The sequence below is a fragment of the Pseudomonas sp. JDS08PS003 genome (genome assembly GCF_045013505.1).
In the GTDB taxonomy this organism is placed as follows: domain Bacteria; phylum Pseudomonadota; class Gammaproteobacteria; order Pseudomonadales; family Pseudomonadaceae; genus Aquipseudomonas; species Aquipseudomonas protegens_B.
On record NZ_CP120724.1, the window covers coordinates 2,502,597 to 2,617,939 of the forward strand.

At 64.0% G+C, this 115,343-nt stretch carries 77 protein-coding genes and 3 pseudogenes (1 of these 80 only partly in view); 39 read left to right on the forward strand and 41 right to left on the reverse strand.

The window, feature by feature from the left end; translation table 11 throughout:
* The first annotated feature begins 103 nt into the window (after positions 1 to 103).
* Positions 104 to 415 carry a hypothetical protein gene (locus tag P7C00_RS11630; protein WP_404939078.1) on the forward strand — a complete coding sequence of 104 codons (312 nt, stop codon included), beginning with the start codon at positions 104 to 106 and terminating at the stop codon, positions 413 to 415.
* Positions 416 to 842: 427 nt separating this feature from the next.
* Here P7C00_RS11630 and P7C00_RS11635 read toward each other — a convergent pair whose 3' ends face one another.
* Complete coding sequence (locus P7C00_RS11635; protein ID WP_346631663.1) at positions 843 to 1,319, reverse strand: hemerythrin domain-containing protein; 477 nt, start codon at positions 1,317 to 1,319, stop codon at positions 843 to 845.
* Positions 1,320 to 1,836: 517 nt separating this feature from the next.
* On the opposite strand from P7C00_RS11635, the gene P7C00_RS11640 reads away from it, so the two are divergent.
* Entirely contained in the window at positions 1,837 to 2,757 is a 921-nt protein-coding gene (locus P7C00_RS11640; RefSeq protein WP_404939080.1) for a hypothetical protein, read from the forward strand.
* Positions 2,758 to 2,831: 74 nt separating this feature from the next.
* Here the strand turns inward: P7C00_RS11640 and P7C00_RS11645 are convergent, their stop codons facing one another.
* Positions 2,832 to 3,749: a LysR family transcriptional regulator gene (locus P7C00_RS11645; protein WP_404939082.1), complete on the reverse strand. Its 918-nt coding sequence runs from the start codon at positions 3,747 to 3,749 to the stop codon at positions 2,832 to 2,834.
* Between the two features lie 95 nt (positions 3,750 to 3,844).
* On the opposite strand from P7C00_RS11645, the gene P7C00_RS11650 reads away from it, so the two are divergent.
* The 9 genes from P7C00_RS11650 to P7C00_RS11690 all read left to right on the forward strand — a co-directional run bounded on the left by P7C00_RS11650 (position 3,845) and on the right by P7C00_RS11690 (position 16,938).
* Positions 3,845 to 5,071 carry an MFS transporter gene (locus P7C00_RS11650; RefSeq protein WP_404939084.1) on the forward strand — a complete coding sequence of 409 codons (1,227 nt, stop codon included), beginning with the start codon at positions 3,845 to 3,847 and terminating at the stop codon, positions 5,069 to 5,071.
* 2 nt (positions 5,072 to 5,073) lie between these two features.
* On the forward strand, positions 5,074 to 5,898 hold the full coding sequence (locus P7C00_RS11655) for a hypothetical protein (RefSeq protein WP_346631659.1): 825 nt from the start codon (positions 5,074 to 5,076) through the stop codon (positions 5,896 to 5,898).
* Positions 5,899 to 5,999: 101 nt separating this feature from the next.
* Positions 6,000 to 7,235: an MFS transporter gene (locus tag P7C00_RS11660; RefSeq protein WP_346631658.1), complete on the forward strand. Its 1,236-nt coding sequence runs from the start codon at positions 6,000 to 6,002 to the stop codon at positions 7,233 to 7,235.
* A 271-nt stretch (positions 7,236 to 7,506) separates the two neighbouring features.
* On the forward strand, positions 7,507 to 8,736 hold the full coding sequence (locus P7C00_RS11665) for an aminotransferase class I/II-fold pyridoxal phosphate-dependent enzyme (protein ID WP_404939086.1): 1,230 nt from the start codon (positions 7,507 to 7,509) through the stop codon (positions 8,734 to 8,736).
* A 122-nt stretch (positions 8,737 to 8,858) separates the two neighbouring features.
* A complete protein-coding gene (locus P7C00_RS11670) occupies positions 8,859 to 9,689 on the forward strand; it encodes a hypothetical protein (RefSeq protein ID WP_346631656.1) in 831 nt (276 codons plus the stop codon).
* An 87-nt stretch (positions 9,690 to 9,776) separates the two neighbouring features.
* Complete coding sequence (fumC, locus tag P7C00_RS11675; protein WP_404939953.1) at positions 9,777 to 11,162, forward strand: class II fumarate hydratase; 1,386 nt, start codon at positions 9,777 to 9,779, stop codon at positions 11,160 to 11,162.
* Between the two features lie 55 nt (positions 11,163 to 11,217).
* The gene (gene aepX, locus P7C00_RS11680; protein WP_346631654.1) at positions 11,218 to 12,108 is read left to right on the forward strand and encodes a phosphoenolpyruvate mutase; all 891 of its coding nucleotides are present in this window, start codon (positions 11,218 to 11,220) and stop codon (positions 12,106 to 12,108) included.
* Between the two features lie 520 nt (positions 12,109 to 12,628).
* Positions 12,629 to 13,837 (forward strand): efflux RND transporter periplasmic adaptor subunit, encoded by a 1,209-nt coding sequence (locus P7C00_RS11685; protein WP_404939088.1) that lies wholly within the window; start codon positions 12,629 to 12,631, stop codon positions 13,835 to 13,837.
* Positions 13,834 to 16,938, forward strand: a complete 3,105-nt coding sequence (locus P7C00_RS11690; protein ID WP_404939090.1) for an efflux RND transporter permease subunit — start codon at positions 13,834 to 13,836, stop codon at positions 16,936 to 16,938. Before P7C00_RS11685 ends, P7C00_RS11690 begins: the two co-directional genes overlap by 4 nt.
* Positions 16,939 to 16,958: 20 nt before the next feature.
* On the opposite strand, the gene P7C00_RS11695 is transcribed toward P7C00_RS11690, so the two are convergent.
* Positions 16,959 to 18,380 carry an efflux transporter outer membrane subunit gene (locus P7C00_RS11695; protein WP_404939092.1) on the reverse strand — a complete coding sequence of 474 codons (1,422 nt, stop codon included), beginning with the start codon at positions 18,378 to 18,380 and terminating at the stop codon, positions 16,959 to 16,961.
* A 60-nt stretch (positions 18,381 to 18,440) separates the two neighbouring features.
* Positions 18,441 to 19,241: a LuxR C-terminal-related transcriptional regulator gene (locus P7C00_RS11700; protein ID WP_346631650.1), complete on the reverse strand. Its 801-nt coding sequence runs from the start codon at positions 19,239 to 19,241 to the stop codon at positions 18,441 to 18,443.
* 641 nt (positions 19,242 to 19,882) lie between these two features.
* On the opposite strand from P7C00_RS11700, the gene P7C00_RS11705 reads away from it, so the two are divergent.
* The 5 genes from P7C00_RS11705 (at position 19,883) to P7C00_RS11725 (ending at position 57,657) form a co-directional block, all read left to right on the forward strand.
* Complete coding sequence (locus tag P7C00_RS11705; protein WP_404939094.1) at positions 19,883 to 26,263, forward strand: amino acid adenylation domain-containing protein; 6,381 nt, start codon at positions 19,883 to 19,885, stop codon at positions 26,261 to 26,263.
* A gap of 285 nt (positions 26,264 to 26,548) precedes the next feature.
* Positions 26,549 to 39,664 carry an amino acid adenylation domain-containing protein gene (locus P7C00_RS11710; RefSeq protein ID WP_404939096.1) on the forward strand — a complete coding sequence of 4,372 codons (13,116 nt, stop codon included), beginning with the start codon at positions 26,549 to 26,551 and terminating at the stop codon, positions 39,662 to 39,664.
* A complete protein-coding gene (locus P7C00_RS11715; protein WP_404939098.1) occupies positions 39,661 to 54,396 on the forward strand; it encodes an amino acid adenylation domain-containing protein in 14,736 nt (4,911 codons plus the stop codon). Before P7C00_RS11710 ends, P7C00_RS11715 begins: the two co-directional genes overlap by 4 nt.
* A 148-nt stretch (positions 54,397 to 54,544) precedes the next feature.
* Positions 54,545 to 55,696, forward strand: a complete 1,152-nt coding sequence (gene macA, locus P7C00_RS11720; protein ID WP_346631646.1) for a macrolide transporter subunit MacA — start codon at positions 54,545 to 54,547, stop codon at positions 55,694 to 55,696.
* Between the two features lie 2 nt (positions 55,697 to 55,698).
* Complete coding sequence (locus tag P7C00_RS11725) at positions 55,699 to 57,657, forward strand: MacB family efflux pump subunit (RefSeq protein ID WP_404939100.1); 1,959 nt, start codon at positions 55,699 to 55,701, stop codon at positions 57,655 to 57,657.
* A gap of 72 nt (positions 57,658 to 57,729) precedes the next feature.
* Here P7C00_RS11725 and P7C00_RS11730 read toward each other — a convergent pair whose 3' ends face one another.
* From P7C00_RS11730 to P7C00_RS11755, 6 genes are all read right to left on the reverse strand, one after another.
* A complete protein-coding gene (locus tag P7C00_RS11730) occupies positions 57,730 to 58,518 on the reverse strand; it encodes a helix-turn-helix transcriptional regulator (RefSeq protein ID WP_346631644.1) in 789 nt (262 codons plus the stop codon).
* Positions 58,519 to 58,743: 225 nt separating this feature from the next.
* Complete coding sequence (locus tag P7C00_RS11735; RefSeq protein WP_404939102.1) at positions 58,744 to 60,219, reverse strand: GDL motif peptide-associated radical SAM/SPASM maturase; 1,476 nt, start codon at positions 60,217 to 60,219, stop codon at positions 58,744 to 58,746.
* A gap of 136 nt (positions 60,220 to 60,355) precedes the next feature.
* On the reverse strand, positions 60,356 to 60,964 hold the full coding sequence (locus P7C00_RS11740) for a DUF1842 domain-containing protein (protein WP_346631642.1): 609 nt from the start codon (positions 60,962 to 60,964) through the stop codon (positions 60,356 to 60,358).
* Positions 60,965 to 61,015: 51 nt separating this feature from the next.
* Entirely contained in the window at positions 61,016 to 61,645 is a 630-nt protein-coding gene (locus P7C00_RS11745) for a DUF1842 domain-containing protein (protein WP_346631641.1), read from the reverse strand.
* 36 nt (positions 61,646 to 61,681) lie between these two features.
* Entirely contained in the window at positions 61,682 to 61,870 is a 189-nt protein-coding gene (locus P7C00_RS11750; protein WP_123724079.1) for a DUF1843 domain-containing protein, read from the reverse strand.
* Between the two features lie 1,168 nt (positions 61,871 to 63,038).
* Positions 63,039 to 63,659, reverse strand: a complete 621-nt coding sequence (locus P7C00_RS11755; RefSeq protein ID WP_404939104.1) for an HAD family hydrolase — start codon at positions 63,657 to 63,659, stop codon at positions 63,039 to 63,041.
* A 164-nt stretch (positions 63,660 to 63,823) separates the two neighbouring features.
* Between P7C00_RS11755 and P7C00_RS11760 the strand changes: the two genes are divergently transcribed.
* Together P7C00_RS11760 and P7C00_RS11765 are read left to right on the forward strand one after the other, a co-directional pair.
* A complete protein-coding gene (locus tag P7C00_RS11760; protein WP_185073403.1) occupies positions 63,824 to 64,030 on the forward strand; it encodes a DUF6021 family protein in 207 nt (68 codons plus the stop codon).
* Between the two features lie 95 nt (positions 64,031 to 64,125).
* Positions 64,126 to 64,311 carry a DUF2188 domain-containing protein gene (locus P7C00_RS11765; protein WP_346631639.1) on the forward strand — a complete coding sequence of 62 codons (186 nt, stop codon included), beginning with the start codon at positions 64,126 to 64,128 and terminating at the stop codon, positions 64,309 to 64,311.
* A 67-nt stretch (positions 64,312 to 64,378) separates the two neighbouring features.
* Here P7C00_RS11765 and P7C00_RS11770 read toward each other — a convergent pair whose 3' ends face one another.
* The 5 genes from P7C00_RS11770 to P7C00_RS11790 all read right to left on the reverse strand — a co-directional run bounded on the left by P7C00_RS11770 (position 64,379) and on the right by P7C00_RS11790 (position 69,845).
* Complete coding sequence (locus P7C00_RS11770) at positions 64,379 to 64,993, reverse strand: hypothetical protein (protein WP_346631638.1); 615 nt, start codon at positions 64,991 to 64,993, stop codon at positions 64,379 to 64,381.
* 50 nt (positions 64,994 to 65,043) lie between these two features.
* A complete protein-coding gene (locus tag P7C00_RS11775) occupies positions 65,044 to 65,649 on the reverse strand; it encodes a hypothetical protein (RefSeq protein WP_346631637.1) in 606 nt (201 codons plus the stop codon).
* A 47-nt stretch (positions 65,650 to 65,696) separates the two neighbouring features.
* Complete coding sequence (locus tag P7C00_RS11780) at positions 65,697 to 66,110, reverse strand: LIC_13387 family protein (RefSeq protein ID WP_404939106.1); 414 nt, start codon at positions 66,108 to 66,110, stop codon at positions 65,697 to 65,699.
* Between the two features lie 121 nt (positions 66,111 to 66,231).
* Positions 66,232 to 68,004: an acyl-CoA dehydrogenase C-terminal domain-containing protein gene (locus P7C00_RS11785; protein WP_346631635.1), complete on the reverse strand. Its 1,773-nt coding sequence runs from the start codon at positions 68,002 to 68,004 to the stop codon at positions 66,232 to 66,234.
* 218 nt (positions 68,005 to 68,222) lie between these two features.
* Positions 68,223 to 69,845, reverse strand: a complete 1,623-nt coding sequence (locus P7C00_RS11790) for an acyl-CoA synthetase (RefSeq protein WP_346631634.1) — start codon at positions 69,843 to 69,845, stop codon at positions 68,223 to 68,225.
* Between the two features lie 317 nt (positions 69,846 to 70,162).
* Here P7C00_RS11790 and P7C00_RS11795 point away from each other — a divergent pair, with 317 nt between their 5' ends.
* Positions 70,163 to 72,052 (forward strand): PAS domain S-box protein, encoded by a 1,890-nt coding sequence (locus P7C00_RS11795; protein ID WP_404939108.1) that lies wholly within the window; start codon positions 70,163 to 70,165, stop codon positions 72,050 to 72,052.
* Positions 72,049 to 72,684 (forward strand): response regulator transcription factor, encoded by a 636-nt coding sequence (locus tag P7C00_RS11800; RefSeq protein ID WP_404939110.1) that lies wholly within the window; start codon positions 72,049 to 72,051, stop codon positions 72,682 to 72,684. Before P7C00_RS11795 ends, P7C00_RS11800 begins: the two co-directional genes overlap by 4 nt.
* 3 nt (positions 72,685 to 72,687) lie before the next feature.
* On the opposite strand, the gene P7C00_RS11805 is transcribed toward P7C00_RS11800, so the two are convergent.
* Positions 72,688 to 73,284, reverse strand: a complete 597-nt coding sequence (locus tag P7C00_RS11805; protein ID WP_346631631.1) for a TetR/AcrR family transcriptional regulator — start codon at positions 73,282 to 73,284, stop codon at positions 72,688 to 72,690.
* Positions 73,277 to 74,128: a 3-hydroxybutyryl-CoA dehydrogenase gene (locus tag P7C00_RS11810; RefSeq protein ID WP_404939112.1), complete on the reverse strand. Its 852-nt coding sequence runs from the start codon at positions 74,126 to 74,128 to the stop codon at positions 73,277 to 73,279. Before P7C00_RS11810 ends, P7C00_RS11805 begins: the two co-directional genes overlap by 8 nt.
* Positions 74,129 to 74,299: 171 nt before the next feature.
* Here P7C00_RS11810 and P7C00_RS11815 point away from each other — a divergent pair, with 171 nt between their 5' ends.
* Positions 74,300 to 75,313, forward strand: a complete 1,014-nt coding sequence (locus P7C00_RS11815) for an AraC family transcriptional regulator (protein WP_404939114.1) — start codon at positions 74,300 to 74,302, stop codon at positions 75,311 to 75,313.
* 107 nt (positions 75,314 to 75,420) lie between these two features.
* On the opposite strand, the gene P7C00_RS11820 is transcribed toward P7C00_RS11815, so the two are convergent.
* Positions 75,421 to 77,289, reverse strand: a complete 1,869-nt coding sequence (locus tag P7C00_RS11820) for a sigma-54-dependent Fis family transcriptional regulator (protein ID WP_404939116.1) — start codon at positions 77,287 to 77,289, stop codon at positions 75,421 to 75,423.
* A gap of 355 nt (positions 77,290 to 77,644) precedes the next feature.
* On the opposite strand from P7C00_RS11820, the pseudogene P7C00_RS11825 reads away from it, so the two are divergent.
* From P7C00_RS11825 to P7C00_RS11850, 6 genes and pseudogenes are all read left to right on the forward strand, one after another.
* Positions 77,645 to 78,720 (forward strand): annotated as a pseudogene (locus P7C00_RS11825) (ATP-NAD kinase family protein).
* A 2-nt stretch (positions 78,721 to 78,722) separates the two neighbouring features.
* Positions 78,723 to 79,700 (forward strand): thiamine pyrophosphate-dependent dehydrogenase E1 component subunit alpha, encoded by a 978-nt coding sequence (locus tag P7C00_RS11830; RefSeq protein WP_236204160.1) that lies wholly within the window; start codon positions 78,723 to 78,725, stop codon positions 79,698 to 79,700.
* Positions 79,701 to 79,730: 30 nt separating this feature from the next.
* Positions 79,731 to 80,744: an alpha-ketoacid dehydrogenase subunit beta gene (locus P7C00_RS11835; protein ID WP_065363510.1), complete on the forward strand. Its 1,014-nt coding sequence runs from the start codon at positions 79,731 to 79,733 to the stop codon at positions 80,742 to 80,744.
* On the forward strand, positions 80,744 to 81,856 hold the full coding sequence (locus P7C00_RS11840; RefSeq protein ID WP_236204159.1) for an acetoin dehydrogenase dihydrolipoyllysine-residue acetyltransferase subunit: 1,113 nt from the start codon (positions 80,744 to 80,746) through the stop codon (positions 81,854 to 81,856). The genes P7C00_RS11835 and P7C00_RS11840 overlap by 1 nt, the downstream gene beginning before the upstream one ends.
* 88 nt (positions 81,857 to 81,944) lie before the next feature.
* On the forward strand, positions 81,945 to 83,018 hold the full coding sequence (locus P7C00_RS11845) for a 2,3-butanediol dehydrogenase (protein WP_404939955.1): 1,074 nt from the start codon (positions 81,945 to 81,947) through the stop codon (positions 83,016 to 83,018).
* Between the two features lie 142 nt (positions 83,019 to 83,160).
* Complete coding sequence (locus tag P7C00_RS11850) at positions 83,161 to 83,886, forward strand: hypothetical protein (protein ID WP_404939118.1); 726 nt, start codon at positions 83,161 to 83,163, stop codon at positions 83,884 to 83,886.
* 764 nt (positions 83,887 to 84,650) lie between these two features.
* Here the strand turns inward: P7C00_RS11850 and P7C00_RS11855 are convergent.
* Both P7C00_RS11855 and P7C00_RS11860 read right to left on the reverse strand, forming a co-directional pair.
* Positions 84,651 to 85,937, reverse strand: coding sequence for an MFS transporter (locus P7C00_RS11855; RefSeq protein WP_404939120.1), 1,287 nt, complete (start codon positions 85,935 to 85,937; stop codon positions 84,651 to 84,653).
* Positions 85,938 to 86,012: 75 nt separating this feature from the next.
* Positions 86,013 to 87,392: a M20 family metallopeptidase gene (locus P7C00_RS11860; RefSeq protein WP_404939122.1), complete on the reverse strand. Its 1,380-nt coding sequence runs from the start codon at positions 87,390 to 87,392 to the stop codon at positions 86,013 to 86,015.
* 117 nt (positions 87,393 to 87,509) lie between these two features.
* On the opposite strand from P7C00_RS11860, the gene P7C00_RS11865 reads away from it, so the two are divergent.
* Together P7C00_RS11865 and P7C00_RS11870 are read left to right on the forward strand one after the other, a co-directional pair.
* Complete coding sequence (locus P7C00_RS11865; protein ID WP_077933763.1) at positions 87,510 to 88,394, forward strand: LysR family transcriptional regulator; 885 nt, start codon at positions 87,510 to 87,512, stop codon at positions 88,392 to 88,394.
* Between the two features lie 145 nt (positions 88,395 to 88,539).
* The gene (locus P7C00_RS11870; protein WP_077933764.1) at positions 88,540 to 88,794 is read left to right on the forward strand and encodes a hypothetical protein; all 255 of its coding nucleotides are present in this window, start codon (positions 88,540 to 88,542) and stop codon (positions 88,792 to 88,794) included.
* A 22-nt stretch (positions 88,795 to 88,816) separates the two neighbouring features.
* Here the strand turns inward: P7C00_RS11870 and P7C00_RS11875 are convergent, their stop codons facing one another.
* Positions 88,817 to 89,173, reverse strand: coding sequence for a DUF6572 domain-containing protein (locus P7C00_RS11875; RefSeq protein WP_015634966.1), 357 nt, complete (start codon positions 89,171 to 89,173; stop codon positions 88,817 to 88,819).
* A 266-nt stretch (positions 89,174 to 89,439) separates the two neighbouring features.
* On the opposite strand from P7C00_RS11875, the gene P7C00_RS11880 reads away from it, so the two are divergent.
* Positions 89,440 to 89,871 carry a hypothetical protein gene (locus P7C00_RS11880; RefSeq protein WP_077933766.1) on the forward strand — a complete coding sequence of 144 codons (432 nt, stop codon included), beginning with the start codon at positions 89,440 to 89,442 and terminating at the stop codon, positions 89,869 to 89,871.
* A gap of 220 nt (positions 89,872 to 90,091) precedes the next feature.
* Here the strand turns inward: P7C00_RS11880 and P7C00_RS11885 are convergent, their stop codons facing one another.
* Positions 90,092 to 90,448 (reverse strand): DUF6572 domain-containing protein, encoded by a 357-nt coding sequence (locus P7C00_RS11885; RefSeq protein ID WP_404939124.1) that lies wholly within the window; start codon positions 90,446 to 90,448, stop codon positions 90,092 to 90,094.
* 617 nt (positions 90,449 to 91,065) lie between these two features.
* On the opposite strand from P7C00_RS11885, the pseudogene P7C00_RS11890 reads away from it, so the two are divergent.
* Positions 91,066 to 91,689 (forward strand): annotated as a pseudogene (locus P7C00_RS11890) (MCP four helix bundle domain-containing protein); the annotation flags it as partial.
* Positions 91,690 to 91,887: 198 nt separating this feature from the next.
* Positions 91,888 to 92,592 carry a methyl-accepting chemotaxis protein gene (locus P7C00_RS11895; RefSeq protein WP_404939958.1) on the forward strand — a complete coding sequence of 235 codons (705 nt, stop codon included), beginning with the start codon at positions 91,888 to 91,890 and terminating at the stop codon, positions 92,590 to 92,592.
* 459 nt (positions 92,593 to 93,051) lie between these two features.
* Here the strand turns inward: P7C00_RS11895 and P7C00_RS11900 are convergent, their stop codons facing one another.
* Positions 93,052 to 93,510, reverse strand: a complete 459-nt coding sequence (locus P7C00_RS11900; protein WP_346631611.1) for a hypothetical protein — start codon at positions 93,508 to 93,510, stop codon at positions 93,052 to 93,054.
* 32 nt (positions 93,511 to 93,542) lie between these two features.
* The gene (locus P7C00_RS11905) at positions 93,543 to 93,911 is read right to left on the reverse strand and encodes an antibiotic biosynthesis monooxygenase family protein (protein WP_346631610.1); all 369 of its coding nucleotides are present in this window, start codon (positions 93,909 to 93,911) and stop codon (positions 93,543 to 93,545) included.
* Between the two features lie 132 nt (positions 93,912 to 94,043).
* On the opposite strand from P7C00_RS11905, the gene P7C00_RS11910 reads away from it, so the two are divergent.
* Positions 94,044 to 94,472 (forward strand): MarR family winged helix-turn-helix transcriptional regulator, encoded by a 429-nt coding sequence (locus P7C00_RS11910; protein ID WP_404939126.1) that lies wholly within the window; start codon positions 94,044 to 94,046, stop codon positions 94,470 to 94,472.
* 242 nt (positions 94,473 to 94,714) lie between these two features.
* Complete coding sequence (locus P7C00_RS11915; RefSeq protein ID WP_404939128.1) at positions 94,715 to 95,269, forward strand: hypothetical protein; 555 nt, start codon at positions 94,715 to 94,717, stop codon at positions 95,267 to 95,269.
* A 606-nt stretch (positions 95,270 to 95,875) separates the two neighbouring features.
* Here the strand turns inward: P7C00_RS11915 and P7C00_RS11920 are convergent.
* Genes P7C00_RS11920 through P7C00_RS11930 form a run of 3 tightly spaced genes read right to left on the reverse strand, consistent with a single transcriptional unit; the run spans position 95,876 to position 97,399 of the window.
* Entirely contained in the window at positions 95,876 to 96,307 is a 432-nt protein-coding gene (locus P7C00_RS11920; RefSeq protein ID WP_346631607.1) for a carboxymuconolactone decarboxylase family protein, read from the reverse strand.
* Positions 96,308 to 96,335: 28 nt separating this feature from the next.
* A complete protein-coding gene (locus tag P7C00_RS11925) occupies positions 96,336 to 96,956 on the reverse strand; it encodes an NAD(P)H-dependent oxidoreductase (RefSeq protein WP_346631606.1) in 621 nt (206 codons plus the stop codon).
* Complete coding sequence (locus P7C00_RS11930; RefSeq protein ID WP_346631605.1) at positions 96,953 to 97,399, reverse strand: GNAT family N-acetyltransferase; 447 nt, start codon at positions 97,397 to 97,399, stop codon at positions 96,953 to 96,955. Before P7C00_RS11930 ends, P7C00_RS11925 begins: the two co-directional genes overlap by 4 nt.
* An 87-nt stretch (positions 97,400 to 97,486) precedes the next feature.
* On the opposite strand from P7C00_RS11930, the gene P7C00_RS11935 reads away from it, so the two are divergent.
* Positions 97,487 to 98,890 (forward strand): PLP-dependent aminotransferase family protein, encoded by a 1,404-nt coding sequence (locus P7C00_RS11935; protein ID WP_404939130.1) that lies wholly within the window; start codon positions 97,487 to 97,489, stop codon positions 98,888 to 98,890.
* 156 nt (positions 98,891 to 99,046) lie between these two features.
* On the opposite strand, the gene P7C00_RS11940 is transcribed toward P7C00_RS11935, so the two are convergent.
* The 5 genes from P7C00_RS11940 to P7C00_RS11960 form a co-directional block, all read right to left on the reverse strand.
* Positions 99,047 to 99,448, reverse strand: a complete 402-nt coding sequence (locus P7C00_RS11940) for a type II toxin-antitoxin system HicB family antitoxin (RefSeq protein WP_346631603.1) — start codon at positions 99,446 to 99,448, stop codon at positions 99,047 to 99,049.
* A gap of 35 nt (positions 99,449 to 99,483) precedes the next feature.
* A complete protein-coding gene (locus tag P7C00_RS11945) occupies positions 99,484 to 99,666 on the reverse strand; it encodes a type II toxin-antitoxin system HicA family toxin (RefSeq protein ID WP_306407081.1) in 183 nt (60 codons plus the stop codon).
* A 580-nt stretch (positions 99,667 to 100,246) separates the two neighbouring features.
* A complete protein-coding gene (locus P7C00_RS11950; protein ID WP_375379733.1) occupies positions 100,247 to 100,441 on the reverse strand; it encodes a hypothetical protein in 195 nt (64 codons plus the stop codon).
* A 97-nt stretch (positions 100,442 to 100,538) separates the two neighbouring features.
* Complete coding sequence (locus P7C00_RS11955; RefSeq protein ID WP_179597146.1) at positions 100,539 to 101,057, reverse strand: hypothetical protein; 519 nt, start codon at positions 101,055 to 101,057, stop codon at positions 100,539 to 100,541.
* Positions 101,058 to 101,210: 153 nt separating this feature from the next.
* Positions 101,211 to 102,251, reverse strand: a complete 1,041-nt coding sequence (locus tag P7C00_RS11960; RefSeq protein ID WP_404939132.1) for a hypothetical protein — start codon at positions 102,249 to 102,251, stop codon at positions 101,211 to 101,213.
* Positions 102,252 to 102,269: 18 nt separating this feature from the next.
* Here P7C00_RS11960 and P7C00_RS11965 point away from each other — a divergent pair, with 18 nt between their 5' ends.
* Positions 102,270 to 102,971, forward strand: coding sequence for a hypothetical protein (locus P7C00_RS11965; RefSeq protein WP_404939134.1), 702 nt, complete (start codon positions 102,270 to 102,272; stop codon positions 102,969 to 102,971).
* A gap of 600 nt (positions 102,972 to 103,571) precedes the next feature.
* Here P7C00_RS11965 and P7C00_RS11970 read toward each other — a convergent pair.
* On the reverse strand, positions 103,572 to 103,880 hold the full coding sequence (locus P7C00_RS11970; protein ID WP_404939136.1) for a hypothetical protein: 309 nt from the start codon (positions 103,878 to 103,880) through the stop codon (positions 103,572 to 103,574).
* Between the two features lie 367 nt (positions 103,881 to 104,247).
* Between P7C00_RS11970 and P7C00_RS11975 the strand changes: the two genes are divergently transcribed.
* From P7C00_RS11975 to P7C00_RS11985, 3 genes are all read left to right on the forward strand, one after another.
* Positions 104,248 to 104,514 carry a hypothetical protein gene (locus P7C00_RS11975; RefSeq protein ID WP_258379796.1) on the forward strand — a complete coding sequence of 89 codons (267 nt, stop codon included), beginning with the start codon at positions 104,248 to 104,250 and terminating at the stop codon, positions 104,512 to 104,514.
* A 44-nt stretch (positions 104,515 to 104,558) separates the two neighbouring features.
* Entirely contained in the window at positions 104,559 to 105,026 is a 468-nt protein-coding gene (locus tag P7C00_RS11980) for a hypothetical protein (protein ID WP_404939138.1), read from the forward strand.
* A gap of 442 nt (positions 105,027 to 105,468) precedes the next feature.
* A complete protein-coding gene (locus P7C00_RS11985; RefSeq protein ID WP_404939140.1) occupies positions 105,469 to 106,437 on the forward strand; it encodes a DUF6896 domain-containing protein in 969 nt (322 codons plus the stop codon).
* 385 nt (positions 106,438 to 106,822) lie between these two features.
* Here P7C00_RS11985 and P7C00_RS11990 read toward each other — a convergent pair whose 3' ends face one another.
* The 8 genes and pseudogenes from P7C00_RS11990 to P7C00_RS12025 form a co-directional block, all read right to left on the reverse strand.
* Positions 106,823 to 107,224 (reverse strand): type II toxin-antitoxin system HicB family antitoxin, encoded by a 402-nt coding sequence (locus P7C00_RS11990; protein WP_404939142.1) that lies wholly within the window; start codon positions 107,222 to 107,224, stop codon positions 106,823 to 106,825.
* 443 nt (positions 107,225 to 107,667) lie between these two features.
* Positions 107,668 to 107,880: pseudogene (locus P7C00_RS11995) on the reverse strand (hypothetical protein); the annotation flags it as partial.
* Positions 107,880 to 108,509 carry a His-Xaa-Ser repeat protein HxsA gene (gene hxsA, locus P7C00_RS12000; RefSeq protein WP_346631600.1) on the reverse strand — a complete coding sequence of 210 codons (630 nt, stop codon included), beginning with the start codon at positions 108,507 to 108,509 and terminating at the stop codon, positions 107,880 to 107,882. The gene hxsA and the pseudogene P7C00_RS11995, both read right to left, overlap by 1 nt.
* Entirely contained in the window at positions 108,506 to 109,735 is a 1,230-nt protein-coding gene (gene hxsC, locus P7C00_RS12005) for a His-Xaa-Ser system radical SAM maturase HxsC (protein ID WP_346631599.1), read from the reverse strand. Before hxsC ends, hxsA begins: the two co-directional genes overlap by 4 nt.
* Positions 109,736 to 109,740: 5 nt before the next feature.
* Positions 109,741 to 111,228 (reverse strand): His-Xaa-Ser system radical SAM maturase HxsB, encoded by a 1,488-nt coding sequence (gene hxsB / locus P7C00_RS12010; protein ID WP_404939144.1) that lies wholly within the window; start codon positions 111,226 to 111,228, stop codon positions 109,741 to 109,743.
* Entirely contained in the window at positions 111,225 to 111,524 is a 300-nt protein-coding gene (hxsD, locus tag P7C00_RS12015) for a His-Xaa-Ser system protein HxsD (protein WP_404939960.1), read from the reverse strand. The genes hxsB and hxsD overlap by 4 nt, the downstream gene beginning before the upstream one ends.
* 598 nt (positions 111,525 to 112,122) lie before the next feature.
* The gene (locus tag P7C00_RS12020) at positions 112,123 to 112,431 is read right to left on the reverse strand and encodes a hypothetical protein (RefSeq protein WP_346631596.1); all 309 of its coding nucleotides are present in this window, start codon (positions 112,429 to 112,431) and stop codon (positions 112,123 to 112,125) included.
* Positions 112,432 to 112,940: 509 nt separating this feature from the next.
* Positions 112,941 to 115,343: the 3' portion of a DEAD/DEAH box helicase gene (locus P7C00_RS12025; RefSeq protein ID WP_404939146.1), read on the reverse strand. 105 nt of this gene lie beyond the right edge of the window; only the last 2,403 of its 2,508 coding nucleotides appear in the window; the start codon falls outside the window, past its right edge; the stop codon is at positions 112,941 to 112,943.

Here is a 115,343-nt window from a genome sequence, read left to right on the forward strand (position 1 = left end):
AGCGGCCAGCTCATTGAAAGCCTGGAGCTTCGAACTCATCGCCGTTGAGCGACATGAAAACCGTGTCCTTCGCGACATAACATTCGACTCAATAGGTGAAAAAATGGAATCAGTAAAACTCGGTGCGTTATTCAAAAACGCCTCGATCTTCGGTACGGCTCAGCTCATTAGCCCTGCTGCTAATGTCAATGGTGTAATAATCCGTACAGGTGCTTTTTCGGCTAACAGTAGCGGTATTGTGACAACGGGTAATGTCGCCCCAACTGGCGTGGGCGACATTTCAAAACCAATTCTGGCTGCTACCGGTCCAGCCGCGTTGACGCTGCCATACCCGATTACTCTTCCTGCCGGTTACGGGTTGTGGATTTCCACGAATAATAACGGTAATGCCTACATCACTTACGATCTGTTGTAAGAAAAGATAGAGGGGGAGGCCATGTTTCTTGGCCTACTCATCTACCAGAGGGAAAGACCATTAGACCTATTGCAAGGCCTCGCGAATGTGCGGGGCCTTTGCGTTTTTAGCTCCTCCACACCCATCGCCCTAAGCTGTGTTGTCCGGCGTTGGCCAGTAATCTGAATCACCTGCGCCAAGAAATGTTAGCGACGCGCTGCCAGGGTACGGGTCGTTGCCCTGGGGGAGGGCCAAGCTTGACCAGGGCGCTGCAAACGCATGGCTGCGGGAGCGGGTCGGATGTTGGCGACCTGATTTCTCCGGCAATGAAGTCTGGCGCTTGTAGTGGGCTTTAGTTGAGGTTGTGTTTGCCCAACGCTTGCCCGGGGAGGGTTGAGGCAACAAGCCCGGCGCTGAACCGGGCTTGTCGAGAGGCGGCCCAATCGAGCTACGCAGCGAGTTTAGAGGCGCTCAGGCTTTTCTTGAGGGCGGCCTTCATTACCAGCATTTGCTCACCCAGTTCTTCGAGCTTGGCGTTGCCCAACAGCTTCTTGGCCTGAGGGAACATTTCGCTTTCTTCTTCCCCGATGTGATGCTCCAGCAGCTCCTTCACCACTTTGACGCGCCCCGCGAATTCGGGTTGGGTGGGGTCGGTGTTCTTCAGGTCAGGAAGGACAAGCGAGTCGACGGTCCGATGCTCTTCCTTGGCCTCATAGTACATTTCGGCCTGTTCCTTATCTCCCGCTTGCTTGAAGGCGGGGTACAGGATCTGTTCTTCGAGTTGAGTGTGGATGGTGATTTCCAGCTCGAGTTTGTCCAGCAGGTCGGTGCGTTTCTTCACTGCTCGGTCAGTCGATTCACTCAACTGAGTCAGGATGGACTTCACCTTTTCATGGTCGGCTTTCAGCAGGTCGATGGCGTTCATTTTTTTGCCTCACGGTCATGGATAGAAGATCGCCGATCTCTGCCGGCACTTCATGAATGTCCCGTTAGTGGCTGCATTGGCCATGCCAGTGGAGCGGATTTTTAAAGCGTCGAGATTTCAATGAGCTACGTATCTGGCTGGCCAATGGACCTCATGCAGACTGCACGAACATGACCTTTACGCAGTGCAGATCACGGTATTGGCGTGGTGTGGACCCTGCACCCAACGTACTGCATCAGCATGCAAGGCATCGCCGACTGCGATGATGGATCAACAGCTCAGCGCCCATGGCGTAGCGCATCAACCACCACCCGAAAGGCTGATGAATGCTCTCGGCAGTGGGGGCGGGCGACCCCTTGCAAAATTGTCAGCTCAGCGCCCCGGAATCTGTTGATATAGCGCGCTTTGTGGCCCTCTAGCCATCAGCAAGGGCGGCGGGTGCTATGCCACACCGCTCGCAGAGACAGGTCGAAAGAGCGGCAACGCTCGCAGCAAATCAATGGACGGTAGAGCAGTAATGAAACGCAACATGATGTTGTTGGCCTGGACCTTGGTGCTGGCCGCGCCTGCCTGGGCAGAAGGCAAGCGGCTGATCCCGAGCAGCGAGCACGCCACGGGCGGCTACCTCTCGTCGCAGTTGTTGCTCAAGCCTTGTGCGGATGTGGCCGCGCTGGGGTTTGCCGATGACGAGAGTGCACAGCGCAGCGCTGCAGAGGCGCGCAAGGCCCTGCCGGCGGGCACCTGTGAGGATGGGGCCCTGGTGGAGAAGCTGTTCAAGGCGCGGTTTCTGCAGCACGCGGCTATCGCCATGGTCTACACCCCGTGGCAGCTCGACGAGAAGATCGCCCGGCAAGACCGGGCCATCAGTCGATGCCAGGACACCCAGTGCCTGGCGCGGGAGCTGGATGGCGTGATTGCCGCCCTGTCACCGGTGTACCTCGGTGCTCCGCGACAATGGCCCAGGGGCCAGGGGCTGTGTGCAGCCGATCCGATCGAGACGCCTGCAGGCCAGGTGCTGGCACGGTTGGGTGCGGACTCAAGTCAGGCCATCACGGGCACCTGCGCCGAGGACGAAGTGCTGGCGCTGACCTGCCGCGGCCCCCATGGCAAGTGGTTGTTTGTCAGCTGCGGCATGAGCGGCAATCAGGTCAATTCGAGCCAATGGCTATTCCGGGCGAGCACGGCGCCCCCCCAGCCGTTGCTTGCGGTCGAGGATGGCCCGGTGGCGGTGCTTGAAACGGCCTGCAATGGCCTGCCCGACCTGATGACCAGTGCCCGGGTCAGTGCCGGGGAGCATGACCTGAGTTACTACCGTTACGACGGCAAGGCGTATCGGCAGGTGTATGCCTACAGCATTGAATTCGTGGGCAGCGACGCCAACGGCAACGATCTGCTCATCGCCCGAGGTGGGGCAAAGACTCGGGTGGTTTGCCGCTAGCGCTGCAAGGGGCAGGCCGGTTGACCATGGATTGTCAGCGGCCTGCTCTGGTGGCCGTTACTCGGGGCGGCTGACTAACGCCCTGCAGCCTCCGGTTGCGCCTGCAGCAATTCGTCGAGCACCCCCATGAAGGCTTCCACCAATTGGCTGCGCCCCTGCTTGCGGGTCAGTACCAGCAGTTGCGCCGTGGCGCCGGGGTCCGTCAGCGGCCGGTAGGTCACGCCTTTCTTGGCCAGGGTCTGGGTGCAGCGGGGCACCAGGGCGATGCCCTGGCCGGCGGCGACCAGGGCGATGATCGAGGTGATCTGCCGGCCGCTGGGGCCCGGCCGCAGCGGCAGGCCGTTACGCCGGTAGAGTTGTTCGATCGCCTCGTTGAGCCCCGAACCGTAGTCCGCGGGAAACAGGATCAGCGGGTGTTCGCTGAGCTCGGCCAGGGTCACCTGATCCTGGGCGGCCAGGGGACTGTCGCTGGAGATGGCCGCCACCAAGGGTTCGTCCCCCAGGGACAGGGCCTGGATTTCGCTCTGTTCGCTGGGAGGCTGCATCCGGCTCATGCCGATATCGATTCGTCCATCGACGATCTGCGACCACTGGCTGACCGAGGCACCTTCCACCAGGGTCAACTGTACGTCCGGGAAGCGCTGAGCGAAGGCCTGGATCGCCTGGCTGAACAGGTCCGACAGGGCGATCGAGCTGGCGTAGCCCAGGGCCAGTTGCCCGGCGCAACCCTTGGCCAGCTTGCTGGCCATGACCTGGGTCAGGTCCACCTGCTCCAGCACAGCCCGGGCGTAAGGCAAAAAGTGCCGGCCCTGGGCGGTGAGCGAGACGGTGCGACTGGTGCGGTCGAACAGGCGAAACCCCAGCTCGGCTTCCAGTGCCGAAATCTGCCGGGTCAGCGGCGGTTGCGCGAGGTGCAGGCGCAGGGCGGCACGGCCAAAGTGCAGCTCCTCGGCGACAGTCAGAAAGTAACGCAATTTGCGTAGATCGAGCATCCGGTTCCCTGGGTATTGATCGGTCGTAAATCGGTATTGGTCTTGGAGTTGCGGCGTATTTTATAAAGGCCTTTCGTCATAAAACGAGAGGTTTCATGAATTCGCGCCAGCATTGTGCCCGCATCGCCCTGTTTTTGTGCGGTTGTGCGGCCTTTCTCAACCTGTATGCAACCCAGGGCATTCTCCAGGAGTTCGCCCAGAGCTTTCAGGTGAGCATCAGGGAAGCCGGCTGGAGCATCACCGTGACCACCCTGGCAGTGGCCATTACCGCGCCCTTTGTCAGCCGTTTCACGGGCCGTTTCCAGCAGCGCTCGGTGATCGTCCTGGCCTCCCTGTTGCTGGCGCTGCCGGCGCTGCTGGCGGCCTGTGCCGGCAGCTTCGCCCAGTTGCTGTTCTGGCGCTTCATCGAAGGCATGCTGATCCCGGTGGTGTTCGCCACCAGCGTGGCCTACATCGGCGATCGCTGGAGCGGCGGCACCGTCACCGAAGTCACCAGCCTCTACGTGGCCGGCACCGTGCTGGGCGGTTTCGCCGGACGCTTCGTCACCGGTTTCATGACCGAATACGTCGGCTGGCGCGAGGCCTTCGCCCTGTTGGCCGGCCTGAGCCTGCTGATCGGCGTGGCCATCCATTTCCTGTTGCCGGCCAATGCGCCAGTGGTCAGCACAAGCGCCCAGAACCGCGTGCGGGCCCTGCGCGAGCTGTGCCGCCGGCCCTTGCTGGCGGCCTATGGCGTGGGCTTCTGCGTGCTGTTCTCCCAGGTGGCCACCTTCACCTACGCCGGGCTCTACCTCAGCCTGCCGCCCTTCGACCTGGGCGCCGCGGCGCTGGGGGCCATCTACAGCGTATTCCTGCTGGCACTGGTGGTGATTCCCATCGCCGGTCGCCTGAGCAAGTCCCGGCCCCAGGCCGAGTTGCTCAAGGTTGCGGCCCTGCTCGGAGTCGGCGGCTCGGCCCTGACCCTGTTGCCTTCCCTGTGGCTGATCGTGCTGGGCCTGGCCTTGAGTTCCACCGGGGTATTCCTGGCCCAGGCCGCCGCCAACTCCTTTACCACCGCCACCGCCCGCCACAACAAGGCCGGGGCGGTGGGGCTGTACCTGACGTTCTATTACCTGGGAGGCAGTTTCGGCGCTGTGGTCCCGGCACTGCTCTGGAGCCATTGGGGCTGGCAGGGCTGTGTGGCGCTGATCGTGGTCTTCCAACTGCTGTCGCTGCTGATTGCCTGGGGCGGCTGGAAGCCCCTCGAACCCGAAGCACCGGTTGCCGATCCCAGGCCGGTGACCCCCCTAGATTCATCATCCAACAAGGAATACGTGAGGTGACCATGAATAACGTACTGACCCGGCAGAGCCAGTTGTTGAAGATCGTCGAACCTGTGTTGAACGACATGCCGGCCAGTGTCTTGAAGCATGCGCTGTTCGAGGCGTTCTGGAGCGAAGAGAACGCCCTGGTGGACATCGAGAATGCCTTCGAGAAGCTCACCTCGCGCCGCCACGCGCCTGCCGTGCTGCGCAAGTTCTTCGCCAGCTGGTCGAAGACCAACAATTCCGCCACCAGCGTTTCCGGCCTGGCCAACCGCATCACCTTGCTGGCCCGCTCGGGGCAGGGCTCGGAAGCCGCCGACGGTCTCTATCGCGCCTGTGGCAGCCTGCAGCGCATTACCGATGAAGACCTCGGCGCCCTGGGCAACACCCTGCATTCGGACCTGTTCTACAACATGGCGACGCCCATTTGCGGCGACGACCAGTGGCTGCTCAAGGAAAACTGCCTGCCCTCGGCGCAAGCCTTCAAGGACTGGACCGACTTTCGCCGTCTGCGCGATCGCGACCTGCTCCAGGGCCTGCTGACCACCCTGATCCACGAGGTCTATACCCACGGTGAAGTGGAGTTCATCCACCCGCTGTACAAGCAATGGTTCGTCCGCGACATGGGCGTACCGGCGGAAAAGGCCCGCACCACCGTGGCCTGGGTCACGGTGCACACCGGCGGCACCGAGAGCAATCACTTCGCCCATGCGGTGGCGGCGGTCGAGGGGTTCGTCGATGCCATGCAGGTGCGTGTCGACCCCCACGCAGCGCGGGAGATCTTCTGCGAATACTTGCAGCGCAAGGCCCGGGTGATGCGCGACTGCACTCAACTGTTGCGCTGATGGCGTGCGGCCCGGCCCTGGCAACGGGGCTGGTGGCCGGCCCAGGCTTGCCTATCCTGTGACTGATCCCTATCCCTTCCACCTCGCAGCCTGCCCCCAAGATGAATGACCTGAAACACAGCGCCTCCCTGGAGGCCTCGCCGGCCAGCGACACCTCGGTACGCCGCCGCTCCCTGGTGGCCGGTTGCAGTGCTCATGCGGTACACGACGGCCTCACCGATGTGATCTACGTGCTGCTGCCGATCTGGCAGGCGCAGTTCGCCATGAGCTATGCCCAGATCGGCCTGTTGCGCGGGGTCTATTCCGGGATGATGGCCGGGTTCCAACTGCTGGCCAGCCGTGCCGCCAAGCGCTGGGGACGCGAGCGCCTGCTGGTGGGCGGTACGGCCCTGGCCGGGCTGGCCTACCTGCTGGCGGGGCAGGCCGGGGGCTTGAGCGTGTTGCTCCTGGCCCTGCTGCTGGGCGGCCTGGGGGCCAGTACCCAGCATCCGCTGGCGTCTTCCTTGATCACCGACACCCATGAAGCCGGAGGCGGGGTCAAGGAGGCCCTGTCCCAGTACAACTTTGCCGGGGACATCGGCAAGACCCTGATCCCCGGTCTGGTGGGCCTGTTGCTGACGGTGATCAGCTGGCGCGCCAGTGTCACCCTGATCGGCCTCCTGGGGCTGGCCGCCGCGCTGTTGCTGTGGTGGCTGATTCCCTCTCGGGCCGTCACCGCGGCCATGAGCGAGAAGGCGCCCAAGGCGGTCAAGGGCCAAGGCTCCGCCAGCGGGATGCGCGCGTTGATCCTCACCGGCACCCTGGACAGCGCGGTGCGCATGGGTTTTCTGACCTTCCTGCCGTTTCTGCTCAAGGCCAAGGGCGCCGGCACCGCCGGCATCGGCCTGGCCCTGACCCTGCTGTTTGTCGGTGGCGCCTTCGGCAAGTTGCTGTGCGGTTACCTGGGGGCGCGCATCGGCATGATGAAGACGGTGTGGATCACCGAGTTCACCACCGCCAGCCTGATCGTGCTGGCGGTATTTCTGCCCTACAACGGCCTGATGCTGATGTTGCCCTTGCTGGGCCTGGCCCTGAACGGCACCTCCTCGGTGCTGTATGGCGCGGTGCCGGACCTGGCGGGGGCCGGCAAGCGCGAGCAGGCGTTCTCGTTGTTCTATACCGGCACCATCGGTGGTGGGGCGCTGGCTCCGGTGCTGTTCGGCAGCCTGGGGGACGTCACCGGGATACCCCTGGCGGTGATGGCCCTGTCCGCCACGCTGCTGCTGACGCTGCCCCTGTCCTGGTATGTGCAGCGCGGCCTGGACGCGGATGCCCGGTCATTGTCCAGCCCTGGCTGACGCTCGCTGTCGTCCCTTGAATCATCAGGCCCGGGGCTGTTCTGCCCGGGCCTGATGCGTTCTGCGCCTGGGGTCGCGGCAGGGGCCTCGCAGCCATCAGATATTTCTTACTTTTGCAGTATCAATCACGACGCAAACGGTATTGGCCGGACATTCTGACTGTCATCAGAATGTAAGAAGACCTGGCTGGAGCCCTCAGCCAGGTTGGCTGCGCAGGGTGTTTCCCGAATCCGGGGCGCCTTGTTTCCAGATCGTTTTCGCAGGTAAGAACATGAATAACAGCGAAGCCACTGCAAGCCGATTTTCCTTGTCCAAGCGTGCCCTGGGCCTCAGTGCCCCCGGTACGTCCAGCATGCGCAGCAAAGCCAACGCCTTGAAGGAAAGCGGGGTCAAGGTGATCAACTTCGCCGCCGGCGAATTGTCCTTCGACGCCTGCCAGGACATGCGCACCGGGGCCATCGAAGCCATCGAGAACGCGCGCAATCGCTACACCCCGCCCATTGGCCTGCCGGCCCTGCGGGAAAAGCTTGCCCAGCGGGTCAGCCAGCGCACCGGCGTGGCCTTCGCGGCCAATGAAGTGGCAGTGACCGCCGGGGCCAAGCAGGCCCTGTACAACGCCTGCATGGTGCTGCTCAACCCCGGTGACGAGGTGATTGTGCCGACCCCGTACTGGGAAACCTTTCCCACCCAGATCCGCCTGGCGGGCGCCACGCCCGTGTTGGTCGAGACCCGTGGCGACGACTACCGGCTGACGCTCGAGGCGGTGCAGGGGGCGCTGACCGAGCGCACCCGGATGATCGTCATCAACACCCCCAACAACCCCACGGGCACCGTCTATCAACGCGAGCAACTGCTGGCGCTCGCCCAACTGGCCTTCCATCAGGGGCTCTGGGTGATGTTCGACGAGTGCTATCGCGGCCTGGTGCGCGAACCCCATGCGCATCACAACATCCTGTCACTGTTCCCGGCGCTGAAACCGCAGACCGTGCTGATCGACTCCTTTTCCAAGAGCCAGGCGGTGACCGGCTGGCGGGTGGGTTACGCCTGCGCCCCGGCCGCGGTGATTGCCGCGATGCACAATCTGCAGGGCCACACCACCTCCAACCCCAGCAGCCTGTCCCAATACGCCGCGCTCAACACCCTGACCGCCGATTCATCCCAGTTCGCCGCCGAGGTCAATCCGTTCCTGCAACGGCAGTTGCATGCCGCCCGCACGTACCTGGATCGCCTGGAGGGCATCAGCTATGCACCGCCAGAAGGGGCCTTCTATCTCTACCTGGATATCTCCTCGCGGCTGGGTGGCTACTACCGGGGCGAGCAGGTCCGGGATGTGGAGCACCTGGCCGATCTGCTGCTGACCGAGGCGCATATCGCCGTGGTCCCGGGGTCGGGTTGTGGCGACCCCCACTGCATCCGGATTTCCTACGCCGTCGAGTACCAGGAGTTGATCGAGGGCCTGGGCCGCTTCACCCAGTTCATGTCGGCCATCGTCATGGATTGAAGGCGCTTCAAGTCGCCCATCGTTGCACCGTCATCACCGCTGTTCCCGAGCCCCTCAGGTGGCCTGGGTGGCGTCGCTCGTCTTGCTGTCCGTGAAGTGAACAATAAATACAGGAGAGAAACATGGAGAGTTCCCGCAAAGCGTTCATCGGCTACGTGCACCAGGCATTGGTGGATGTCGAAGACCGGAATCTGGTGGAGGCACTGCTGACCGGCTTTGAAAGCCATCCCGACAAGCTGGACGGTTACTGCCAGACCTACCAGCGCATGACGTCCAGCAGGTGGTCCGAGGATTCGCTGTGCACCTTCTTCTGCGGCTGGCGCAGCCCCGATGGCGCGGCCCACGCCGTGTCTAGCATCATCGTGCGGCTGTTGCAGGAGTCCGAGGACCTGCCCGGCGACGACAACAAGCTCAAGCTGCTGGAGGCCGCCCGGCATTGCGGCGAGATCATCGTCGAAGACGTCGGCCTCGGCGAAATGCACGGCCATCCCCACCATTCCAAGCTGTACCACCGCATGGCCTCGGCCATCTGCGGCTCCGACAACTGGCGTTTGCAGGACAAGTACCTGAACCCCATCACCAAGGAGTTCTCCACCTGGGTCGGGGAGAAGCGCCCACTGGCGCCGAACCTGGTGGAAGCCCTGGAGATGATGGCCCTGACCGAGCTGTTCAACACCGGCGAATACAACCTCATGACGCCGCTGTGGAAGAACTGGCTGCGCGAATCCTGCGGTTATCCGGCGGGGGAGGCCAACCGCATCGCCGGCTTCCTCAGCGTCCACTGCGGCGCCGTCGAGGCCCGGCATTTCCGTCACGCCACCGACGCCCTGAAGCTCTACACCCAGGCCACCGGCCAGCAGATCAACTACCGGCGCATCGCCGCGCTCTCCGACGAGTACGTGGTCCGGGCCTGTGCGCACCTGGAAAAGATGGCCTCCGTGCTCAAGGCATAGGGCACCTGCGAACCACGCCGGGCGCGGTGACGGCCCGGCGTCCCATGACTGATCGCGCTGCATAGCAAAGACTGGAGAACCATGAACATGCGTCTTGAATCCGACTCGATGGGTTCCATTTCCGTACCGTCCAACAAGTACTGGGGCGCCCAGACCGAGCGCTCCATCCTCAACTTCCCCATTGGCCGTTCGCGCTTCCAGTGGGGCGCGCCGATGATCCGTGCCATGGGCATCCTGAAAAAGGCCGCGGCCCTGGCCAACCTCAAGCTTGGCGAACTGCCTGAAGCCATCGCGCTGCCCATCGTCAAGGCGGCGGACGAAGTCATCAGCGGGCAGTTGGACGAACACTTCCCGCTGGTGGTGTTCCAGACCGGCTCCGGCACCCAGTCCAACATGAACGCCAACGAAGTGATCGCCAACCGGGCCATCGAGATGCTCGGCGGCGAAGTGGGCAGCAAGAAGCCGGTTCATCCCAACGACCACGTCAACCGTGGGCAGTCGTCCAACGACACCTTTCCCACGGCCATGTACATGGTGGTGGTGACGGAAATCTTCGAAACCCTGCTGCCCGGTGTGGCAACCCTGCGAGACACCCTGTTCGAGAAATCCGAGCAGTATCGCGATGTGGTCAAGGTCGGCCGGACCCACCTGCAGGACGCCACGCCCATCACCCTCGGCCAGGAAATCGGCGGCTGGGTCGAGCAGATCGACTACGCCCTGGGGGCCATCGAACTCAACCTCGGCGGCCTCTACGACCTGGCCATCGGCGGCACGGCGGTGGGCACCGGGCTCAACTCCCATCCGCAGTTCGGCGACGAGTGCGCGCGAATCATCGCCGAGCTCACCGGCTACCCGTTCAAGTCCTGCGCCAACAAGTTCTTCGCCCTGTCGGCCCATGACGCGCTGATCAACACCTCGGCGGCGATCCGCACCCTGGCCATGGCCCTGATGAAGATCGCCAACGACGTGCGCTGGCTGGCCAGCGGACCGCGCTGCGGCATCGGCGAGATCGACATCCCCGAGAACGAGCCGGGCTCCTCGATCATGCCGGGCAAGGTCAACCCGACCCAGTGCGAGGCGCTGACCATGGTCTGTGCCCAGGTCTTCGGCAACGACGCCAGCGTGGCCTTCGCCGGCAGCCAGGGCAATTTCCAGCTCAACGTCTACAAGCCGGTGATGGTGCACAACGTGCTGGAAAGCATCACCTTGCTGGCCGAATCCTGCCGCGCCTTCAACGACCATTGCGCGGTGGGCATCGAACCGAACCGGGCGCGGATCGAGGCCAACATCGAGAAGAATCTGATGCTGGTGACCGCCCTCAACCGGCACATCGGCTACGACAAGGCGGCCATCATCGCCAAGACCGCCCACCACGAGGGCAAGTCCCTGCGGGAGGTGGCGCAACAGCTGGGCTACGTTTCGGCCGCGGATTTCGACCGCTATGTGGTGGCCCTGGACATGACCCACCCCTGACCCCAGGACCCGCAGCCAACCCGCTGTTCCTACTCACAAGAGGCGCGTGAATCCCATGCAGGACGCTGATATTCGCCGAACCAACCTGAGCCAGTTGCTGCGCCGCAAGCGCTGTCTGCGGGTCCTTGAAGCCCACAGCCCGATCTCGGCGCTGCTGGCCGAACAATCCAGGCTGGAGCGCGGGCCCGGGCCCAGCCTGACTTACGACGCCATCTGGTCCAGCTCCCTGACCGACTCGACCCACAAGGGCCTGCCGGACATCGAGATCCTCTCACCGAGCAACCGCCTGCACGGCATTCGCGAGATCTTCGATGTCTGTTCGCTGCCGATGATTTTCGATGGCGACACCGGGGGCAAGGCCGAACACTTCGCCATCCACGTGAAGATGCTGGACCGGGCCGGAGTCTCGGCAGTGGTCATCGAGGACAAGTGCGGGCTGAAGAAGAACTCCCTGTTCGGTACCGCCGTGAGCCAGGTCCAGGACAGCATCGAGGAGTTCTGCGAGAAGATCCGCGTAGGCTGCGCCAGCCGCAGCCATGAAGAACTGCTGATCATCGCTCGCTGTGAAAGCCTGATCCTCGACAAGGGCATGGACGACGCCATCGAGCGTTGCCTGGCCTATGTCGCCGCCGGCGCCGACGGGATCATGATCCACAGTCGGAAAAAGGACGGCCTGGAGATCCTCGAATTCGCCCGCCAGTTCCGCCGCCACTGTCCCCGGGTGCCGCTGATCTGCGTGCCCACCAGCTATGCCCATTTGAGTTTCGACGAGCTGGAAGGAGCCGGTTTCAACGCGGTGATCTATGCCAACCACATGCTGCGCAGCGCCTACATGGCGATGCGTGATGTGGCGGTGGGCATTCTCGAACATGGCCGGACCCTGGAGGTGGAGCCCCGTTGCCTGGGCATCGAGGAGATCCTCGATCTGGTGCCGGGCACCCGTTAGCCGCGGGGGACAGAGGCGGTCCCGAGGGTTCTTGGAAAATTCTGGTTTTATCCCGGCTGACGGCGCGACTGAGGATGCACGGGAATAAGAATTTTCTTACATACGTCGCCAGGGCCGCCACTTAGAATTGCCCCGTTCGCCCGGCCAGCCACCACAGGCTACAAGCTCAGTGGAGGTCTCTGGTCAGGGCGGGCTGCAACATCGCAGCACCTGCCTGCCCGGTCCCTGTTTTGCCTACTGCCCTTGGCTGGCCGGGTCGGCGCTTCAAGCCCGACGCGTTCTGCGTCCCCCGCGGTATCCGTACTGTCCTCACCTCCCGTTCTGCCCCTGGTGCTTTACTGCACTATTTTTCACAGAGATTTACAGCACCGGCCAGGGCCCCGCGCTAGCCTGTGGTCGTTGCAGGACTATTCAGTACCTTGCGGCCCGCGCCGAGTGTCGAGTCGAGAGTGGATCGATCGCTTGCTGCCTCCATCGCGCCCGCTTCCATGGCGCCCGTGAACCTTCGAGTACCCGTCAGATGAACCTGAGCAATCTCACTCCCGAGCAGAGTCGTGCCCGGCGTTTGCAGCGTCTTGCCCAACATACCCCGAAGCTGCTGGCGACGGCGCTGTTGACCCTGCTGGTGGCGGCGGTGGCGCTGTGGGTGCCGGAGACCGAGCTGGTGCAACGTGTCGAACAAGCGCCGCAGGAGCTCAAGGTCAGCAGCGTCGTGGCCCGGCCCGGCAATGTCGGGCAGCGCATCTTCATCAGCGGCACCCTGGTTCCCCGGGAGGAGATTGCCATCGGCACTGCCTTGCAGGAACAACGGGTGGCCGCAGTGCGGGTGGAGGAGGGCGACCGGGTGGTGGCCGGGCAGATCCTCGCGGAGCTGGAGACGGCCACCCTGGACGCCCAGGTGCGTCAGGCCGAGGCGGCCCTTGGGCGCACGGCGGCCTTGATCCGTCAGCAACAGGCACTGTACGGGGAAGCCCGGACCAGCCAGGAGCGTTTTGATCAACTGGGTGGTTTCGGCGCGGCCAGTGCGCAACAGGTGGACCAGCAACGGGCTCAGGCACGTTCCACCCAGGCCAGCCTGGCGGCGGCCCGGGCCGAGTATGAACAGGCTCGGGCGCAACTGGCCGATGCCCGCACGCAACGCCAGAAGGCCACGGTACGGGCGCCGGTGGCGGCCGTGGTGTCCGAGCGCCTGGCGCGGGTTGGGGCCCTGAGCGGTGCCGAGCCGTTGTTCCGGCTGATCCGTGACAACCAGCTGGAGTTGGATGGTGAGGTGGCAGAAAGCGCGTTGCGCGCCCTGCAGGTCGGCACCGAGGTCCAGGTCCAGGTCGCGGGGCTGGCGACACCGGTGGCCGGCCAGGTCCGCCTGCTGGCGCCGAAAGTCGATCCCCTGACCCGACGCGGCCGGGTGCGTATCGCCCTGGCCGCCGAGCCGGGGTTGCGCGCCGGCAGTTTCGCCAGCAGCACCCTGGAGCTGCCGCAACAGACCCTGGGCCTGGTGCTGCCACAACGGGCCCTGACCTTCGCCAGCGATGACCAGGCTTCGGTGGTGGTGCTCAATACGCAGGAGGTGGCCAGCTTGCGGCAGATCCGTGTCGGCCGGCGGGACGGCATCCAGGTGGAGGTGCTCTCGGGTCTGGTGGCGGGGGAGCGGGTCGTGGCACGGGCCTCGGCCTTCGTCCGCGACGGCGATGTGGTGGTCCTGGCCGATGACGAGAGCCTTGAACCATGAGCCTGCAGCTTTCCTCCTGGGCGATTCGCCGCCCGATACCGACCCTGGTGATGTTTCTGGTGCTGGCGGTGGCCGGTTGCCTGGCCTTTGTGAAACTGCCGATCAACGCCAATCCGCGCGTGGACTTCCCGGTGATCACCGTGGTCGTGTCCCAGGTGGGCGCTGCGCCCACCGAGCTTGAACACTCGGTCACCCTGCGGGTCGAGCGCGCGGTGTCCGGCCTCGCCGGGATTCGCCACATCACCTCCACAGTGGCCGACGGCATCTCGGTGACCACTGTGGAGTTCCAGCTCGGTATCGATCCCGGGCGGGCGGCCAACGACATTCGCGACGCCATTGCCCTGATCCGTGCCGACCTGCCGCAGACCATCGAGGAGCCGATGATCACCCGCATCGATGTCGAGGGCGGGGCGATCCTCAACTATGCGCTCAAGGGCAGCGAACGGCGCCTGGTGGATCTGTCCTGGTTCGTCGACGACGTGCTCAGTCGCGATCTGCTAGCGGTGCCCGGGGTGCAGAAAGTCCAGCGCCTGGGGGGCGTCGAGCGCGAGGTCAAGGTCGAGCTGCAGGCCGAGCGCCTGCAGGCCCTGGGGATCACCGCCGAGCAGGTCAACAGGCAACTGGTGCAGACCAATATCAACGTTCCCGGCGGCCGTACCCGGCTGGGCAACAACGAGCAATCCATACGCACCCTGGGCAGTGCGCTGACGGTGGAGGCCCTGAGCAACACCCCCATCGCTCTTCCCGAGGGACGCTGGGCACGGCTGGGGGATCTGGCCAGGGTCCATGACGGCGCCAGTGAAGCCCGCTCCCGGGCCCGGCTCAACGGCGAGGAAGTGGTGGGCTTTGCGGTGTTCCGCGCCAAGGGCTCCAGCGACACCCTGGTGGCTGCAGGCGTCGCAGCGGCCCTCCAGCGCCTGCAAGCGCAGAACCCGGACGTGGAGATTCACCCGATCTCGTCCTCGGTGGACTACACCCTGGCCAGCTACGATGCGGCGATCATGACCCTGATCGAGGGCGCGCTGCTGACCATCCTGGTGGTCTTCATATTCCTCAGAAGCTGGCGCGCCACCCTGGTGGCGGCCATTGCCCTGCCGTTGTCGATTCTGCCGACCTTCGTCGTCATGGCCGTCTTCGGCTACTCGTTGAACAGCATCACCCTGCTGGCCCTGACCCTGGTGATCGGCATCCTGGTGGACGACGCCATCGTCGAGATCGAGAACATCGAGCGCCATCTGGAGCAGGGCAAGCGCCCCTACCAGGCGGCCATCGACGCCAGCGACGCCATCGGCTTTGCGGTAGTGGCGATCACCGCCACCATCGTCGCGGTGTTCCTGCCGGTGAGTTTCATCGGCGGCTTCGTCGGCCAGTATTTCACCCCGTTCGGCATCACGGTCTCGGCGGCGGTACTGGCATCGCTGCTGGTGGCGCGTCTGGTGACGCCGCTGATGGCCGCCTACTTGCTCAAGCCCAAGGCGCCTTCCCGGCATGGCCCGCACCCGCCAGCGCCCCGGGGTTTGCTGGCGCGCTACCTGAAGCTGTTGGAATGGGCCCTGCAGCACCGGGGCAAGAGTCTGGGCATTGCCGGGCTGTTTCTGATCGGTTCGTTGGCCCTGGTGCCGCTGCTGCCTTCGGGGTTTATGCCGGTCAATGACATCAGCCTGTCGCGCATCGACGTGTCCTTGCCCCCCGGCAGCTCCCTGGCCCGGACCGACACCGTGCTGACCAGCATGGCCGAGCAGTTGCGCCAGCGGCCCGAGGTGCTGTCGGTGTTTGCCACCGCCGGCGGCGAGGACTCCTCCGGGGCCACCGATGTGGCCACTGCCCAGCTCCTGGTGCGGCTGGTGCCGGCGGATCAGCGTGAGCTCAGCCAGAAGGCCTTCGAGCAATCCCTGCGGCCGCTGCTCAACGGCTTTGCCGACTTGCGCTATGCCTTTCGCGGCGAGAGCGCAGCCCGGGACATCTCGATCATCCTGGTGGGCTCCGACGGGCAGGCACTGAGCCAGGCCGCCCATGCCCTGCAGCGAGAAATGCGCGGCATCGAGGGCATCGCCAACGTCCAGGTCAACGAGCCGTTGCTGCGCCCGGAACTGCTGATCCAGCCCCGGGTGGATGAAGCGGCCCGGGCCGGAGTCAGCCCCCTGGCCATCGGCAGCGTGGCGCGGATCGCCACCGTGGGCGAGATCAACGCCAGTTCGGCACGCTTCAATTTCCATGACCGCCAGGTGCCGATCCGGGTGCTGCTGCCGGCCATCGAGCAGGGCGACCTGAATGCCCTGAACAACCTCGGCGTCAGCAGCGACAGCGGCAAGGTGCTGCCCCTCAGCGCGGTGGCCGATATCGGCTACGGCAGCGGGCCGGCGCGGATCGAACGCTTGTCGCGGCTGCGCCGGGTCTCGGTGGACGCCGATCTGGCGGGGCTCACCCTGGGAGCCGCCCTGGAAGCCATCGACCAACTGCCGGCCCTGGACCCGCTGCCCGAGGGGGTACGGCGGGTCGAGTATGGCGATGCGGAGTACATGAACGAGATGTTCGACAAGTTCGGCGTGGCCATGGGGTTGGGCATCATGATGGTGTTTGCGGTGCTGGTGCTGCTGTTTCGTGACTTCCTGCAGCCGCTGACCATTCTCGTCGCGCTGCCGCTGTCCATCGGTGGGGCCCTTGGCGGGCTGTTGCTGTATGGCGCGGCCATCGACTTGCCGGTGGTCATCGGCCTGCTGATGCTGATGGGCATCGTCACCAAGAACTCGATCCTGATGGTGGAGTTCACCATTGAGAACCGCCGCGCCGGCTTGCCCCGGCACCAGGCCCTGATCCAATCGGGAGCCGAGCGTGCCCGGCCGATCATCATGACCACCATCGCCATGGTCGCGGGCATGCTCCCGGCGGTGTTCAGCAGTGGAGCCGACGCGGGATTCCGCGCGCCCATGGCCGTGGCGGTGATCGGTGGGCTGATCACCTCGACCCTGTTGAGCCTGGTGCTGGTGCCGGTGGTTTTCAGCTACATGGACGACCTGAACCAGTGGCTGGCGCCGCGCCTGGCACGACTGACATCGGTCACCCCGGAGGACCGTGCCGCAGCGCGGCCACCGCAGCCTTGAAGCTCAAGCCGAGGCTGGCGTCAGGGTTGTACTTCGGAGCGGGCCAGGCTTGGTGCTTCGCTCCAGGCGCCGCCCAGGGCCCGGTACAGGTCGACCTCGGCCAGCAACTGCGCCAGGCGGTCGTTGATCAGGCCCTGCTGGGCACTGAACAGTGAGCGCTGGGCATCGAGGAACACCAGATTGCTGTCTACGCCGATGCGATAGCGATGCTCGGCCAGGTTGTAGTAGTCCTGGCTGGCCTGCACCAGATTGCCCTGGGCCATCAGTTGCTGCTGGTAGGTCTGGCGTGCGGCCAGGCCGTCGGCCACTTCCTGGAAGGCGGTCTGAATGGCCTTTTCATACTGGGCGACGCTGATGTCCTTCTGCAGCCGGGCGTAGTCCAGGCTGGCGCGCAGGTTGCCGGCATTGAAGATCGGCAGGTTGATCTGCGGCTGAAAGGTCCAGCCGCCGGCGCCGCCCTTGAACAGCCCCGAGAGCTCCTTGCTGGAGCTGCCGGCATTGGCGGTCAGGCTGACGCTGGGGAAGAACGCCGCCCGTGCCGCGCCGATGTTGGCGTTGGCGGCCTGCAGCTGGTACTCGGCCTGGAGAATGTCCGGGCGTCGCTGCAACAGGCTCGAAGGCAGGCCAGCGGGCACCTGGGCCAGCATGCCTTCGGCCAACCTGCGCTGGGGCAGGTCGGCGGGCAGCGGCGCACCCACCAACAGGGTCAGGTTGTTCAGGTCCTGGGCCACCTGGCGCTGGTAGCGGGCCAGGCTGGCCCGGGCGCTGTCGACGCTGGTGCGGGCCTGGGCCACGTCCAGGGCCGAGATCTTCCCGGCGTTGCCGTTGCGGGTGGTCAAACGCAGGCTCTGTTCATCCGCGGCCAGGGTCTTGCGGGTCAGCTCCAGCAGTTCCTGGTCGGCGCACCAGGTCAGGTAGGCGCTGGCGACATTGGCCACCAGGCTCAACTGCGCGCTGCGCCGGGCTTGCTCGCTGGACAGGTAAGTCATCAATGCCTGTTGGCTGAGGCTGCGGATGCGGCCGAAGAAATCCAGCTCATAGGCGCTGATGCCCAGGTTCGCCGAATAACTGGAATTGATCAGCGCCTTGCCGCCGGTCATCTGCTCGGGCAGACGCTGGCGCTTGCCGTCGACACTGGCCGACACCGCCGGCAGCAGGTCGGCGCGCTGGATGCGGTATTGGGCCTGGTAGGCCGCGACGTTCAGGGCCGCCACCCGCAGGTCGCGGTTGTTTTCCAGGGCACTGTGGATCAACTGTTGCAGCAAGGGGTCCTGGAACAGGCCCTGCCAGTCGGCCCCCGGCGTGCCTGTGGCCGAGGCGTAGGCCGGGCCTTGAGGGTACTGGGGCGCCACCGGCGGCTGTGGGCGCTGGTAGTCCGGGATCAGCGAGCAGCCGCCGAGGGTCAGGGCCAGGGCCGCCAGGATCGATGGGGAGTTACGCATGATCAGCCTCGTGACAAGGACATCCTGAGGGTGGACGACAGGGGGCGCCGGCACCGCGCCTCAGGCGCCGACCATCCACTTGGCCAGGCCGTGGCGGCCACTGACCCCAAGCTTGGCGGCGGCACGCTTGAGGTAGGTTTCGATGGAGCTGTTCTTGACGCTCAGGCGCTGGGCCATTTCCGGCACCGTACCTCCGGTCAACAGCCCCAGACAGACTTCTTTTTCCCGGGCCGACAGGCTGATGTCCCCCAGGGACAGGCGCTCGTCGAACTCCCGTTGCAGGGGTGTCTGCTGGCGCGCATCCAGGGGGCGGGTGCTCCAGCTGCGCAGGTTCTTCAGGGCCTGTTGCCGATGCAGTTGGGCATGGCGCTCCAACAGCGGCAGCAATGTTTCCGACAGGCTCTTGAGAAAGGACAGTTCGGCCAGGGAAAAACCGCCCTGAGAGGGGGCGCGGTAGAGGGTAATGACACAGCGGCGGTTGGCTTTGCGCGAGACCAGATGGCATTGGTGCGGGGTGTTGCGCGAAGGCCCGTACTGGACCTGGGCATTCATCTGAATCAGCAGCGAGTCGTCCATTTCCAGCATCTTGTGCAGCAGGGGATCATGGCGTCGCGGGGGCTCCGGCAGGGGCAGGTCCTCCTGCAGCCCGGCACGCCCCAGCAGGGTGATTGCCAGGGAGCTGGCCTGGCGTTCGTCGAGGGTCCACTCGCTGAGCAGCAACTGGCTGACCGGCACCAGCTTGTCCACCAGTTGCAGCATGTCCCTGGCGAATCCGCAATGGCCGGTACTGGAGATCAATTGCCCCAGTTCGAAGTAGAAGGGTGGAGTTTCCATGTTGGCGATACTGCTGGTCAGACCCATATCCTTATCATCCTTGATCGAGACAAATCGCTGATCGAAACGCGGTTGCCACGGTGCCCCGTAGCACAGTGTTCATGCACCTGATCGAGTCGGAAAAATCTGATTTAAGCCTAAGAATTTACTTTGCGTCTGTAGGGGTAAACCGGGACAGACAGGCCGCGCCAGAGCGCTACCGGGGTTTCCCCTATGAGCCGGCAACAGGCTCGCAACGCCCGCCGGCGTTCGTCCTCGCGGCTCTGCAAGTCACTGTAAGCACAGGCTCATCCGGCCTTGACGGGAGGGTTGGCCAGGCCATGAGCCTCGTGTACGGATGGTCAATGTCCTACAGCTATTTCAGCTGATCCGCAGCAGCGTTCCGGGGCTGCGGATGAGGCGGTCGAAAGTGCCTGCGTGGGGGATTGTCCGGCGGCCTGTCAGGGCCATTCTGAAGGCCCCGATCCGGCCCTGGAATGTCCGGGTTTCGGGTGACATACAGGGGTTGGGGCCGATGCTTAAATCCGCGAACGCCGGTGCCCGGGCCCATCACATGAGAAGGATCTTATGACGCGTTTTTCTGCCTTTGCCATGGCCGACTTCGTCGCGCAAATCACCCTTGCCATCCACGGTGCGCTGCCTGCTGGATGTTCCGCGCCGGTGCTGTCATGAGCGCCGGGCCGGTGCCTGCCCAAGGCTTGCCGCTGACCACCGGGCAACGGGATATCTGGCTGGATCAACTGAGCCGCGGCGACTCGCCGCTGTACAACATCGGCGGTTATGCCGACCTCAAGGGGCCGATCCAGCCCGCGCTGATGCAGCGCACGTTGCAGGAGGTGGTGCGCAAGCATGACGTGCTGCGCACCGTGCTGTCCCTGGAGGGCAGCAGCGACGGCCTGCCGTTGCAGTATTTCGACCGCCACTGGCCGGTGCAGATGGACTTTCATGATCTGTCCGCCGAGGCCGATCCGCGGGCCGCTGCGCTGGCGCGGATTCACTGGCAGATGCAGCAGCCGTTCAAGCTCAGCGGCGAACGCCTGTGCCGTTTCTCGCTGTTTCGCTTGAGCCCCGAGCATCACCTGATGGAGGCCGAGGCCCATCACCTGATCCTCGACGGTTGGGGCTTCGCCCAGTTGTCGCAATCCGTGGGTGATCTCTACAGCGCCCTGGCGCGGGGCGAAGAACCCGGCCCTGCCGCACCGTCCTTTGTCGATTTCATCGAAGACGATGTCCGTTACCAGCAGTCCAGCCGTTATGCCCGGGACCGGGACTACTGGCTGGCCAAGTACCAGAGCCTGCCGGAGCCGCTGCTGCGCCCGCGCTACCGCCCGGGCCAGGACGCCGGGACGCCCGGGGCGACCCTGGTGCAGGCCTTTCCCGCAGCCCTGCATGAGCGGATGAAAGCCCTGGGCAGAAGCACCGGGGCCTCGGCCTTCCATGTGCTGCTGGCGGCCTTGCATGTGTATTTCACCCGCATCGGCCAGCGCGACCAGTGGGTCCTGGGCATGCCGGTGCTGAACCGGCCCAACGCCGCTTTCAAGGTGACCGTGGGCTCCTTCACCCAGGTCAGTGCGGTGCACATGGACTTCGGCCGTGAGCTGAGTTTCGAAGCGCTGGTGGTGGCGGTGCGGGATGTGCTCAAGCAGGATTTCCGCCATCAGCGTTTTCCCCTGAGCGAGCTCAATCGTGCCCTTGGTTTGCTGCGTGAAGACCGCGGGCAATTGTTCGAACTGACCCTGTCCTATGAACTGGAGGACATGCAATACCGCTACGGCGATGCCGTGGCCTCGTCGGTGAAAGTTTCCAATCGTCACGAGCCGACGCCCCTGGCCATTCACCTGCGCAGCAACAGTTTCGACGACAACGCCTGGATGCATTACGTCTACGACTCGGGGTATTTCCAGCCCCACGAGATCGAGGCGCTGGCCGCTTGCCTGATCCATGTGCTGGAGCAGGGGCTGGCGAACGTGGCCTTGCCGGTGCAGCAGTTTTCGCTGCTGACCGCAGAGCAGAGCGCGCGCGTGCAGAGTTGGAACGCCACCTGTCAGCCACTGGCTGGCGAGCAGCGCATCCACAAGCGAATCGAGGCCTGGGCCCAGCGCACCCCGAGCGCGGTGGCCCTGGTCGCCCAGGGGCAAGCGCTGAGCTACGACCAGCTCAACCGCCGGGCCAATGCCCTGGCCGTGCACCTGCAAGGGCTTGGGGTCGGTCCCGATCAGCGGGTGGCGATCCTGGCCCGGCGCAGCCTGGAGACCCTGGTCGGCCTGCTGGCAATTCTCAAGGCCGGCGCCTGTTACGTACCGCTGGACCCGGCGCATCCCCCTGAGCGACTGGCCTACCTACTGGACGACTGCGGGCCGGTGGCGGTGCTGACCCAGGCCGGTTTGCGCGAGCGCCTGCCGGCCCTGGCGGTGCCGCTGATCGAGCTGGACGACCCTCAGTGGCAGTCAGGCTCGGCGCTCGTTCCCCAGGTGCCCGGGCTGACGGCGCAGCACCTGGCCTATGTGATCTACACCTCCGGCTCCACCGGTTTGCCCAAGGGCGTGATGGTGGAGCACCAGAGCCTGTCGGCCCTGGTGGACTGGCATTGCCGGGCTTTCGACCTGCAGGCCGGCAGCCACACCTCCTGCCTCGCCGGCTTCGGTTTCGATGCCATGGCCTGGGAAGTCTGGCCGGCCCTGTGCGCCGGGGCGACCCTGCACCTGGCCCCGGCCAGTGACGGCCCCGAAGACCTCAATGGGTTGCTCGCCTGGTGGCGGGCCCAGCCGTTGCAGGTGAGCTTCCTGCCCACGCCGGTGGCGGAGTACGCCTTCAGCCAGCGGCTCGGTCATCCGACCCTGCGCACCCTGTTGATCGGCGGCGATCGCCTGCGTCAGTTGCCCGAGGAACAGCGCTTTGCCCTGATCAACAACTACGGCCCCACCGAAACCACGGTGGTGGCCACCTCCGGGGTCATCGAGGCCGGGCAGCCGCTGCATATCGGCCGGCCCATCGCCAATACCCAGGTCTACCTGCTGGATGAGCGACAACGCCCGCTGCCCATCGGCATTGCCGGCGAACTCTACATCGGTGGCAACGGGGTGGCCCGGGGTTACCTCAATCGCGACGAGCTGACGGCCGAGCGTTTCCTCGACGATCCCTTTAGCGCCCGGCCCGGTGCGCGCATGTACCGCACCGGCGATCTGGCTCGATGGCTGGACGACGGCTGCCTGGAGTACCTGGGGCGCAATGACGACCAGGTGAAGATCCGTGGCCAGCGCGTCGAGCTGGGAGAAATCGAAACCCGCCTGGGCGCCCATCCCGTGCTCCAGGACGTGCTGGTCCAGGCCCGGGACGGACAGTTGGTGGCCTGGTTCACGGCCCGCGAGGCCGTGCCGATCAGCGACCTGCGGGACTTCCTGCGCCGGCAGTTGCCTGACGCCATGGTGCCCGTGGCCTATGTACGGCTCGATGCATTGCCCCTTACTGCCAACGGCAAGCTGGATCGCCAGGCCTTGCCCGCACCCGGCCCCGAGGCCCTGGTCAGCCGCGAGTACCAGGCCCCCGAGGGCCCGCTGGAAACCACCCTGGCCCAGCTCTGGGCCCAGGTGCTGCAGGTGGAACAGGTGGGCCGCCATGACCATTTCTTTGAATTGGGCGGCCATTCGTTGCTGGCCCTGCAACTGATCCAGCTGATGCAGGAGCAGGGGCTGCATGCCGATGTGCGGGTGCTGTTCGGCCAGCCGACCCTGGCCAGTCTGGCTGCGGCGGTGGAGGGCCGGCAGGACGTGGCGATCCCGGCCAATGGCGTACCTGCCGATTGCCGGCGCATCACCCCGCAGATGCTGACCCTGGTGGACCTGGACCAGGAAAGCATCGACCGGGTGCTGGCCACGGTTCCCGGCGGCGTGAGTAACGTGCAGGACATCTATCCCCTGGCGCCGTTGCAGGAGGGCTTGCTCTACCACCACATGACCTTTGCCGGGCATGACCCGTACCAGCAGCACGCGCTGCTGGCCTTTTCCCGTCGCGAGGACCTGGACGCCTTCGCCCAGGCCCTGCAGGCGGTGATCGACCGCCATGACATTCTGCGCACCAGCCTGGTCTGGGATGCGGCAGAGCAGCCGCTGCAGGTGGTCTGGCGCCAGGCCCGGTTGCCGCTGGAGGAGTGGTTGCCGCAGGCCGCGGGCGGCTCGCTGGCGGAGCAGTTGCGCGAGCATTACCACCCTCGGCACCACCCGCTGGATATCCGCCAGGCACCGCTGCTGGCCCTGGCCTGGGCCGAGGACCGGCCGAACCAGCGCTGGATCGCCCTGCTGCGCTTTCATCATCTGGTCAACGATGCCACGTCCACAGCGTTGCTGATGGCGCAGATTGCCGACCATATGAACGGCCGGCAACAGCAACTGGCGCCGGCCTTTGCCTACCGCGACTACGTGGCTCGCACGCGGTTGGGGCAGGCAGCCCATGCCGCGTTCTTCCGGGAATACCTGGCCGGGGTGGACCAGCCGACCCTGGCCTTCGAGTTGCAGGAGCGTCCCGGCGAGCAGGTGGATCAGCAACACGCCAGCGGTCTGCTGGACCGCGACCTGAGCCAGCGCCTGCGCCATCAGGTGCGGCAGTTCGGGGTCAGTGCCGCCAGCCTGTTCCACCTGGCCTGGGGGCTGGTGCTGGGACGCTCCTGCGGCCGCGAGGACCTGCTGTTCGGCACCGTGCTGCTGGGTCGCTTGCAGGCCGGCGCGGGAGCGGACCGGGCCCTGGGCATGTTCATCAACACCTTGCCGTTGCGCCTGGAGCTGGCGGGGCTGACGGTGGCTGCCGGACTGCGCCAGACCCAGGAACGTCTCAGCACGCTGCTGGCCCATGAGCAGGGGCCCCTGTCCCTGGCTCAGCGTTGCAGCGGCGTGGCGGCACCGACTCCGCTGTTCAATGCCTTGCTCAACTACCGGCACAACGTCGCCGCCGACGCCCAGGCCCTGTTGCAAGGGGTGCCGGGGGCGCAATTGCTGAGCAGCGAAGAAGTGCTCAGTTACCCCTTGATGCTGGCGGTGGACGACCTGGAACCGGGCTTTCGCCTGGGGGCTCGGGCGCCTCGGCGGATCGGCGCGCAGCGCCTGCTGGACTACCTGAGCTGCGCCCTCGAGGGGCTGGTCCAGGCGTTGGAGCAGGCACCGCAGACCCTGCTGCAGAGCCTGTCCATCCTGCCGGCGGCGGAGTATCGGCAGCAGATGCTGGCGTTCAACGCCACCGCGTCCGACTACCCCAGCGAGCTGACCCTGCACGGGCTGTTCGAAGCCCAGGTCCGCCGCACGCCCCAGGCCATTGCCCTGCAGGCCGGCGAGCAACGCTTGAGTTATGCCCAGCTCAACCAGCGGGCCAACCAGCTGGCCCATCACTTGCGCGAGCAAGGGGTAGGGCCGGACGTGCGAGTCGGGCTCTGCGTCGAGCGCGGCCTGGAAATGATCATCGGCCTGCTGGGCATCCTCAAGGCCGGTGGCGCCTATGTACCCCTGGACCCGGAGTACCCGCTGGAGCGTTTGAGCTTCCTGATCAATGACAGCCAGCCATTGGTCGTGCTGGTGCACCAGCCCACCCGCGCGCTGCTGCAGGCTCAGGCCGTGCCGCTGATCGATTTCGACCGCGACCGCTGGCAGCACCCGGCCGAGGATGATCCTGTGGTGCCGGGGCTCGGGGTCAGGCACCTGGCTTATGTGATCTACACCTCGGGCTCCACCGGCAACCCCAAGGGGGTGATGGTGGAGCACCGTGGCCTGGGCAACCTGATGCACTGGAGTTCGCGACTGTGTGGGCAATGCCCGGGCGGCATCTTGCTGCAAAAGGCCCCGTTCAGTTTCGACGGCTCGGTGTGGGAGCTGTTCTGGCCCCTGGTCAGCGGCATGCGCCTGCTGCTGGCGCGGCCCGATGGCCAGCGTGATCCAGGCTACCTGGCGCAGCTGGTGCAAGCGCAGCAGGTGACCATGATCAAGTTCGTGCCGGCGATGCTCCTGCAGTTCCTGCAATTGCAGGAGAGCGGACAGTGCCACAGCCTGACCGACGTCTTCTGCGGCGGTGGCGAGCTCACCGAGGCCATCGCCCGGCTGTTCCAGCAACGCCTGCCCAAGGCCCGTCTGCACAACGTCTACGGTCCCACCGAGGCCACGGTGGACAGCAGCGCCTGGACCCTGGAGCCCGGGGCCCCTGTACCGGCGGTGCAGTTGCCCATCGGCCGGGCCATTACCAATACCCGGCTGTATGTGCTCGATGCCCATGACCAGCCGGTACCCCTGGGGGTCAGCGGCCAGTTGCATATTGGCGGCGTCGGCGTGGCCCGGGGTTACCTGGGCTTGCCGCAGCTGCAGGCCGAGCGCTTTATCGACAGCCCCTTCGTGGCCGGTGACCGGCTGTACCGCAGTGGCGATCTGGTGCGCTACAACGCTGACGGCGACCTGGAGTTCCTCGGCCGCAACGACTTCCAGGTCAAGCTGCGCGGGCTGCGCCTGGAACTGGGGGAGATCGAGGCACGGCTGGCGCAACACCCGGCCCTGCGAGAGGTGGCGGTGCTGATGCGCGATGAGCGCCTGGTGGCCTATTTCAGCCTGCACCCGGACCAGCCGGCGCCGGGTATCGAGGCGTTGCGGGCCCATGTCCTGGAGCAGTTGCCGGAGTACATGGTGCCGGCCGCCTATGTGCGGTTGGCAACGCTGCCCCTGAGTGCCAACGGCAAGCTGGACCGCAAGGCGTTGCCGGAACCCGGGGAAGACGCGGTGCTGAGCCGCGAGTTCGAGGCGCCCCAGGGCGAGCTGGAAACGACCCTGGCGCGGCTCTGGGCCGAGGTGTTGCAGGTCGAGCGGGTGGGGCGTCATGACCACTTCTTCGAGCTGGGCGGGCATTCCCTGCTGGCGGTCAGCCTGGTGGCGCGCATGCGCCAGGAGGGCCTGCATGCCGATGCCCGACTGCTGTTCAGCCAGCCGACCCTGGCGGCACTGGCGGCCCATACCCTGGGTCAGTTGCAGCGCCTGGAGATTCCCGCCACCACCATTCCCCAGCTCAAGCGCCAGCGGCGTCTCTGAACCAACTCTGGGGCCCGGCAGGCCGGCCCCAGGGCCGGCGCTCGCCGTGGCATCGGCAGGACCGGGACAGCGCCGGGGCCGTGTCCCGGCTTCCCATGTCAGACACTCAAGAACGGATGTTTTAGCGTTTCCAGGCTGCCGGGAGCCCTGGCGGGATCAGTGTCTGCGGCGTTTGCCCAAGCCGCTGGCCGCTCAGCGTTCGGGCCCTGCGCCGCCTCTGAAAGGTTGCATCTGAAACAAGGACGTTCTCTTCAACCATTTCCGAATTCTCAGGCAGGTTACGACATGCAGTTCAGCGAATTGATGGCCGTTCTTTCGACCCTCGCGATCCGACTTCAACAGGACGGCGAGGATCTGCTGGTGCAGGGCGATGACGAGGCCCTGGACGACGCACTCTGGGACAGCCTGATCCAGCACAAGGCGCAACTTCTGCAGCGAGTGACCGAGCAGGGCGGCCACTGGCTGAGCCCGGCCTTCAGGATCACCCCGGACATGCTGCCCCTGGTGCAGCTGGAGCAGGCGGCCATCGATCGCATCGTCGCCGGCGTGCCAGGTGGCGCCGCCAATGTGCAGGACATCTACCCCCTGGCACCGCTGCAGGAAGGCATGCTCTATCACTACTTGTCTGCGCCCCAGGGCGATCCCTATGTGCTCCAGGCGCGTTTCGCCTTTGCCAGTCCGGAGCGGCTGCAAGCCTTTGCCGAGGCCTTGCAATGGGTGATCGAGCGCCACGACATCCTGCGCACCGCGATTGCCTGGGAAAGCCTCGATGAACCGCTGCAGGTGGTCCTGCGCCAGGCGCCGCTGCAGTGTCAAGCACTGCAGCTGGACGCTGCCGGGGGCGATGCCCTGGCTCAGTTGCAGCAGCGCTACGACTCCCGGCAATTCCGCCTGGACCTGCGCCAGGCGCCGCTGTTGCGCCTGGTGCACGCCGAGGACCCGGTCAACTCGCGTCAGGTGGCGTTGCTGCTGTTCCATCACATGGCCCTGGACCACGCCGCCCTGGATGTGGTGCGCCAGGAAATCCAGGCCTGTCTGCAGGGGCAGCGTGAGCAACTGCCGCTGCCGGTGCCGTTTCGCAACCACCTGGCCCAGGCCCGTCTGGGGCAGAGCGAAGAGCGGCACGCAGCCTTTTTCCGCGACATGCTCGGGGACATCGACGAGCCGACCCTGCCGTTCGGACTGGGGGATGTGCAGGGCGCAACCCGACGCATCGAAGAGCACCGGCTGCCTGTGGATCGCCAGCTCAGCCGGCGCCTGCGCAGCCAGGCCCGGCAACTGGGCGTGAGTGTGGCGAGCCTGATGCACCTGGCCCTGGGCCGGGTCCTGGGCCAGTTGTCCGGGCGCGAGGCGGTGGTGTTCGGCACTGTGCTGCTGGGGCGCATGGAGGTGGGCGAGGGCGGTGAGCGGGCCCTGGGCATGTTCATCAACACCCTGCCGTTGCGGGTGGATGTGGGGGCGCACAGCGTGCGCGCCGGCGTGCTGGCGACCCATGCTCGGCTGAGCGCCTTGCTGGCCCATGAACACGCCTCCCTGGCCCTGGCCCAGCGGTGCAGCGGAGTCAGTGCGCCGACCCCGCTGTTCAGCGCCATGCTCAACTACCGCCACAGCCACGGGGCCGATGGCGACGAAGTCCAGGAGCTGGTGCCGGGCATCCAGGTGCTGGGCGCCCAGGAGCGCACCAACTACCCGCTGACGGTCAACATCGACGATCTGGGCGAGGACCTGCTGATCACCGCCCTGGTGGACGCCACCCTGGGGGCCGAGCGCATCAGCGGCTACCTGCTGACCACTCTGGAAAGCCTGGCCCTGGCCCTGCAGAGCAACCCCGAGGCGCCGTTGCACAGCCTGGAAATGCTCCCGGCCAGCGAGCGGCGTTACCTGCTGCAGGGCCTGAACACGCCCCTGGGGCAGTACCCCGACAGCCCGCTGATCCATCAACAGGTGGAGGCCCAGGCCCGGGTCCAGCCCGAGGCGCCGGCGCTGCTTTTCCAGGCGCAGCGCTTGAGTTACGGCGAGCTCAACCGCCGCGCCAATCAGGTGGCCCATCGCTTGCTGGCGCTAGGTGTGCGTCCGGACCAGCGCGTGGCGATCTGCGTCGAGCGCAGCCTGGAAATGATCATCGGCCTGCTGGGCATCCTCAAGGCCGGCGGCGCCTATGTGCCCATCGACCCGGCCTATCCCCGGGAGCGCATCGCCTACACCCTGGAGGACAGCGCCCCGGTGGCCGTGCTGGTGCAGGCCGATACCCAGGCCCTGGTGGCCGACCTGCGGGTGCCGCTGATCGACCTCGACAGCCGCACCCTGGCCCATGAGGCCCAGGACAACCCCGAAGTGCCAGGGCTGACCCCGGCCAACCTGGCCTATGTGATCTACACCTCCGGCTCCACCGGTCTGCCCAAGGGGGTGATGGTGGAACACCGCAACGTCGCCCGGCTGTTTTCCGCCACCCGCGACTGGTTCGATTTCAACTGGCGCGACGTCTGGGCGCTGTTCCATTCCTTCGCCTTCGACTTCTCGGTGTGGGAGATCTGGGGCGCCCTGGTGCATGGCGGCCAGTTGCTGGTGGTACCTCAGGTCGTCAGCCGCTCCCCGCAAGCCTGTTACACACTGCTGTGCGAGGCCCGGGTGAGCATCCTCAACCAGACCCCCAGCGCCTTCCGCTCGCTGATTGCGGCCCAGGGCCAGAGCGGGCTCAAGCATTCCCTGCGCCAGGTGATCTTCGGCGGCGAAGCCCTGGAGCCGGGGATGCTCAAGCCCTGGTACGCCCGGCTGGAGAACGTCGGCACGCAACTGGTGAACATGTACGGCATCACCGAAACCACGGTGCACGTGACCTACCGGCCGTTGCAGGCGGCGGACGCGCAATGGGTGGGCAGCAGCCCCATCGGCCGACGGATTCCCGACCTGCAACTCTATGTGCTGGATGCACGCCGGGAGCCCTTGCCCACGGGCGTGGTGGGGGAGCTGTATGTGGGGGGCGCCGGGGTGGCCCGGGGTTACCTCAACCGTGATCAACTCAGCGCCGAGCGCTTCATTGCCGACCCCTTCAGCAACCGGCCGGAGGCGCGGCTGTACAAGACCGGCGACCTGGCCCGCTGGTGCGCCGATGGCAGCCTGGAGTACCTGGGGCGCAACGACGATCAGGTGAAGATTCGCGGTTTCCGCATCGAACTGGGGGAGGTCGAGGCGCGACTGGCCGCTTGCGACGGGGTGGGCGAGGCGGTGGTGATCGCCCGGGAAGAGACCCCGGGGGACAAGCGCCTGGTGGCCTATGTGATTCCCCGGCCGGGAGCGGCCCCGGGCGCCGCGCAGCTGCGTGAGCAACTGCGCCAGAGTCTGGCGGACTACATGCTGCCCAGCGCCTTCGTGCTGCTGCAGGCCTGGCCCCTGACCGCCAACGGCAAGCTCGACCGCAAGGCCCTGCCGGCGCCGGACAGCGCCGCGGTCGCCCGACGCGACTATGAAGCGCCCCAGGGCGAGGTGGAGCAGGCCATCGCGAGGATCTGGCAGGAGCTGCTGCAATTGCCCCAGGTCGGTCGCCAGGACAATTTCTTCGAGCTGGGCGGCCATTCGCTGCTGGCGGTCAAACTGATGGAACGCATGCGGCAGGTGGATTTGTGCGCCGATGTGCGGGTGCTGTTCGGCCAGCCGACCCTGGCCGCCCTGGCGGCCGCCGTGGGTGGGCAGCACGAGGTGCAGGTGCCGGCCAACCTGATCGGCGCCGATTGCCGGCGCATCACGCCCGCGCTGCTGCCCCTTGCGGACCTCGATCAAGCGGCCATCGACAAAGTGTTGGCCCAGGTGCCCGGTGGCGTGGCCAACGTTCAGGACATCTATGCCCTGGCCCCCTTGCAGGCGGGCATCCTGTATCACCACCTGAGCAGCGTCGAGGGCGATCCCTATGTGCTCCAGGTGCAGTTCGAGTTTGCCAGCGACGACGTCTTGCAGACCTTTACCCTGGCCTTGCAGCAGGTGATCCAGCGGCACGACATCCTGCGCACCAGCCTGGTCTGGGAAGGCCTTGACGAGGCGGTGCAAGTGGTCTGGCGCCAGGCCCCCCTGGAGTTGGAAGTGCTGGAACTGGACCCCGCCCGGGGGACGATACTCGGGCAACTGCAGGCCGGTTTCGACCCCCGTCACTATCGCCTTGACCTGGGCCGGGCACCTTTGCTGCGCCTGGTCTGTGCCCGGGACGCTGACCAGCAGCGCTGGCTGGGCATCCTGTTGTTGCATCACCTGGCCCTGGACCACAGCTCCCTTGAGGTGCTGGTGCAAGAGATCAGTGAGGTGCTGCAAGGCCGCAGCGCGCAGCTGCCGCCTGCCGCGCCTTACCGCAACTATGTGGCCCAGGCGCGCCTGGGGCTCGGCGAACAGGAACATCAGGCGTTCTTCCGCGAGATGCTGGGGGACATCGACGAGCCGACCCTGGCGTTCGGCCTGCAGGACGTCAATCGCGACGGCAGCGGCATCTGCGAGCAGCAGCTGCGGCTGGAGCCGGCACTGTGTCGGCGTTTGCGCCAGCAGGCGCGGAACCTCGGCGTCAGTGTCGCCAGCCTGATGCACCTGGCCTGGGGCCGGGTCCTGGGGCAAGTGTCCGGCCGCGACGACGTGGTGTTCGGCACCGTGCTGCTGGGGCGCATGCACGGCGGCTCGGGGGCCGACCGCGCCCTGGGCATGTTCATCAACACCTTGCCGCTGCGGGTCGGCTTGGGCACCCAGGGCGTGGCCGAGGCCCTGGGCCGTACCCATCAGCAACTGGCGCAACTGCTGGGGCATGAGCACGCCTCCCTGGCCCTGGCCCAGCGTTGCAGCGGCGTGCCGGCGGCGCAGCCGCTGTTCAACAGCCTGCTCAACTACCGTCACAGTCCCCTGGAGGACGCTGACGATCAGGGGCCGGCGGCCTGGGACGGCATTCGCGTGTTGGCGTCCGAGGAGCGCAGCAACTACCCGCTGGCGCTGAACATCGACGATGACGGCGAGGGTTTGCGCCTGACCCTGCAGGCGGTGGCCCAGGTCAATGGCGAGCGGGTCTGCCGCTACATGGAATGTGTCCTGGAACACTTGGCCCAGGCCCTGGAACAGATGCCGGGCATGGCCCTGGACCAGATCCCGGTGGTGCCCCCGGCCGAACGCCGGCAGTTGCTAGTGGAGTTCAATGCCACTGCCCGTGAATATCCACGCCGGCAGACCCTGCACCAACTGTTCGAAGCTCAGGCCCTGGCCCATCCGGAGCGGGTGGCGGCGGTGGAGGGTGATGCCCTACTCAGCTACGCCGAGCTCAATACCCGGGCCAACCAGCTGGCCCACCACCTGCTGGAGCTGGGGGTGCAGCCCGGGGACCACCTGGCGATTCTGTTGCCGCGCTCCCTGGACCTGTTGCTCAGCCAGTTGGCCATCAGCAAGTGCGCCGCGGCCTATGTGCCCCTGGACATCAACGCCCCGGCCCAGCGTCAGGGCTTCATGGTCAGCGACAGCCACAGCGTGGTCCTGCTGACCCGCAGTGACGAGGTGCTGGATGGCCCGGCCCGGCGCGTGGACCTGGATCGCCTGCGGCTGAGCGCATTGCCCGCCCACAACCCGGACCTGCCGCAGTCCTCCGAGAGCGTGGCGTACATCATGTACACCTCCGGCTCCACCGGCACGCCCAAGGGGGTACGGGTGCCGCACCGAGCCATCAGCCGCCTGGTGATCAACAACGGCTACGCCGATTTCAACCCCGAGGACCGGGTGGTCTTCGCCTCCAACCCGGCCTTCGACGCCAGCACCATGGACGTCTGGGGGGCCTTGCTCAACGGCGGGCGAGTGCTGGTCATCGATCACCACACCCTGCTGGACCCGGCGCGCTTCGGCCACGCCCTGAGCACCTTGGGGGCCACGGTGCTGTTCGTCACCACGGCGCTGTTCAACCAGTATGTACAGCTGATTCCCGAGGCCCTCAAGGGCTTGCGGATACTCCTCTGCGGCGGCGAGCGCGGCGACCCGGCAGCCTTTCGCCGGCTCTTGGCGCAAGCGCCGCACCTGCGCCTGGTGCACTGTTATGGCCCCACCGAAACCACCACCTACGCCACCACCCATGAGGTCCGGCAACTGGCGGCCGACGCCGAGCACGTGCCCATCGGCCGGCCGATCGCCAATACCCGGGTGTATGTCCTGGATCAGCGCCAGCAGCCGCTGCCCCTGGGGGCCCAGGGCGAGATCGTCATCGGTGGCGATGGCGTGGCCCTGGGTTACCTCAACCGTCCCGAGCTGAACGCCGAGAAGTTCATCCGCGACCCTTTCAGCGACCACCCGCAGGCGCTGCTGTACCGCACCGGGGACATGGGCCGCTGGCTGGAGCACGGCGTGCTGGAATGCCTGGGACGCAATGACGATCAGGTGAAGATCCGCGGCCTGCGTATCGAGCTGGGGGAGATCGAGGCCCGCTTGCTGACCTGTCCCGGGGTCAAGGAAGGCGTGGTCCTGGCCCGCGAGGACGAACCCGGAGACAAGCGCCTGGTGGCCTACTACACCGTGCAGGCCGACGCCCCGGAACCGTCCGCCGAATCCCTGCGCCAGGCGCTGCAACAGCAGTTGCCAGACTACATGGTGCCCCTGGCCTATGTGCGCCTCGACGCGTTGCCCCTGACCAACAACGGCAAGCTGGAGCGCAAGGGCCTGCCGGCGCCGGATCAGTCGGCCCTGCTCAGCCGCGGCTTCGTCGCCCCCGAGGGTGAGGTGGAGACGGCCCTGGCACGGATCTGGAGCGAACTGCTCAAGGTCGAGCGGGTAGGGCGTCACGATCATTTCTTCGAACTGGGCGGGCACTCGCTGCTGGCGGTGAGCCTGATCGAGCGCATGCGCCAGATCGGCCTCAGCGCCGATGTGCGGGTGCTGTTTGGCCAGCCGACCCTGGCGGCCCTGGCCGCCGCGGTGGGCAGCGGTCGCGAGGTGCAGGTGCCGGCCAACGCCATCGGCCTCGACTGCTTGCGTATCACGCCGCAGATGCTGCCCCTGATCGAACTGGACCAGCAGGCCATCGACCGAGTGGTGGCCAGCGTTCCCGGCGGCGTGGCCAACGTGCAGGACATCTACCCCCTGGCGCCGCTGCAGGAGGGCATTCTCTATCACCACCTGAGTGCCGAGCAGGGCGATCCCTACCTGCTGCAGTCGCGAATGGCCTTCGACAGCCTGGAGCGTTTGCAGCGCTTCGCCGGCGCCATGCAACAGGTCATCCAGCGCCACGACATCCTGCGCACCGCAGTGCTCTGGGAGGGCTTGCCGCAGCCGTTGCAGGTGGTCTGGCGGCAGGCCGAACTGCAGGTTCTGGAGCAGGTGCTGGACCCGGCGGACGGCGATCTGCTCGAACAGCTGCAGCAACGCTTCGACGCTCGCCACTGGCGCCTGGACCTGGCCCGCGCGCCGCTGATCCGCCTGGTCTATGCCCGGGTCCCGGGGCAGTCGCGGGTGCTGGCGATTCTGCTGTTCCACCACCTGGCCCTGGATCACACCGCCATGGAGGTGATCGGCGAGGAAATGCGCGCGCTGCTGTTCAACCGCGGCGAGCGCCTGTGCACCCCGGTGCCTTATCGCAACTACGTGGCCCAGGCGCGCCTGGGGGCCGGTCAGGCCGAGCACGAGGCGTTTTTCCGGCAGATGCTCGGTGATGTCGACGAGCCGACCCTGGCCTTTGCCGTGGAGGATGTGCAAGGCGATGGCCGGGATATCGAAGAGGCCCGGGTGCCTGTGCCCGATGCACTGAGCCTGCGCCTGCGGGAGCAGGCGCGGCAGCTGGGGGTCAGTGCCGCGGCGCTGATGCACCTGGCCTGGGGCCTGGTCCTGGGGCAGGTGTCCAATCGCCGGCACGTGGTGTTCGGCACTGTGCTGATGGGGCGGATGCAGGGCGGTGAGGGCGCCGACCGGGCCCTGGGGGTGTTTATCAATACCTTGCCGCTGCGGGTGGATGTGGACGCCGGCAGCGTGCGTGCCGGGGTCCGCGCGACCCATGCCCGACTCAGCGCCCTGTTGGGCCACGAGCATGCGTCCCTGGCCCTGGCCCAGCGCTGCAGTGGGGTGGCAGCCAGTTCGCCGCTGTTCAGTGCCTTGCTCAACTACCGGCACAGCGTGGCGGACGCCGGACGGGGCGATGGCCTGGATATCTGGCAGGGGGTCGAGCTGCTGGGGGGCGAGGAGCGCAGCAACTACCCGCTGAGCCTGAGCGTCGACGACCTGGGCCAGGGCTTCAGTCTGTCGTTGCTGGCGCTGTCGGCGATGGGCGCACAGCGCATGGGCGGTTACATGCTCCGGGTTCTGGAGCAACTGGCCGATGCCCTGCAATGGACCCCGGAGCTGGACCTGGGGCAGCTCTCGGTATTGCCGGTGGCGGAGCGCCAGCAGTTGCTGGAAGGCTTCAATGCCAGCGGCGCTGACTATCCCCGTGGACAGACCCTGCACGGCCTGTTCGAGGCCCGGGTGCAGGATGCTCCCGAGGCCGTGGCCCTGGTGCAAGGTTCGTTGCGCCTGAGCTACCGGCAACTGAACCAGCGGGCCAATCAACTGGCCCGGCAACTGCTGGAACTGGGGGCCGGCCCCGACGAGCGCGTGGCGCTGTGCCTGCCGCGGGGGCCGCAACTGCTGACGGCCATGCTGGCAATTCTCAAGGCCGGGGCGAGCTATGTGCCCATCGACCCGAGCCATCCGCCGGAGCGGATCGCCTACCTGCTGCAGGACAGCGCGCCCCTGGCGGTGTTGGTGCAGGGCGCGATCGGCGAGCTGCCGGGCATTCCAGGCCTGGCGCAGATCGATCTGGATCGCTGGGTCTGGCAGGAGGCGCCCCTGGACAATCCGCGGGTGCCGGGGCTGACTCCGGCGCACCTGGCCTATGTGATCTACACCTCCGGCTCCACCGGCCAGCCCAAGGGCGTGATGGTGGAGCACCAGAGCCTGGAGAATCTGCTGCACTGGCACTGCGCGACCTTCGACCTGGGCCCGGGGCGCCACAGTTCCAGCGTCGCCGGCCTGGGTTTTGACGCCATGGCCTGGGAGGTCTGGCCGACGCTGTGCAGCGGCGCCACCCTGCACCTGCCACCGGCCGAGGTGGGCAGCCAGGACCTTGAAGCGTTGCTCGGCTGGTGGCGGGCCCAGCCCCTGGACATCAGCTTCCTGCCGACCCCGGTGGCCGAGTACGTCTTCAGCCAGGGCCAGGGGCACCCGACCCTGAGCACCTTGCTGATCGGCGGCGACCGCCTGCGCCAGTTCCCGGCCGATCCGGGGTTTGCCGTGATCAACAACTACGGGCCCACCGAAGCCACGGTGGTGGCCACGTCCGGCCCAATCGCGGTGGGCGGCTCGCTGCACATCGGCCGACCCATGGCCAATGCGCGGATCTACCTGCTGGACGAACAGCAGCGCCCGGTGCCCTTGGGGGTGGTCGGCGAACTCTATGTGGGCGGCGCCGGGGTAGCCCGGGGTTACCTCAATCGCGATGCGCTGACCGCCGAGCGCTTCCTCGACGACCCGTTCTGCGCCGAGCCCACCGCGCGCATGTATCGCACGGGCGATTTGGCCCGCTGGCGTGCCGACGGCAACCTCGACTACCTGGGGCGCAACGACGATCAGGTGAAGGTGCGCGGCATGCGCATCGAGCCGGGAGAAATCGAGGCCGCGCTGCTCAGCCACCCGGCCCTCAAGGAGGCCCTGGTACTGGTGCGCGAAGGGCGTCTGTTGGCCTACTTCACCGAGCATGCCGAGGTTTCCAACCATGAGCTGGATCTCCAGGACCTGCGAGATCACCTGCAGGGCCGACTGCCGGACTCCATGTTGCCGGTGGCCTATGTGCGCTTGCTGGCGCTGCCCCTGACCGCCAACGGCAAGCTCGATCGCCAGGCCCTGCCGCAACCGGATCAGGGAGCCTGGCTGAGCCGCGAATTCGAGGCGCCCCAGGGCGAGGTGGAAAGCGCCTTGGCGCGGATCTGGAGCGAGCTGCTACAGGTGCAACAGGTCGGACGCCACGATCACTTCTTCGAACTGGGCGGGCACTCGCTGCTGGCGGTAAGCCTGATCGAGCGCATGCGCCAGATCGGCCTCAGCGCCGATGTGCGAGTGCTGTTCAACCAGCCGACCCTGGCGGCCCTGGCCGCTGCCGTGGGCAGCGGCCGCGAGGTGCAGGTGCCGGCCAACCTGATCGGCGCCGATTGCCAGAGCATCACCCCAGAGCTGCTGCCGCTGATCGAGCTGGACCAGGACGCCATCGAGCGCATCGTCGCCACGGTGCCGGGCGGGGTGGAAAACGTGCAGGACATCTACCCCCTGGCGCCGTTGCAGGAGGGCATCCTCTATCACCACCTGAGCGCCCGCCAGGGCGATCCTTATCTGCTGCAATCCCATCTGGCCTTCGCCGACCGCCAGCGCCTGGAGGATTTCACCCAGGCCTTGCAGCGCGTGGGCGAACGCCACGACATCCTGCGCACCGCGGTGCTCTGGGAGGGCCTGAAACAGCCGCTGCAAGTGGTCTGGCGCCGGGCCCGGGTGGCGGTGGAGGAGGTCATCCTCGATCCGGCCGAGGGCGATATTCTCGAACAATTGCATGCACGCTTCGATGCCCGGCATTGGCGCCTGGAGCTGACCCGGGCGCCGTTGATGCGCCTGGTCCATGCCCAGGACCCGGTCCGGCAGCGCACGGTGGCGATCCTGCTGTTCCATCACATCGTCCTGGACCACACCGCCCTGGAGGTGGTTCGCGAGGAAATCCAGGCCTGTCTGTTGGGGCAGGAGCCTGTCGGCACGGCGATTCCCTATCGCAACTATGTGGCCCAGGCCCGCCTGGGGGTCAGTCGCGAGGAGCACGAGGCGTTCTTCCGCGAGATGCTCGGGGACATCGACGAACCGACCCTGCCGTTCGGCCTGCAGGACGTGCAGGGCGACGGCGAGGCCATTGAAGAGTTGCAACGGACCCTGGACGCCGACCTGAGCGCGCGCCTGCGGGCCCAGGCTCGGCTGCTGGGGGTCAGCGCCGCGAGCCTGTTCCACCTGGCCTGGGCCCGGGTCCTGAGCGTCACCTCGGGCCAGGAGCGCGTGGTGTTCGGCACCGTGCTGCTGGGACGCCTGCAAGGCGGACTGGGGGCCGACCGGGCCCTGGGCATGTTCATCAACACCTTGCCGTTGCGGGTCGACCTGGACCACAGCGGCACCCGGGCGGCGGTCAAGGCGACCCACGCCCGGCTCAGCGCCTTGCTGGGGCACGAGCATGCCTCCCTGGCCCTGGCCCAGCGTTGCAGCGGCGTGGTCGCGCCGCTGCCGCTGTTCAGCGCCATGCTCAACTACCGCCACGGCAGCGACGCAGTGCCGAGCCCGGCGGTGCAACAGGCCTGGCAGGGCATACAGACCCTGCACAGCGAAGAGCGCACCAACTACCCCCTGAGCCTCAACGTCGATGACCTCGGCCAGGGCTTCCGGCTGACCGCCATGACCCTGGCGCGGATTGGCGCCGAGCGCATCTGCGGCTACATGGAGCAGGCCCTGTGCGCGCTGGTGGACACCCTGGAACAGGCGCCCCAGCGGCCCTTGCGTCAGGTACCGATCCTGCCGCCAGCTGAGCGCCAGCAACTGCTGCACACCTTCAATGCCACGACCCGGGACTACCCCCTGGAACAGACCCTGCACGGGCTGTTCGAGGCCCAGGTGCTGCGCAGCCCCGAAGCCCTGGCGGTGCAGGCGGGGGAGCAGCGCCTGAGCTATCGCCAGCTCAACCAGCGGGCCAACCAGTTGGCCGGGCACCTGCTGCAACTGGGGGTTGGCCCCGATACCCGGGTGGCGATCTGTGTCGAGCGTGGCCTGGAGATGGTCATCGGCCTGCTGGCGATCCTCAAGGCCGGCGGCGCCTATGTGCCCATCGACCCGGCGTACCCCGCCGAGCGCATCGCCTACATGCTCCAGGACAGCGCGCCCCAGGCCGTGCTGGTGCAGGCTGGCGGCCGGCCTCTTTCGGGCGGGCTGAGGGTGCCCCTGGTGGAACTCGACCGCTGGGTCTGGAGCGAGGAGCCCCAGGCCAATCCCCAACGCCCCGGACTGAGCCCGAGCCATCTGGCCTATGTGATCTACACCTCGGGTTCCACCGGCCAGCCCAAGGGCGCGATGAATGAGCACCGGGCGGTGGTCAACCGCCTGCTGTGGATGCAGGAGCAGTACGGCCTGACGGCCGCCGACGCGGTGCTGCAAAAGACCCCTTTCAGCTTCGACGTTTCGGTCTGGGAATTCTTCTGGCCGCTGTTCACCGGTGCACGGTTGGTGATGGCCCGGCCCGAAGGGCACAAGGACCCGGCCTACCTGCGCCAGGTGATCCGCGACGAAGGCATCAGCACCGTGCATTTCGTGCCGTCGATGCTCGATGTGTTCCTGGCCTATGGCGATACCCGGGACTGCAGCGGCCTGCGCCAGGTGATGTGCAGCGGCGAGGCGCTGCCGGGCAGCCTGGTGCGGCGCTTCAAGCAGCAGTTACCGCAGGTCGCCCTGTACAACCTCTATGGCCCCACCGAAGCGGCGGTGGACGTCACCGCCTGGGATTGCGCCGGACCGTTGGCCGAGACCCCGGACAACACCCCGATCGGCAAGCCCATCGCCAACACCCGGATGTACCTGCTGGACGGGCAGATGCAACCGGTGCCCCAGGGGGTGGTGGGCGAGTTGTACATCGGTGGGGTACAGGTGGCCCGGGGATACCTCAATCGAGATGAGCTGACCGCCGAGCGCTTCCTCAAGGACCCGTTCAGCGATGCGCCCGGCGCGCGCATTTACCGCACGGGCGACCTGGGTCGCTATCGGGCCGACGGTACTCTCGAGTACCTGGGGCGCAATGACGATCAGGTGAAGATCCGCGGCCTGCGCATCGAGCTGGGGGAAATCCAGTCGCGTTTGACCCAGTTGGACGGGGTCAAGGAAGCGGTGGTCCTGGCCCGGGAGGACGTGCCCGGGGACCAGCGCCTGGTGGCTTACTACACCTGTCACGAGACGGACCGCCAGTTGCCCATCGAGACCCTGCGGGCGCAGCTGCTGGAGCACCTGCCGGACTACATGGTGCCGGCGCTGTTCGTGCACCTGGAGGCGCTGCCGTTGAGCCCCAACGGCAAGCTGGCGCGCAAGGACTTGCCGGTTCCGGGGCGGGAAGCGGCTCTGGTGCGCGAATACGAGGCGCCCATCGGTGACATGGAGATCACCCTGGCCCGGCTCTGGGCCGAGTTGCTCAATGTCGAGCGGGTGGGGCGTCACGATCATTTCTTCGAACTGGGCGGGCATTCGCTGCTGGCGGTGAGCCTGATCAGCCGGATGCGCGAGGAAGGCATGGAAGCCGATGTCAGGGCGCTGTTCGAACAACCGACCCTGGCGGGCTACGCGGCAATGACCGAACGAATGGAGATCATCCTGTGAGCGTGATCGAACTGTTGGCGACACTGAAGGAAAAGGACGTGCAACTGGTGCTCAAGGGCGAGCAACTGGTGGTCCAGGGCAACAAGCAGGCCTTGAGCGAACCGGCCCTGCTGGCCCGGCTGCGGGAATACAAGCCGCAACTGATCGAGCTGATCAGGGCCGGGAAATACTCGGCGACCAAGGCCGGGCAGGTCGAGGTGCCGGCCAACGGCATCACGCCGGCGACCCGCCACATCACCCCGGACCTGCTGCCCCTGGCCGACCTCAGCCAGGAGGCCATCGAGCGCATTGTCGCCACGGTGCCGGGCGGGGTCGGCAATGTGCAGGACATCTACCCCCTGGCACCGCTGCAGGAGGGGATTCTCTATCACCATGTCAGTGCCGTGCAGGGCGATCCCTATGTCATGCAGGCGCAGTTTGCCTTCGCCAGCCGCGAGCGCCTGGAGGCTTTTGCCGAGGCCTTGCGCGGGGTCATTGCGCGCCACGATATCCTGCGCACCGCAGTGCTCTGGGATGGCCTGGAGCAGCCGATGCAGGTGGTCTGGCGCGAGGCCGGGCTGGTTCTCCAGGAGGTCGAAACCGACCCGGGTGCCGGTGATGTCATGGCCCAGTTGCATGGCCGTTTCGACGCCCGCCACTTTCGCCTGGACATCAGCCAGGCGCCGATGCTGCGTCTGGTGCATGCCTGGGACGACGCCGGGCAGCGCATTGTCGCCATGCTGCTGTTCCATCACATGGCCCTGGACCACAGCGCCCTGGATGTGGTGCGCCACGAAATGCAGGCATTGCTCATGGGGCAGGGCGAGCGCCTGGGGCCGGCCCTGCCGTTTCGCAACTACGTGGCCCAGGCCCGGCTGGGCACCGCGCAAGGGGAGCACGAGGCGTTCTTCCGGCAGATGCTCGGCGATATCGACGAGCCGACCCTGGCGTTCGGCCTGCAGGATGTGCAGGGCGATGGGCGGGCCATCGAGGAAGCCAGCCTGGCCCTGCCGGAGTCGTTGAGCCAGCACTTGCGGGCCCGGGCGCGGCAGGCCGGGGTCAGCGCCGCGAGCCTGTTCCACCTGGCCTGGGGCCGGGTGCTGGCGACCCTGGCGGGCAAGCGCAAGGTGGTGTTCGGCACGGTGCTGATGGGGCGCATGCAGGGTGCCGAGGCCACCGACCGGGCCCTGGGGATCTTCATCAACACCTTGCCGTTTCGCCTGGATGTGGACGAACGGCCTCTGGATGAGGCCCTCAAGGCCACCCATGCGCGGCTGACCACCTTGCTGCGCCATGAACATGCGGCCCTGGCCCTGGCCCAGCGCTGCAGCGGCGTGAGCGCGCCGACCCCGCTGTTCAGTGCCTTGCTCAACTACCGCCACAGCGGCGCCGCCGTCAGTACCGAGGCCCAGGCCGCCTGGGCCGGGATCAGCACCCTGCACTCCGAGGAGCGCACCAACTACCCCCTGACCCTGAGTGTCGACGACCTCGGCACAGGCTTCGGCCTGACCTTGCTGGCCAGCACCCAGGTCGATCCGCGACCTATCCTCGACTACCTGCTGTGCACCCTGGAGCACCTGGCCCTGGAACAGACGCCCCGGCTGGCCCTGGAGCAACTGCCGATCCTGTCCCTGGCCCAGCGTCAGCAACTGCTGGAGGGCTTCAACCAGAGCACCGTGGATTACCCCCGGGGCCAGACCGTCCATGGGCGCATCCAGGCCCAGGCGGCCCGCACCCCCGAGGCGGTGGCCGCCTGGCACCAGGGCCGGGCCCTGAGTTACGCCGAGCTCAACCGGCAAGCCAACGGGCTGGCCCGGCAACTGCGCGGGCTGGGCGTGCAGCCCGACGATCGGGTGGCCATCGTCGCCCGGCGCGGCCTGGAGACCCTGGTGGGCTTGCTGGCCATCCTCAAGTCCGGGGCCTGCTATGTACCGATCGATCCGGCCCATCCCGTCGAGCGTCTGGGCTACTTGCTGCAGGACAGCGGCCCGCGGGCGGTACTGACCCAGGCCGATCTGCTGGGGCGCCTGCCGCCGCTGGCGGTGCCGGTGATCGAGCTCGACCCGCGTCTCTGGCAGGACCAGGACCAGGACAATCTCGAGGTGGCGGGGCTGACCCCGGCCCATCTGGCCTATGTGATCTACACCTCCGGCTCCACCGGCCTGCCCAAGGGGGTGATGGTGGAACACCAGACCCTGTGCAATCTGGTGGACTGGCACTGCCAGGCCTTCGACCTGCACGCCGGCAGCCACACCTCGAGCCTCGCCGGGTTCGGCTTCGACGCCATGGCCTGGGAGGTCTGGCCGGCCCTGTGCGTCGGCGCCACCCTGCACCTGGCGCCGGCCCATGACGGCAGCGAGGACGTGGATGGCTTGCTCGCCTGGTGGCGTTCCCAGCCCCTGGAGGTGAGCTTCCTGCCGACCCCGGTGGCCGAGTACGCCTTCAGCCAGGAACTGCAACACCCGACCCTGCGCACCCTGTTGATCGGCGGTGACCGTCTGCGCCAGTTCAGCCATCAGCAGCGTTTTGCCCTGATCAACAACTACGGCCCCACCGAAGCCACGGTGGTGGCAACGTCCGGCCCGATAGCCGCGGGCGGTTCCCTGGACATCGGCCGGCCCGTGGCCAACGTACGGATCTACCTGCTGGACCAACAGCAGCGCCCGGTGCCCATCGGCGTGGCGGGCGAGCTCTATGTGGGGGGCGCCGGGGTGGCTCGGGGTTACCTCAATCGCGACGAACTGACAGCCGAGCGCTTTCTCCCCGATCCCTTCAGCGACCAGCCCGGCGCGCGCATGTACCGCAGCGGCGACCTGGCCCGCTGGCTGGCGGACGGGCGTATCGAGTACCTGGGGCGCAACGACGACCAGGTGAAAATCCGTGGCGTGCGCATCGAGCTGGGGGAAATCGAGAGCCGCCTCAACCCGTTCCCCGGGATCAAGGAAGCGGTGGTGCTGGTCCGCGAAGACCAGCCGGGCAACCCGCGGCTGGTGGCCTATTTCACTGTGCACGAGGGTTCTGCGGCGCTGTCGGTGGCGGATCTGCGGGCTCACTTGCTGGCGCAACTGCCGGACTACATGGTGCCGATGGCCTATGTGCAGCTTGACGCCTTGCCCCTGACCGCCAACGGCAAGCTGGACCGCAAGGCGCTGCCGGCGCCGGATCAGGCGGCCTTGTTCAGCCGCGAGTACCAGGCGCCCCGGGGGCCCACTGAAACCACCCTGGCGGATATCTGGAAAGAGGTGCTGCACCTGCCGCGAGTCGGGCGCCACGATCACTTTTTCGAACTGGGCGGCCACTCCCTGCTGGCCATGCGCATGGTGTCCCAGGTACGTCAGCGCCTGGGGGTGGAGCTGGCCCTGGGCGAGCTGTTCGCCAATGCCGAGCTCTGCGCGGTGGCGGCGGTGCTGGACCGGGCCGGACGCAGCCAGTTGCCGGAGATCTTCCCGGCGTCCCAGGACCATGACCTGCCACTGTCCTTTGCCCAGCAACGCCTGTGGTTCCTGGCGCAGATGGACGGCGCCGGCAGTGCCTACAACATCCCCATCGGCCTGGGCCTGCGCGGCCGCCTGGATCGCCCGGCGCTGCAACAGGCGCTGCAGGCCATCGTCGCTCGGCACGCCACCTTGCGCAGCCGTTTTGTCCGCTGCGAAGACCAACCCCAGGTGCTGATCGGCTCCATCGAAGAGGCCCTGGAACTGGGGTTCGAAGACCTGCGGGACACACCCCGGAACCTGACCGAGCGGGTTCGGGTCGAGGCGGCCCAGGCCTTCGACCTGGAGCACGGGCCGGTGATCCGCGGGCGCTTGCTGGCCCTGGCGGACGATCATCATGTGCTGCTGCTGACCTTGCACCACATCGTCGCCGACGGCTGGTCCATGGGGGTGCTGACCCGGGAGCTGGTGGCCCTTTACGAAGCCTTCAGCCAGGGCCGCCCGGACCCACTGCCGCCCCTGGCGGTGCAGTACAGCGACTTTGCCCTGTGGCAGCGCCGCTGGCTCAGTGGCGAGGTCTTGCAACAGCAGGGCGACTACTGGCGCCAGACCCTGGCCGATGCCCCGACCTTGCTGATGCTGCCCTGCGACCGGCCACGGCCGCAGCAACAGGACTTCAGCGGGGGCAGCGGCGAGATTCTCCTCGACGGGCCGCTGAGCGCCCAGCTCAAGCGCCTCAGCCAGCGCCATGGCTGCACCCTGTACACGACCTTGCTGGCGGCCTGGGGCTTGCTGTTGGGGCGCCTCTCGGGACAGACCGATCTGGTGATCGGCATTCCCGTGGCCAACCGCATGCGCGCCGAGGTGGAAGGGCTGATCGGCCTGTTCGTCAACACCCTGGCCCTGCGCCTGGACCTGGATGCCGGGCAGAGCGTTGCCGCCTTGCTGGCCCAGGTCCGCGCCCGCAGTTTCGAGGCCCAGGCCCATCAGGACCTGCCCTTCGAACAGGTGGTGGAGATCGTCCGGCCCCAGCGCAGCCTGTCCCACAGCCCGCTGTTCCAGGTGGTGCTGACCTGGGTCGACGATTTCGCCCAGGACCTGGTGCTCGGTGAGCTGAAACTCGAAGGCGTGGCCGGGGCCAGTCAGGTGGCCAAGTTCGACCTGACCCTGAGCCTGGGAGAAAGCCAGGGGCAGATCCGTGGTTCCCTGGACTACGCCAGCGCCTTGTTCGATGCAGCGACCGTGCAGCGCTATGTCGGCTACCTGGTGCAGGTACTGCAGGCCATGGTGGTGGATGAGCAACAGCCTCTGGCCCAGGTGCAACTGCTGGAGGACGGCGAACGCCGGCAAGTTCTGGAGGCCTTCAACGCCAGTACGCAGGACTACCCCAAAGGCATGACCCTGCACCAGCGCTTCGAGGCTCGTGCCGGCCAGCAACCCGATGCCACGGCGGTGCAGGCCGGGGAGCTGCGCCTGAGCTACAGCCAGTTGAATGCCCGGGCCAATCAACTGGCCCACCATCTGCGCGGGCTGGGTGTGGGCCCGGATACCCGGGTCGCGATCTGTGTTCCGCGGGGCCTGGAGCTGGCCGTCGGTCTGCTGGCGATCGTCAAGGCCGGTGGCGCCTATGTGCCCATCGATCCGAGCCATCCGCCGGAGCGTATCGCCTACCTGCTGCAGGACAGCGCGCCCCTGGCCGTGCTGGTGCAGGAAGACACCCGCGCCCAGGTGGGCGATCCACCGGTTGCCGTGATCGATCTGCAGCAGCCGGACTGGCACCAGCAGCCCCTGGCCAATCCCCTAGTGCCCGGGCTGTGCAGCGAACATCTGGCCTATGTGATCTACACCTCCGGCTCCACCGGATTGCCCAAGGGGGTGATGGTGGAACACGGCACCCTGGAAAACCTCGTGGACTGGCACTGCCAGGCGTTCGACCTGGGACCGGGGCGCCATGCTTCCTGTGTCGCCGGCCTGAGCTTCGATGCCATGGCCTGGGAGTTCTGGCCGACCCTGTGCGGCGGCGCCACCCTGCACCTGCCGCCGGCCAGCATCGGCCACCAGGACCTCGACCAGCTCCTGCAGTGGTGGCGAGCCCAGCCCCTGGACCTGAGCTTCCTGCCCACTCCCGTGGCGGAATACGCCTTCAGTCAGCCGCTCGGGCATCCGACGCTGCGCACCCTGTTGATCGGTGGCGACCGTCTGCGGCAGTTCAACCAGCCGCAGAGTTTCGCCGTGATCAACAACTACGGCCCCACCGAAGCCACGGTGGTGGCGACCTCCGGGCTGATGCAAGCCGGCGGTTCCCTGGACATCGGCCGGCCCATCGCCAACGCGCGGATCTACCTGCTCGATGAGTTGCAGCGGCCGGTGCCCATCGGTGTGGCCGGTGAACTCTATGTGGGGGGCGCCGGGGTGGCCCGGGGTTACCTCAATCGCGACGAGCTGACGGCCGAACGTTTTCTCCAGGACCCCTTCAGTGACCGGCCCGGGGCACGCATGTACCGCAGCGGCGACCTGGCTCGCTGGCGGGCGGACGGACGCATCGAGTACCTGGGCCGTAACGATGAACAGGTGAAGATCCGTGGCGTGCGCATCGAGCTGGGGGAGATCGAGACCTGCCTCAACCGGTTGCCCGGGATCAAGGAAGCGGTGGTGCTGGCCCGGGAGGATCGACCGGGGCAGACCCGCCTGGTGGCCTATTTCACCGCGACCGGGGCCGTCACCGTGACCCCGGCGGCGTTGCGCAGCCAATTGCTCGGGCACTTGCCCGAGTACATGGTGCCGCTGGCCTACGTGGGCCTGGAGGCGCTGCCGTTGACCGCCAACGGCAAGCTGGATCGGCGGGCGCTGCCCCGGCCCGAGCTCGATGCACTGCTGACCCGGGACTACGTGGCCCCCCAGGGCGCCAGTGAGATCGCCCTGGCGCAGATCTGGAGCGAGCTGCTGCAAGTACAGCAGGTCGGACGTCACGATCACTTCTTCGAACTGGGAGGGCATTCGCTGCTGGCCATGCGCATGCTGTCCCAGGTGCGCCAGCGCCTGGGGGTGGAGCTGGCCCTGGCCGAGCTGTTCGCCAATGCCCAGCTCAGCGCCGTGGCCCAGGCCCTGGAACGGGCCGAGCGCAGCAGCCTGCCGGACCTGTTGCCGACACCGCGCAATCAGCCGTTGCCCTTGTCCTTCGCCCAGCAGCGTCTGTGGTTCCTGGCGCAGATGGAGGGGGCCAATACCGCCTACAACATTCCCATTGGCCTGCGCTTGCGCGGGCAGCTGGACGGCGATGCCCTGCAACGGGCTCTGGAGCGTATCGTCGCGCGCCATGAAACCCTGCGCAGCCGATTTGCCCAGTACGGCGACGAGGCCGAGGTGCTGATCGCACCCGTGGAGGCGGGGCTGGGCCTGCTGCTGGAGAACCTGCGGGGTCATCCACAGGCCGACGAAGCCTTGCAGGCTCTGGTGCAAGGGGAGGCCTCGGCGCCCTTCGACCTGCAGCGCGGGCCGCTGATCCGCGGGCGCCTGATCAGCCTGGCGGACGATCATCACGTGTTGCTGCTGACCCTGCACCATATCGTCAGCGATGGCTGGTCCATGGGCGTGCTGACCCGTGAGCTGGTGGCGCTGTACGCCGCCTTCAGCCGCGGTCTGCCCGATCCGCTGCCGCCGCTGGCGGTGCAATACAGCGACTTCGCCCACTGGCAGCGGCGCTGGCTCAGCGGCGCGGTGCTGGAGCAGCAGGCGCAGTACTGGCGCCAGGCCCTGGAGGGCGCGCCGCCCTTGCTGATGCTGCCCGGCGACCGGCCGCGGCCAGCCCAGCAGGATTACGCCGGCAGCAGCGTCGAAGTGCGCCTCGATGCTGCCTTGACGGCCGGGCTGCGGGCCTTGAGCCAGCGCCATGGCACCACCTTGTACATGACCCTGATGGCGGCCTGGGGGCTGCTGTTGGGGCGGCTGTCCGGGCAGGCCGAAGTGGTGATCGGCACCCCGGTGGCCAACCGCATGCGCGCCGAGGTCGAAGGGCTGATCGGCCTGTTCGTCAACACCCTGGCCCTGCGCCTGGACCTGGGGGCCGCGCCGCGAGTGGAGGCCTTGCTGGCCCAGGTCAAGGCCCGGACCCTGGAAGCCCAGGCCCATCAGCACCTGCCGTTCGAGCAGGTGGTGGAAGTCCTGCGTCCTGTGCGCAGCCTGTCCCACAGTCCGTTGTTCCAGACCCTGCTGACCTGGCAGAACGGCGACGGGCCGCAACTGGTGCTGGGGGACCTGCGCCTGGAAGCCATTCACGAGGCCAGCCACTTCGCCAAGTTCGACCTGTCCCTGAGCCTGGGGGAGGTGCAGGACCGGATCGAAGGCAGCCTGGAGTACGCCACGGCGCTGTTCGATGAGTCGACCATGAGGCGTTATGTCGGTTACCTGCAGCGGGTGTTGCAGGCCATGGTGGCGGACGACCAGACGCTGCTGGAGCAGGTGCCGCTGCTGGATGCCGGCGAACGCCGGCAACTGCTGCACGGCTTCAACGCCACCGCCCGGGACTACCCCCTGGAGCAGACCCTGCACGGCTTGTTCGAGGCCCAGGTACTGCGCAGCCCCGAAGCACTGGCGGTGCAGGCCGGTGAACAGCGCTTGAGCTATCGCCAGCTCAACCAGCGGGCCAACCAGTTGGCCGGGCACCTGCTGCACCTGGGCGTGGGCCCGGACAGTCGGGTGGCGATCTGTGTCGAGCGCGGCCTGGAAATGGTCGTCGGCCTGCTGGCGATCCTCAAGGCCGGCGGTGCCTATGTGCCCATCGACCCGGCATACCCCGCAGAACGCATCGCCTACATGCTCCAGGACAGCGCGCCCCAGGCGCTGCTGGTCCAGGGCGCCACCCGGGAGCTGCCGGGCAGCCCGACAGTGCCCTTGGTAGACCTGGACCAGCCACTCTGGGAGCGCCAGCCCCGGGTCAATCCCCGGGTCAACGGGCTGACCCCGGGGCACCTGGCTTATGTGATCTACACCTCAGGCTCCACCGGCCAGCCCAAGGGCGCGATGAACGAGCACCGGGCGGTGGTCAACCGCCTGCTGTGGATGCAGGAGCAGTACGGCCTGACGGCCGCCGACGCGGTGCTGCAAAAGACCCCTTTCAGCTTCGACGTTTCGGTCTGGGAATTCTTCTGGCCGCTGTTCACCGGTGCACGGCTGGTGATGGCCCGGCCCGAAGGGCACAAGGACCCGGCCTACCTGCGCCAGGTGATCCGCGATGAAGGCATCAGCACCGTGCATTTCGTGCCGTCGATGCTCGATGTGTTCCTGGCCTATGGCGATACCCGGGACTGCGGCGGCCTGCGCCAGGTGATGTGCAGCGGCGAGGCCTTGCCGGGCAGCCTGGTACGGCGCTTCAAGCAGCAGTTGCCGCAGGTCGCCCTGTACAACCTCTATGGCCCCACCGAAGCGGCGGTGGACGTCACCGCCTGGGATTGCGCCGGACCGTTGGCCGAGACCCCGGACAACACCCCGATCGGCAAGCCCATCGCCAACACCCGGATGTACCTGCTGGACGGGCAGATGCAACCGGTGCCCCTGGGGGTGGTGGGCGAGTTGTACATCGGTGGGGTACAGGTGGCCCGGGGATACCTCAATCGAGATGAGCTGACCGCCGAGCGCTTCCTCAAGGACCCGTTCAGCGATGCGCCCGGCGCGCGCATTTACCGCACCGGCGACCTGGGCCGTTACCGGGCCGACGGCACTCTCGAGTACCTGGGGCGCAACGACGATCAGGTGAAGATCCGTGGCCTGCGCATCGAACTGGGGGAAATCCAGGCCCGCCTGACCCAGCTGGACGGGGTCAAGGAAGCGGTGGTCCTGGCCCGGGAGGACGTGCCCGGGGATCTGCGCCTGGTGGCCTACTACACCTGCGCCGCCGGGCACCCGGCCCTGGCCGTGGAGCAGTTGCGTCAGGCGCTGTTGGAGCACCTGCCGGACTACATGGTGCCGGCGCTGTTCGTGCACCTGGAGGCGCTGCCCTTGAGCCCCAACGGCAAGCTGGCGCGCAAGGACCTGCCGGTTCCGGGGCTGGAGGCGGCCAGCGTGCGCGAGTACGAGGCGCCGGTGGGCGAAGTGGAAATCCTCCTGGCCGGGCTCTGGGCCGAGTTGCTCAATGTCGAGCGGGTGGGGCGTCACGATCATTTCTTCGAACTGGGCGGCCACTCACTGCTGGCGGTGAGCCTGATCGGCCGCATGCGCCGGGCCGGGCTCTCGGCCGATGTGCGGGTGCTGTTTGGCCAGCCGACCCTGGCGGCCCTGGCCGCCGCCGTGGGCCGTGGCCGTGAAGTGCAGGTGCCGGCCAACCTGATCTACCGCGACTGCCCGCGCATCACCCCTGAGCTGCTGCCGTTGCTGACGCTGGATCAGGCGGCCATCGATCGGGTGGTGGCCACGGTTCCCGGCGGCACCGCCAACGTCCAGGACATCTACCCCCTGGCGCCGTTGCAGGCCGGCATCCTGTTTCACCATCTGGCCGCCGGCCAGGGCGACCCCTATGTGTTGCAGGCGCAGTTTGCCTTCGACACGGTGCCACGCCTGCAAACCTTTGCCCGGGCCTTGCAGGGGGTGATCGAACGCAACGACATCCTGCGCAGCGCGGTGCTCTGGGAAGGGCTGGACGAGCCGCTGCAAGTGGTCTGGCGCCAGGCGCCCCTGGAGGGTGAGGAAATCGTCCTCGACCCGGGTCAGGGCGACATCCTCGGTCAGTTGCAGGCGCGCTTTCACAGCACGCACTATCGCCTGGACATTGCCCGGGCGCCGCTGTTGCGCCTGGTCTACGCCCGGGACCCGGTCAACCAGCGGCTGGTGGCGCTGTTGCTGTTCCATCACCTGGTGATGGATCACGTGGCGCTTGAGGTGCTGCAGCATGAACTGCAGGCCTTCCTCCTCGGTCAGCAGCAGCGGCTGGGTGACGCCGTGCCCTATCGCAACTACGTGGCCCAGGCCCGACTGGGTATCGGCGAAGCGGAACATGAAGCCTTCTTCCGCGAGATGCTCGGTGATATCCAGCAACCGACCCTGCCCCTGGGCTTGCAGGAAGTGCAGGGCGCCAGCGCGCCGCTCAGCGAGGCGCGCCAACCCCTGGACCGCCTGTTGAGCCGGCGCCTGCGCTTGCAGGCGCGGCAGTTGGGGGTCAGCGCGGCGAGCCTGATGCACCTGGCCTGGGGCCGGGTCCTGGGCTGCCTGGCGAACCAGCAGCAGGTGGTATTCGGCACCGTGCTGCTGGGACGGATGCAGGGCGGCGAGGGCGCCGAACGGGCCCTGGGGGTGTTCATCAACACCTTGCCGTTGCGGGTGGACCTGGGGGACCTGCCGGTGCGCAATGCGCTGCTGGCCACCCATGAACGCCTGGCGCAACTGCTGGGCCATGAACAGGCGCCCCTGGCCCTGGTGCAGCGTTGCAGCGCAGTGGAGGCGGGTACGCCGCTGTTCAGCAGCCTGCTCAACTACCGTCACAGCGCGCCGTCGGCCGGCCTGTCCGGGCAAGCCGGCGCTGCCTGGGAGGGCGTGCAGTTGCTCAATGCCCAGGAGCGCAGCAACTACCCCCTGACCCTGAGCATCGACGACCTGGGGGATGGCTTCATGCTCACCGCCGTGGTGGCGGGCATCGATGCCCGGCGCATTTGCAACTACCTGCACGAGGCCCTGGAAAACCTGCTGCAGGCCCTGGAGCAGACGCCCGATCTGGCCATCGGCCAAGTGCCGGTGCTGCCGGCTGCCGAGCGTCAGCAGGTGCTGGTGAACTTCAACGCCACCGTCCGCGACTATCCACGCCGGCAGACCCTGGACCAGCGCTTCGAGGAACAGGTGCTGGCCCATCCCCAGCAGGTGGCGGCGGTCCATGGCGAGCAAGTGCTGAGTTATGCCCGGCTCAATACCCGGGCCAATCAGCTGGCCCATCACTTGCTGGGGCTCGGGGTCCAGCCGGGGGACAGGGTGGCGCTGCTGTTGCCACGCTCCCTGGACCTTTTGCTGGCGCAGTTGGCGGCCAGCAAGTGCGGCGCGGCCTATGTGCCGCTGGACATCAACGCCCCCGCCGAACGCCAGGTGTTCATGCTCCAGGACAGCGGCGCCAGGGTGCTGCTTGCGCACGCGGCGGTGGCCCCCGAGGTGGCGCCGCCGGGTGACCCACAGCTGGGGGCGCAGCTGCTGCGGGTGGAGCTGGATCGCCTGCGCCTGGACCGCTTGCCGGGGCACAACCCGGCCCTGGCCCAGTCCTCCGAGGCGGTGGCCTACATCATGTACACCTCCGGCTCCACGGGCGTGCCCAAGGGCGTGCTGGTGCCGCACCGGGCCATCACCCGGTTGGTGATCAACAACGGCTACGCCGATTTCAACCCCGGGGACCGGGTGGCCTTTGCCTCCAACCCGGCCTTCGACGCCAGCACCATGGACGTCTGGGGGCCCTTGCTCAACGGCGGCCGGGTCGTGGTGGTGGACCACCAGACGCTGCTGGACCCCGAGGCCTTCGCCGGGTTGCTGAAGGCCTGCGGAGTCACGCTGCTGTTTCTCACCACCAGCCTGTTCAACCAGTACGTGCAGCTGATGCCCCAGGCGTTCAGTGGCCTGCGCATGCTCCTGTGCGGTGGTGAGCGGGCCGACCCGGTGGCCTTCCGGCGGATGCAGGCCGAGGTGCCCGGCCTGCGTCTGGTGAATGGCTACGGACCGACGGAAACCACCACCTTCGCGGTGACCCATGAGCCCGAGGCCCTGGCGGCCGACGCCGACAGCGTGCCCATCGGCCGGCCGCTGTCCAACACCAGCGTCTACATCCTCGATGCCCAGGGCCAGCCGCTGCCCATCGGCGTGGTGGGGGAGATCTACATCGGCGGCCAGGGCGTGGCCAAGGGCTACTTGAATCGGCCTGAGCTGAGCGCCGAGAAGTTCCTCCCCGATCCCTTCAGCACTGAAACGTTCAGCTCTGAGCCCGAACCCCTGATGTACCGCACCGGCGACCTGGGGCGCTGGCAGGAGAACGGTCTGCTGGAATGCCTCGGGCGCAACGACCAGCAGGTGAAGATCCGTGGTTTGCGTATCGAACCGGGGGAGATCGAAGCGCGTCTGGCGAGCTTCCCCGGATTGCGCGATGGGGTGGTCCTGGTGCGCGAGGAGGCGCCCGGGGACTTGCGTCTGGTGGCCTACTACAGCGTGCAGCCACAGGTGCCGGAGCCGGCCGTCGAAGACTTGCGCAACCACCTGCTGGAGCAACTGCCGGAGTACATGGTGCCCCAGGCCTATGTGCGTCTGGAGGCACTGCCCCTGACCAACAACGGCAAGCTGGACCGCAATGCGCTGCCGGCACCGACGCCCGCGGCGCAGGTCACGGCGTGTTTTGAAGCGGCGCAAACGCCCCTGGAGCAGACCCTGGCGGCCCATTGGGCGCAGGTGCTGAAACTTGATCAAGTAGGGCGCCACGAGCACTTCTTCGAACACGGCGGGCATTCGCTGCTGGCGATCCAGCTGATCAACCGCCTGCAACAGGCCGGGCTCGAAGTGAGCCTGGCGCAGTTGTTCCAGCACCCCAGTGTGGCCGCCATGGCGCGTTTGCTGGAGGCGCGCCCGGCGACCCCGCAACAGGACCCCGAGTGGGTCACGGTGCGCAGCGGCGGCAGCGGTCCGGCCCTGTTCCTGGTGCATGAGTTCACCGGCCTGGACGCCTACTTCCCGGCACTGGGGCAGCACCTGGAAGGGGACTTCCCCATCTACGGCCTGCCGGGTATCGCCATTGGCCAGCCGCAGTTGCGCACCCTGGAGTGTCTGGCCACACGCTTGCTGGAGGTCATGCGTCGGGTCCAGCCCGAAGGGCCGTATCGCCTGGCGGGCTGGTCCTTCGGTGGGGTGCTGGCCTATGAGATCGCCCAGCAGTTGCTGGGGCAGGATCAGCAGGTGGAGTTCCTCGGCCTGATCGACAGCTATGTGCCACGCCTGACCGACCAGGGCAAGGCGCGCTGGTCCGCAAATGATGCCCGCAAGCAGCACCTGCTGTTGCAGTGCAGCGCCTACTGGAGCGCCCAGGGCGCGGCGGGAGTGCAACCGCTGGCCGTCGTCGAACAGCTGCGCCAGGAACTGCACAGCCTGGACTTCCCCGGCCTGCTGCAACGTTGCCGGGAACAGGGCCTGCTGTTCGAGCAACTGGCAAGCGCGGCTCCCGAGACGCTGGGGCATTACCTGGACCGCGAGGTGGCCCACGGCCATGCGTTGGCCCATTACCGCCTGCACCCAATCGGCGTGCCGGTGCACCTGTTCTGCGCCGCCCAGCGGCCCACCGAGCTGTCCCGGCGCAGCCCGACCCTGGGCTGGGGCGAGGTGCTGCCGGGCAAACGCCTGCACTGCATCAGCGTGCCCGGGGATCACCTGAGCATGATGAAGGCGCCGCACATCCATGAGCTGGGCCAGGCCATGAGCCAGGCCATCGAGCAGGCCCGGGTCGCTGCCGGCACCGGGGCAACGCCCCATCAGCCGTTGCTGCGGATCCAGAGCGGGCGCTCCGGGCAGACGCCGATCTTCTGTGTGCCGGGGGCCGGCGACAGCGTCACCGGCTTTATTGGCCTGACCGAAGCCCTGGGGCCGGACTGGCCGATCTTCGGCCTGCAGGCTCGGGGCCTGGATGGCCACGGTGTGCCTCACACCCAGGTGGAGGCGGCGGCGCGCTACTACCTGCAAGCCATCGAGCAGGAGTTTGCTCATGGGCCGCTGCACCTGATCGGCCACTCCTTCGGCGGCTGGGTCGCCTTCGAGATGGCCGGGGCTTTGCAGGCCGCAGGCCGCGAAGTGGCCTCCCTGACCCTGATCGACAGCGAGGCCCCGGGAGGCAACGGCGTGGTGGGGCGGCCCTACACCAGCACGGCCGCGCTGTTGCGGCTGATCGAGTCCATGCAACTGGCCTGCGGCCAGAGCCTGGGCATCGATCCGCAGCTGTTTGCCGCCGAGGACGACGGCATGCAGATGCACCTGCTGCATGCCGGCATGGTCCGGGTCGGCTTGCTGTCCCAGCGTGCCGATCCGCGGGCGATGCAGGGGCCGGCGCGAACCTTCGCCAGCGCCCTGCGGACCCGCTACCAGCCGCAACGCCCTTACCGAGGACCGGTGCGCCTGGTGCTGGCGGACGATCCGCGCCTGGATGCCGCCGGCAACCTGCGCGAGCAGGAGGCGATGGTCCAGGGCTGGCGCCGGCAGGTGACGGAACTGGGGGTGTGGCAGGGACCGGGCAACCATTTCAGCCTGCTCAAGGCCCCCAACGTCCAGCATCTGGCGGCCTGGTGGCGCGACGGGCAGTCGCTGCCCCAGGGGGAGGCTGTGTCATGAACCCGGATGCGGCGGTGGGCCGGGTGCCCGCCGTTGGCTGACAGCGTTTCATTCATCTGGAACACCGCTCACTACGGCAGCACGGTGTTCTGTAAGGGGGCTCGCCGCTGGCCGGTGGAGCCCGCTCTCAACGCACTTGTGGTCATCTATGGAAAAGTCGAAGTTTCGCAAAATCGGTATGGGGCTGTTGCTGGTGGTTGTGGCCGGATTGATTTTCTATACGGTGCAGGCGCCGGCAGAGCCGCCGCAGTACTTGACCGCCAAGGTTGAACGGGGGGACATCGAGAACGCGGTCCTGGCCTCGGGCCTGCTGGAGGGCATCAAGCAGGTGGACGTCGGGGCCCAGGTTTCCGGGCAGTTGAAGTCGCTCAAGGTCAAGGTCGGGGACAAGGTGAAGAAGGGCCAGTGGCTGGCGGAAATCGATCCGTTGGTGCTGCAGAACACCCTGCGCCAGGCCCAGGTGGACGAGGAAAACCTGCAAGCCAAGCGCCGCGCCACCGCGGCCCAGCTCAAGGAAACCAAGGCCATCTACGAGCGCTACCGTGACCTGCAGTCGGACGCGTCGATTTCCCAGCAGGATTTCGAGACGGCCGAGTCCAACTACGAGGTGCAGCGGGCCAACCTGCTGTCCCTGGACGCGCAGATCAAGAGCGCCCATATCCAGATCGACACCGCCAAGGTCAACCTGGCCTACACCCGCATCATCGCGCCCATCGACGGCGATGTGGTGGGGGTGGTGACCCAGGAAGGCCAGACAGTGATTGCCAACCAGCTGGCGCCGGTGCTGCTGAAACTGGCGGACCTGGACACCATGACCGTCAAGGCCCAGGTCTCGGAGGCCGACGTGATCCATATCGCCCCCGGCCAGGAGGTGTATTTCACCATCCTCGGCGAAGCCGAGCGGCGTTATTACGCCAAGCTGCGGGGCACTGAACCGGCGCCGCAGAACTTTCTCGAAACCCAGACCGCCGGCACCCCCAAGCAGAACACCGCGGTGTTCTACAACGCCCTGTTCGACGTGCCCAACCCGGACCACCGGCTGCGCATTGCCATGACCGCCCAGGTGCGCATCGTGCTGGATACCGCCAAGGATGTGCTGATGGTGCCGGTGGCGGCCCTGGGCCCGCGCAACGCCGACGGCAGCTTCGCGGTGCGGGTGCTGGACGCCAAGGGCCATGCCCAGTCGCGCAACGTCAGCACCGGGATCAACAACAACGTCAAGGTGCAGATCAAGGAGGGCCTGGCGGAGGGCGACAAGGTGGTGATCGGTGATCCGGTGCCCGGCACGGCAGGGGCCTGACCATGACCCAGCCATTGTTGGAGCTCAAGGGCATCAGCCGCAGCTTCACCGCCGGGGAGCGGGAGTTCCTGGCCCTGAAACACATCGACCTGAGCATCCAGGCCGGGGAAATGCTGGCGATCACCGGGGCCTCGGGCTCCGGCAAGTCGACCCTGATGAACATCCTCGGTTGCCTGGACTACGCTACGGCCGGCAGCTACAAGGTCAACGGCCAGGAAACCCGCGACCTGGACGATCAGGCCCTGGCGGAGCTGCGCCGGGACTATTTCGGCTTCATCTTCCAGCGTTATCACTTGCTGCCGCACTTGAGTGCCATGCACAACGTCGAGATGCCGGCGATCTACGCCGGCACCCCGCAAGTCAAGCGCCATGGCCGGGCCCGGGAGCTGCTGGCGCGCCTGGGGCTGTCCGGGCACCTGGCCAACCGGCCCAACCAGTTGTCCGGCGGCCAGCAACAGCGGGTGAGTATCGCCCGGGCCCTGATGAACGGCGGCGAAGTGATCCTCGCCGACGAACCCACCGGGGCCCTGGACAGCCACAGCGGCAAGGAGGTGATGGGCATTCTCCAGGAGCTGCACGCCCTGGGGCACACGGTGATCATCGTCACCCACGACCCTCAGGTGGCGGCCAATGCCGAACGCATCATCGAAGTGCACGACGGCGAGATCGTCAGCGACCGGGTCAATTCGCACGGGGCGCAAGAGGTGCCGACGCAGGCTCCGGTGAGCACCCGGCCGGCCGGAGCGCGACGCCTGGTGGCCAGCCTCGGGCTGTTCAAGGAAGCCTTCGTCATGGCCTGGGTGGCGCTGGTCTCGCACCGCATGCGCACTTTGCTGACCATGCTCGGCATCGTCATCGGCATCACCTCGGTGGTGTCCATCGTGGCCATCGGCGAGGGCGCCAAGCGCTATGTGCTCAAGGACATCCAGGCCATCGGCAGCAACACCATCGACATCTTCCCCGGGGCCAGTTTCGGCGACAGCCGGGCGGCGGCGATCCAGACCCTGATGCCCGCTGACGTGACGGCCCTGAACCAGCTGTACTACGTCGACAGCGCCACGCCGATGGTGGGCCGCAGCCTGTTGCTGCGCTACGGCAATATCGACCTCAATGCCACGGTCAACGGCGTCAGCCACCTGTACTTCAAGGTCCGCGATCTCAAGCTTGCGGCCGGCATCGCCTTCAGCGAGAACGATGCCCGGCGCCAGGCCCAGGTGGTGGTGATCGACCACAACACGCGCAACCGTCTGTTCGGCCCGGACGTCGACCCCCTGGGGCAGGTGATCCTGGTGGGCAACTTGCCGTGTACGGTGATCGGGGTCACCGCCGAGAACAAGAACATGTTCGCCGCCAGCAACCTGCTCAACGTCTGGGTGCCTTACGAGACGGCGGCGGGACGGGTGCTGGGCCAGCGCCACCTGGACAGCATCAGCGTGAAGATCAAGGACGGCCAGCCGAGCAAGGTGGTGGAGGAGCATGTGAAGAAACTCATGGCGCAGCGTCACGGCACCAAGGACTTCTTCACCAACAACCTCGACAGCATCATGCAGACGGTGCAGCGCACCAGCCGCTCCCTGGCCTTGCTGTTGTCGCTGATCGCGGTGATTTCCCTGGTGGTCGGGGGCATCGGAGTGATGAACATCATGCTGGTGTCGGTGACCGAGCGAACCCGGGAGATCGGCATCCGCATGGCGGTGGGGGCGCGGCAGTCGGACATCCGCCAGCAGTTCCTGGTGGAGGCGGTGATGGTCTGCCTGATCGGCGGGGCCATCGGCATCGCCCTGTCGTTTGCCATCGGTTACCTGTTCACCCTGTTCATCAAGGAATGGGAAATGGTGTTTTCCATGGGCTCGATCGTCACCGCGTTCGCCTGTTCGACCCTGATCGGCATCGTCTTCGGCTTCGTTCCGGCGCGCAATGCCGCCCGGCTGGACCCGATCGAGGCCCTGGCCCGGGATTGACCGGCCCACAGACGGAACCGCCGGCACTGGGGCCGGCGGGGTCGGGGTTACGGGATCAAGGCCGGTGTCGGATCAGGCCGGCGTGCTATCGCTGGTGCCCGGCGCGTCTTCCTGGGGCGAGTACATCCAGCGCAGCAGGGAGTGGCGACCACTGATGCCGAGCTTGATGGCGGCACGCTTGAGGTAGCTCTCGACGGTATTGACCTTGAGCTTGAGCTGCTCGGCCAGCTGCGGTGCGGTGCGTCCGGCCAGCAGCCCGACACAGACTTCCAGCTCGCGGTTGGACAGGCGCAGCCCGGACTGCTCCAGGCGCTCGGCAAAGCGCAGGCGCAAGGTCGCCAGGCCCTCGATGGCGGCGCGGTCCTGCTCGGCAGAGTCGCTGCGTGGCTGCAGGGCGCTGATGTGTTTTTCCACCATGGGCAGCAACAGCGGCGAGATGTCCTCCAGCAGCAGGCGTTCCTGGGGGGAAAAGCTCTGGGCCTGGCTGCTGCGGTACACCGACAGCACGAAGTGATACGAATCCTTGCGACCGGTCAGGTGCAATTGCGCCGGGTCCGCGTTGCCCCGGTGACGCAGCAGTGGCGGGCTGCCGCAGGGTTCGTCGGGCTGCTCGGGAAAACCGGCGCGCAGCAGCGGGTCGTTGCTGGCGTGCAGGTCGCTGTACAGCGGGTGACGGCTTTGCATCAAGGTATTGCCGGTTCTGCCGCTGGCCTGTTGCGGGTCGGCCCGCAGTTGGGTGATGTGAGTGGCGTCCACAGCCAGTTGGGTGAGTATCAGGTCGTGCAGCATGCGCGGGAAACTGCGGCTGCCGGTGCTGGCGATGACCTTGCCAATGTGTGGAAACAGTACTTGTGAGTTCATCATTTCATCCATGAATGTGAAGGTGTGGAAGGACTGCCTTATAACAACGAGTTTGGGGCTCGCTTGATTTACCTCCTGTTTGCGCGGATCGACAAAGGGTCGCCTCGTATCCTAGTACAGGGTTGTGATGGCTGTTTGATGAAGTGCGCAAAAACTTGCACGGCAGGCGGGGCCGCTACAACCGTCGCCGCGCCTGGGGCGGCGCGGCGGCGGGGCAGGCGGGGGTTACAGGCGCGGTTGCTCCTGGGGCATGCCCAGCAGCTGGTGCAGGGTGTTGATCAGCGCCTGCTGGCGCAGCCGGTCTTGCTGGTGCCGGGCCTCGGCGGCGGCAACATCGGCGTGGCAGTGCGGGCAGGTGCTTTCATGGGCGTGGATGTACTCCAGGCAACTGCGGCACAGGGCCAGGCGCGGCGGGATGCGACCTTCCTCGGGGGAGGCCTGGCCCTGGTTGATCCAGGCCAGCTTGATCACCTGGCCGCTGTCGCTGACGCTGGAGACTGCCTCGCCGGTGTCGATGCGCTCGGTGATCAGGTCGAAGCGGCCCACCGAGAACGAGGCCGGGCCGGCGTCTTCGAGTTTGACGATGCGCTCGCGCAGGCCTTTTTTCTGCAGGTCCAGGGTCCGGTAATGGCAGTAGGGGTTGTTCCCCGGCTTGCCCAGCAGCGAGTGCGAGGTCCAGGTGCAGCCGCCACGGCAGACGTCGTTGTAGTAGCAGGTGCGGCAGTAGCCCCACAGATCGTCCACCGAGCGCAGGCGGCCGAAGTGCATGCCTTCGCTGTAGTGCCAGATGTCGTGCAGGCTCATGCTGCGCACGTTGCCGCCGGAGAAACCGACCGTGGCCAGGGACGGACAGCCCTTGACCGTGCCGTCGGCTTCCAGGGCCAGCACCGTCTGCCCGGCGGCGCAGCCGCTCCAGTGCACACGGTCGTCGCCGAAGCCGCGCCACATGTGTTCGTAGGGGCCGTAGTAGCCGATGTTGTTGCCCACATTCATCAGTAATCCGCGCTCGGCGCCTTCGCGGTACAGGCGCGCCAGCAGTGGCATCACCTCCAGCAATTGATAGGGCTGCAACAGCAACTCGGGGTGATCCACGGCGTTGCCCATGGCCACCGTCAGCTGGATCTGCCAGTGGCTGGCGCCGGCATCGATGATCAGCTCCATCAGCTCCATCAGGGCCGGCAGGTCGGGCAGGGTGGCGGCGCCGATCTGGGTGTTGACGCTGACCTTGAGGCCCGCCTGCTTGGCCCGGCGCAGGGTGTCCAGGGCCTTGTCGAAGGAGCCGGGCACGTTGCGCACTGCGTCGTGCAGCGGCGCCAGGCCGTCCAGGGACACGCCGACGCCATTGAGCCCGGCGTCCACCGCGGCCTGCATCTTGGCCGGGGTCAGGTTGCGTCCGCCGGTCTGGATCGCCACGTACATGCCGTGGTCGTGAATGGCCTGGATCAGCCGCGTCCAGTCCTTGCGCAAATAGGCTTCGCCGCCGATCAGGGTGACTTCCCGGGTGCCCAGGGCGGCGATGGAATCGATCACCGACAGGCATTCCTGGGTGTTCAGCTCGCCGGGGCGCCGATGCCCGGCACGGGAGCCGCAATGCAGGCACTTGAGGTCGCAGGCGAGGGTGATTTCCCAGACCACGTGCACCGGCACATAGCGCTTGAGGTCGGTTTCGCTGAGGTAGCGGACGGGGAGACTGTCTGACATGAAAGATCCTTGCGCACCCAGCGGTGCGCGGCACCAACCCATCGAAATAGGCGCGCCTTCCTTGTGTTGCAATGGCGCGATCGGTTTACCGCAACCCTGGGGCCGACCCTTGTCGGCCGGCCCCGGGTGCCTGAACTCAGCGACGTTCCAGGCGGCTGATTTCCGCCTGCAACTGCTGCACCGCCTGGCTCAGGTTGTCACTGTTGGCCAGTTGCTGCTCGCCCTGGGCCACCAGCGCCTTGAGCCGCGCCAGATCGCCGCTGCTCTGAGCCTGCTGCAGCGCCACGGCATACAGCGGCTGCGGGTACAGATGCCGCTGATCGTCCTTGGGCGCCAGCTCGGCGCTGGCCGCTTGATCCACGGGCGCCTGGCTCACGGCGGCATGCTGGACCACATGCCAATGGCCCTGGTACTGGTAGCGATAACTGGCGAAACCGCTGGCCCAGTCGAGGCCGAGAATGCCCTGCAGATGGAAAGTCTCGGCGATCTGGCTGGTGGGCCCGCTGGGGTTACCGGCCAGGTTGAGGACGATATGGCCTTCACTGGAGGGGTCCAGTTTGACCTGGGAGTAGTCGCCCCAGACATCCGCGAGGAAGTGCACCGGTGGCGAGGTGCTCTGAGTCACCCGGGCCACGCCGCTGACTTTTTTCTGCGGCGTGTTGACCAGCAGATCCAGGGTCAGCACCGGCCCTCCGATCACAGGGTTGGCGACGATGAGGCGGGTATGGAACAGTCCGATTGTCATGCTGCAACTCCTTATCTTTTGGAAGACATCAGGTTCGCTGGACGGCCGGAATCAGCGCCGCTCGTGCTTGCTGATCTCGGCCTTGGCCGCATCCAGCGCCGTGCGGATCAGCGGCAGCTGCTCGAGTTGCTGGGTGGCCACCTTGTGCAGACTCTTCATCTGCGCCAGGTCGCCGCTGGCGATGGCGCCGTGGATCGGTGCCGCGTACAGCGCCGAGATCGGCGGCAGTGGGCGGTTGGGCTGGCCATGGTGAGGGGCCGAGAGGGTGCTGGACTGCACGGGCTCCTGCAGATGGGCGGGGACCTGATTGACCGATACCCAGCTGTGTCCGTTGTAGTACTGGTAGTTGGCCACGCCTTCCTTCCAGTCCTCGCCGACCACCAGATGCAGCTTGAAGTTGATGACGGAGTTGGAACCGGGTCCGCCCTGATTGCCCTGGGCGGTGATGAGGATCTTGCTGGTGCTCGGCGGCATGACCGTCAGGTAGGTGTACTGACCCCAGACTTCGCTATGCAGGTCCAGGGGCGGATTGACCGCCTGAGTGATGGACGAAGTACCGCGCACGCTTTGCTCGGGGGTGTAGACCAACAGATTGAGGATCAGGGTTGGGGCCCCGGGTTGCGAGGTACCGATGCGATAGCTCAGGGGGAACAGGCCTTCTTGGGGGATAGAACCAGACATATGCTTTGCCTCCATTCAATGACGGGGAAACAGCGACTAGTGCTGTTCCAGGCGGGCGACTTCCTTGGCCAGCTGTTCGTAGGCGTTGTGCAGATCCTTGGGTTCGGACTCTTTCGGACCGCGCTTGGCCAACAGGGCTTTCATCTGGGGCAGCTTGCCTTCGGAGATCGCCGATTGAATTGCCACCCCGTAGGGTGGAATCACATGTTGAGATGCATTGCTCATGGCGTGTGCCTTCCGTGGGTGTGGATGGGTGCTGCGGTACTTGGCAGCTTTTGCAGTTAAGCAGCGCGGGTGGAAAGGGCGGGGTAATGGCACATTGATTTTGTGGGTTTCCGACAGGTGGATTCACGGGGGTTCGAGGGGGGCTGGGGGGGCATTCCAAAGGGCGATATGGAGGGGGGGAGGTGATTGCGGATGGCGATAGAGGGGTGGGTTTTTTCGCGGGGCTGATCCGGTGATGCGGGGTGGCCGCTGGCGGTTTTGCCTTTAGGGTGAGGGGGACGGGGTACATATCTGTTGCTGCGGTCACGGCCGCTGGTGGGTTCGTTTTTATGGCGTGGGGATGGTGTACATATCCGTTGCTGCGGTTATGGCCACTTAGGGTTTCGCCCTTACGGCGACTCACTTTTTTCAAACGCCGGAGTGCCGGCCCAGCGAAAAGTAAGCAAAAACGCTTGCCCCTCCATGGGCCCCTCGCTGGGGCTCGGGGTGCCCTCTCTCCGGCATTGCTCCGGGGGCCCGCCGCCACCCGGCCATCCATGGCCGGGTGGCGGCTAGCTCGGCATCCATGCCGAGCTGCCCCCTACGCAACGCCTACGCTCGGCCGGCTGGGAAGGGGCCTGAAGATCAAGAGCAAGAGCAAGATCAAAAGCCAAGCGCGTTTACGCGCTGTCCGTAGGAGCCGGCTTGCCGGCGAAGAGGCCCGCAAGACATGCAGCGCCTGGGCGGACGCCTTCGCTGGCAAGCCAGCTCCTACAGAAACGCACCCACCCTTAGCTTCAGGCCGGCCGCAAGGCCGCCGTCGCGCTTTTGATTTTGATCTTGATCTGAGCGCCCAGTTAACCACGATGGCCGAACGCAGGCATTGAGCCGTGGGTAACCCGGCAGGGATGCCGGGTTAGCCGCCACCCGGCCATGGATGGCCGGTGGCGGCGGCCCACGGATCAATGCCGGAGTGAGGGCATGCCGAGCCTAGGCGAGGCACCGAGTGGAGGGGCAAGAGCCTTTGGTTACTTTGGGCTCCTTCCAAAGTGACTCGCCGTAAGGGCGAAACCCTAAGTGGCCGTTACCGCAGGAATGGATATGTCCCCAACCCCGCTGTAAGAGCTAAACCGTAACCAGCCCCACCCGCAGCACCGGATATGTCCCCCCCCAAAAAAAGCCCCAGAACTCAAACCACCCCCAACTCCCCCAACTGCCTCCGCGTCTCCTCCCCAGCCACATAATGAATCGCCCGCCACCCCAACGCCCTGGCCGCGACGATGTTCGGCGCATGATCATCAATGAACACCAACTCCTCAGGCATCACCCCCGGCAAATGCGCACGAATGCGCCCCAAAGCCGTGTGATAGATCTCGGCATCCGGCTTGATCTGCTGCTCCTGCCCCGACACCACAATGTCGCGAAACTTTTGCAAAAACGGATAATTCTCCCAGGCATAGGGAAAGGTTTCCTGGGACCAGTTGGTCAACCCGAACAGCGGCATCTGCGCCTGGTGCAGCTCTTCCAACAGGGCCACGCCTTCCTCCAGTGGCCCTTTGAGCATCTCCGGCCAGCGCCCGTAATAGGCCTCGATCAGCGGTGCATGCTCGGGATGCTCGGCCACCAGGCTGCGGGTCGCTTCGGCCAGGGGCCGCCCGGCGTCCTGCCGGGTGTTCCAGGCCTGGGTGCAGACGGTGTCGAGGAACCACTGGCGACGGGCGTCGTCGGGGATCAGTTGGCGGTACAGGTGGTGCGGGCTCCAGTCGAACAGCACGCCACCAAAATCGAAAACCACGGCACGAATCGTCATGAACACTTCCTGTTGAGCGGTTGTGGGCCAGGGCGTCATCCTGCGACGCTGCGCAGCGCAATGCAATTTGCCGGTGGCCATTGGTCCGCTGGCCGGCACCCTTGGAACGGATCGCGATCCAACGCCTGTACCCGTCCTTTTGCGGGCTAGCACAGGAGCTGACCATGGCTGCCAAGAACCCCACGGGGCCGCGCTCGTCCGAGCACGCCTCGAATCACCATGACCCGGGTTTTGACCCCGATTCGCCGGACCTGGCCGACCCCCAGGTCGATCCGGTAGGCCCGGCCAGGGCGCCCCTGGATCAGCCCGAACCCGAGCACCAGCGCAAGCGCTCGCGAGCCTACGACCCCCTGGCCAATCTGAGGAAATGACCCCGGCGCGCCGACATGCGGCCGTCGCCGGGTCGTTCTGCGGGTGTAAGGTAAAACGGCCAAGCCCCAGGCACGCTGACAAAAAGGAGGTGTCCATGAGTACGCCGCTGCTGAACAAGTTGCAGATCAACGGTTATCAGGTATTGAGCGTCAACCACGGCCCCTGGAAGGTCTGCACAGCGGGTGACCGGCTTGCCACTTTCGGCACCCGGGAAGAAGCCCTGGCCTTTGCTGCCGCCTTGCCAGTGCGTAGGGCATCACCGGCCACCAAGCATCGATAGCGCCCGGCAGAAAAAAGCCCCGATCGGTTCGGGGCTTTTTTGTGTCCGGGCTGCTGCCAGCGCCGGGTCAGTCGACAATCACCGGTTCGTTCGGATCATCGCTCAGGCACACGGTCAATTGCTCCCCGGCCTTGTTGAACGCGCAGCGGGGCAGGGATTGCTGCTTGATGAAGCTCAGCGGCGGCAGGATGAATACCGCCGCCAGGACCAGCGCCCACACGGTTTGCAGAAACAGCACATCGGCGCTGTGGGCGGCGGGCCGTGAGACGAGGCGTCGGCGCCAGTAGAAGTACAGGCCGCTGATAACGAACAGGCACACGATGCCCATCATGTAGTCCAGCTCCCAGGCCTGGGGGCTGAACGAGCGGCTGCCATCGTCATCATCCGGGTAGTTGAGCCGCCACCAGGCCCCCAGCAGCAACGGCACCAGCCCGGCCATCAGCCAGGCCATGCGCGCGCCGGGCATCCGGGTCAGCAGGGCCAGGACCAGGCCGATCAGGCACAGCACCCAGGCAAAGAGGTACAGCTGAAAACCCATGGCGCCGCCGAACAGCGTGCCGCTGACATCCCGCGGTTGCATCACTTGCACGTCGCACAGCAGCATCACCGACAGCGGGATGGCGACGACGATCCAGCACAGGGGGCGGTACAGCCACAACCACAGGGTAAACAGGCGAGACATGGGCACACTCATCAAGGTCGAGAAAAGGAGGAATGAAGTCAGGGGCACGCTCAGTCGACAATCACCCGGGTGCCAGGGCCCAGGCATATGCTCAACTGATTGCCGGCCCGGTCGAAGGCGCAATAGGGCAGGGGTTTGCGGGTGATGGCCTGCAGCGGTGGAAGGATGAAGGCCGCCCCCAGCACCAGGGCCCAAAGGGTCCGCAGCAACAGCAGCTTGCGATGGGCGGGCGGACGCGGTTTGAGCCGCTGCTGGCGCAACAGGTAGACCCCGCTGTAGACCAGGGCAAAACCGAACACCATCACGTAGTCCAGCTCCCGGGCCTGGATGCTGAAGATCAGGTTGCCGTCGAAATCATCCGGGTAGTTGATCCGCCACCACAGGCCCAGCAGCAACTGCACCAGCCCGGCGACGATCCAGGCCAGGCGCGCGCCGGGCACTCGGGTCAGCAGCGCCAGCACCAGGCCTAGGACGCTGAGGGCCCAGCCGCCCAGGTACATCAGAAAACCCATGGAACCGCCGAACAGGGTGCCGCCAACGTCCCGGGGGACGATCAGGTTCAGGTTGCAATGGATCATGGTGGCCGTGGGCGCGGCGACGGCGATCCAGCACAGCGGGTAGTAGAGCCGGGACCAGAGGGTGTACAGGCGGGACATGAAGGAACTCGAGAGTAACAGGGACGATGAGGGAGGGCGGCTCAGGTTCAAACCAACAGCCAACCGCAGGCAACCGCGAACAGCAGCAGGGCGATGCTGATGCCCGCCAGGGGAATGCGAAACCAGTAACGGATGGCCAGGACCCAGAGGCTGGCGAGAAACCCCAGGCCGATCAGCAGCAAGCCACTGGCCTCCAGCAGCAGGGCCGGGTGCAGCCAGGCCAGGTAGCCATAGACCAGGCCGAACAGCATGGCGCCCAGGCTGTGGCTGGCGTTGAAGCCGACCCAGGCCCGCCACAGGCTGGTCTGGCCAGTGATCATCGGCGACACCTGGCGCATGCGTTCGGCCAGGGCCGGATCACGGGGCTGGAATTTGTCGGTGGCGAAGGTGTAGATCAGGTGCAGGGTGCCGAGCAGCAGCACGATGGCTGAGCTGGCGATGATCAGGGCGGGGGCCAACACGTTTCTTCCTTGGGCGGTGCTCGGGTGCGCGGAGTATGCAGCGGCGCCCGAGGTTTTGCACCTGCGGGCGCGGCTTTTTTTAGCGGCACGGGGCAGGGCGGCGGGCGCCCTGCCCAGGGGCTCAGAAGTGCTCGGCGTCGAGGCCGAACAAGGAGGCACTGCCGGCGCGGATGCTCTGTTCCAGGCTGAGGATGCGCGGCAGCATGCGGCTGAAGTAGAAGCGTGCGGTGGCCAGCTTGGCACCGTAGAAACCGTGGTCCTCGGAGCGCTTGTGCTCGGCCACCTGGGCCATGCGCGCCCACAGGTAGGCATAGGCCACGTAGCCGAACAGTTGCAGGTATTCAACGCAGGCGCTGCCCACTGCGTTGGGGTTCTGCGCCGCTTGTTCGCGCAGCCAGTCGCTGAGGTCTTCCAGGCGTTGCACCGCGTCCAGCAGCTCGGCGGCGTAGGCGGCGCCGGGCAGGTAGGCGTAGTCGCGGATCTCGCCGGTGAACAGGCGCAGGGCCACGCCGCCGTTGCCCACCACCTTGCGCCCCAGCAGGTCCAGGGCCTGGATGCCGTTGGTGCCTTCATAGATCTGGGCGATGCGCACATCCCGCACCAATTGCTCCTGGCCCCATTCGCGGATATAGCCGTGGCCGCCGAAGATCTGCTGGCCCAGGACGCAACTGTCCAGGCCGGTGTCGGTAAAGAACGCCTTGGCCACCGGGGTCAGCAGCGCCACCAGGGCTTCGGCGTTTTGCCGCTCATGGGGCTGGTCGGCGAACTTGGCCAGGTCCAGCTGCTGGCCGACGTAGCTGGCGAAGGCCCGGCCGCCTTCGGTCATGGATTTCATCGACAGCAGCATGCGCCGCACATCGGGGTGGACGATGATCGGGTCGGCGATCTTGTCCTTGGCCACCGGGCCTGTGGGGGCACGGCTCTGGATACGCTCGCGGGCATAGGTGCGGGCGTTCTGGTAGGAATTCTCGGCGCAGCCGATGCCCTGGATGCCGATGGACAGGCGCTCGTAGTTCATCATGGTGAACATCGCCGCCAGGCCTTTGTTGGCCTCGCCGATCAGCCAGCCGGTAGCGCCGTCGAAGTTCAGCACGCAGGTGGCCGAAGCCTTGATGCCCATCTTGTGTTCGATGGAACCGCAGCTCACCGCGTTGGCCGCGCCGAGCACGCCGTTGGCATCGACCTGGATCTTCGGCACCAGGAACAGCGAGATGCCCTTGGGCCCGGCCGGGGCGTCCGGCAGCTTGGCCAGCACCAGGTGGATGATGTTCTCGGTCAGGTCCTGCTCGCCGCCGGTGATGAAGATCTTGCTGCCGCTGATGCGGTAGCTGCCATCGGCCTGGGGCTCGGCGCGGGTGCGGATGATCCCCAGGTCGGTGCCGGCGTGGGCCTCGGTCAGGCACATGGACCCGGCCCAGCGGCCTTCGTACATGGGCGGCAGGTACAGCGCCTTGAGGGCTTCACTGGCGTGGGCGTCGATGGCCAGGCAGGCCCCGGAACTCAGGGCCGAGTACAGGGCGAAGCTGGAGTTGGCGGCGTAGAGCATCTCTTCGAACTGCACCGCGAGCATCTTCGGCATGCCCATGCCGCCGTAGGCCGGGTTGCCGCTCAGGCCGACCCAGCCGCCCTGGATATAGGTGCTGTAGGCCTCCTTGAAACCGGCCGGGGTGCGCACCTGCCCGGCGTGCCAGCTGGCGCCTTCCTCGTCGCCGCTGCGGTTGAGCGGGGCGATCAGGTTGCCGGTGACCTTGGCTGCCTCTTCGAGAATGGCATCGGCGGTGTCGCCGTCCACGGTATCGGCCAGGGCCGGCAGACGGGCCCAGAGCTTGGGCGCATTGAACACTTCATGCAGGACAAAGCGCATATCGCGCAGCGGAGCGTTGAATTCGGGCATTGCAGGAACCTCGGGCAAAAGGGGAGGTTGAACGGCCGTGGCCGCATGAATCGAAAATGACCGTAAATCCCCTTTGTAGGAGCCGGCTTGCCGGCGAAGAGGCCCGCAAGCCATGCATGGTCCTGGCCGACGCCTTCGCTGGCCAGCCAGCTCCTACGGGGGGGCGGCAAAATCGCCATCGCCGGCCAGCCGGCTCCTTCAGGGGGTGTGTATTCAGGCTAGAGGTTTTTCGCCATGTCGCGCAGGACGAATTTCTGGATCTTGCCGGTGGAGGTCTTGGGTAATTGGCTGAACACCACGGTGCGCGGCACTTTGAAGCCCGCCAAGTGCTCGCGGCAGAAGGCGATGATGTCTGCTTCGCGCACGTCCTGATGATCGGCCTTGAGGGTAATGAAGGCGCAGGGTGTCTCGCCCCATTTTTCGTCGGGCCGGGCCACCACCGCCGCTTCCAGCACCGCCGGGTGGCGATAGAGCACGCCTTCCAGTTCGATGGTGGAGATGTTCTCGCCGCCGGAAATGATGATGTCCTTGAGCCGGTCGCGGATTTCAATGTAGCCGTCCGGGTGGGTCACCCCCAGGTCGCCGGTGTGGAACCAGCCGCCCTCGAAGGCCTCGGCGGTGGCGCTGGGGTTCTTCAGGTAACCCTTCATCACGGTGTTGCCGCGCATGAAGATCTCGCCGATGGTCTGGCCGTCCCGCGGTGTCGGTTCAAGGGTTTTCGGGTCGGCCACCATCACCCCTTCCAGCGTGGGGTAGCGCACGCCCTGACGTGACTTGATCTGCGCCCGCTGCTCCAGGGGCAACTCGTCCCAAGCGGCGTGCCAGGCGCACAGGGTCACCGGACCATAGACCTCGGTCAGGCCGTAGACGTGGGTCACCTTGATGCCCATTTCCTCCACCGCACCGATCACCTTGGCCGGCGGCGCGGCTCCGGCCACCATGGCGTTGACCGGGTGGTCGATGGCGGCCTTGGCGGTGTCGGGCATGTTCACCAGGGCATTGAGCACGATGGGCGCGCCGCACAGGTGGGTGACCTGATGTTCGCGAATCAGGTTGAGGATCTTCTGCGGATCGACCCGGCGCAAAAACACATGCACCCCGGCCAGGGCGGTGACGGTCCAGGGGTAGCACCAGCCGTTGCAGTGGAACATCGGCAGGGTCCACAGGTACACCGGGTGGTTGCCCATGGCCCAGGTCATCTGGTTGCCCAGGGCATTGAGGTAGGCGCCGCGGTGGTGGTAGACCACGCCCTTGGGGTTGCCGGTGGTGCCTGAGGTGTAGTTGAGGGCGATGGCTTGCCACTCGTCATCCGGCCACTGCCAGGCAAACTCGGGATCGCCCTCGGCGAGAAAGGCCTCGTAGTCCAGCTCGCTGACCGGCTGGCCTTCGCCGTATTCCGGGTCGTCGAGATCGATCACCAGAGGCGGGTGATCGAGCATGGCCACGGCGGCGTGGATCACCTCGGAGAATTCGCGGTCGGCGATCAGCACCTTGGCTTCGCCGTGGGCCAGCATGAAGGCGATGGCCTCGGCGTCCAGGCGCACATTGAGGGCATTGAGCACGGCGCCGATCATCGGCACGCCGAAGTGCGCCTCAAGCATCGCCGGAATGTTCGGCAGCATCACCGCCACGGTGTCGTTCTTGCCGATGCCGCGCCCGGCCAGGGCCGAGGCCAGGCGCCGGCAGCGGCTGTAGGTCTGGGCCCAGGTGCGGCGGATCGAACCGTGGATCACCGCCGGATAATCGGGGTAAACCGCAGCGGTGCGTTCGATGAAGCTCAAGGGGGAGAGGGCAATGTGATTGACGGCAGTCGGCGCCAGGCCTTGCTCGTAGATGGACATGGTTCGGGTACCCGGTGGCTGATTATTAGCTCTATTGGCCGAGGCTTGGATGGCGTGAGCTGTGTACCTGGGGCACCCACTGTAGGAGCCGGCTTGCCGGCGAAGGCGTTCTCAAGAACACCTGCGCCTGTAGGAGCCGGGCGTTCCCCATCAATCGTGCCCTACAGGCAGGTACGCAGCACACCCAGCGAAAGCTCGGTGACTTATCCGGGGGCTTTTATATACTGTTTGTCGATTGATATGGAAGTACTACCTGAGTTGTATAGTAGTTATACTATAAAAAGAATCCGCCACTCCGGCCCCGAGATTGATCGACCATGCCCGACTCCACCCACCTGCGTCACTGGCTACGCCTACAGCGCGAAGGCTGCTTGCCGGATTCGCCCTGGCTTGGCCATGACCCGCAACCCAGCCTGTTGCTGGACGCCCAGGCGCAGCCGCTGGACCTCAATCCGGCATTGCGCCAGTGGCTGGACGGCGCGGCCAGCGACGAGATCGCGGCCCTGCTGCCGGTCAATCACCCAGCCCTGGTGCGGGCCTGCCTGGAGCAGCAGCGGGCCATCGAACAGGTGGAGGCCCAGTGGGGCGAGCGGATCCTGCTCTGGAGCTTTATCCCCGATCCCCTGCGACAGCGGGTGCTGGCGCGCTGTCAGGAAGCCACCGCCCAGGTCCAGGCCGAGCGCGAGTCGGCCAAGGCCCGGCGCCTGTACCGGTTGATCACCGAGAACACCACCGACCTGATTTCCCGGCACACCCCGGACGGCAGTTTCCTCGACGCCTCGCCGGCTTCCTGGACCCTGCTCGGCTACTGGCCCGAACAACTGCGTGGCCTGCTGGCCCGCAGCCTGTTCCACAGCCAGGACCTCGCTGGGTTGATGCAGCGCACTCAGGACGCCCTGGAGCAGGACGGCTACCACACCATGACCTACCGCATCCGCCATCGCGACGGTCATTACCTGTGGTTCGAAACCGCCTGCCGCGGCATCCGCGACACCTACACCGGCACCGTGGTGGAAGTGGTGGCGGTGTCCCGGGACATTACTGCCCGGGTCCAGGCCGAGGAGAACAAGCGGCGCCTGGCGGAAGTGGTGGAAGCCAACCCCGACCCGGTGCTGTTCATCCAGCCCGGCGGCGCGGTGACCTACCTCAACCCGGCCGCCCGGCGCACCCTGGATCTTGCCACCGGGCAGGCGATGCCGGAACTGGCGGCGATCCTCAGCCAGGAAGTGCTGCAGAGCCTGCAACAGGAAGGCTGGAGCTGTGCCGAACGCAGCGGCCGCTGGAGCATCGAGACGCGCCTGCAACCCCCGGCGGGCGGCAGTTCGGTGCCGGTGTCGCTGATGCTCCTGGCCCACCGCGCCGCCAGTGGCGAGCGCTTCTATTCCCTGGTGGCCCACGACCAGAGCGAGCGCGAACTGCGCGAGGCCCAGCAGCGCCATCACCAGGACGAACTGGCCCACACTGCGCGCCTGGTGACCCTGGGCGAACTGGCCTCAGGGATCGCCCACGAGATCAACCAGCCGTTGGCGGCGGTGGTCAATTACGCCAACGCCAGCCAACGCTATTTGCAGGCCCTGGACACTCAGCCGGAGGCCGCTCGCAAGGTCGCCCAGGGCCTGGAGCGGATCGCCGAACAGGCAACCCACGCCGCCGAAGTGATCAAGCGCCTGCGGGCTTTTCTGCGCAAGGGCGGGCGCCGGGTCCAGGCCCTGGATATCGCCGAAGTGGCCCGGGAAACCGTGCGCCTGTGTGCCTGGGAAGCCCAGGCCTGTCAGGTGGCGATCGAGCTGCGGCTGGCGGATAATCTGCCGCCGGTGTACGCCGACCGGGTACTGCTGGAGCAGGTGCTGCTGAACCTGCTGCGCAACGCCATCGAGGCCAATCGTGAGGTGCATCCAGAACAAGGCTCGCACATTGTGCTGGGCGCCGAAGCGGCGGCCGAAGGCGGGGTGCGGATCAGCGTCAGCGACCAGGGCCCCGGAGTCTGCGCCGAACAGCTGCCTCAGCTGTTCACCCCGTTCTACACCAGCAAGGCCAACGGCCTGGGGCTCGGGCTGTCCATGAGCCGCAGCATCGTCGAGGGCTTTGGCGGCGACTTGCAGGCCCAACTCCAGGACCGAGGCTTGATGATGTGCTGCCACCTGCCGGCCACGGCCCCGGCCGATCCGGATGCAGCTTCCCACCCGACAACAGGAGCAAGGCAATGACCCGTGAGGCGCAGCAGGTGGTGTATGTGGTCGACGACGACCCGGGCATGCTCGACTCTACCGTCTGGCTGCTGGAGTCGGTGGGCCTCAAGGCGCTGCCGTTCACCAGTGGCCGGGAGTTTCTCGAACACTGCGACCCCAGCCTCAACGCCTGCGTGCTGCTGGATGTGCGCATGCCGGGCATGGGCGGGCTGAATGTCCAGGAACAACTGCGTCAGCGCGATATCCGTCTGCCGCTGATCTTTGTCAGCGGCCACGCCGACGTGCCCATCGTGGTCCGGGCGTTCAAGGCCGGGGCGGTGGATTTCATCGAGAAGCCCTACAACGAACAGTTGCTGCTGGACAGCGTGCAGCAGGCCCTGAGCCGCGCCGACCGCCATCAGCACCAGAGTGCCGGGCAGACCCGGGTGCAAGGTTTGCTGGAGAGCCTGACGCCACGGGAGAAAGACGTGTTGCTGCCCCTGGTGCAGGGCTATACCAACCGCGAGATCGCCGAGCAGCTGGGGGTCAGCATCAAGACCATCGATTTGTATCGCTCACGGGTGATGAAGCGCATGCAGGCCGAGCACCTGCCGCAGCTGGTGGGCATGGCGATTGCCGCCGGGCTGGTGGAGCCGCTGCAACTGCGCTGAGGTTCAGGCCACCGCGCTGCGCACGGGGATGCCACCGAGCAGGCGCTCGATGGCGCCGCTCAGTAGGTTTTCCAGCAGGGCTTCGCGTTCACGTTCGGGCAGCGGTTGTTCACTGAACCAGCTGGGGGCGCTGTTCAGCAGATTGGCCAAGGCATGGGCGGCGGCACGTTGGGCCGGCAGGCCGAGGCCGGGCGGGGTGCCCAGCAGTTGCAGCAACTGTTGCTCGTAACGCTCGCGCAATTGCCCGACCCGCAACTGCTGGTCGGGGTTGAGGCAGCCGCTGTCGCGCTCCACCAGACGAAAATGCCGCGGCAATTCCCGGTGCAGTTTCAGGTGGGCGCGGATCAGCGCCGGCAGGCAGTCGCCCTGCAACTTGCGCCGCTGCAAACGCTTGAGGGTGCTGTGCAGCTCATCGAAGAACTCTTCGATCAGGTCCAGCAGCAGGTGCTGCTTGCTCGGGTAATGGTGGTACAGCGAGCCCGGGGTCAGCCCCAGATGGCTCGCCAGCTCACGCATGCCGACCTGGCCGAAGCCCTTGCTGGCGAACAGCTCCAGGGCCTTGTCGCGGCTTTCGGCAAAGCGTGAGCAGCGCTCAGCCATAGGTATGGAAACCCCGACCGGTCTTGCGGCCCAGGTAGCCGGCGGCGACCATTTCCTTGAGCAGCGGCGCGGGGCGGTACTTGCTGTCGTTGAAGCCGTCGTAGAAGGCTTCGAGGATCGCCAACAGGGTGTCCAGGCCGATCAGGTCGGCCAGGGCCAGCGGGCCGATCGGCTGGTTGCAGCCCAGGCGCATGCCGGCGTCGATGTCTTCGGCGCTGGCCAGGCCTTCCTGGAACACCAGGATCGCCTCGTTGATCATCGGCACCAGGATGCGGTTGACCACAAAACCCGGGCGGTTGCCGGCGGTGATCGCGGTCTTGCCCAGGAGCTGGGCCATATTCATGGCCAGGGCGTGGGTCGCGTCGCTGGTCTGCAGGCCGCGGATCACCTCGATCAAGCCCATCACCGGCACCGGGTTGAAAAAATGCAGGCCGATGAAACGCTCCGGCGCGCTGACGCTGGCGGCCAGTTGGGTGATGGACAGCGACGAGGTGTTGGAGGCGATCACGCACTCGGTGCTGACCTGGGCGGCGATCTGTTGCAGCACCTTGAGCTTGAGATCGAGGTTCTCGGTGGCGGCTTCGATCACCAGCTGGGCGTCCTTGAGCACGCTGTAATCGGTACTGATGCGGATCTTGCCCAGGGCGGCGCGCTTGTCGTCTTCGCTCAAGGTGCCCTTGCTCACCTGCCGGTCGAGGTTCTTGCCGATGGTGGCCAGGGCCTTTTCCAGGGCGCCCTGGGCGATGTCCAGCAGGGTCACCTCGAAGCCCGCCTGGGCACAGACCTGGGCGATGCCGTTGCCCATGGTGCCGGCGCCGATCACACCGATATTCGCAAGATTCATCTTCAGCTCTTCCTTTGTTCATTGCCTTCGCGGAGCATGGCGCGGTTGCCTTGCACAGCGCGTTATCCAGCGCGAGTCTAGAGCCCGGCACGGTGGCCGGCCTATGCCGAAAGCGGTCAAGGGTGCTGGCGTTTTTTGCCATAGGTCCAGCTACGGGAGCACAGCCTCTACATGCGTGAAACGGATTCGGTCGCGGTCTACTTTGTCCGGGTGATGACCCACGCCCTGCGCCAGCAGCCGGCACGCCTGGCGGCGGTGCTGAGGGAAGCCGGCATCGACCCGGCGTTGCTCGACCAGCCCCGGGCCCGGGTGCCCGGCAGCGCCTTTGCCGCGTTGTGGCTGATCCAGATCCGCGAGTTGCAGGATGAATTCTTCCAGCTCGACTCCCGCGGCATGCCGCCGGGGGCTTTCGCCCTGATCTGCCGCGGACTGATCCAGGAGCCCAACCTGGAAAAGGCCCTGCGCCAGTGCCTGAACAACTTCGGCCTGTTCCTGCGGGACGTCGGCGCCAGCCTCAGCCTGCGGGGCAAGCGTGCGGTGCTCAGCCTCGACAGCCGCTGCGACGACCCGCTGGGCAGCCATTACGCCGAGGAAACCCTGCTGGTGCTGATCATCAGCCTGCTGTGCTGGCTCGGCGGGCGGAGGATACCCATCGACCGCGCCGACTTTCGCCATTCACGCCTGAGCCTCAGCGACGATCCGCTGCTGTGGGGCAGCAACCTGACCTGGAGCGCCGGGCGCACCGAGATCGAATTTGCCAGCCGCTTTTTGCGCCTGCCGGTGGTCCAGGACCTGGCCTCGCTCAAGGTGTTCCTGCGCAGCGCCCCGCAATGGCTGGTGATCCGCTTTCGCAACCAGCACGGCCTGACCACCCAGGTGCACCAGCGCCTGCGGGGCAGCCACTACAGCCAGTGGCCGACCCTGGAAGCCTTCGCCCGCGAAGTGCAGATGAGCGCCAGCACCCTGCGCCGGCGCCTGGAGCGCGAGGGCGGCTCCTATCAAGAGATCAAGGACGAAGTGCGCCGCGGCGTCGCGGTCGAGCTGCTACGGCGCTCGGCGGCCAGCATCAGCGAGATTGCCGAACTCACCGGCTTCCAGGAGCCCAGCGCCTTCCACCGCGCGTTCAAAAAATGGACCGGCGAAAGCCCCGGGCGCTACCGCGCGCGTTTTCAGCCCGGCCGCTGACACCGGGCCCCCTGTAGGCGCTGGCTTGCCAGCGAAGGCGTCCGCAAGATCGATGCACAATCCAGGGGCCCATTCGCCGGCAAGCCGGCTCCTACGGTCGGTGGGGGTCAGGCCGGGCTGCGGCCCGGCATCTGGATGCCGTGCTGCTGCACACGGCGGTACAGGGTGGCGCGGGAAATGCCCAGGGCCTTGGCCGCTGCTACGGGTTTCCAGCGGTGGCGTACCAGGGCATCCAGCAGGGCCTGGCGCTCGGGGCTGGTGGCGGTTTCCAGGGCGGGCAGGGCGCCTTCGGCCTCGGCGCCGCGCAGTTGTTCAGGCAAATCATGCAGCTGGATCAGCGGCCCTTCGCACACGGCGCAGGCGTAGCGCAGGACATGGCGCAATTGCCGTACGTTGCCCGGCCAGCGGTAGCCCAGCAGGCATTCCAAGGCCACTTCGCCCAGTTGCACCAGCGCGCCGCAGCGCTTGGATTCTTCTTCGACTATCCGGGTGATCAGCGCCAGCCGATCGCTGCGCTCGCGCAGGGGCGGCAACTGAAAGCGTGCGCCGCCCAGGCGGAAATACAGGTCCTCGCGAAAACTGCCCTCGGCCACCAGCGCTTCCAGGTCGCGGTGGGTGGCGCAGATCACCTGAATATCCACCGCCTTGCGTTGCGCGGCCCCCAGAGGTGCCACTTCACCCTCGGCCAGCACCCGCAGCAGGCGGGTCTGCAAGGCCAGGGGCATGTCGCCGATTTCATCGAGGAACAGGGTGCCGCCATCGGCCTGTTGCAGCAGCCCCTGCATGCCCTTGTTCGAGGCCCCGGTAAAGGCCCCGGCGACGTAGCCGAACAGTTCGCTTTCGATCAGGTTCTCGGGAATCGCCGCGCAGTTCACCGCGACGAAGGGCCGGTCCCGACGCTGGCTGGCCTGGTGCAGCTGGCGGGCGAAGACTTCTTTGCCGGAACCGGTCTCGCCCTGGATCAGCACCGGCAAATGCCGGTCCTTGACCCGCACTGCCAGGCGCAGGCTCTGTTCCACCCGTGGGTCCAGCGGTTCGCCGGCCAGGCTCAGGCGCGGGCGACTCTGGGGTCGGCGCGGCGCCTGCAAGCGGCCATGCAGCTCGGCAGACAGCGGGCACAGGGCCTCGTCCCGGGCGCGCTGCAACAGCTGCGGGTCGAACACCTGGGCGATGTGCTGCGGCAGCCGCCCAAAGCGTTGTAACAGGTAATGACGCGCCGCCGGGTTCAGCGCCCGCAGGCAACCGTCGTCGTCCCAGGCCAGCAGGTAGTCCGGTTGGCTGTCGACATAGCCCGGGCTGGCATGGGCCCGCAGCACCCAGTAGCCCTGGGCGCTGTTCATGAAGAACGCTTGTTCGATCTCCCGGGCGCTCTGCACCACCATCTGCCGGATCAGGTGCTGGGAACGGCGGTCATCCGGGGAGCGCACCGCCGACACATCCAGCACCCCCAGCAGCTCGCCCTGGGGATCGAACACCGGGGCGGCGGAGCAGGTCAGGCCGATGAACGCGGCGCGAAAATGGTCGCGCTTGTGCACGGTGATCGGCGTGCGCGCAGTGAGCACCGCCGCCACGCCGCAGGTGCCTTCTTCACCCTCCGACCAGCAGGTGCCCAGGTACAGCCCGGCCTTGCGGCAGTCGTTGCGCAGGGTGGACTCCACCCGGTAGTCGATGGTCTGGCCCTGGGCGTCGGTGAGCAGCACGCAGTAGTCGGCGTCGCGCACCCGGCCATGCAGGCGGGCCACTTCTTCGCTGGCGATGCGCAGGAACAGCTCGGAACGCTCGCGGCATTCCTTGAGCAGGTTTTCGCAGAGGATGCGCGGCCCTTGCAGCGAGCCGGGGTCCAGCTGGTGCTGCTCCATGGAGCGGCGCCAGGAATCGAGGATCAGGCTCGGCACCGGCGCCTGGGGCAGGTGCGCGGCATTTTTCAGGACCCGGCTGACGCAGTCCACGTGGGCTTTGGAGTGTGCGGAAAGCATGAAGGCCTCCGGTTGCAGCTTCTTATCGTTGTGGGCGCATTAAGCGCCGATCCATGCCCCTCGACAAGCACCGGCTGGTACGGCGACGCCGCTGAGACGCAACGTCTCAAGGTCTCGCCAAGGCTCCGTGCAGCCTGACATGCAACGTCTCACAGACGGCTTTCCTCAACGCTATACAACAAGCAGGTCAGCCGCTCTGGAACGGCCTTCTGCAGAGGTTTTCCGACAACTGGCACCGGCCTTGCTCTGGCCCTTGGCAACCAGTCCTTGGCAACCAGCGCCGACTGGCCCATCGAAGAATAAGAACGAGGTGCCCGATGTTTTCTCCTGCCTGTGATCCGCCTGCGGTGAGCCTATGAGCCGCCGCCCCCTGACCGTCGGTATCATCGCCAACCCGGCTTCGGGCCGCGACGTGCGCCGCCTCACCGCCAATGCCGGCCTGTTCTCCAGCACCGACAAGGTCTCGGTGATCCAGCGTCTGCTGGCGGCCTTTGGCGCCACCGGCATTGAGCAGGTGCTGATGCCCACCGACATGACCGGCATCGCCGCCGCGGTGCAGAAGAACAGCCGCAGCCGCCAGGCCCGGGAGCAGCACTGGCCGGCCCTGGAGTTCCTCGACCTGACCCTGCGCCAGAGCGTCGAGGACACCCGCCAGGCCGCGCGCTGGATGGCCGAGCGCGGGGTGTCGCTGATCGCCGTGCTCGGTGGCGACGGCACCCACAAGGCGGTGGCCGCTGAGGTCGGCGACATCCCGCTGCTGACCCTGTCCACCGGCACCAACAACGCCTTTCCGGAACTGCGCGAAGCCACCAGCGCCGGGCTGGCCGGCGGGCTCTATGCCAGCGGCCGGGTGCCCGCCGAGATCGCCCTGCGGCGCAACAAGCGCCTGCTGGTGCGCGAGCCGTCCCGGGGCCTGTGCGAAGTGGCCCTGGTGGACGTGGCGGTGTCGCCCCTGGCCTTCGTCGGCGCCCGGGCCATCAGCCGCGCCAGCGATCTGGCCGAGGTCTTCGTGACCTTCGCCGAGCCCCAGTCCATCGGCATTTCCGCGCTCTGCGGGTTGTGGCTGCCGGTCACTCGCCAGGACCCCCACGGCGCCTGGATGCGCCTGGACCCGCAGTCTCCCGAAGCGCTGCTGGTGCCCCTGGCCCCCGGCCTGCTGCAGGGCTGTGGGGTGCTGGAGGCCGGCTACCTGCAACCGGAGGTGCCCCAGCCGCTGTGCCTGAGCGCCGGCACCCTGGCCCTGGATGGCGAGCGCGAGATCGAATTCAACCCCCACGACCGGCCCACGGTCACCCTGGATGCCGGCGGCCCGCTGAGCATCGACGTCAACGCGGTCCTGGCCCACGCGGCGCGCCAGCGCCTGCTGGCCATCGACCGCGATCACCGGCAACACCCCGTGAACCTTCAGTCCGAAGACACCCTGGAGAATAAAAATGTCGACACCCCTGACCACTGATCAGTTGCTCCACGCCTACCGGGTGATGCGCACCATCCGCGCATTCGAAGAACGCCTGCACGTGGAATTCGCCACCGGCGAGATTCCCGGTTTCGTCCACCTTTATGCCGGGGAAGAAGCCTCGGCCGCCGGAGTCATGGCCCACCTGCGGGACGATGATTGCATCGCCTCCAACCACCGGGGCCACGGCCATTGCATCGCCAAGGGGGTGGACGTCTTCGGGATGATGGCGGAGATCTACGGCAAGAAGACCGGGGTCTGCCAGGGTAAGGGCGGCTCCATGCACATCGCCGATTTCGAGAAGGGCATGCTCGGCGCCAACGGCATCGTCGGCGCCGGGGCGCCGCTGGTGGTGGGCGCGGCCCTGGCCGCCAGGCTGCAAGGCACCGACGGCGTGTCGGTGGTGTTCTTCGGCGACGGCGGCTCCAACGAAGGCGCGGTGTTCGAGGCCATGAACATGGCCTCGGTGTGGAACCTGCCGTGCCTGTTCATCGCCGAGAACAACGGCTACGCCGAGGCCACCGCGTCCAACTGGTCGGTGGCTTGCGATCACATCGCCGACCGCGCCGCCGGCTTCGGCATGCCCGGGGTGACGGTGGACGGTTTCGATTTCTTTGCGGTGCACGAAGCCGCCGGCGCCGCCGTGGAACGGGCCCGGGCCGGGGAGGGGCCGTCGCTGATCGAGGTCAAGCTGACCCGTTACTACGGCCACTTCGAGGGCGACGCCCAGACCTACCGCGCCCCCGACGAGGTCAAGCATTACCGCGAGCACAACGACTGCCTGATGCAGTTCCGCGAGCGCACCACCCGTTCGGGGCTGGTGCAGGCCAGCCAGCTGGACCAGATCGATGCCGACGTGGAAGCGCTGATCGAAGACGCGGTGCGCAAGGCCAAGACCGACCCTAAACCGAGCCCCGCCGATCTGCTCGCCGACGTGTACGTCACTTACCCATAACGCCCCACAGAACAACAAGAGACCACCATCATGGCGAGAAAAATCAGTTACCAGCAGGCCATCAACGAAGCCCTGGCCCAGGAAATGCGTCGCGACCCCAGCGTATTCATCATGGGTGAAGACGTGGCGGGCGGCGCCGGAGCCCCCGGCGACAACGACGCCTGGGGCGGCGTGCTCGGGGTGACCAAGGGCCTCTACCATCAATTCCCCGGACGGGTGCTGGACACCCCGCTGTCGGAGATCGGCTACGTCGGCGCCGCAGTCGGCGCTGCCACCCGCGGCGTGCGCCCGGTGTGCGAATTGATGTTCGTCGACTTCGCCGGCTGCTGCCTGGACCAGATCCTCAACCAGGCGGCGAAGTTTCGCTACATGTTCGGCGGCAAGGCCCAGACCCCGCTGGTGATCCGCACCATGGTCGGTGCCGGGCTGCGCGCTGCGGCCCAGCACTCGCAGATGCTCACCTCGCTGTGGACCCACATCCCCGGGCTGAAAGTGGTCTGCCCCTCGTCGCCCTACGACGCCAAGGGCCTGCTGATCCAGGCGATCCGCGACAATGACCCGGTGATCTTCTGCGAGCACAAGCTGCTCTACAGCCTGCAGGGCGAAGTGCCGGAAGAGTCCTATGCGATTCCGTTCGGCGAGGCCAATTTCCTGCGCGATGGCAAGGACGTGACCCTGGTGTCCTACGGGCGCACGGTGAACACCGCCCTGGACGCGGCCCGTGCCCTGGCCGGGCGCGGCATCGACTGCGAAGTCATCGACCTGCGCACCACCAGCCCCCTGGACGAAGACAGCATCCTGGAAAGCGTGGAGAAGACCGGGCGCCTGGTGGTGATCGACGAAGCCAACCCGCGCTGCTCCATGGCCACCGACATCTCGGCGCTGGTGGCGCAAAAAGCCTTCGCCTCCCTCAAGGCGCCGATCGAAATGGTCACCGCGCCCCATACGCCAGTGCCGTTCTCCGACGCCCTGGAAGACCTGTACATCCCCGACGCGGCGAAGATCGAAAAAGCCGTGCTCACTGTGATCGAGTGGAGCCGCTGATGAGCCAGATCCATACCCTGACCATGCCCAAGTGGGGCCTGTCGATGACCGAGGGCCGGGTCGATGCCTGGCTCAAGGAGGAGGGGCAGAGCATCAGCAAGGGCGATGAAGTGCTGGACGTGGAGACCGACAAGATCTCCAGCAGCGTCGAGGCGCCGTTCTCCGGCATCCTGCGCCGGCAGATCGCCCGCCAGGATGAAACCCTGGCGGTGGGCGCGCTGCTGGGCATCGTGGTCGAAGGCGAGGCCAGTGACGCCGAGATCGACGCGGTGATCGAGCAGTTCCAGGCCAGCTTCGTGCCCGGCGACAGTGCCGACGAAGACAGTGGCCCGGCGCCGCAGAAGGTCGAACTTGGCGGTCGGCTGATCCGCTACTTCGAGCGCGGCGAAGGCGGTACGCCGTTGCTGCTGGTGCACGGCTTTGGCGGCGACCTCAACAACTGGCTGTTCAACCACGAAGCTCTGGCCGCCGGGCGCCGGGTGATTGCCCTCGACCTGCCGGGCCACGGCGAATCGGCCAAGGCCCTGCAACGGGGCGACCTGGACGAATTGAGCGAGGTGCTGCTGGCGCTGCTGGATCACCTGGACATTCCCGTGGCCCATCTGGTGGGCCACTCCATGGGCGGCGCGGTGTCCCTCAACACCGCGCGGCTGGCGCCGCAGCGGGTGCGCTCGCTGACCCTGATCGGCAGCGCCGGGCTGGGCCGTGAGATCAACGGCGACTACCTGCAAGGCTTCGTCGAAGCCAGCAACCGCAACGCGCTGAAGCCGCAACTGGTGCAGCTGTTCTCCAACGCCGAGCTGGTGAACCGGCAGATGCTCGACGACATGCTCAAGTACAAGCGTCTGGAAGGGGTCCAGGCCGCCCTCGGGCAGTTGGCCGGCAAGCTGTTCGCCGACGGTCGCCAGCAGGCCGACCTGCGCCCGGTGGTGCAGGACGGCGCGCAGCCGGTGCTGGTGATCTGGGGCAGCGACGACCGGATCATCCCGGTCAGCCATAGCGCCGACCTCAAGGCGCAGATCGAGGTGCTGCCGGGGCAGGGGCACATGCTGCAGATGGAAGCGGCGGAGCAGGTCAACCGCCTGATCCTCGACTTTATCCGCCAGCACTGAGGTTTGCTGCGGCGGCCAGGGGGCCGTCGCAGCCCTATAACAATCAGGAGAAGCCAAGATGAGTGTTTCCCTCAAGTCCGTTCCGAGCATGCGCGCCGCGGTCTGGCACGGCCGCCACGATATCCGCGTCGAAGACGTGCCGCTGCCCGATGCGCCCTCGGCCGGCTGGGTGCAGATCCGCGTCGACTGGTGCGGCATCTGCGGTTCCGACCTGCACGAATACGTGGCCGGGCCGGTGTTCATTCCGGTAGACGCGCCGCACCCGCTGACCGGGATCAAGGGCCAGTGCATCCTCGGCCACGAGTTCTGCGGCGAAATCGTCGCCCTGGGTGAAGGGGTCCAGGGGTTCAGTGTCGGCCAGCCGGTGGCCGCCGATGCCTGCCAGCACTGTGGCACCTGCTATTACTGCACCCACGGTCTGTACAACATCTGCGAAAACCTGGCCTTTACCGGGCTGATGAACAACGGCGCCTTTGCCGAATTGGTCAATGTCCCGGCCAACCTGCTGTACGCCTTGCCGGAGAACTTTCCCGCCGAGGCCGGAGCCCTGATCGAGCCGCTGGCGGTGGGCATGCACGCGGTGAAAAAGGCCGGCAGCCTGCTGGGGCAGAACGTGGTGGTGGTCGGCGCCGGCACCATCGGCCTGTGCACCATCATGTGCGCCAAGGCCGCCGGCGCGGCCCAGGTGATTGCCCTGGAAATGTCCGGCGCGCGCAAGGCCAAGGCCCTGGAGGTGGGCGCGACCCACGTGCTCGACCCCAAGGAGTGCGACGCCCTGGCCGAGGTCAAGCGCCTGACCGGCGGATTGGGCGCTGATGTCAGCTTTGAATGCATCGGCAACAAGCACACCGCCAAGCTGGCCATCGACCTGATCCGCAAGGCCGGCAAGTGCGTGCTGGTGGGGATTTTCGAAGAGCCCAGCGAGTTCAACTTCTTCGAGTTGGTGGCCACCGAGAAAACGCTGCTGGGGGCCCTGGCCTACAACGGTGAGTTCGCCGATGTGATCGCCTTTATCGCCGATGGCCGCCTGGACATTGCGCCCCTGGTGACCGGGCGCATTCAGCTGGAAGAGATCGTCGGCCAGGGCTTTGAGGAGCTGGTCAACAACAAGGAACACAACGTCAAGATCATCGTGTCCCCCGGTCAGTTGCGACGCTCGTAAGCGAGCGATTTGGCGATGGCCGGCCGCGGCCATCGCACTTTTTTACAGTTTTGCGTTCTATCACCAGGCCTGGCCGCGCCGATCCCCGCCGCAGCCCGTGAATTTCGACCCGGTGCCGATGGCCTACGCTCCCTCTTCTTGCATGATGCAAACCCGCTTTCAGCGCCTGTTTCTGGCGGCGCTGCTGATGTTCAGCGCCTCTGCCTGCACCCAGCAGCAAGGCCGTGATATCGCCAAACAGTTTCGTGAAGGCAAGCCTGACGAATTCTTCCAGACCAGCGTCGACCGCATGGCCACCATCGGCATGCGCGACAACCTGCAGAGCCTGTACCTGCTGATGGGCAAGCTCTACCTGCGTAATCCCAGCCAGTGGCGCAAGTCGGGTTTCCCCGATGGCACCACGGCGCAACGGGAGATTCGCAATGCCATTGAACAACGCCAACCGTTGCCGGCCCTCGGCGATCGCCGTGACTTGGCGGCCTTGAGTTATTCCTTGAGCCCGGAGTTTCAGGGCGATCGGGTCGGGGCCTTCATCTACGCCATTGGCAGCATGCTGGTGACGGCGCATGGCGGGCGTACCGAGTTCTACATGACCGATACCATCGATCCGCAGTTCATCAGCAATGCGGCGCGCAATATTGAAAAAGCCACCTGGCTGCTGAGCCAGCGCCAGGATGCCAATGGGGTGCTGTTGCTGTTTTCCAATGAGATTTCCGAGGAGGGCAGCAATCTGAGTTTTGCCGTGGAGTTTGGGAAGATTGTGGCGCGGTTGGATTTGTTGACGCGGATTCTGGATGAGCGCTATCGGCGGGTGGGGTTCAATTATGCGCAGAGTCTGCTGCTGATGAATTTTTTGCCGGTGCAGTAGTAGGGAGGCGGAGCACTCATCTTGCTCCCGCTCGGGAGCGTAGCGGTTGTAGAACCTGAGGGTGCGGTCTGATTGGTGGGCATATCCGTTGCTGCGGGTGCGGCGGCTGGCGGTTTCGCCCTTACGGCGAGTCACTTTGGAAAGCCGGAATGCCGGACCAACCCAAAGTAACCAAAGGCTCTTGCCCCTCCACTCGGTGCCTCGCCTAGGCTCGGCATGCCCGAACGAAGGCATTGATCCGTGGGCCGCCGCCACCGGCCATCCCTGGCCGGGTGGCGGCTAACCCGGCGTCCTGCCGGGTTACCCACGGCTCAATGCCTGCGTTCGGCCATCGTGGTTAACGGGGCGCTCAGATCAAAATCAAAATCAAAAGCGCGACGGCGGCCTTGCGGCCGGCCTGAAGCTAAGGGCGAGTGCGTTTCTGTAGGAGCTGGCTTGCCAGCGAAGGCGCCCGCCCAGGCGCTACATGTCTCACGGGCCTCTTCGCCGGCAAGCCGGCTCCTACAGGGAACTGCACGGTCTATCTGCCTGCTGTAGGAGCTGGCTTGCCAGCGAAGGCGTCGGCCCGGGCGCTGCATGACTTACGGGCCTCTTCGCCGGTAAGCTGGCTCCTACAGGGAACTGCACGGTCTATCTGACTGCTGTAGGAGCTGGCTTGCCAGCGAAGGCGTCGGCCTGGGCGTTGCATGACTTACGGGCCTCTTCGCCGGCAAGCCGGCTCCTACGCGGCGTTTCAATCCCATGTAACAAAAAACGCTCTGATTTCAGGCCATTCCGAGTTTCTTGCGGGCCATCAGCAGGGCTACGACGCTCAGTGCTGCTGCCAGCATCAGGTAGAAACTCGGTGCCAGTGGCGAGCCGGTCAGGGCAATCAATCCGGTAGCGATCACCGGGGCAAAACCGCCGAAGATCGTGACGCCAAGGTTGTAGCTCAGGGACATGCCGGTAACCCGGGTACGCACCGGGAAGATGTCCGCCATCAGCGATGGCAGGGGGGCGAAGTACACTGCCTTGATCAGGGCCATCATCGCCACCACCAGCAGCAGGGAGCTGGCGCTGGGGCGGCTGTTGAGCCAGAAGAACGCCGGCAGGATCGCTACGGCGTAGACCACCGCCGCCGCCAGCATGATCTTCAGGCGCCCGATATGGCCGGACAGGTAGCCGACGATGGGCGTGACGATGGTCAGGATCAGGCCGCCGGTGAGGGTCGCCAAAAAGCCCGAAGACTGGGCGATGTTCAGGCGGGTGGCGGCGTAGGAGGGCATGTACTGGATCATGTAGTTCGAGGCGGTGGACACCACCAGGGTGCCCATGGCGATCAGCAGCAGGGTCTTTTGGCTGAGCAGGACTTCGCGCAATGGGCGCTCTCCCGGTTCGCTGGCTTTGAAGTCCGGCGATTCGTCGACGGTGCGGCGGATGTACAGGCCCACCGGGCCTAGCAGCAGGCCGAAGAAGAAGGGCACGCGCCAGCCCCAGTCGAGCATCTGCTGGGCATCGAGGTGCTTGGTCAGGAAGTAGCCGAAGGTCGAGGCAATGACCACGCCAAAACCCTGGCTGGCGAATTGCAGGCTGGCGACAAAGTGTCGGGTGCGTGGTGGGGCGTGTTCCAGCATGAAGGCGGTGGAGGTGCCGAATTCGCCGCCGGCGGAGAAGCCTTGCAGCAGTCGGGCCAGGAGGATGCCGATGGGCGCGGCGAGGCCCAGGGTGGCGTAGCTGGGCATGATGGCGATCAGCAGGGTGCCCGCCAGCATGATCAGGATCGACAGGGTCAGGGCTTTCTTGCGGCCTCTGCGGTCGGCGTAGGAGCCCAGTACCGCCGCGCCCAGGGGGCGGATCAGGAACGAGATGCCGAAGGTGGCAAAGGCCAGCAGCAGGGAGAAGGTCGGGTCGGCCGTGGGAAAGAACACCTGGCTGATGGTCAGGGCAAAGTAGGCGTAGATCGACAGGTCGAACCACTCCAGGGTGTTGCCGATCAAGGCGGCGCCTATGGGTTTCCACAAGGGCTTGGGTTCGACCCGGATCGCGGTCGAGGTGGCGGCTAACTCTGTCATACAGGACGCTCCTGCTTATTGTTGGATTTTGAGCGACAGGTGCCCGACCTGAGTCGGGCGGGGTGAGCGATGGCCTCAGGCCCGGGGCAGGTCCCCCAGGTCCCAGAACAAGGCCGTCATGATCTCCAGGCCCTCGCGAATCACCGGCAGCAGCAGGTGTTCGTCCGGGGCGTGCTGCGAGCAGCCGGGGTAGGAGTGGGGAATCCACAGGGTCGGCAGCCCCAACACTTCGGCGAAGATATCGTTGGGCAGGGTGCCCGCCAGGTTCGGCAGCAGGGCCAGACGCTGGGCACTGCTGTTGCCGATGGAGGCTTTGGCGAAACTGACCCAGGGGTTGTCCGGGTCCAGGCGGGTGGCCGGGGAGCAGCGCTCCATGACGATCTCTACCTGGCTGAAACCTTCGCGGTCCAGGTGCGCCCGCAACAGGCTTTGCAGCTGTTGCCAGGGCGTGCCGAGGACAAAGCGCAATTGGCAGAAGGCCACGGCCCGGGGCGGAATCGCATTCACCGGTTTTTGTGGATTGCCGGTGCTGAAGGCGAGGATTTCCAGGGTGTTCCAGGCAAACAGGCGCTCGCCCAGGGTCAGCCCCGGTTCGCCCCAGTTTTCGTCCAGAGGGCGGCCCAGGGAGTCGCGCTGGATCTCCAGGTCGGCGATGGCGGCGCGCACGTTGTCGGGAATGTTCGCCGGCACCAGTTCGCGGCAGCGGATGCGGCCGTTCTGGTCCACCAGGCTGGCCAGGGCGTTGGCCAGTACCACGCCGGGGTTGCTCATCACGCCCCCCCAATTGCCCGAGTGCAGGCCCTTGTCCCGGGTGTTGACCTCCAGGCGGAACTGCGCCGAGCCGCGGGAGCCGAGGAACAGCGTCGGCCGGGCCTGATTCAGGCGCGGGCCGTCGGAGGCGATGAACACATCGGCTCGCAGCAATTCACGCTGCTCCTGGCACAGTTGGCGCAGCCCCGGGGAGCCGGCTTCCTCGCCCATTTCGAACAGCAGTTTGAGGTTGAAGCCCAGGCGCCCGTCGCGAGCCTTGAGCACCTGCTCCAGGGCGGTCAGGTTGATGCTGTGCTGGCCCTTGTTGTCGGCGGTGCCACGGCCGTACCAACGTTCGCCTTCCAGGGTCAACTGCCATGGATTCAGACCCGCGCGCCACTGTTCGGCATAACCGGGCACCACGTCGCCATGGCCGTAGCTGAGCACCGTGTGCAGGGCCGGGTCTTCCAGGCGCGTGGCAATCAGGAAGGGGCCGCCGGCCTCGGGGTTGGCCAGCAGTTGGCAGTCGAAGCCCAGGCGCTGCAATAGCGGCTGGATTTCCTCCAGCAGGTAGCGCGGCAGTTCATCGGCATGGGCCGGGTCCTGGCTGTCACTGGCAAACGCCACCCGGCGCCTCAGGTCTTGTTCAAAGTGGCCATCGTCCAGGTACTGGCGCACGCCAGCGAGGGCAGCTTGCTTGGTCATTGCAACTCCGGTCGGGCAAGGGGAACGGGCCCATGGTGGAGTGGGGGGAGGCATCTGTATATTGCTGTTTTTTGAAGGCATGATTCTAAAAATTGGATGCCTTGCAAGGGGGTGCACATGGACTATCGGTATTTTCTGGCGGTGATCGATGCCGGCTCCCTGGCGGCGGCGGGGGAGCGTTTGCATATCGCCCCCAGCGCGGTGAGCCGGCAGATTGCCCTGCTGGAGGAGAGCGTCGGCGTTGCGCTGTTCGAGCGGCGCCCGCGGGGCATGCAACTCACCGCCGCCGGCGAAGCCTTGGCCGAACACGCCCGGCGCACCTGGCTGGAGCAGGAGAACATCCTCGCCGAGCTGCGGGGCGAGGGGTATCCGGGGGCCAAGGTGATCCGCCTGGTGTCCACCGAGGGGCTGTCGCGGTACTTCCTGCCGCGGGTGCTGCTGGAGCATTACCGCCTGCGACCCGGGGCCGAGTACCGTCTGGACGTGATTTCACCCCATGAATGTGTGCAACGTATTCGCCGGGGTGAGGCGGATGTCGGGCTGACCTTCAGCACCGAACCGGTGGAGGGGGTGAATGTGTGCTACTCGATCCGCTCGCCGATTCGCGCCCTGATGCGTGCGGGGCATCCACTGGCCAACGCTGGGGTGCTGTCGTTGGAGCAGGTACAGGCATTTCCCGTGGCCTTGACGCCCAAGGGCACCACCCAGCGGCAACTGCTGGACCTGGTGTGCCAGATGGATGGCCTGAGCTTTGAACAGGTGATGACTTGCAACTTCTCCGGGGCCCTGCATGAGTTTGTGCGCCAGTCGGATACGGTGGCCTTTGCCAGCGCCATCAGTGGCGAAGGGCAGGGGATGGATGGGCTGGTGTCGGTGCCGCTGTCCAACCCGCGCTTGGGCGATCGGGACATTCAGGTGCTGACCATGCCCAAACGGGTGTTGCCGGAAAGTCTGGCGTTTTTTATCGAGACCTTGATTGTGCGGTTGCAGAAAGAGGGCTGAGCGATGCGGCTGACTGTGGAGCAGGCTGTTTGCGCCGCTCGTGGTTAACGGCGGGTGCCGATCAACCTCTTCTATACGGCTATCGACCAAGCCTTGGCTGTGGCTCCGATGCAAAAAACTACCTGTGAATGGAGGCATTCAATCGTTGAAAACGCTGAAAAAATTTACCGTGCATGGCACCGCTGTGGGCAGCGACAGGAGCGTTCAACTGGATGAGATCTCGATACTCGCCGAGCCGGACACACTCAGGGTGCTGGGTGAGTTCCTGATCAAGGCTTCAGCCGACATGGCGGCCAATGGCCTGGAGCATGTGCACCTGCAAGACGTGATCGAGCACTTCTCGCACCAAGAGCATGTGGATGTGATTGCCCTCAACCGGGCTGTGATCAAGCCTGCCTGAGGCAGCGCCGTGCCCGGCCCGGCTACATGTTGCGAATCCTCTCGTCGGCCCTGAGCTCGAACTCAAAGCCAATGCCCACATCATTCAGGGTTTCGGTGACGCGGGCCATGAAGTACTCGGCCTGCGCGGGCAATTCATACAAGCCAATGACCCGGATGATCGGGTACTTGCCATAGGCGCCGGGGATCTCGGTGTAGATCTCGCCACTTTCGATGAAGGCGATGTAGCTGTTGATTTTCTCTTGCAGCACGAGCAAGTGCTCGCCTTGTTCCGCCTTGTCGCCCCATTCGAGGTGGTCGGTCATCACCAGTAGCAGGTCGTTGGGAGCCTCCTTGGAGATCCCCCAGAAATCGATGACTTTGGGATTGGTGACGGACATGGCTGATCCTTCAGGCGGCGGGGGCGGGGATTGTATTACGTGCCCCAGGGTTAGTGGCGGTGCTGTTGCGCGTGCAGCATGGATGGGCATGCAGCGCACGATGCAGGAACTGTTCTAGTGACCGGGCCGGGCCCTGATGGCGAGAACCGCCCCGGCGATTTTCCAACAACCGTTGCGTAATGGATAGTTGGCCATAGGATGTGCGCGTTCCCGATGATGATCGGGCCCTATCGTCGCGATCCTTTACTCAGTTTCAAGGTTGCTGCATGAATCCGGATGACTTCAAGAAATTCAATATCGGCTCCATTGTTCGGGCCACTCAAAGCTCTGCTGCGCTCAAACACCAGCTCGGATTCCTGATCAAGGTTCTGGAGGAACTGGATATCCAGTTCTCCGACTGCGAGCAGGATCCTCTGCGCCTGGCGAAAGCCTATGTTGCCGGGGAAATTCCTGCTGAACGCTGCAAGGCGCAGGCTGCACTCTGGTGGGCAAAAATCGATGAGCAAGGGGCAATACGAGGGTTCAAGGATCGGGAGGTATTGAAGGCACGACTGGCCATTTGTCTGCTGTCGAATGATGAGGACGATATTTCCGTGTTGGGAGATAACCTCTCGTGGTTTCTTGAGGTGTTGGGTTTCTTGAATGTGGAACCGATGAAGCCCATTGCAATGATGAGAGAGTATTTCGAGTTCAAATAGAAGTTCATTCGCGCCCGGCTCGCTCTCGGTGCCCTGGCCGGCAGCCTGACGACAGCCAAGCCCCCATGCGTTTTGCTGGCTCCCCCCGTCACGCTGGCGGGGTGCTCGACGCGTTTTCCATGAGCAGCATGTGGATTTCATTGCGCTTGATCGGGCGCTGATCCTGCCTGCACAAGGTGTTCCTGCGCGCGGCTCAATCGGCGAGCGCGCAGGGGGCGAGCTACAGGCTGGGAGCCTCTTCGTTCACTTTCAGCTCGAAATCGAAACCGATGCTCCGTTCATGGAGGATCTCGGTAATGCGTTTGAAAAACCAATCGACTTGCTCGGGCAGTTCGTGCAAACCCAGTACCCGGATAATCAGGTGCTTGCCGCAGGCATCGGGAATTTCGCTGTAGATCTCGTCACTTTCGATAAAGCTGATGTAGGTGTTGATCTTCTCTTGCAGCAGGAGCAGGTGTTCGTTGTGTGCCGCTTCGTCACCCCATTCGAGAGGGTCGACGATGATCAACAGCAGGCTGTCGGGCGCGGATTTGGGGATTGCCCAGATATCGATGACTTTTGGATGGGTGATGGACATTGCTGATCCTTCAGAACGTGGGGGGCGGCATTATAGGCCGTAGCGGTTGGTTTCTTCAGTGGGCAGTTGGTGGTCGCAGTTCTGGCACGTGGGCAAGGCCAGGGTGGGCTGCCGGGTCTTGCCCCGTTCAGGCGCAACCTGCTCGAGCGGCGGCGAGCGGTTTTCAAGAGCGGTCGGATCGACGGTAGTGACAAAATGCCATTATCTGCTATGGCTTGTTAGGCCCCCGGTGGATAGACGCCGGGCTCCAGGTGCCACTGCCCAGAAGAGTCGAGACGGCGCGGGCCGCGTTATTCGACTGGACTGATGCTCACCCGCCAAGGGGAGGCAGGGGCGCAGGAGGACGGAGTGGGGCCTGCGATCCCGACAGGCCTGGATTGACCCGAGTGAGTATCGACGTTGCCGTGCCGGGTGGGCCGCTCATCCAGTCGTCGGCTTGTTTACAGCTCTCTGACACTCAGTCGATAGCGTGGAATGACAGCAGGGAAGTACCGACCATTCTATTAGAGAGATAAAAAATGAACGTCAGGACAATGAATCTTGCACCAAGGTCTGCCGCCTTTTTCTCGCTCATTGTCCTGGTGGTGTTCGCCCTGGGCATTGTCGCGGTGCTGCAAATGGGCAAGCTGCGAGACGCGGAGCAGGATGTCGAGACCAACTGGATGGCCAGTATCCGCGAGATCGGCAAGATGAAAACCGGCGTCTTGCGCCTGCGTCTGGAAAGCATCCGCATCACCGTGACCACCGACGAACAGCAGCGCCAGACCCGCATCGCCTCGTTGAGCGGTTATCGATCCACCCTGCAGAACACCATCAGCCAGTACGAACCCCTGATTACCGGGCCGGCGGAGCGTGAGCTGTACCAGGCTGTAGCGACCGATGTGCAGGCCTACTTCAAGCTGGTGGACGAGCTGGAGCCGCTGTTGCGCAGTGGCGACAATGCCGCGGCCATCACCTTGATCAACACCCGCATCAGCCCTATGACCAACGCCATGCAGGAGAAGATGGACAAGCTCTCGGACTTCAATGACGAGGGCGCGAAGCAGGCGGGGATCACTGCTGCCTCGGTCTACAGCGGCGGCCTGACGCTGGTGCTGGTATTGATGGGGGTGACGGTGGTGCTCACCGTGGTGTTGGCCACCGTACTGACCCGCAGCATCACCGCGCCCATCGGCGATGCCCTGGCCGTGGCCGAGCGCATTGCCGGCAGCGACCTGTCCCGGGAGATCGGGGTCAATGGCCGGGATGAAGCCGGTCGCCTGCTGGCCGCCCTGGCGAAGATGCAGAGCAACCTGCGGGAAACCATCGCCCACATTGCCGATTCCTCGACCCAACTGGCCTCGGCCTCGGAAGAAATGACCGCAGTGACCGAAGACGCCAGCCGCGGGCTGGTGCGCCAGAACGACGAAGTCAGCCAGGCGGCCACCGCGGTGACCGAAATGAGTGCGGCGGTGGACGAGGTGGCACGCAATGCCGAAGCGGCTGCCCAGTCGTCCCGCGAGTCCATGGAATTCACCCGTTCCGGCATCGAAAACGTGGCCCAGACCCTGAAAGCCATCGAAGGTCTGGCCGGCAACGTGGCCAGCACCGGCGAACAGGTCAAGGCCCTGTCCAGCCGGGCCCAGGACATCAGCAAAGTGGTGGAAGTGATTCGCGCGATTGCCGAGCAGACCAACCTGCTGGCGCTCAACGCCGCCATTGAAGCCGCCCGCGCCGGTGAGCAGGGCCGGGGCTTTGCGGTGGTGGCCGATGAAGTGCGGGCCCTGGCGCACCGCACCCAGCAGTCGACCCAGGAAATCGAGCAGATGATCACCGCGATCCAGGCCGATTCGACCCAGGCGGTGAGTGCCATGAACGTCAGCGCGGAGATGGCCAACAGCTCGATTTCGGTGGCGCAGAACGCTGATGTGTCGCTCAAGCAGATTGCTCAGGCGATCACCCAGATCAATGAGCGCAATCTGCTGATTGCCACGGCCTCGGAAGAGCAGGCGCAGGTGGCGCGTGAGGCGGATCAGAACCTGACCAGTATTCGTGAGTTGTCGATTCAGAGTTCGGCGGGGGCCAGTCAGACGGCCAGTGCTTGTGGGGAGATGGCCAATCTGGCGATTGAGCTGAATCGGTTGGTGGCGCGGTTCAAGGTTTGAGTTTGGTTTTTTGTCTTACGGTGCTCTGGTTCCTCTGTTGGAGCTGGCTTGCCAGCGGAGCTCGTTAATGAGGGCGCGGGGGGCATATCCGTTGCTGCGGGTGTGGCGGCTTATGGTTTCGCTCTTACAGCGAGTCACTTTGGAAAGAGCCCAAAGTAACCAAAGGCTCTTGCCCCTCCACTTGGTGCCTCGCCTAGGCTCGGCATGCCCTCACTCCGGCATTGATCCGTGGGCCGCCGCCACCGGCCATCCATGGCCGGGTGGCGGCTAACCCGGCGTCCTGCCGGGTTACCCACGGCTCAATGCCTGCGTTCGGCCATCGTGGTTAACGGGGCGCTCAGATCAAAATCAAAATCAAAAGCGCGACGGCGGCCTTGCGGCCGGCCTGAAGCTAAGGGTGGGTGCATTTCTGTAGGAGCTGGCTTGCCAGCGAAGGCGTCGGTCCAGGCAACGCATGGCCTACCGGCCCTGAGGCATGGCCCTCTGCAACCGACCGCTAAGCCGCAAACCATCACGCACGTTCAACCCCATCAATGTGAGGTTGGTGGCCCCGGCGATCAGTTCGATGATCTGCACCAGGTAAAAACCCGTGTCGAAGCTGCCTGCCGACGCCCACTGGTTGAGCACAATTGCGCAGGGCACGAGCACCAACAGGCCGTTGGCGGCAATGAAGGGCATGCGTTTTTGCTTCGAGGCGATCAGGCGTCCCTGTCGGGCCCGGCTCAGCCCCATGCCGCTGGCTCCCGCCACTGCCATTGCCGGAATCAGCACCCAGAGCCCGGGGCTGACGATCAGGTGCTTGAGTTGAGCGATCGCATGCAGGGTTCCCATGCTTTCCACCAGCAGGGTCGAGACAAAGAACGTGGCGATGCACAGCAGGGCCAGCAGGCTGGCGGTGAGGTGGAGTCGTTTGAGCATGGGGGGCTTCCCGTCAGTCAATGGGGCTGTGTTCAAGCCGTGCAGATGTTTGGCACGGCTACCTTGGTGAACAGATGGGGCATGGCCAAGACACTTGAGGGGTAACGGCCCAGGGCGTTGGCGAAGTCCGGGTGATTGAAGGCTTCGCGGAAGCACTCCACCGATTCCCATACGGCGTAGTTCAGGAACATGCAGCTGCCACCGATGGCCTGGTGGAGCTGCGTGGAAATGTAACCGGCACGCTGTTTCATCCAGTTGGCATCCAGCTCCCAGGCATGCAGCAGGTCGGGGATATCGTCCTGGTCGACGGTGAACAGGTTGACCAGCACCACCGGCGATTCGCTGCACTGGAGTTGCTGGTGAAGGGGAACCACGGGATCAAGCGGGCGGATGGACAGCATGATGGTCTCCAGAATGTAAACATGATGACAATGTGGTGCGATGGGTGAAAACTAGCTCGATTGACATCATGGTGTCAATGTGGAAAAGTTCGCGGCATGAAAAAACCAAACCACACCCCCGCTGGACGCGCCATGACCGATCTGGTCCTCGAGCTCTTTCGAGCCAGTGCGCGGATGCTCACCGCAGGCGATCGCCTGGTGGCTGAGATAGGTCTCACCAGTGCCCGCTGGCAGCTGCTTGGCACGATCGTCGCTGCTGATCGGGCGCAGCCCGTCTCATGGATTGCCCGTGACATGGGCGCCAATCGGCAGAACGTTCAGCGGATCGTCAACGATCTGGTGAAGGATGGCCTGCTGGAGTTTCAGCCGAACCCGCACCACCGCCGGGCGCAACTGGTGCTGCTGACGGAGGCGGGAAAGGCGGCATTCGATCAGGCGTTGAAGCTGCAAGCACCCTGGATCAACGAGCTTGCCCAGGGGTTGGAAGTCGATGAGATCCAGACGACCCACCGTGTGCTGAACCAACTGCGCAACTGGCTTGAGCAAGACCAGGGCGAATGAGCCGGGCCGGCCTGAAGACGACCCTCCAACCTGACGGCGTTCTGCATTGGCCCTGTTCCCCGGTTGAACCTGTGCTTAGCGCCCGAGCTTTTCCATCGCCACATCGTCCAGGAAAGCCCCCTCGGTTTTTCATGGACGTGCCATTGCCGCCCATTGCACTATTGCGGCGGATTTTCAGTCCCCTCTCTCTCCGTCGAAGGCATATCCATCGACGGGCCCATGCCAAGGAAGTCATCAGATCCATGACCGTCAGCGAACTGCTTGTCGCCATCCGTAAACCCTATGTCGAGACCCTGGCGCGTATCGCCGCAGAAGGCGCCGCGCATGTTGAGCCGGCCTACCGCAACAGCGATGGTTCGCTGGCGGTTGAAGGAACCATGGCCACGCCTTGCCGGGTGGATGTGATTGCGGGCGAGGGGGCTTCGGCTGGCGAGCCGGTGCAGGTTGATTCCGAGTCCGAGCTGGCCTTTGAGCCGGTGCGCTTTGCGATTGAGCAGATGGCGGTGGGCATCTCGCCTTTTGGCTGGGACTGGTTACCGCTGGAGGTGCGGGGGTTGAGCCTGGAACAGGCCTCTGAGGTGATTCGGGTGTGGTTCTTTGAGTGGTTCGATGGGGAGGATGAGAACCCGCTGACCGAAGAAGGGCTGCAAGGGGTAGTGCACTTTGTGTCGGACCCGGAAGCAACCGAGGAGGGGTACAGGTTCAAGGTTGACTTGGGGTCGGTTCCAGCGGAAGCGCTGGAGGAACTGCTGTTTGCATTGGCCGATGCCGGCGCCACCGGAGCTTTCCTCGGATAAAGAGAGGGGGTGCCAAACGGCGACCCCACGACCGACCTGATATCGCCCACCTGCAACCGATCCCCTGTAGGAGCTGGCTTGCCAGCGAAGCTCGCCAACGATGACGCGCAGGCACCTTCTTACCGAGTGCACTTGGGGGCGGGTGGTTTACATATCCGTTGCTGCGGGTTCGGCGGCTGGCGGTTTCGCTCTTACAGCGACTCACTTTTGAACATCCGGAATGCCGGCCCAGACAAAAGTAAGCAAAACGCTCCTGCCCCCGCATCCGGCACCTCGCCTAGGCTCGGCGTTCCCTCGCTCCGGCATTGCTCCGGGGGCCCGCCGCCCCAGGCCATCCATGGCCTGGGGCGGCTAGCTCGGCATCCATGCCGAGCTGCCCCCTACGCAACGCCTGCGCTCGGCCTCCTGAAGGGGCAGGAAGATCAAGAGCCCAAGCGCGTTTTACGCGCTTTCGTAGGAGCCGGCTTGCCGGCGAAGAGGCCCGCAAGCCATCCATCAGCCCTGGCTGACGCCTGCGTAATACCTGCGCTTGACCTTCTGAAGGGGCAGGAAGATCAAGAGCCAAAGTCCAAAGCAAAGCCAACACCGTCAACGGCGACCTCACTCTCAGAGCTTCATGCCCACCGCCAGCCGGTTAAAGGCATTCATCAACGACACAGCCAAGGTCAGGTCGGAAATTTCAACCTCGCTAAAGTGCGCTTTCAGCGGTTCGTACAGCGCGTCCGGCGCGCCCTTGTCGTGGACATAGGTGAGGGTTTCGGTCCAGGCCAGGGCGGCGCGCTCGCGGTCGTTGAACAGTTCGCTGACGCGCCAGCCGGCGAGGCAATCCAGTTTGTCTTGCGCTACTCCACATTCGCGCAGGGTCTGTGAGTGCTTGCCCAGGCAGAACGAGCAGCCGTTGATCTGCGACACACGCAAATACACCAGTTCCAGCAAGGGCAGGCCCAGGGGGCTCGCGGCCAATGCGGTGTTGGTGGCGAGCAGGCCTTGATAGGCGGCAGGCGACAAAGTGGCAAAGGGCAGTCTGAGTTGGCTCATGGTGAAACTCCGCTGTAGAAAAAAGTGATCAGGCGCAAACAAGGGGGGTGAACAGTGGCTGGGAGGACAGTGCGCTGCGGGCCTCGTCGAGGGTTGCACGCACCGCTTCGTCACCGAACACCAAGCCCTGCAGATAAGTGAACTGCAGGTCGAACAGGCCAAGGGTGTTCAGCACCTGGCGCAGGTAAGGCGTGAGAAAGTCCGGTTGGCGTGCCCGCGGGCCCTGGTGAAAGCCGCCGGAACTCACCAGCACATGCACCGGGCGGTCCTTGAGCAGGCCTACCTTGCCCTCCGGGCCGGAGCTGAAGGTGCGGTGAATGCGCAGCACGTAGTCGATCCACAGCTTGAGCGCCGCCGGTAGGGTGAAGTTGTGCATGGGCGTGGCAATCAGCAGCACATCGCAGCGCTCCAACTCACGAATCAGCCCTTCGGACACGTCGAACAGTGGCGCGTCGAAAGGCGTGGGGGTGGTCAGGGCGTGGGCGTAGTCCAGGCCCAGCGGTGGCAACGGCTGCGCCCCCAGATCACGCTCGACCAGTTCAAGCTGCGGATAGCGTTGGCGCAGGGAGCTCACCAGCTCCAGTGCCAGCCGATGCCCCTGGGAAACCTGGCCATGGGGGCTGGCGTTGATCAACAGAACAGTGTTCATACCGGCTCCCCACCCTGAAGTCGCTGGGTGAAGTGCATGCCCCGAGCCAGCAACCCCTGGCGGAAATAGAAGCGCTGGGCCAAGGGCATATGCAGGCCGGTATCCAGGACAAAGTGCTCGCATTGACGCTGCACGGCCTCATCCCGCACGGCGCTCAACAGCCGCGCTCCCAAGCCGCTGCGCTGGAGGTCTGGGCTCACCACCAAGTCATCGACGTAGATGAAACGCCCGTAGAGCAGGTTTTCCAGCTCGCGGTAACCCGCCAGTCCGACGATGCGCTCTGCGTCCCACGCGGCGAGCAAGCGGTAGCCCTGCTCGGTTTGCCGGGCCACTTGGGCGACATAGGCCGCCGGGCTGGTGAGGTGCGGGCGCAAGACACGCATCAAGTCGAAACTGGCCGCTAGGGCCGCCTCGTTATCGAGGTGTTGAAGGGTGTAGGGCATGTCCGTCATCCGCTGAAAAGAGATGACCCACTTTAAAAGGTCGATGGCTTAAGCTACAGGGCCAAAAAATGCATAAATGACTAGGCCATGATCCTTCCTTTCGAATTGGACCGCAGCCAGACGGCGCCGATCTATCGCCAGCTTTACCAGCGGTTTCGTGAGTCCATCGCCGATGGCCGTCTGCGTCCGGGGGACCGAGTGCCGGCGGTTCGCGCCTTGGCCGCGGAGCTCAACCTGGCGCGGGGCACCGTGGAAGCGGCTTACCAGCTGCTGATAGGCGAGGGCTACCTGATTGCTCGCGGGGCCGCCGGGACCATTGTCACCCCGCAACTGGCGCCGATTTGCGCGCCCGCACAGCGTGCCCCAGTGGCTGCAACGACCCACCAAGCCACCCATGCCGGCACCTCGCCCTTGGCACTGCAAATGGGCCTGCCAGCGCTGGATGCCTTTCCGCGCAAGCTCTGGACCCGCTTGGCGGGCCGGCAACTGCGCCAGGCGGGTGTCGAAGGCCTGGTCTACTCGGACGCGCGCGGCTACGCCCCGTTGCGGGCGGCCATTGCCTCCTACCTGGGGATTTCCCGGGGCATCACCTGCCATCCAGAGCAGATTTTCGTCTGCGCCGGCTACCGCGCCTGCCTCGACCTGATCAGCCATACGCTGATGCGCCCAGGCGCTACCTGCTGGCTGGAGGAGCCCGGCTACTTCATGGCCAGGAACGCACTGCTGGAAGCCGGCGCGCAGCTGGTGCCGGTGCCCGTGGACGATCAAGGCCTGGACGTCGCCCAAGGCATCGCCCGCGCGCCAGAGGCCGGCTTTGCCGTGGTCACCCCGACCCACCAGAGCCCGCTGGGAGTGTCGCTGTCCCTGCCGCGGCGCCTGGCCCTGCTGGACTGGGCCAACCGTCAAGGCAGCTGGATCATCGAGGACGATTACGACAGCGAATACCGCTACCAGGGCAAGCCCTTGCCGGCCCTCAAGAGCCTCGACCAGCAGGGCCGCGTGCTCTACACCGGCACCTTCAGCAAAGTCCTGTTTCCAGGGCTGCGCCTGGCCTACCTGGTGGTGCCCGCCGAACAGACCCCAGCGTTCGCCCGCCAGGCCGATCGTTTGCACAACCACTGCCCGCACCTGCTGCAAGCGACCGTCGCGGCCTTTCTCAACGAGGGGCACTTTGCCCGGCATCTGAACAAAATGCGGGGCCTGTATGCGCGTCGGCGGCAGTGGCTGGTGGAGGCTTTGCACCAGGCGTTGGGTGGGCGTTTGCAGATAGACCCGCAGGCCGGGGGCATGCATGTGGTGGCCGGGCTGGGGGAGGGGGACGATGTGCAGATTGCCCAGCGGGCGCGGGGGGAGGGCATTGCGGTGGAGCCGCTGTCGCAGTGGTATCTGGGGGACGGGAGTAGGCAGGGGTTGGTGATGGGGTTTACCAATGTGGGCAGTGTGGAGCAGGCGGCGAGCTTGGCGCTGCGGTTGGCTCGGGTCATTGGGTGAGGAGGGGGCTGTGGCCGCTGAGGCTGGAGTCTTTCCTATGGCAGCCCCCACCATTTGGCCGGCCACACCCCCTGTGGCAAGGGAGCTTGCTCCCGCTGGGTTGCGCAGCAACCACAACCGCCCTCACATCGCTCGGCCTGCCCTCTGCAGCCGCTTTCAGCGCCCGAGCTTTTCCAGCGCGGCATCGGCCAGGAAAGACGACCGGCTCTTGATGTTGTGCTCGCGGACAAAGCGGTCGATTTGCTGGATGACATAACCCGGCAGGGTCACGTTGACCTTCTCGGTCTTGCCCAGATAAGGCGCGATATCGATATCCAGCATGCCCCAGCCCATGCCCTCGAAATCGGGGTTGGCGCGGTGCTTGCGGGTGGGAGAGGGCAGGGGAATGGCGTGCCCCGCTCGGGCCAGCTCTTCGAGCATGACGTGGGCAATCTCGATGGCCGCGCTGTAGGCGGTTTCGAAGGTGTCGCCGGCGGTGACTGCGCCGGGAATATCAGGAATCTGGATACCGGTGGCGGCGTGTTCGTCGCCCCATTCGATGCAGATGGGATATTGCACGGGGATCTCCTCAATAGGTGCGAAGGTGGTGGGAGCTAGATCAGTTCAGCCAGTTTTCTGATGGTCCTGACCGTACCCCGTGGCAGATCCTTCTTCGGGTGAGGCACCGGAACGGTGTTGGGCCTGTAAGGATGCTTGAACAGATGATGGCTTCCGGTGACTCGCTCCAGCACCCAGCCAGCGGCTTCAAGCTCCTTGATCAACTGTCTGCTTTGCACCTCCATCTCCTTATCGGGGTGAGAGATGCTTTATAACTCCAGGCGCATAGTAACGCAGGTTGAATTGTGTGTCTGGAGTTATGTATCGGGACATGTCGTTTAGCGAGGAGGGAGTCTGTTGTGATGGGCCTGAACGATGACGCGGGGTTACCTTCGACGCTGTACTTTGGGGGATATATCCGTTGCTGCGGTTACGGCCGCTGGCGGCTTCGTCCTTACGGCGAGGGGCTGTGTACATATCCGTTACTGCGGGTGCCGCCACTGGCGGTTTCGCTCTTACAGCGAGTCCCTTTTGGCAGTCGCCCCAAAAGGAACCAAAAGGTCTTGCCCCCGCATCCGGCACCTCGCTAAGGCTCGGCGTTCCCTCTCTCCGGCATTGCTCCGGGGGCCCGCCGCCACAGGCCATCCATGGCCTGATGGCGGCTAGCTCGGCATCCATGCCGAGCTGCCCCCTACGCAACGCCTGCGTTCGGCCTCCTGAAGGGGCAGGCAGATCAAGAGCAAGATCAAAAGCCAAAGCAAGATCAACGGCTGGGGCAAAGCCAAGCGCGTTTTACGCGCTGGTTGAGTTCAATGGCGTTCAGCGCTCTTGCGCTGTTTGCCACTGAATCACCTCCAGCACCGCGCAACCTTCCCGGGTGAGCAAATGCAACCCTCGGGTGACCCGCATCAGATCGCAGTCGGCAATGTCTTTCAGGTTAAGTGTGGACAGCGTGTCCATCAGATCCCGCACCACGGTGAAACGATGGGCCGCACTGCTGGTCAGGTCGTTCAGGAAGGCTTGGGTATCGACGGCGGTAAAGCGTGAGAGTGTCTGGTCAACCCGGTCACATGCAACGCAAAAGGGTGTTTAGGTAGTGTGCAGTTTCCCACTAAAGCGCCGGAAGCCGGTCCAACGCACAATTGCGGTCGATTTTCGACGCATTGGCCATGGGGACGCGTGCGCCCGAGTCGACATTGAATATGTCAATGTAACAACCGCTCAGCGCGCCCGGGTTGTCGACAATTCCTCCTTTGATTACGTAACGTGCGCCCGGCGTAAATTCGCTGACGAACGCTACGTTGCACGAGCGATTGGCGTTGGCCATGCCGCGCATTATCAGGTGCAGCGGCTTGCCGGCTTCAATCGGGAAAAAGCCTTCTGGTGTCGATACGTTCTTGTAAACGGAAACCAGTTGCCGTCCCTGTCCACCCTGCCCAGTCGCCACGGCTCTGCCGTATTTGCAACTGATGGCAGGCGCTTCGACCAAAGACACGTGGTTTCGATGATTCTCCATCGACACCAATTCGCTGCGGATAAGTGCCTGAGGCGCCCCTGCAGGCACAAGGTATTTCGGCACTGGGGCACAGCCTGCAAGCAGCAGAATTGAACACAGGTAAAGAGGTTTCATAATTTACTTATTGATGTGGGAACAGATCGGCATCAGACACCTCCATCCAGCGAGCATTCTCGCCTAATTGAGTGTCCGGCTTCATTAGACGACTACAGTCAGGGCTAAGGCGGCGTACGTGCGTCGGCCAGTATTTTCAAGCCGCACTCCGCTTCAACGTTGCCAGCAGGCCGCGAAACGCTTGCACACCTCAAAGCGCTGATCCAGATCGGCCATGCGTGCCTGATGTGCGCTCAGCGTTTCCTTCAGCAGTGCTTGCTGGGCTCGGTAGTAGTACTCCAGCATTTCATTATTGGTCGACATTGCCTTGCTACGGTCGGCCGCTTCGCTGTCGGGTAGCAGTTCCTTGATCGCCGGGGTGTCGAGCAGGCCCAGGCGGTTGGTGTAGTAATCCTTGTACAACTGCAATGAACGGGCCTTGGTGCCACTCATCTCTTTGGCGAACTGCTCCAGGTTCTGCTGATATTCAGTCCAATAGGCATCGGGCAGGCTGAAGTCGAGGCGCCGTTTGCGTTCCGCTATGGATTTGTCGAGCAGTGTTTTCTGGACCGAAGGGGAATCCTCGGCGTCGGGCTTCATTTTCGCGATAACACTCGCGTCGACGATCTGCGCGATCAGCGCTGCACGCTCCGCTGACTGCGGTTGTGCTTCGGTGGGCTTGGGGAAAATAGGGTTGTGGCCGGCGCAGGCGGGCAGGCCTTTCTTGGTCAGCACGATCGGCGAACGCACAGTCTTGCCATTGATCTGGCGCAGACGGCTAAGGGTGACCTGGCAAGTGCGACCTACTTGGCGGAAGTCCGCTTCGTACTCGCCGCCGCTCTGCGGGGTGAAGTTGAACCCCACGGTGCACACGCTGCCGGTGCTCAAGGTATTGGCTCGCGCGAATAGCTCATGGCCCGGTTGCAGCCGCACTTCCAAGTAGGCCTTGGCATCCTCGGGTGCAGCGGCACTCATGGCTGCCCGTCGCCGGGTATTGGCGCTGAACAGGTTATTGAGCAGCCCCGTGGTTTGGCCGCCGCAGTGTTCGGCATCGAACAAGTCGAGCGTCGAGCTGTCACTGCTGCTGATAAAGCGCAGCTTCGCCGCATCGGGTGCACTGGCGTCCGGGTAGGTGCCGTTGAAACTGCACCCGCCAAGTACCAGCGCGGCAATGCTTACAGCGCCACGCACGCGCCATTGGGAAAAACACAACATGTTGATAGATCGTCCTTGATGCACGAGTGGGCGAAAGGCCATCATGCTAAAGAAGGCAGTCGCCGCCGTCCAGCGCGCCTGTCGTCCCTGAATTTTCTGGGGATTTTCTTTGTCTCCCACCGAGGTAGCGGAATGTTTGGCTCGCGCAACATCTTTGCAATTGGCCTGATCGGATTACTGGCCGGTTGTTCGTCAATGCCAGCTGAAATGGCCTTGAATTCACCCGTATATAACGCGCAAAACGCGGGCCTAGTGGTCGGCGCGCTGCTGGAAGGCGGCCCCTACGGAACCTACCTTGAATTTCGCGATATCAAGAGCGGCAAGACTTATGGCTGGGGACCCAAGGATGACTACTCGGCATGGCTACCTGCCGGTGACTATGAAGTGAGCCGCCTGGGTCACCGTCGCGGGGCCATGGGGGCTTACTCCAAACCGCTGCGTTTTACCGTCACCCAAGGGCAGCTCAATTACCTTGGCGAGATGGTCTACGGCTGCTCGGCCGTCGCGCAACCGGCTGCGGTGTACGGTGTATTGAATTGCGGGGTCCTCGCGCTTGGCGAATGTACCGTCCCTAGCCCTAACGTGAACGTATGCGTGGTGGATCGCCAGGATCAAGCGATCAGGCATTTTTTGCAGCAACATCCCGAGCAAGCCCCTTTGCCCGTGCGTAACGCGGTTATGTCGGCAGCGGCCTCTGGACCGAGCGTCCGCTTTCCCTAGGCTTTGTGCGAAAAGCCTTGGTGCTCGGTGATGCTGCGTTACTTTCGATACTCATGCGCATAGCTGCAAATAGGGTCCTGGTTATGGGCCCATAGTTTCAAGGGGCGAGGGTAGTTGATGAGTACAGTGTCGCGGTTGAATGAGCTGCTTGTTGATCACTGCCTCTCATCATTCGAAACCTGTAGCCGCTGTCGAGCGCAGTGAGGCTGCGCACGAGGACGCAGTCCTCGCCAAACCTGCCGATGCTTTTCACCTGGCTGCATACGGTTTTGTGTACATATCCGTTGCTGCGGTTACGGCCACTTATGGTTTCGCTCTTACAGCGAGTCACTTTGGAAAAGCCCCAAAGTAACCAAAGGGCTCCTGCCCCTCCACTCGGTGCCTCGCCTAGGCTCGGCATGCCCGAACTCCGGCATTGATCCGTGGGCCGCCGCCACAGGCCATCCATGGCCTGGGGCGGCTAACCCGGCGTCCTGCCGGGTTACCCACGGCTCAATGCCTGCGTTCGGCCATCGTGGTTAAGGGGGCAGGAAGATCAAAAGCCAAAGCCAAAGCCAAAGCCAAAGCCAGATCAAAGGCCAAAGCAAAACCAAGCGCGTTTTACGCGCTTGTTGAGTTCAATGGCGTGCAGGCCTCTTGCGCTGTTCGCCACTGAATCACCTCCAGCACCGCGCAACCCTCCCGGGTGAGCAGATGCACCCCTCGGGTGACCCGCGTCAGGTCGCAGTCGGCAATGTCTTTCAGGTTAAGGGTGGACAGCGTGTCCATCAGATCCCGCACCACGGTGAAACGATGGGCCGCACTGCTGGCCAGATCGCTCAGAGAGGCTTGGGTGTCGAGGTAGAAAACGGCTTGGTTGGTGTCGTGGGTGTCGACGGCGGTAAAACGCGAGAGTGGCTGGTCAATCATCGGTACAGCTCCTGTGCAGGGAGCAATCACCTGAGTTGCCGACGACGAAGAAAATGACCGCTGTGCGCCTATGACGACCGGAGAATCACCGCGCACAGCCGTCATAACATCTTGTCGCGGGCACCGGATAGGCGACTGCAAAAGTGTTGTGGACGCTGATGCTGCGTTGTAATTCGACCGGCCAAGGTCGTCGCGGATGTTGCTGCGAGGGGAGGACCATAGTGGCGACTAGAGAGATGTAACCGTATGTTTTTACTGATGTTTGAGTGGTTGTGTTGTTGCAATGGCAATGGTTGCAGCCGGTATGTAGTTAAGTTGTGATTCGCCACTTGCTGCTGTGATATTGAAATGATCTCACCGAGATAGTATGTTGCAGAAAATTTATCTGCAGCTTCACATCCACAAGGAAGACTTCATGACACTCAAAGGAAAGCTAATTTCTGGTTATCTGGTTATTGGCCTGATCTACACTCTTTATTCTTGGTTGTTCAGCTCCTACTCCCACGCTAGTTTTGCCTACAACTTGGGCAGAGGCTTGTTTTGGCCGGCTGCAATGTTTCCCGCTTTCGGTACATTTATCGGCCTCATTGTCCTACTCGTGGTCATCGGCGCGATCCATTTGAATCGTCGCTAAACAGTCCGTACCTTCAAACTGACCAAGGATAGATGCTCATGTGCATGGGGAAGTTAACTCTAGCTGTGTTGTTAGTAGTAGCGCTAGTAGGCTGCGGTTCCAGTAATGACAAGGCAGAGGAGTTGATTGAGACCAGTGGTTTGGACAAGCAGTACAGTACCATCGTGGAAATTGCATCGGCTGGATATGCTTCTCGTTACCCGATGTTGGGGCGGGAACAGATTCGTAACGTGGTACGAGACAAGATCGACCCGGATGGACTGAAAAGCCAAATGGTTGATATTTATGCCGATCACTTTGACAACGATGAACTCGAATTGATGATCCGTGCCAATAAATACCCAGAGCAAGCCATGGCTATTATCCTTGGCTCCAAAGAAGGACGGGCGTTGGCAGAAAAGGTATTGAAGGTCCAGAAAAAAATTTCTCAAGATATGCAAGAGTCGATGGCGGATAGTGATGATGCAATAGTTGATGCTCTGGATGATTTGAAAGATGATTTGAAAGGCTAAGCTTTATCATCGTGTCTAGTGTTAGATGTGCTGCAGAGATTTCAGCTGATCACTGAAAGCACCAGCATTACCCACCCAGCCAAAATGGTTGATTTTAACTTGTGATGACGGGCGGCAATCGGCCATATAACGGTGATTTTCCAGTCGCGCCAATTAACTCGCGAGCGAACTGTGAGATGTAGACGTGGCTGCATTCATTGCTCGTTTTACAGGTAGCTTCGCGAAAACAGCCTCTGACTCTCATTTGGCTCTTGGCTATGATAGAGCATTTGCCCTGCCTGCTTCTCGCTCTTCGGCTCCATATGAGTAAGTGTTGCCTACCTACCCGGCAGCTCAGATACGCCAGTCAAGAACATCTGGCGAGTGGGATAAGGGATAGTACACTATGCTGCCTCGCGCTATATCGATCCCCCTTAAATGAACTTTTTTGCTTCGAGGCCTTATGGATAAGCGACTTTCCAGTTTAATAAGCGACTACTTACAAGCTGTTCGGACAGCTTTGACATTAATGCAGAAATCGGGGGTCACCCTTCCTCACACCTCTAGCGAGTGGATTGCTACTGATCTATCGCATCTCTCTAGTTTGAATGACAATATTGATTACTTTAAGCACGGAAATGGATGCAGGGTGGAACTACCAGACGGTGGTGTGGATTTTGATTTTGGCAGACTCGGGGAAATTTCTGGGCTGGACGCTTGGCGTCTTTCAAGTTTTGCCAAGCAGAGGCAGGAGAGCTACGGTTTTGCGACAGATGACGATCTCTACGAGTGCTTTGGTGAAGCTGTAAACAAGAACTTTATAGTCCCCATGGCTACCAATTTGTATCGCATTGCGAATCAGCCTGTGGAATATGTTTCAAGCATTGATAGTAGGAGTGAAGGGGACTTGCTTCCTCATAGAGAACAGGACAAGGTTCTAACTCTCCAAGTTCACTATTTCTATGCAGCTGAGCTGATGCTGAAACACTATGATTCGATGGTCAGCAAGTGGGATAAAAATAAAAAGCTAAGCAGGCATGATGAAATAAATTTCAGAATATACATGACCTCCTGGCTGGGTTTTTTAGCCGTGACATGCGAAGGTTATAAAGATCTCGGTATGTACTTGCTGCTTAATAATGAAAGGCCAGTTGAGTATCAAGAGCTAGTTCCTAAATGTAATCAGCTTAGTAGCTCGATTAAAAAGCATTACCATGATTTGCGTAAATTTCGAAATAACGTATTTCATATGCGTGCTAATACTGACGACACGTTAGCGTTTCTCTCGCCCGAGGTAGACCGTCTTTCTTGGGCGCGATCAATTCACAGAGATCTCAAATCTTTTTTTTCTGACTATCGAGTGTTTTGCGAGTGTCATTACATATTAAATGAGCGGCGAAGCGAGGGTGAATTTGGCCAGAAGAGTAAATGAAAGATCGTGATTTCGTGAAAAGCAAACAAGGTCTTGATTTGACTGTCCCAGTCACTGTTCGATTTTGATCTCAAACGGGTTTCGCGCAAACACTACAATTATGGGGGGAATTGTCATTGTTTTTCACCATCCTGATAGCGCGGTAGGTGGATGGCGTTTTCTGTAGTATTTCGACGGCGCTCACGGATCAATACTGAAGTGCGGGTATGTCGAGCCTAGGCGAGGCTCTGAGGAGAGGGGCAGGCAGATCAAAAGCCAAAGCAAAAACCAAGCGCATGCTATGCGCTTTTCGTAGGAGCCGGCTTGCCGGCGAAAGGGCCAGGAAGACATGCATTGATCCGGCTGACAAGCGGAACGTGGCGCCGTCTGCCCTTCAGAGCCGCTTTCAGCGCCCGAGTTTTTCCAGCGCGGCATCGGCCAGGAAGGACGACCGGCTCTTGATGTTGTGCTCACGGACAAAGCGGTCGATTTGCTGAATCACATAACCTGGCAGGGTGACGTTGACCTTCTCGGTCTTGCCTAGGTACGGCGTGATGTCGATGTCCAGCATGCCCCAGCCCATGCCCGCGAAATCGGGGTTGGCGCGGTGCTTGCTCGTGGGTGAGGGCAGGGGAATGGCTTGCCCTGCACAGGCCCGTTCTTCGAGCATGAAGTGGGCGATCTCGATGGCGGCGCTGTAGGCGGTCTCGAAGGTGTCGCCGGCGGTGACGGCGCCGGGGATGTCGGGAATCTGGATGCCGGTGGCGGTGTGTTCGTTGCTCCATTCGATGCAGAGGGGATAGTGCATGGGGATCTGAAGGGCTAGATCAGTCCAGCCAGTTTCCTGATGGCCCTGACCGTCGAAACCTGTAGCCGCTGTCGAGCGCAGCGAGGCTGCGCACGAGGACGCAGTCCTCGCCAAACCTGCCGATGCTTTTCACCTGGCTGCATACGGTTTTGTGTACATATCCGTTGCTGCGGTCACGGCCACTTAGGGTTCCGCTCTTACAGCGGGTCACTTTGGATGGAGCCCAAAGTAACCAAAGGCTCTCTGCCCCTGCATCCGGCGCCTCGCCTAGGCTCGGCGTTCCCTCTCTCCGGCATTGCTCCGGGGGCCCGACGCCACAGGCCATCCATGTCCTGATGGCGGCTAGCTCGGCATCCATGCCGAGCTGCCCCCTGCGCAACGCCTGCGTTCGGCCTTCTGAAGAGGCAGGCAGAGCAAGAGCAAAAGCCAAAGCAAAGCGCGTTTTACGCGCTTGTTGAGTTCAATGGCGTGCAGGACTCTTGCTCCGTTCGCCACTGAATCACCTCCAGTACCGCGCAACCCTCCCGGGTGAGCAGGTGCACTCCACGGGTAACCCGCGTCAGGTCGCAGTCGGCAATGTCTTTCAGGTTAAGCGTGGACAGCGTTTCCATTAGATCCCGCACCACGGTGAAACGATGGGCCGCGCTGCTAGTAACTAAGGAATGCGAATGCCCAATGCGTTTAATGTTGGTGTGTCCATCTGTCCGTTTACGGTCAGGCCGTTGTCCGTTTGAAACGACATCAGCGCTCCTCGAGTCCCTTTGCCCATCACGCCATCGATTGCTCCTTGGTAGTACCTGCGCACCATTAAGGCCGTTTGCACTCGTATGACCAGGTTGCTTTTCTGTACTTCGCTAGGTCGTGTTCGAGTAGTCGTTGAGGTCGAGCCTGTCGATGTACCAGATGATTGGTAAAAAGAGCTGCTGGTTGATGAGCCGGAAGAGCTGTTTGAGCCGTAATTCGAGCTGCTTGGTGTGTTGTAGCTGCGAGTGCTCGTGGCAGGAGGGTTGTAGTAGCGAGGCGCGCTATAGCCACTTGATCCACTGTAATGAGAGCTATGGGAGCTGTGCGAGCGGTGTGAACTATGCGAGCGGTGAGCTGCGTACATATTGGTCGCATCAGGGGCATTGAGCGTGTCGGCAAAGACTGGTGGCTGACTCTTCTCCCGTGGCTCCCAATTTGTATCGGCAAGTGGCATTGGGTTGGCCTGGGCAAGGTTGATACTCGCGACCGGCAACAGGGTCATGCCCCCAATCAGGATTTTCCAGCGATCAAGCAGTTTCACTGTGCGCTCCTTGCGTAGGCATTGAATGCCTCAGTTGATAGTTGTTTTATCCCACGGCTTTGCCAGCGCGCGGTATGAGATTTGAAAAAGCCCGAGCATTGATGAGCTGCGGCGCATTGTTGGCAGGTGTCGATGAACAGATTCTTCCAGTCTGAGATGCTCTGGCGTGCAAAGCGTGAGAGATGCGCAGGTACCAGGCACAGAGGGAGGTTATAGATTGAGACCGGTAATCCTCGGTTGTGCAGAAAGTAAATGGCCTGACTTAGCGACTCTTGGTAATCCAGAGGATCAATCCACAGCTCCTCATAATGCTTTCGGGCTAAGCCAGTACTCTCTATACCCATCAGTGCAATATGTCGTACGAAGGGCAAATTACGGAAAATGTAGTGAGCGAGCTCTGGAAGTCGTGGCGTGGTCAGTCGGTTGAGGACGACGCGAATCTCGATGATCTGGTTGGCTCGAGCGAGGTTGTACAGCCCTTGGAGTGTTTCGCTGAAGGCCCCTGGCGCCTGCACTACGTGGTCATGATCTCTTGCGTTGTCGGCATACAGCGGGATGCCCCAACTTAGTTGCGGATGCTGGATATGAGCAAGTGACTCGATCCAACTCGGATCCTTGAACAGCCGGCCATTGCTCAATACATGAATAGACTTTTGTCGAAGCACAGTTTTGCACTTGGCTAAGATTTCCAACAAACCATCGCGGTAGAGCGTGGGCTCCCCGCCGCTGATGCCTAGGTTCTCCTCGCCAGGATCCATTAGATCGATCAGACGAAGGTTCTCCTCAATGTGCCAACGATCATCAATATCCTTAGGTGGTTGGGAGCACATCAAGCAGAGGCTGTTGCAACGATCAGTCATGAACAGCAGGTTACTGTCGGAGCCGCGTCGATAGAGAACTCGGACGATCGGGCTTCCGGGTGTTATGGCAATTACGTCACCAGGGCGAACGACATCTGGATCTTTTGGGGAGTGAAGTCGCAGCTTGCCGACCTCTGCACTCCCGCTAAGTTGTTCCGGAGTAAGGAAGCCTCCAACGGGTAATGATAGTAAGTGCGGGTTACGTTGAAGCTCGGCATCTGGCAGCCACAGTATTAGATCGTCGAAGCTCACGTCCCCAGCGCAGATGGATACGCCTTGTTCAATGAACTCGTCTACGGTGACGACCTTCAGCAACTTAGGTTCAATTAGATGCTGGATCTCGAAATGGGTATCTTTTCTTAGCATCGTTCCTACCCTCGATACCCAGGGAAGAGGACTTCGGAGTAGGCGCGACGATTTAGCCAGGAAAGCAAGACGCGTTGGATATCATCGCCGCCATCTCTCAATAGTTCGAATAGATGTTGAAGTAGTCCTAGATTTTTCTTACAGAAGCTACTGAAGGCACGGTGACCAATCGGATCGCCTTGGCGTGCGAAGTGTTCCACAGGGTCGGCGCCGCAATAGGGGACGAGTGCGCAATCCACGCAGCCCGGTAGTGTTTCGGCAACACCACTTGCTAGCAATGCTTCCATGACTGGTGAGCGTAGTAGCTCGGCTAACGGCTGATGCACGCTGCCTAAACGCAAACCATCCTCGCCCATTTCCAACAGCATTCTTGCTTCGTCAGATGGGTATACGTAGCCATCGTAGTTATAAACCAAGGCTGCGGTGCCGGCACCGGCAGGTGAGCGCAGATCGACATAGCCAGATGAGAAAGGCGTCAGGATGTTCTTTAACAGTAGACTTGCGTAGCTCTCTGATAAGTACACACCTTGTTGATTGATTTCCAGCAGGTAAGCCAGCGCTTCCTTGTAGAACGCCAAATAACGTTCCATCGAGTAGTCCAGCCGTTGTGTACCCTTCGAGGCGAAACCGTAGGGGCTTAAGGGGCGAAGGGAGATACTGGAAAACCCCTGGGCTACATACTCGTCGATGATCGCTCTTGGTTGCTCAAGGCTCCTCGCTGTTAACGTCGTTAGAGCCGAGACAGCTTCATGGCCTAGGTATTCGCGGACGCGACGAATGCCGTCGAGGGTTCGTTCATAAGAGTCTCGGGAGGGAGTGGGGCGGTTAGCGTTGTGTAATGACGCCGGTCCATCGAGCGAAGTAGAAAACTGGATGTGATGCTTCTTGGCGAAGACGAGAACTTCTTCGGTCAAGTGATGGAGTGTGGTTGTGATGACGAATTGGATATCGCGCTGTTCCACGACGTTCCGTTCCACTATCCATTCGATGATCTGGCGGACGCGTTCAAAGGCCAATAGAGGTTCGCCACCTTGGAACTCTACCGTGAGGGCTCGGGCGTTCGACTCGAACATGCGGTCTACGGCAGCACGTGCATCTGCTTCGGAAAGGTCATGTCCAGAGCCACCTAAAGGTGCACGTGATACTTGGCAATACTGACATGTATGGTTGCAACGCAGAGTCACCACAAACAGGTGTAATGCAGGACCTTGCAGGAGGAAGTCTTTCCGACTGCGGTACTGCGCCGCCATCTCCGGAATTGGATCGTGTTGATCTGGCTCGTAAATAAAATGACGAGCGAGTAGATCCTTGTATAGAGAGGTTCCTGGCTGTACGCGCTTAAAACTTAGATCTCGAAGTTGTAGATCGGTGACATGGAGGTACTCGCCTGTTTCCGAAGTAAGCAAAATATCCCGTTCATTCCCTGAACTCATACGCATGAAGCGAAATGGCAGGAGGCGATAACCTTGGGTTTCGGTGGCTATCAAGGTCATTGAGGCAACCCACATCCAGTGAGTGCGGCACGTGCCAAGACTTCTCGCAATCCAGCCGTTTCACTATGGATGTGGTCACGTAAAGCAAAGTCATTCAGATGCTGGAGAACTAGCGCCCGTACGTGATCAATAGAGAGGGCTGTTTGGGCGCTGGAAGGGTAGATCGTGAGGTTGATAAAACCAGGCTCAGGAGTGATCTGAATAGCCAATTCAGCGGCCAAGCTATAGGCGGTTCTTTGTGCTGCGCTGAGAGGGTATGCGGTGTCGCTGAGGTGCAGAGTGACTGGCCATGTCATCAACATCAATCCTTGAAAACCCTGAAGAGTGTGCGGATTTTGCCGAGTTCCTGGGCGATTGGCCATCATTCGTCGCAGCTTTCTTTAAAATATTTCTGTGCTCGTGTTCTTGACTGCAATCGATTGGATTTAATGAAGTCCCGGCCAGGCGGTCTTGCGAACGGCAGCTGTCAAATCAGCGATTTCCCTGTGGGTGTCGGCTGCCAGCAAAACTCGTCAACGATGACGCGGAGTTACCTTCTTACCGCGTGCACTTGGGGGCGCTTGGCGTACATATCCGTTGCTGCGGTCGCGGCCACTGGCGGTTCCGCTCTTACAGCGGGTCACTTTGGAAAAGCCCCAAAGTAACCAAAGGGCTCCTGCCCCCGCATCCGGCGCCTCGCCTAGGCTCGGCGTTCCCTCGCTCCGGCATTGCTCCGGGGGCACGCCGCCACAGGCCATCCATGGCCTGGGGCGGCTAGCTCGGCATCCATGCCGAGCTGCCCCCTACGCAACGCCTGCGTTCGGCCTCCTGAAGGGGCAGGCAGATCAAAAGCCAAAGCAAGATCAAAGGCCAAAGCCAAAGCAGATCAACGGCTGGGGCAAAGCCAAGCGCGTTTTACGCGCTTGTTGAGTTCAATGGCGTGCAGGCCTCTTGCGCTGTTCGCCACTGAATCACCTCCAGCACCGCGCAACCCTCCCGGGTGAGCAGATGCACCCCTCGGGTGACCCGCGTCAGATCGCAGTCGGCAATGTCTTTCAGGTTAAGCGTGGACAGGGTGTCCATCAGATCCCGCACCACGGTGAAACGATGGGCCGCGCTGCTGGCCAGATCGCTCAGGGAGGCTTGGGTGTCGAGGTAGAAAACGGCTTGGTTGGCGTCGTGGGTGTCGACGGGGGAGAAGCGGGAAATCGATTGATCGTCCATGGTCGTTACTCGTTGTAGAGCTTCCACCGTTTGCGGCCAAGCAAATTGAGGGTGGCAGCTGTGCGAGGGTTGGCCGACCGGTTACAACGACACCGGCACACCCGAAGGTGTCCCGCACACAGCCGCCATAACACAGAATCGCAGGCACAAAAAAAGCGTCTGCAATGGTGTTTTGGACGCTGATGCGTCGTTGTAATTCGACCGGCCAAGGTCGTTCGCGGATTTTGCCGCGAGGGCGAACTATAGGGGGGGGACGTGAGAGGTGCAACCGTGTATTGGAGGGATGTTTGAGTGGGTGTGTCCTAGCATTATGAGCTGTCTCGCATCTAATCGGCCGCTTTGAGTTGAATCGAAAACTAAAAGCGGCCAATCGTAAACAAGCATTTTAAATAAAATCTGTAGCTAAATTGGGGCTTCCTCAAAGGTATTCACATTAATGGGGTAGCGTTTTTCCAGAAAAAAATACTCACTTTGTGCACTCGCAGTGGTTTGGATGGTTTTAGAGGTATCTATTGTTGGCCAAGAATATCGTTTATTTCTTTAATGCAAATTTTAGGCATTTTTAGATTGGAGATGTTTATTTTTGAAAGTGTAAGAAGATAATCTTCTATCTCTTCCGTTTCGCCCCAGTTAACGGCATTTTTTAAGCGCAATGCCGTGAATCTTGAAAAGCCTAGCGACATCAAACTTAGCTCAATAGGAGAGCATGAGCCAAATTCGAGAAATGTATGATATGGAGCTTGTTTTGCATTATCTTCACTAAAGCCTTTCTCAATTAGGCAGTGTTTTATTATGTCTTCAAAGGCGCTAAAATATTTTACAAGTTTGAATCTTACCTGTGTTTCAATTAGTTTTAGTAAGGCTCTGATTATTGTTGATGTATTTGATGACTCGTTTTCTCTTTTGACATAGTTGACGCGGTCCCTTATGAGGGTGGATATAGCTGTTCCTGTTGCCCATTGGTGAGATATATAAATTATAGAGTTTCTAAATTTTTGGTTTTCAGCCCATCCGAAGATTTCAGATATGATGTTTATGGCGTTGGTCATTCTTTCATATCCTCCTTTCAGAAAAGGATTTATTAAAGAAAATTCATCCGTATAAACTGCGCTGAAAAGTTTATCATATAAGCTTTGTAGGTGGTCAGGCCTTAGGCTGCTATGCGAGTCTAGTATCTTTTGAGGCAGTGTTATAGATATATTGCGTACGTGTTCTAGGTTTTTTGCTAAGGTTTCAGAGTTCTCTTTTGTTCCGTACTTTAAAAGTACTTCTTCCTCTCCAAGGGTTTTGACTTCTTGGTAAAGCCGACTGAATCCGGCTTCGGCGAGATTCTTATGTTCTTCCCCGATTTTTCCTGAAATTAACTCTTCGATAATCTTTCCGCCGTCGTCCATTAGTTTGGACATTGACGATTTAATTTCCTGTAGTTTTTCACCAGTGTAAGATTCCTCGTTCCATTCGCTCGGTCTTATGCACCAGATATTTCCATGAAATTCTTGTAGAAGCCTGCCTGCTCTGCCAGATAAGTTGAGAAAGTCTGACCTCGACATTGGATTGTTTCCGCTATATGGATTCTCAATTACGATGTGCTTTGCTGGTAGGTTGACTCCTTGAAGCAGTGTGCTTGTACAGCATAGGAAGCGTATCTCCGCTGATTTAAATAGTTCTTCGACACCTGACCGAACAATTGAAGGCATGTCACCATAATGCACGGCAACTCCATGCTCTAGAGTTTTTGCCAAAGGATATTCTTCGTGTACCTCGGTGCGTATAAAGTTAATAAAGTCTTTGACTTCATCTGAGGCGGTATAGTCTCTGTTTATCTCAAGCAACTCTTCCGCAACGGTCTCGGCTTCACCGGGGCCATTGGCAAAAATAATGGTGGACTCGGAATTTAAAGTTATTTCATTTGCTAATCTTGCTCTTTGTTCATGTTTTGAACCTCTGAATTTAAAACTTATTGGTGTTATTCCTAAGTCGATGGTTCTATTTGCAGCCAATAGTGATGTGTTAATTTTGGTTGGCTGATTTTTTACTTCGGATATCAGTAGTAGGTTTTGAGAGACGGGGGATATGGTTTCTGTAAAGAAAAACCCTTCATCTTGCCTTCCAAATAAGCTTAAGAAATAGCCTGGATTACTTACAAGAGGGCTCGCAAATAGAACTGATGTACTCGGGTGTAGACTCAATGCAAGGTCGACGGCGCTCTGCAGTACTATTCCTCTATTGCCTTTCTGGATCTCGTGGGCTTCATCAATGAATATTGAAGTTATTTTCTTTGTGTTGTTTTCAGGTTTGAGAAGGCTTAGTAGACGCTCAGGGGTTAGAACATAGATAATGTTTTTTATCTGAGCACTGTCTTTCGTAGGGAATGGGGCGGTTCTTACTATTGCGCCGATAATTTCTCTAGCTTTTATGGTCTTTCTTATTCGGGCTGAGACCTCGGAAATTAATGCTCTTGTGGGAACTATATATACTATGTTCTGTTCTTTTCCGGATTCGAGGCGCCTAATTAAGTCGAGGTTGAGTATGAAGGACTTTCCTGCTGAAGTTGGGGCTGAAATACTCAGTGACTTCTGTTTTTCAAGGTTAGTATAGAATCTATGTTGGAAGTCGGTTAGAGTTATGCCTTCCTCCGTAGTGTTTTCAATCTCTCTTGCTAGTCTCTCCAGTGAAAGAGTTATCGCCGGTGAAAAGCTATCAAGAATTTTATAACGTTTTCTCAGAAGCTCTCGCCCTGGGAAATTACCAATTCTCGAAAGAATAATGTCCGCAGCTTTAGCTATGTCTTCTTTGTTGTCTGAATCGCATTCTATCAGTCTGCTAATTATTTCATATGCAAGTGATAGTTCATCAGGTATGTCAGATATGGATAGGATTGATGCGATACCAATAAGTCTTTTGGACTCAAT

Coding starts and splice junctions, on each gene's coding strand:
- P7C00_RS11850 (WP_404939118.1), top strand. CDS start 83,161: ATGATGCAAACCCGCTTTCAGCGCCTGTTTCTGGCGGCGCTGCTGATG.
- P7C00_RS11665 (WP_404939086.1), top strand. CDS start 7,507: ATGAATAACAGCGAAGCCACTGCAAGCCGATTTTCCTTGTCCAAGCGT.
- P7C00_RS11860 (WP_404939122.1), bottom strand. CDS start 87,392: ATGACCAAGCAAGCTGCCCTCGCTGGCGTGCGCCAGTACCTGGACGAT.
- P7C00_RS11655 (WP_346631659.1), top strand. CDS start 5,074: ATGAATAACGTACTGACCCGGCAGAGCCAGTTGTTGAAGATCGTCGAA.
- P7C00_RS11885 (WP_404939124.1), bottom strand. CDS start 90,448: ATGTCCATCACCCATCCAAAAGTCATCGATATCTGGGCAATCCCCAAA.
- P7C00_RS11750 (WP_123724079.1), bottom strand. CDS start 61,870: ATGAGCAATGCATCTCAACATGTGATTCCACCCTACGGGGTGGCAATT.
- P7C00_RS11935 (WP_404939130.1), top strand. CDS start 97,487: ATGATCCTTCCTTTCGAATTGGACCGCAGCCAGACGGCGCCGATCTAT.
- P7C00_RS11650 (WP_404939084.1), top strand. CDS start 3,845: ATGAATTCGCGCCAGCATTGTGCCCGCATCGCCCTGTTTTTGTGCGGT.
- aepX (WP_346631654.1), top strand. CDS start 11,218: ATGCAGGACGCTGATATTCGCCGAACCAACCTGAGCCAGTTGCTGCGC.
- P7C00_RS11855 (WP_404939120.1), bottom strand. CDS start 85,937: ATGACAGAGTTAGCCGCCACCTCGACCGCGATCCGGGTCGAACCCAAG.
- P7C00_RS11990 (WP_404939142.1), bottom strand. CDS start 107,224: ATGCACTATCCCCTCTGCATCGAATGGAGCAACGAACACACCGCCACC.
- P7C00_RS11865 (WP_077933763.1), top strand. CDS start 87,510: ATGGACTATCGGTATTTTCTGGCGGTGATCGATGCCGGCTCCCTGGCG.
- P7C00_RS11845 (WP_404939955.1), top strand. CDS start 81,945: ATGCGCGCCGCGGTCTGGCACGGCCGCCACGATATCCGCGTCGAAGAC.
- P7C00_RS11810 (WP_404939112.1), bottom strand. CDS start 74,128: ATGAATCTTGCGAATATCGGTGTGATCGGCGCCGGCACCATGGGCAAC.
- macA (WP_346631646.1), top strand. CDS start 54,545: ATGGAAAAGTCGAAGTTTCGCAAAATCGGTATGGGGCTGTTGCTGGTG.
- hxsB (WP_404939144.1), bottom strand. CDS start 111,228: ATGACCTTGATAGCCACCGAAACCCAAGGTTATCGCCTCCTGCCATTT.
- P7C00_RS11790 (WP_346631634.1), bottom strand. CDS start 69,845: ATGTCCATCTACGAGCAAGGCCTGGCGCCGACTGCCGTCAATCACATT.
- P7C00_RS11690 (WP_404939090.1), top strand. CDS start 13,834: ATGAGCCTGCAGCTTTCCTCCTGGGCGATTCGCCGCCCGATACCGACC.
- P7C00_RS11755 (WP_404939104.1), bottom strand. CDS start 63,659: ATGACGATTCGTGCCGTGGTTTTCGATTTTGGTGGCGTGCTGTTCGAC.
- P7C00_RS11660 (WP_346631658.1), top strand. CDS start 6,000: ATGAATGACCTGAAACACAGCGCCTCCCTGGAGGCCTCGCCGGCCAGC.
- hxsD (WP_404939960.1), bottom strand. CDS start 111,524: ATGACATGGCCAGTCACTCTGCACCTCAGCGACACCGCATACCCTCTC.
- P7C00_RS11775 (WP_346631637.1), bottom strand. CDS start 65,649: ATGTCCCGCCTGTACACCCTCTGGTCCCGGCTCTACTACCCGCTGTGC.
- P7C00_RS11820 (WP_404939116.1), bottom strand. CDS start 77,289: ATGCTTTCCGCACACTCCAAAGCCCACGTGGACTGCGTCAGCCGGGTC.
- P7C00_RS11760 (WP_185073403.1), top strand. CDS start 63,824: ATGGCTGCCAAGAACCCCACGGGGCCGCGCTCGTCCGAGCACGCCTCG.
- P7C00_RS11800 (WP_404939110.1), top strand. CDS start 72,049: ATGACCCGTGAGGCGCAGCAGGTGGTGTATGTGGTCGACGACGACCCG.
- P7C00_RS11875 (WP_015634966.1), bottom strand. CDS start 89,173: ATGTCCGTCACCAATCCCAAAGTCATCGATTTCTGGGGGATCTCCAAG.
- P7C00_RS11900 (WP_346631611.1), bottom strand. CDS start 93,510: ATGCTCAAACGACTCCACCTCACCGCCAGCCTGCTGGCCCTGCTGTGC.
- P7C00_RS11685 (WP_404939088.1), top strand. CDS start 12,629: ATGAACCTGAGCAATCTCACTCCCGAGCAGAGTCGTGCCCGGCGTTTG.
- P7C00_RS11915 (WP_404939128.1), top strand. CDS start 94,715: ATGACCGTCAGCGAACTGCTTGTCGCCATCCGTAAACCCTATGTCGAG.
- P7C00_RS11740 (WP_346631642.1), bottom strand. CDS start 60,964: ATGACAATCGGACTGTTCCATACCCGCCTCATCGTCGCCAACCCTGTG.
- P7C00_RS11905 (WP_346631610.1), bottom strand. CDS start 93,911: ATGCTGTCCATCCGCCCGCTTGATCCCGTGGTTCCCCTTCACCAGCAA.
- P7C00_RS11965 (WP_404939134.1), top strand. CDS start 102,270: ATGCACGAGTGGGCGAAAGGCCATCATGCTAAAGAAGGCAGTCGCCGC.
- P7C00_RS11785 (WP_346631635.1), bottom strand. CDS start 68,004: ATGCCCGAATTCAACGCTCCGCTGCGCGATATGCGCTTTGTCCTGCAT.
- P7C00_RS11910 (WP_404939126.1), top strand. CDS start 94,044: ATGACCGATCTGGTCCTCGAGCTCTTTCGAGCCAGTGCGCGGATGCTC.
- fumC (WP_404939953.1), top strand. CDS start 9,777: ATGCGTCTTGAATCCGACTCGATGGGTTCCATTTCCGTACCGTCCAAC.
- P7C00_RS11930 (WP_346631605.1), bottom strand. CDS start 97,399: ATGCCCTACACCCTTCAACACCTCGATAACGAGGCGGCCCTAGCGGCC.
- P7C00_RS11710 (WP_404939096.1), top strand. CDS start 26,549: ATGCAGTTCAGCGAATTGATGGCCGTTCTTTCGACCCTCGCGATCCGA.
- P7C00_RS11770 (WP_346631638.1), bottom strand. CDS start 64,993: ATGTCTCGCCTGTTTACCCTGTGGTTGTGGCTGTACCGCCCCCTGTGC.
- P7C00_RS11745 (WP_346631641.1), bottom strand. CDS start 61,645: ATGTCTGGTTCTATCCCCCAAGAAGGCCTGTTCCCCCTGAGCTATCGC.
- P7C00_RS11840 (WP_236204159.1), top strand. CDS start 80,744: ATGAGCCAGATCCATACCCTGACCATGCCCAAGTGGGGCCTGTCGATG.
- P7C00_RS11955 (WP_179597146.1), bottom strand. CDS start 101,057: ATGAAACCTCTTTACCTGTGTTCAATTCTGCTGCTTGCAGGCTGTGCC.
- P7C00_RS11895 (WP_404939958.1), top strand. CDS start 91,888: ATGAGTGCGGCGGTGGACGAGGTGGCACGCAATGCCGAAGCGGCTGCC.
- P7C00_RS12020 (WP_346631596.1), bottom strand. CDS start 112,431: ATGGACGATCAATCGATTTCCCGCTTCTCCCCCGTCGACACCCACGAC.
- P7C00_RS11705 (WP_404939094.1), top strand. CDS start 19,883: ATGAGCGCCGGGCCGGTGCCTGCCCAAGGCTTGCCGCTGACCACCGGG.
- P7C00_RS11880 (WP_077933766.1), top strand. CDS start 89,440: ATGAATCCGGATGACTTCAAGAAATTCAATATCGGCTCCATTGTTCGG.
- P7C00_RS11960 (WP_404939132.1), bottom strand. CDS start 102,251: ATGTTGTGTTTTTCCCAATGGCGCGTGCGTGGCGCTGTAAGCATTGCC.
- P7C00_RS11815 (WP_404939114.1), top strand. CDS start 74,300: ATGCGTGAAACGGATTCGGTCGCGGTCTACTTTGTCCGGGTGATGACC.
- P7C00_RS11670 (WP_346631656.1), top strand. CDS start 8,859: ATGGAGAGTTCCCGCAAAGCGTTCATCGGCTACGTGCACCAGGCATTG.
- P7C00_RS11985 (WP_404939140.1), top strand. CDS start 105,469: ATGGATAAGCGACTTTCCAGTTTAATAAGCGACTACTTACAAGCTGTT.
- hxsC (WP_346631599.1), bottom strand. CDS start 109,735: ATGCTAAGAAAAGATACCCATTTCGAGATCCAGCATCTAATTGAACCT.
- P7C00_RS11835 (WP_065363510.1), top strand. CDS start 79,731: ATGGCGAGAAAAATCAGTTACCAGCAGGCCATCAACGAAGCCCTGGCC.
- P7C00_RS11735 (WP_404939102.1), bottom strand. CDS start 60,219: ATGTCAGACAGTCTCCCCGTCCGCTACCTCAGCGAAACCGACCTCAAG.
- P7C00_RS11765 (WP_346631639.1), top strand. CDS start 64,126: ATGAGTACGCCGCTGCTGAACAAGTTGCAGATCAACGGTTATCAGGTA.
- P7C00_RS11920 (WP_346631607.1), bottom strand. CDS start 96,307: ATGAGCCAACTCAGACTGCCCTTTGCCACTTTGTCGCCTGCCGCCTAT.
- P7C00_RS11695 (WP_404939092.1), bottom strand. CDS start 18,380: ATGCGTAACTCCCCATCGATCCTGGCGGCCCTGGCCCTGACCCTCGGC.
- P7C00_RS11635 (WP_346631663.1), bottom strand. CDS start 1,319: ATGAACGCCATCGACCTGCTGAAAGCCGACCATGAAAAGGTGAAGTCC.
- P7C00_RS11970 (WP_404939136.1), bottom strand. CDS start 103,880: ATGATTGACCAGCCACTCTCGCGTTTTACCGCCGTCGACACCCACGAC.
- P7C00_RS11730 (WP_346631644.1), bottom strand. CDS start 58,518: ATGAACTCACAAGTACTGTTTCCACACATTGGCAAGGTCATCGCCAGC.
- P7C00_RS11725 (WP_404939100.1), top strand. CDS start 55,699: ATGACCCAGCCATTGTTGGAGCTCAAGGGCATCAGCCGCAGCTTCACC.
- P7C00_RS11925 (WP_346631606.1), bottom strand. CDS start 96,956: ATGAACACTGTTCTGTTGATCAACGCCAGCCCCCATGGCCAGGTTTCC.
- P7C00_RS11980 (WP_404939138.1), top strand. CDS start 104,559: ATGGGGAAGTTAACTCTAGCTGTGTTGTTAGTAGTAGCGCTAGTAGGC.
- P7C00_RS11640 (WP_404939080.1), top strand. CDS start 1,837: ATGAAACGCAACATGATGTTGTTGGCCTGGACCTTGGTGCTGGCCGCG.
- P7C00_RS11700 (WP_346631650.1), bottom strand. CDS start 19,241: ATGGGTCTGACCAGCAGTATCGCCAACATGGAAACTCCACCCTTCTAC.
- P7C00_RS11975 (WP_258379796.1), top strand. CDS start 104,248: ATGTTGCAGAAAATTTATCTGCAGCTTCACATCCACAAGGAAGACTTC.
- P7C00_RS11805 (WP_346631631.1), bottom strand. CDS start 73,284: ATGGCTGAGCGCTGCTCACGCTTTGCCGAAAGCCGCGACAAGGCCCTG.
- P7C00_RS11645 (WP_404939082.1), bottom strand. CDS start 3,749: ATGCTCGATCTACGCAAATTGCGTTACTTTCTGACTGTCGCCGAGGAG.
- P7C00_RS11830 (WP_236204160.1), top strand. CDS start 78,723: ATGTCGACACCCCTGACCACTGATCAGTTGCTCCACGCCTACCGGGTG.
- P7C00_RS11630 (WP_404939078.1), top strand. CDS start 104: ATGGAATCAGTAAAACTCGGTGCGTTATTCAAAAACGCCTCGATCTTC.
- P7C00_RS11795 (WP_404939108.1), top strand. CDS start 70,163: ATGCCCGACTCCACCCACCTGCGTCACTGGCTACGCCTACAGCGCGAA.